This is a genomic window from Micromonospora sp. NPDC005707 (assembly GCF_040631005.1).
Classification (GTDB): domain Bacteria; phylum Actinomycetota; class Actinomycetes; order Mycobacteriales; family Micromonosporaceae; genus Micromonospora.
In genome coordinates this window covers 54947-166309 of sequence record NZ_JBEXYR010000007.1, presented here as the reverse complement: position 1 = coordinate 166309, position 111363 = coordinate 54947, and the positions used below count along the sequence as shown (strand labels likewise).

Here is a 111363-nt window from a genome sequence, read left to right as displayed (position 1 = left end):
CTGCTGCGACCAGGTGGCCAGGCCCGGGGCGGCGCGCAGGCCGGCGGCCTTGACGGTCTCCCGCAGCGCCGCCTCGTCCAGCTCGCTGAGCTGCTGGTAGGTGCGGATGCCGGCGGCCTGGAGAGCGGCGGCCAGCTTCGGCCCGATGCCCTGGATCCGCCGGAAGTCGTCGGCGGCGTCCACCTGGGCCGGAGCGGCGTCCTCGACCGCGGCGCGCGGCGCGGGCACCGCCACCGGCGCGGCCGGCTCGGTCCCGACGACCGGCTCGTCGGCCACCGGCTCGTAGGCCACCGGCTCGGCCGCCACGGCCACCGGCTCGGCGACGGCCACCGGCTCGGCGGGCACGGCCACCGGCTCGGCGGCGGGCGCCGGCTCGGTCGCGGCGGCCGGCTCCTCGGCCACGGCCACCGGCTCCGGCGCGGTGCGGGCCGGCTCCTCGTCGGACGCGACCGGCTCGGCGACGGTCACCGGCTCGGCGGACGGCAGGGGCGTGGCCTCGGCGGCCAGCGTGGCGGCGGCCGGGGCGGCGTCCTCCTCGGCCGGGGCCGACGCCTCGGTCACCGCGGCGGGCGCCGGCACCTCGTCGATCACGGCCTCCGGCCGCTCCTGGTCGACCGTGGCGGTCACCTCGGGCGCCGGGGCGGCACCCTCCACCATGGGCGTGCCGGTGCCGGCCGCGTTCCGGCGGCCGCTCACCACCCATCCGATGACCAGGCCCACCAGCAGGGCCAGGATCAGGACGAGCCACTGCCCGAAGCTCGACGGCATGCCAACCTCCTCCTATTTATGTGAACGACAATCGCGAGAAAACCCGGGGCAGCTTCGCACACGTACGCGCGGGGCGACAGGGAGGTCGGCGGCTGCCGTCGCTGGTGGGACGGGAAGTGCCGGCCGGTGGCCGCGGGATGACCGAGCGTGTGCCACGCGGGGCGCGCGGAAGGGGCGCCCCGGACCCTGGTGCCGTTCGAGGGTCCGGGACGCCCCGGTCTTCGTGCCGGACCGTCAACCGCCCTTGCGCGGCGCCGGAAGGTCCACCGCGTCCCAGCTGTAGAAGCAGCCGGCCACGGCGTCGCGGGGGGAGCGCCAGGTCGGCAGGTACGGCGAGGTGTGCGCCGACAGCCGCTCGTTGACCTGCTGGTAGAACGGGTTGTTGCGGACCTCGGTGGCCAGGTCCGGGTCGACGTCCACCGTCTCCATGAGGTGCACGCACAGGTCGTGCAGGTAGTACAGCGAGCGGTGCCGGATCCCGGTGAGGCGGGGCAGTTCGGTGGCGTCGGACTCGGCGAAGATCTGGGCCACCCGGCCCTGCGCCCCCGGCACGATCCGGCTGACGACCAACAGTCGACTCATCGGGACCCCTCTCGCCGCTGGTGGTGCGCCGACCCCGGCCCAGGGTGTCGGCCACCGTGGGGGCCACCCTGCCGGGTCCGCTGTCACCTGGCCGTCACGGCCCGGACGGTGACATTGATGGGGGTGGTGACGCCCGCGGCGGTCACCGGGGGTGCGGCGTGGTGGGCGCGGTCGAGCCGCGCGGCGCGGGACCGGTCGGGCGGCCGGGGGCGTTGGTCCGGTCGGCGCGCCGCGGGGGCGCCTCCCGCCGGCTGGCCCGCCGGATCGGGGCCAGCGTCTCGTCGAGCAGCGCGCACATCGCCGGGGACGGCTCCAGGCGCAGCTCGCGCAGCAGCAGGTCGCGGTAGACGTAGAAGGCGTGCACCGCTTCGAACGCGTTGCCCTCGGCGAGGTGGATGCGGACCACCAGGCGGTGCGGGGTCTCCCGCAGCGGCTCGGCGGCCATCGCCTCCAGGGCCGCCTCCAGGGCCTCGCCGTGCCGCCCGGCGGCGAGGTGGTTGCCGGCGAGCTCCTCCAGCATGTGCAGCCGGAGCTGCCGCAGCCGTTCCCGTTCCAGCAGCACCCAGTCGTCGTACCAGCCGGGCAGGAGATCGTGCCGGCCGTCGCCGGCGGCGCCGCGGGGGACCTCGCCGTCGCGTACGCGGTCGGCCGTCGTCACCAGCTCGTCGACGTCGAGGTGGACGGTGGGGTCGAGGCGGACGGTGTCGCCGTCGGTGCGCAGCGGGCAGCAGGGGTCCTGCCGGAGCCGCCACAGCGCGGTGCGCAGGGAGGAGAGCGCGCGGTCCTCGGAGGTCTCCGGCCAGAGCAGTCCGGCGAGGTGGCTGCGGGTCGCCGCCGGGCGGAGCCCGATGAGGGCGATGACCCGTTGCAGGCCGCGGGGCACCACCACCGGGACGTCGTCGTGGAGCAGCCGGAACCCGCCGAGCAGGTGCAGCGACACCCGTGGCGCGGGGTCTCCCGCCGTCGGCATTCTCGATCCACCGGACACGGGCGCACCCCCCAGCACCGGAACCCTCGTCCCGACCGTCCTCATTGCCCGGCTCGGCTGCTCGACGCCGGTGTCGGAACGGCTCCGCCGTGGCGGAGAAAGCCCGTTGTGGCCGGGCTGACCGGTACGCAGGATATCAACACTTGTTACTCTGAGTCAACGGCGCGTCGGTTTGCTGACCGTCCGTAATGGTCAGACGAACGGCCTGTGAACTGCGAAAAAGTGTCGCCATCTATCGGGGAACTTGATCTTCCCATAGCTACCGCACAGTTTGCGTCAACGCAGCGTCACCGATCTCGTGGGCCGATGGTGGCCGGTTGACGCCGCGTTGACGGTGCCGGCGGCACCGTGGCGCCAGTCGTGCGGCGAGTCCCGTCGCCACGCACCGCGACGCCCAGGGGAGGCTGCGCATGGACCGTTCGCTCATCGTCGCGAAGGTGGTGCCGACCGCCGAGGATCGGGTCGCCGAGATCTTCGCCGCGTCCGACGCGACCGAGCTGCCCGGCCTGGTCGGCGTCCGCCACCGCTCCCTCTACCGACTGCACGACCTGTACGTCCATCTCCTGGAGACGGACGCGCCGGCGCAGGGGGCCGTGGAGGAGGCGCGCGGCCATCCCGAGTTCGTCCGGGTCAGCGAGCGGCTGCGCCCGTACATCTCGCCGTACCTGCCGACCTGGCAGTCGCCGCGCGACGCCATGGCGCACTGCTTCTACCGCTACGACGCTCCCGGGCGGCGGCCGTGACCACCACCGCGCCCCGTGACGAACAGCTCTGGTCCCGCTGCGACGGCTGCGCCTCGCTGCTCTACCGCAAGCGGCTGCGGCGCAACCTCGACGTCTGCCCGGAGTGCGGCTCGCACGCCCGGCTCGACGCCCCGGACCGGGTGGCGCAGCTGGTCGACCCGGACTCGTTCACCCCGCTGCCGGACCGGGCGGTGCTGGTCGACCCGATCGGGTTCGTGGACGCGCTGCCCTACCCGCACCGGCTCGGCGCGGCCCGCGCCGGCTCCGGCCTGGACGAGGCCGTGCTCTGCGGGACCGCCCGGGTGGGCGGCCACCCGGTCGCGCTGGCGGTGATGGACTTCCGCTTCCTCGGCGGCAGCCTCGGCTGCGCGGTCGGCGAGCTGATCACCCGCACCGCAGAGCGGGCGCTGGCCGACGCCACGCCGCTGGTGCTGGTCACGGCCTCCGGCGGGGCGCGGATGCAGGAGGGCGCGCTGTCGCTCATGCAGATGGCCACGGTCAGCCAGGCCGTCGCCGGGCTGCGCGAGGCGGGGCTGCTCACCGTCAGCGTCGTCACCGACCCCACCTACGGCGGGGTGGCCGCCTCCTTCGCCACCAACACCGACGTGGTGCTCGCCGAGAGCGGCGCCCGGCTGGGCTTCGCCGGCCCCCGGGTGATCCGGCAGGTCACCGGGGCCACGCTGCCGGAGGGCTTCCAGACCGCCGAGTTCCTGCTCCGGCACGGCCAGGTCGACCTGGTGGTGCCCCGGCACGCGCTGCGCGGCCGGTTGACGGCGCTGCTGGCCGCCGCCGAGGCCGGCCGGCGGGTGCCCATACCCCGGCAGGAGCCGGCGCCGCGACCGGCCGCCACGGCCGGCGCGCCCGGGCCGGCCCGGGACGCCTGGGAGACGGTACGGACGGCCCGGCACCCCGGTCGGCCCACCACCCTGGACTACCTGGAGACCGCCTTCGACGGCTTCGTGGAGCTGCACGGCGACCGGCTCGGCGCGGACTGCCCGGCGATCGTCGGCGGGGTGGCCCGGCTGGACGGGCGGCCGGTGATGGTGATCGGCCACCAGAAGGGACACACCACCGCGGAGCTGGTGGCCCGCAACTTCGGCATGGCCAGCCCGGCCGGGCACCGCAAGGCGCTGCGGCTGATGCGCCTCGCGGCCCGGCTCCGCCTGCCGGTGGTGACCCTGGTGGACACCCCGGGCGCCGACCCGGGGGTGGACGCCGAGCAGCAGGGCCAGGCCGCCGCGATCGCGGAGAACATCCTCGCGCTGAGCGTCCTGCCCACCCCGGTCGTCGCGGTGGTCACCGGCGAGGGCGGCAGCGGCGGGGCGCTCGCCCTCGCGGTCGCCGACCGGGTGCTGATGCTGGAGCACGCCGTCTACTCGGTGATCAGCCCGGAGGGCTGCGCCGCGATCCTCTGGCCGGACAGCTCGGCCGCGCCGCAGGCCGCCCGGGCGCTCCGGCTCACCGCCACCGACCTGTGCCGGCTCGGGGTGGTCGACGAGGTGGTGCCCGAGCCGCGGCCCGCCGCCCACGGCGACCCGGCCGGCGCGGCCGAGCGGCTGGGCCGGGCCGTGGCGGCGAACCTCGCCCCGCTGCTCGCCGTGCCGCCGGCGACCCTTGTCCGCCGCCGCCGGCAGCGGTTCCGCCGCTTCGGCGCGGCCCGCTCGGCGGGCGTGAACCCGCCGGTCGAGGCCGCCGGGACCCGGATCCGAACGGAGGTGGCCCAATGAGTGGGGACGGCGGGGCAGAGGAGGTGCTGGACGGGCTGAGCCGGCACGCCCGCAAGCTGGTCGCCGAACTGGCCGGCCCGGTGCGCCGGGTACGGCTGCGCAGCGGCGAGACCGTGCTGGAGGTGGAGTGGCACCACCCGGTCCCGCCGGCGCCCGCGCCGCGTGCCGAGGCCGACCCGGTCACCGCGCCGCAGGTCGAGGCGGCGCCCGCGACGGACCGGCCGGCGGTGCGGGCGCCCGTGGTGGGCACCTTCTACCGGGCGCCCGAACCCGGCGCCGCCCCGTTCGTGGCGGTCGGCGACGTGGTCCGGCCCGGTCAGGTGGTCGGCATCGTCGAGGCCATGAAGCTCATGAACGAGGTGACCGCCGGCCAGGCCGGACGGGTGGTCGAGATGCTGGTCGAGGACGGCAAGCCCGTCGAGTACGACCAGCCGCTGATCGCCCTGGAACCGCTCACCGGACGGGACACGTGATGTTCGACAAGGTGCTGATCGCCAACCGGGGCGAGATCGCGCTGCGGGTGCTGCGGGCCTGCCGGGAACTGGGCGTCCGGACGGTCGTGGTGCACTCCAGCGCCGACGCGGACTCGCTGCCGGTGCGGCTGGCCGACGAGACCGTCCAGATCGGACCGGCGTCCAGCCGCCAGAGCTACCTGAACGCCGCCGCGATCGTCGAGGCGGCCCGGCAGACCGGCGCGCAGGCCGTGCACCCCGGCTACGGCTTCCTCTCCGAGGACGCCGACTTCGCCGAGATCTGCGCGGAGAACGGTCTCACCTTCGTGGGCCCGCCGCCGCAGGTGATGGCCGCCCTCGGGGACAAGTCCACGGCGCGGGCACTCATGAGCCGGGCCGGCCTGCCGTTGCCGCCGGGCAGCGTGCGGACCCTGCCGACCGCCGCCGACGCGCTCGACGTGGCCGCCGAGGTCGGCTACCCGGTGATCGTCAAGGCGGCCGCCGGCGGGGGCGGGCGCGGGATGACCGTGGTCCGCTCGGCCGCCGAGCTGCCCCGCGCGTACGCCCGCACCCGCGCGGCCGCCCAGGTCGCCTTCGGCGACGACCGGGTGTACGTCGAGCGGTACCTGGCCGACGCCCGGCACGTCGAGGTGCAGGTGCTCTGCGACAACCACGGCAACGGGATCCACCTGGGCACCCGGGACTGCTCGGTGCAGCGCCGGCACCAGAAGCTGATCGAGGAGGCGCCGGCCCCCGCGCTGCGCCCCGCCACCCTGGAGACCCTCGCGGAGACCGCGCTGCGCGGCGCCCTCTCGGTGGGGTTCACCGGCGCCGGCACGGTCGAGTTCCTGGTGGACGAGGCGGAGCGCTGCCACTTCCTGGAGATCAACTGCCGGATCCAGGTGGAGCATCCGGTGACCGAGCTGGTCACCGGCATCGACCTGGTCCACGAGCAGCTGCACGTGGCCGCCGGCACGCCGCTGCGCCTGCGGCAGGAGGACGTCCAGCTGCGCGGGGTGGCCGTCGAGTGCCGGGTCAACGTCGAGGACCCGGACCGGGACTTCGCCCCCGCGCCCGGCCGGCTGGACCGCTTCCGGCCTCCCGGCGGGCCGTTCACCCGGGTGGACACCCACGGCCACGTCGGCTACCTGGTCAGCCCGCACTACGACTCGCTGCTGGCCAAGGTGGCGGTCTGGGCGCCGGACCGGGACGGCGCGCTGGACCGGCTCGACCGGGCGCTCGGCGAGTTCGAGGTGGCCGGCCCCGGGGTGCGCACCACCATCCCGTTCGCCCGGCGGGTCCTGCGCGACGCCGCCTTCCGCGCCGGCCGGCACACCACCGCCCTGGTCGAGCGCCTGCTCCACCCGCCCGCCGCCGACGCCGTACCGGTCGCCGCCCCGCCGCCCAACGGCGCGGCCGCCGACCGGGCCGCGCCGGCCGTGCCCGACATCCGCGCCGACGCCGACCCGGCCGGCCGTACCCCCGTCACCGCCGTGCCCGCCGCCGGCCCCAACGCCTGGAGGAACCGATGACCGTCGCTCCCGACCGACCGCTCGCCAACGAGATCACCGACATCCTGGTGACCCACTGCGGCCTGGACGCCGACGCGGCCGCCCGCACCCCGGCCGCCAGCCTGGAGGAGCTGGGCATGGACTCGCTGGCGCTGCTCGAACTCTCCGCGGTCGTGGCCGACCGGTGGCGGGTGAAGATCCCGGAGCAGGCCGGGCAGCTCAGCATCTCCGGCGTCGCCGACCTGGTGGCCCGCAGGGCGGACCCCCCGGGGCACACCGAGAACGCCGTCGACATCGCCGCCCCGCTGCCGCTGGTCTGGGAGATCACCAACGACGTGGCCCGGTGGACCGAGCTGTTCACCGAGTACGCAGTGGCCGAGATCCTGCACTCCGACGGCGACACGGTCCGGTTCCGCCTCACCATGCACCCGGACGAGAACGGCACGTCGTGGAGCTGGGTCAGCGAACGCACCGCCGACCCGGCCACCCGCGAGGTGCGCGCTCGGCGGGTGGAGACCGGCCCGTTCGAGTACATGCACATCTACTGGCGCTACGACGAGATCGACGGCGGCACCCGGATGAGCTGGGTGCAGGACTTCGCCATGAAGCCCACCGCGCCGGTCGACAACGCCGGCATGACCGAGCGGATCAACACCAACAGCAAGGTCCAGCTCGCCGTCATCAAGGAGCGGATCGAGCGGGCACACGCGGGAGGCGCGCGATGACCGACACCACCACCGCCCGGGTCTCCGTCCACGACGTCACCGCCGACCGGCGGCGCGGCGGCGAGCTGCGGGTGCTGCTCGGCCCGAAGACCGTCGGCAGCACCTCCGGTTTCCTGGGGGTGGCGACCCTCGCACCTGGGGAGCGGATCGCCGAGCACTACCACCCCTACAGCGAGGAGTTCCTCTACGTGGCCCGCGGCGCCATCACCGTCGACCTGGACGACCGGCCGGTGCCCCTCGCGGCCGGCGAGGCGCTCTTCGTGGCCAGGGAGGTGCGGCACCGGCTGCGCAACACCGGCGACGAGCCGGCCGAGGTGGTGTTCCACCTCGGGCCGCTCGCCCCGCGCCCGGAGCTCGGCCACGTCGACACCGAGGGCGCACCACCACCCCGGGAACCGTCGTGACCGGCCGGCGCACCGTGGTGACCGGCGTCGGCGTCGTCGCCCCCGGTGGCGCCACCCGGGACCGGTTCTGGAAGACCATCACCGAGGGCCGGACCGCCACCCGGCGGATCAGCTTCTTCGACCCGTCGCCGTTCCGGTCGCAGATCGCCGCCGAGTGCGACTTCGACCCGGACGCCGCCGGCATCACCCTGGCCGAGCGGCAGCGCGCCGACCGGTACGTGCAGTTCGCCCTCGCCTGCTCCGCCGAGGCGCTCGCCGACAGCGGGCTGACGCTCTCCGACGCCGACCGGGAACGGGCCGGCGTGGTGCTGGGCACCGCGGTCGGCGGCACCATGGCGCTGGAGAAGGAGTACGTGCGGGTCAGCGACTCCGGCCGGCACTGGCTGGTCGACCACACCCTCGGCGGGCCGTACCTGTACCAGGCGCTGATCCCGAGCAGCCTGGCCGCCGACGTGGCGGTCCGGCACGGCCTGCACGGCCCGGCGCAGGTGGTGTCCACCGGCTGCACGTCCGGCATCGACGCCATCGGGTACGCCCACCAGCTCGTGGCCGACGGCGAGGCGGACATCGTGCTGGCCGGGGCCGCCGACTCGCCGATCTCCCCGGTCACCGTCGCCTCGTTCGACGCCATCGGCGCCACCAGCCCGGACAACGACGACCCGGAGCACGCCTCCCGGCCGTTCGACGCCGACCGGCACGGCTTCGTCCTGGCCGAGGGCGCGGCCGTGCTGGTGCTGGAGGAGGCCGAGCACGCCCGCCGCCGGGGCGCGCACGTCTACTGCGAGGTGGCCGGCTACGCCAGCCGCAGCAACGGGTTCCACATGACCGGGCTGCGCCCCGACGGGGCGGAGATGGCCGTGGCGATCACCGACGCGCTGCGCCAGGCGCGGCTCGCCCCGTCGGCCGTGTCGTACGTCAGCGCGCACGGCTCCGGCACCCGGCAGAACGACCGGCACGAGACCGCCGCGTTCAAGCGGGCGCTGGGCCCGACGGCGTACCGGGTGCCGATCAGCTCGATCAAGTCGATGGTCGGGCACTCGCTCGGCGCCATCGGCTCCATCGAGATGGCCGCGTGCGCGCTGGCCATCGAGTACGGCGTGGTCCCGCCGACCGCCAACTGGGCCACCCGGGACCCGGAGTGCGACCTGGACTACGTGCCCAACGAGGCCCGGGAGGTGCCGGTGGACGTGGCGCTGTCGGTGGGCAGCGGCTTCGGCGGTTTCCAGTCCGCGATGATCTTCCGCCGGATGGCGGTGCACCCATGACCGCCCGGGCCGTGGTGACCGGGATCGGGGTGGTCGCGCCGACCGGGGTGGGCGCCGACGCGCACTGGGCCACGGTGCTGGCCGGCACTCGGCGCACCGGGCCGATCACGCTGTTCGACCCGGCCGGCTATCCGACCCGGATCGCCGGGGAGGTGCCCGACTTCGACCCGGCCGGCTTCAGCGACACCCGGCAGCGGGTGCAGACCGACCGGTGGACGCACCTGGGCTTCGCCGCCACCCGGCTGGCGCTGGCCGACGCCGGCCTGCCCGAGGAGGCGCCCGACCCGTACCAGTGGGCGGTCACCCTGGCCAGTTCCTCGGGCGGCAACCTGTTCGGGCAGCGGGAGCTGCAACGGCTCTGGGGCGGGCCGAGCCGGACCGTCGGGGCGTACCAGTCGATCGCCTGGTTCTACGCGGCCAGCGTCGGGCAGCTCTCCATCCGGCACCAGCTCAAGGGGCCCTGCGGGGTGACCGTCTCCGAGTCGGCCGGCGGGCTGGACAGCCTCGCCCACGCGGTGCGGACCATCCGCCGCGGCACCCCGCTGGTGGTGGCCGGGGCGACCGAGTGCCCGCTCAGCCCGTACGCGCTGGCCTGCCAGCTCCGCTCCGGGCTGCTCAGCGACGTGGCCGACCCGGAGCGGGCGTACCGGCCGTTCGACGCGGGCGCCGCCGGCTACGTGCCCGCCGAGGGCGGCGCCGTCTTCGTCGTGGAGGAGCTGGGTCACGCCCTGGCGCGGGGCGCCCGGATCTACGGGGAGATCACCGGCTGGGCGGCCACCCACGACGCGGCACCGACCGACGCCGAGGCCGGCCCCGACCCGACCCACTACGCGCGGGCGCTGCGGCTGGCCCTGGACCGGGCGGCGGTGCGCCCGCACGACGTGGACGTCATCTGGCCGGACGCGCTGGGCGTGCCGGCGTACGACCGGGCCGAGGCGGAAGCCCTGCGCTCCGTCTTCGGCGCGACGACCCCGCCGGTGACCACCCAGAAGCCGCTGACCGGCCGGGCGCATCAGGGCGGTTCGGCGCTGGACGCGGCCACCGCGCTGCTCGCCTTCCACCACGGCCTGCTGCCCGCCTCGGCCGGGCCGGAGCAGCCGGCGCCGGGCTGCGAGCTGACCTTCCTGCGCCGGCCGCGCCCGCCGCGCAGCCGCATCGCCCTGGTCGGGGCGCGCGGCTTCGACGGCTTCAACAGCGCGGTGGTCCTCCGCGGCGCCGCGCCCCCGCCGGCGGGGGGCGAGAGGTGACGGGGGGCCGCGTCAGGACGGCCGGGCCAGGTACGCCGTCTTGACGTCGCCCGAGAACCCGCAGGCCTTGTAGAAGGCGTGGGTCGCGGGCCTGCGCGATCCCGTCATCAGCATCGCCTTGTAACAACCCGCGTCCCACGCGGCCTGAAGCGTGCCGGCCATGATCTGCCTACCCAGGCCGGTGCCGCGCCGCGACTCCTCGACGACGACGTTCTCGATGACGGCATAGGGCGATGCCGATCGGGAGATGTTGGGAATCACGTTGAGGTACGTGGTGGCGACGACGACCCCGTCCAGTTCGAGGACGAACAGGTGCAGCGCCGGATTGCTCAGGATCTGCGCGTAGGCCCGTTCGTCGGATCCGTCGGTCAAACGGGGATCGTCGGGCTGCAATTGCCGGTAGAGGCGGATGATCTGCGCGAAGTCGTCGTGCCGGGCCACACGGAACATGCCGCGAGCGTAGACACCCGCCGAACCACCTCGCGCGCCGCCGAGCACAGCGTCGAGCGGCCGGCGGGCTACCGAGCCGGCGTGGCACCGATCCTGCCTGTCCGATCGATCCTGAGCAATCCGCCCAGCCGCCCTTATTGATCTAGCCATTTGCATGTAGCAATGGATCCAACGGCTGTCGTACTGTTCCGTCAGCACCCCGGAGAACGCACCTGATGGGCGGATTTCGCCCACTTCGAGGCTGGGCGGTGGGCGGTCGTGACAGCACATCCTATGGCGGAAGATCCTGTGTCGACAGACGCGAGTTGGGTGGACGACATTCTGTTCACCGGGCGTCCCACCGACATTTGTCTGCGCCTGCCCGAGCCGGTCGACAAGGCCACCCTGCGCCGCCTCGTCGGCGCGGCGCAGACCCGGCTGGCCGAGGCCGGCCTGCGCCCCGGCGGCGCCGCCGCGCTGCGGCTGCCCCCGTCGCTGGCGTACGTCGTGAACCTGCTGGCCACCTGGCGCACCGGCGCCCAGGCGATCCTGCTCGACCACCGGCTCACCGACCACGAGGTCGACAAGGCCCTGCGCCGGCTCGGCCCGCAGGTGGTGGTCGCCCCCGTGCGGACCGGCGGCGGCGCCCTGCGGATCTTCGTGGACGTCACCGAGGGCGTCACCGCCTACTCGGACCGCCCCGCCGGCAGCCCGCACGTCGTGATCCAACTCAGCTCCGGCTCCACCGGGCCGTCCAAGGTGATCGGGCGCACCGCCGCGGACCTGGTCGGGGAGGTGCACCGCTACACCCGGATCGACGGGGTGGCGCTGCCCGGCGAGCGGATCGTCCTGCTGCCCTCCATGGTGCACGTGCTCGGCCTGGTCGGCGGCCTGCTCTACGGGCTGCACGCCGGCGTCGAGCTGTGCCCGCCGGAGCGGCTCAGCGGCGACGCGATCCTCGCCGCCGTCGCCGCCCAGGACAGCCCGGCCACCGTGCTCGGCGTGCCGTTCCACATCGGCCTGCTCGCCTCCACCGTGCCGTCCGGGCCGCTGCCGCAGCTCAAGCGGATGACCACCGGCGGGGAGCTGGTCCCGGCCGCCGTCGCCCGCGCCTTCACCGACCGCTACGGCGTCCCGCTGGGCAACATGTACGGGATGACCGAGGTCGGCGTCATCGGCACCGACCTGCACGGGGCGCACCGCCCCGCCATCGCCCCCGCCCCGGGCATCCGGGTCCGCGAGTCCGGCGGCGAGCTGTGGGTCAGCTGCCCGGCCAACCCGTACGTCGGGCTCGCCGACCCGACCCGCTGGGCCGACGGCTGGCTGCACACCCGCGACGCCGGCGCGGTCGACCCGGACACCGGGCTGGTCACCGTCAAGGGCCGGCTCGACTCGCAGGTGTCGGTGGGCGGCATGAAGGTCGACCTGACCGAGGTGGAGGCCACCGTCGCCGAGCTGCCCGGGGTGACCGCCGCCGTGGTGGTCTGGGACGACGGCATCACCGCGTACGTGCAGACCGACGGCTCGCTCTCCGAGGACACCCTGGACAAGCTGCTCGCCGAGCGCCTGGCCGGCTACAAGCGGCCCCGCACCCTGCACCTGCTGGATCAGCTGCCCCGCACCACCACCGGCAAGCTGGTCCGCTCCACTGCGGCGCTGCGGGACGCCGCGTCATGACCGGCCCGCTGTTCGAGGGCGACCTCGACCGGCCCGGCCGCCCCGGCGACCGCGACGGCGAGCACCAGGCCCGCCCCGCCGGCCGGGTGGCCGACCCGCACCCCGGGACAGCCGTGGACCGGGCGCAGCAGCTCGCCGGCGCCGGCCGGTACGGGCATCCGCCGGCGCAGCCCGCCGTCGCGCAGCCCCGTGCCCAGCGCCTTGCCGACCGCCTCCTTGGCCGTCCACAGGCGCAGGAAGTCCAGCTCCCGGCCGTCCTCGGCCCGGGCGGCCAGCCAGGCCGCCTCCTCCGGGTCGAACCAGCGCCGGGCCAGGGGCGTGGCGGGCAGCGGCCGGCGTCGCTCGACGTCCACCCCGACCGGTCCACCCGCCCGGGCGGCCACCACGACCACCCTGTCGACGTGGCTGACGCTGACCGGCAGCGTCCGCCCGTCGGCCGCGTACACCTCCGGGCACCCGCCGGGCGCCCGTCCCACCCCGATCTCCGCCTCGGGCCGGCCGAGCAACGCGCCACCCGCGCGCCTCAGCAGCCGCCGCGCCAGCTCCCGCTGGTCGCCGGCGGTCCGGTCGGTCCACACGTACACGGTGTCCCGACCGGGCACCGGTAGCTGGCTCACGGAAAGAGGTTAACGCCATGCGAGACGAGGTCCGCACCTTCGTCATCGAGCAGCTCGCCGACATGAACTACGACGTCGAGGACGTCGACGACGACACCACCCTCGGCCCCTCCGGCGTCGACCTCGAGTCGCTGGCCCTGGCCGACCTCGCGGTCCGGGTCGAGGACCGGTACGGCCTGAAGTTCGACGACGACGAGTCGGAGAAGCTGGCCCTCATGACGGTCGGCGAGTTCACCACGATGGTCGCCGACCGGGTGGCCGCGAACAGCGACAACTCCTGATGACCGGTCAGCCCGACCTGGGGCGAGCTGACCTGGTGAGCATGCTCGCCGAACTGACCGCGAAACCCGTCGACCAGGTGCCCGACCGGATCGGCTCGATGGAGCTGGCCTGGCTCGTGCACCTCGTCGAGCAACGCTACGACCGCCGGCTGGAGCTGACCGACGACCAGCTCGCCGGCATCCGCACAGTCGACGACGCCCTCGCGGTGTTCCAGACCTCGCTGACCGTTCCCGCAGATGGCTGAGCGGGAGCCTGTACGGATCACCGGCGTCCACGCGCTCAGCGCCCTCGGCAGGGGCGCCGACGCGCTGCTCGCCGGGGTGCTCGCCGGCACCCCGGCGTTCACACCGGTGCGCCGCTTCGACACCGGCGGCCGCCGGGTCACCGTGGCGGCCACCCTGCCGGAGGTCGGCACCCTCGCCGACGAGCTGGCCGACGCGATCGACCGCGCCTGCCGGGCGGCCGGTCTGGACCGCACGCACCGGGCCGGCGCCGCGCTGTTCCTCGCCGCGCACGGCGGCCCGCACTCGTTGCCGGCGCCGGACCGTCCGGGCGGCGGGGACGCCGGGCCGGAGGTGCCGGCGCTCGCCGGCCACCTGGCCCGCCGCTGCGGCCTCGGGGAACGCACCCGCGTCTACACCACGGCCTGCGTGTCCGCGAGCACCGCGGTCGCCGACGCCGCGACCCTGATCGGCCGGGGCGACCTGGACCGGGTCGTGGTCGCGGCCGGCTACCTGGTCGAGCCGGACCAGTACGCCCTCTTCGACGCCGGGCGGGCGCTCGCCGCCGACGGCGCGGTCCGCCCGTTCAGCGCCGGCCGCCAGGGCCTGCTGCTCGGCGACGGGGTGGTCGCGGTGGTGCTGGAGTCGGCCCGCGCGGCCGCCCGCCGGGGCGCCCCGACGCTGGCCACGGTGGCCGGGTGGGGACGGGCCGGAGACGCGTACCACCCGTGCCAGCCGCACCCGCGGGGGCACGGGCTGGCCCGGGCAGTGGAGGCGGCGCTGCGCCGGGCCGGGCTGCCGGGCACGGCGGTGGGCTACGTCAACGCCAACGCCACCGGCACCCCGTACAGCGACGCGTCCGAGGCGGCGGCGCTGGGCCGGGTGTTCGGCGCGGCGGCCGGACGGATCCCGGTCAGCTCCACGAAGGCGGTGCACGGGCACGCGCTGGAGGCGTCCGGCCTGCTCGAACTGGTGGTCACCGTGCTCGCGCTCGGGCACGGCAAGCTGCCGGTCAACGCCGGCTGGCTCGGCCCCGACGAGAACTGCCCGCTGGACGTCGTCACCGACGCGCCGCGCCCGGCCACCACGGCCCACGCGCTGACCCTCAACGCCGCGTTCGGCGGGGCGAACACCGCCCTGCTGGTCGGTGCGCCGTGACCGCCCCGGTGCTGGCCGAGGCCCGCTGGCCGGAGGCCGGGGACGGGCCGCCGCCGGCAGTGCCGGGCTTCGTGCACTCGGCGTTCGCGCCGCTGGTGGTGGCGGTGGCCGACCGCTGCCTGCGCGCCCGGTACGGGACGGGGCCGCTGCCCGCCGGCAACCGGACGGCGGTGGTGCTGGTCAGCGCGGGCGGCGACCGGGCCAGCGCCGCGCACGTCCGCGCCACGGTCGCGGCCGGCGGCCGGGTCGGTCCGCTGTTCTTCTTCCAGTCGGTGCCGAACAGCGTCGCCGGGCACGTCGCGGCGCGCTGGGGACTGGACGGGCCGGTGGTGTGCCTGAGCCCCACGGGGGACGCACGGGCGGAGGGCGCCGCCGAGGCGGACCTGCTGCTGTACGACGGCGACGCCGCGCAGGCGTTGCTGGTCCTGATCGAACAGGCACCGGACGGTACGCCGGGCGAGGCGACCGCGGAGCTGCTGGGGGAGGGAACACGTCAATGAGGACGAAGGGACTGCGCGGCGCCCTGGCGGCCGACACCGAGGTGGGCGCGGGCAACGTGCTCGCCCGGGTGCTGGCCCACGGCGCCGACCCGGACGGGCCGGGACTCACGTTCGACACCGCGGTCGACGGCCACCCGGCCGGGACACCGCTGACCCTGGGCCGGCTCGACCAGCTGGTCGCCGCCCGGGCCGCCTGGCTGCACGAGCGCGGGGTCCGGCCCCGCGACCCGGTCGCCGTCTGGGCCGGCGCCGCCGCCGACATGGTGCTGTCGTTCCTGGCGCTGGCCCGGCTCGGGGCGATCCCCGCGCTGATGAACGGCCGGCTGCGCCCGGAGATCGCCGCCGAGTACATCCGCCGGCTGCGCGCCGCCGGGGTGCTCGCCGACGCCGCGCACGCCGCGGCCCTTCAGGGGCACGACCTGGGGGCGCCCCTGCTCGGCGAGCCGGCCGAGGCGGGCGGCGGGGACCCGGCCGCGGCGCCGCCGCACTACCGGCACCACGACGACGACCCGGTCGTCATCACCCACACCTCCGGCACCACCGGGGTGCCGAAGGCGGTGCTGCACTCGCACGCCAGCCTCTTCGCCGCCACCCGGCACCTGCTCGCCATGCCGCAGGCGCAGGGCACCACCCGGATCCTCAACGCGCTGCCCGCCCCGCACACCGCGACGGTGCTCATGGTCAACCAGGCGCTGGGCAACCGGGCGGAGATGCTCCTCCTCTCCGAGCAGGGCGGCGAGCGGGTGCTCGACGCCATCCAGCGCTGGCGGCCGGACGGCGTGTTCGGGTTCTCCGTCACCTGGGCCGAGCTGGCCCGCTTCGACCTGTCGGCGTACGACCTGGACTCGGTGCGGCTGTGGTTCAACACCGGCGACTGCTCGCACGAACCGCACGTGCGCCGGCTGGTCAAGGTCGGCTCGCGGGACGTGATGACCCGCGACGGGGTGACCCGGGTGCCCGGCTCGGTCTTCATCGACGGGCTCGGCTCCAGCGAGATGGGCCACTCGATGTTCCACATCAGCCACACCGTCGACACCGACCGGTACGGCCGCTGCGTCGGCCGCCCGTACCGGTTCACGAAGGTGGCCGTGCTCGACGAGGCGGGCAACGAGCTGCCGCCCGGGCAGGTCGGCTGGCTGGGCATCGACTCGCCGTCGCTGTTCCGCGGCTACTGGAACGACTCGGTCACCACCTACCGCTCCCGGCTGCGGGGCTGGTACCTCACCGGCGACCTGGTCCACGCTGACGCCGACGGCCGCTACTACCACCTGGACCGGGCCGTGGACTCGGTCGAGACGGGCGACGGGAAGCGGTTCTTCACGGCGCTGTCCGAGGAGCGGATCCTCGCCGCCTGCGCCGACGTCACCGACTGCACCGTGGTGATCGTCAAGGAGGACGACGAAGTCGGACGACCACTCCGGCCCGGCATGTCCGACGCCACGCCACGACCCGGGGCAGTCGTCACGGACGTGCTGCTGGAGCTGGCGGCCGGGGCGGACCCGGCCGAGGACCGCACGGCGCGGATCCGGGCCGCCATCGGGCCGGACCTGGCCGCCACCCTGCGCCGGGTGGTGCCGGTGCGCGCCGAGGACATCCCGGTCACCGTGACCGGCAAGGTCCGCAAGGTGGCGCTGCGCGAGCGCTACCTCGCCGAGGCCCCGTCATGAGCGCCGTCGTCACCGGCATGGGGCTGTTCACCCCGGCCGGCCGGGGCGTCGAGGAGACGTTCACGGCGCTCACCACCGGCCGGTCCGGGTTGCGCCGGCCGCCCGAGGGGCACCCGGCGCGGGACAGCCTCGAGGTGGCCGGGATCCTGCCGGACATCGACCCGCGCAGCGTCGCCTCCGGCCCGGAGACGAAGGTGCTCGACCGGGTCGTGCTGCTCGCCCTGATCACCGCGGCCGAGGCGCTCGCCGACGCCGGCATCGAGGTGGGGCGCGACGTCGACCCGGACCGGATCGGGGTCATCGTCGGCGGAGTCGGCGGAATGTCCACGCTGGAGAGTCAGGTCCTGGCCCGCGCCGCACGGGGCCGGGCGGCGGTCAGCCCGTACCTGCTCACCGGGATCCTGCCGAACATGCCGTCGGCCCGCATCGCCATCGCCCACGGCATCCGGGGTTACAGCTCCGCGGTGGGCACGGCCTGCGCCTCCGGCGCCCAGGCGGTGGCCGACGGGGTACGCCTCATCCGGGCCGGCGAGGCCGACGTGGTGCTCTGCGGGGCGAGCGAGGCGCCGCTCTTCCCGACCTTCGCCGACACCTTCGGCAACGCCCGGGCCCTGGCCCGGGGCTGGGACGAGCCCACCGAGGCCAGCCGCCCGTTCGACAAGCGGCGCAACGGGTTCGTGCTCGCCGAGGGGGCGGCGCTGCTGGTGCTGGAACGCGCCGAGCACGCCGCTGCCCGGGGGGTGACCGGCTACGCCGAGGTCGCCGGCTACGGGGTGAACTCCGACGCCCACCACCCGACCGCGCCCCGGCCGGACGGCGCCGGGGCGGCCGCCTGCATGCGCCGGGCGCTGGCCGGCGGGGGAGTGACGCCGGCCGACGTCGGCTACGTCAACGCGCACGGCACCGGCACCAGGCTCGGCGACATCGCCGAGACCACCGCCCTCGCCGAGGTGTTCGGCGCCGGCGGGGTGCCGGTCAGCTCCACCAAGGCGCTCACCGGGCACCTGCTCGGCGCCTCCGGCGTGCTGGAGGCGGCGGCCACCGCCCTCGCCCTCGGCCGCGGGCTGCTCCCGCCCACCTACCACCTGGACGACCCGGACCCGGACTGCGAGGCGGACCACGTCCGCGCCGCGCCCCGGGCCACCCGGGCCGACCACGCGCTGACCAACTCGTTCGGGTTCGGCGGCCAGAACGTCAGCCTGCTGCTGCGCCGGAACTGATCGGACTTGACCCCGGGCGGACGCCCGGGTCGCAGTCACGGGGGGAACAGGGGGAAAGGCTACCTATGGACATCAATGGCATAGACCACATCGAGCTGTACGTGGGAGACGCCCGCCAGGCCGCCTTCTACTTCGACACCGCCGTCGGCTTCCGGCTGCGGGGCCAGGGCGGCCCGGAGACCGGGCTGGCCGGGCAGCGCTCGCTGCTGCTCGAACAGGCCGACATCCGGATGGTGCTCACCAGCGGGCTGACCGCCGACCACCCGGCGTCGACCTACGTGCACCGGCACGGCGACGGCATCGCCGTGGTGGCCCTGGAGGTCGACGACGCCGCCGGGGCGTACGCGGAGCTGGTGGCCCGGGGTGCGACCGGGGTGACCGGGCCGCGCACCTTCACGGGCGCGGACGCCGAGGTGGTGACCGCCGAGGTCGGCGGCTTCGGCGACGTGCTGCACCGCCTGGTCGAGCGGCGCGGCGACCGGACGCGGTTCCTGCCCGGTGCGATCGAGGAGGTGCCCGGCGGCGGCGACCGCCCGCTGCTCGCCGAGATCGACCACCTGGCGGTCTGCGTGCCGCCGGGCCAGCTCGACGAGACGATCGGGCACTACGAGAAGGTCTTCGGCTTCGCGCAGATCTTCGAGGAGCACATCGAGGTCGCCGGGCAGGCGATGAACTCGAAGGTGGTGCAGAGCCCGTCGGGGCGGGTGACCCTCGTGCTGCTGGAGCCGGACACCGGCCGGCGGCCGGGGCAGATCGAGGACTTCCTGCGCTGGCACGCCGGCGCCGGGGTGCAGCACCTCGGGCTGCGCACCGACGACATCGTCACGGCGGTCGGCGCCCTCGCCGGCCGGGGGGTGCGTTTCGCCGGCACGCCGGGCGCCTACTACGACGACCTGGAACGGCGGGTCGGCAAGGTGGACGCGCCGCTGGACCGGCTGCGCGACCTGAGCATCCTGGTCGACTCGGACCACGACGGCCAGCTGCTGCAGATCTTCACCGAGTCGATGCACGTGCGCCGCACCCTCTTCCTCGAAGTCATCGAGCGGCGCGGGGCGCGCACCTTCGGCAGCGGCAACATCAAGGCGCTCTACGAGGCCAAGGAACGCGAACTCGCCGCGGCGGGGGCGACCCCCGCCGCCGCGGCCGGGACGGCAGGAGGGGTTCGGGCATGACCACGACACATCCGGCACTGACCGCCGAGGAGCAGGCGCTGCTGCCGTCCGACGAGGACGTGCGGCACTACGCCGAACACGGCTGGTACCTGAGCAGGAAGCTGCTCACCGACGACGAGGTGGACACCCTCGCCGCCGCGACCGACCGCTACTACGCCGGGGAGCGGGACCGGCGGCTGCCCGTCCGCCCGCCGAAGCTGGCCTACTGGGAGCCCGCCAAGGGCGACGTGCAGCGGCACAACGACTACGTGCACCACGAGCACGACGCCATCGGCCGGATCCTGCGCAAGCCGCTGATCGGCGCGGTCGCCGCCCGGCTCGCGCGGGCCGACGAGATCCGGATCTTCCAGTCCACCCTCATCCACAAGCCGCCGATCTCCGGCGAGCCGTCCAACATCGTGCCCTGGCACTTCGACAAGCACTACTGGGCGTCCTCCTCCTCGGAGAACATGCTCACCGCGTTCATCCCGTTCCACGACTGCGGCGAGGAGATGGGCACCATCACCATCGTCGACGGCTCGCACCGCTGGCGGGAGGTCGGCGCGGACGACACCGTGGTGCGGCACTTCGCCGACCGGGACCGCGACCAGCTGGAGGAGATGCTCGCCGAGAACGCCGCCCACAACGGGGCGGAGATTCGCAAGGTGCCCATGGTGATCCCGAAGGGGCACATGAGCTTCCACCACTGCCGCGTCTACCACGGCAGCGGCGCCAACGTCAGCGGCCGCCCCCGCCAGGCCATCTCGCTGCACCTGCAGGACGGCGCCAACGCCTGGCGGGAGTATCCGCTCTCCGACGGCACCCTCGCCGCGTACAACCACGACGTGCTGGTCCGCCGCACCCCCGACGGCCGGCCGGACTACGCGGACCCCGAGTTCTGTCCCGTCATCTGGCGCGACCGCGCCCCGCAGGGAGGCTGACATGTCACGGTACGACTGGGGGAGGACGCACCCGGGCATCGAGCGGCTGGAGCGGGCGGTGACCGACCGCCGCGACGTGGTGGTCAAGCACCCGCTCTACGCCAACCTGGACACCCACGAGGCGCTGGTCACCTTCATGGAGCACCACGTCTTCGCGGTGTGGGACTTCATGTCGCTGCTGACGTCGTTGCAGCGCCAGCTCACCTGCGTGACCGTCCCGTGGATCCCCACCGGCCCGACCGGCAGCCGCCGCCTCATCAACGACATCGTCATGGTCGAGGAGAGCGACGAACTGGGCGACGGCTACATCAGCCACTTCGAGCTGTACGTGCGGGGCATGCGGGAGGCCGGCGCGGACACCGGTGCCGTGGACCGGCTGGTCGACCTGCTGCGCGCCGGCCGGCCGGTCACCGGGGCGCTGGCCGAGGCGGGCGTGCCCGCGCCCTCGGCCGCGTTCGCCGCCACCACCTGGCGGATCATCGAGAGCACCCCGGTGCACTGCCAGGCGGCGGCCTTCGCCTTCGGCCGGGAGGACCTCATCCCGGAGATGTTCACCCAGGTCGTCGCGGTCAACGAGCGCAGCAACCGGCTCCACACGTTCGTCGACTACCTGGAGCGGCACATCGAGGTCGACGGCGAGCAGCACACCCCGATGGCCATGCAGATGCTCGCCGACCTGTGCGGCGACGACGACGGCAAGTGGCAGGCGTGCGCCGACACGGTCAACGACGCGCTCGCCGCCCGGGCGCGGCTCTGGGACGGCATCCTGGCCACGATCAAGGAGGGCCGCCCGGCGTGACCGGTCCCGACCCGGCCGGCCTCTACCGGACGGTCCGGCTCATCCGCCGCTTCGAGGAGCGGGCGATCGAGCTGGTCGACGCCGGGGAGATCGTCGGTGGCATCCACCCGTACCTCGGCCAGGAGGGCGTCGCCGCCGGGGTCTGCGCGGCGCTGCGGGCCGCGGACCTGGTGACCGGCACCCACCGCGGGCACGGGCACGTGCTGGCCAAGGGCGCCGACCCGGCCCGGATGCTCGCCGAGCTGTGCGGCCGGGTCACCGGGCTCAACCGGGGCCGGGGCGGGTCGATGCACGCCGCCGACTTCGGCGCCGGGGTGCTCGGCGCCAACGCCATCGTCGGGGCCGCCGGCGCGATCCTCACCGGAGCGGTGTGGGCGCGCCGGCGGCGCGGCGACGACGTGGTCGGGGCGACCTTCTTCGGCGACGGCGCGGTCAACGAGGGGATGCTCCTCGAGGCGTTCAACCTGGCCGCGCTCTGGCGGGTGCCGGTGCTCTTCGTCTGCGAGAACAACGGCTACGCCACCACCATGCCCGTCGAGGGCGCGGTCGCCGGCACCATCGCGGGCCGCGCCGCCGCCTTCGGCATGCCGGCCACCGCCGTCGACGGCCAAGACCCCGAGAAGGTACGCGCGGTCACGGCCGCCGCCGTCGCGCGGATGCGCGCCGGCGGCGGCCCCGAGCTGGTCGAGGCCCGCACCTACCGGTTCGACGCCCACCACACCTTCGAACACCGGGTACGCCTCGACTACCGCCCGCCGGAGGAGGTGGCCGCCGCGCGCCTCCGGGACCCGGTGCTCATCCAGGGCGACCGGCTGCCCACCGCGGCCCGTGCGGCGGTCGACGCCGAGGTCGAGGCCACCCTCGCCGCGGCGGTGGACTTCGCGCTGGCCGGCCCGGCGCCCGATCCCGCCACCGCCCTCGACCACCTGTACGCCAGCGGGCTCACCGCCCGGACCGGAGGTGGCTGATGCCCCGGCTCTCCTACCGCAGGGCGCTCACCCGGGCGCTCGCCGACGAGATGACCCGCGACGAGTCGATCTTCCTGCTCGGCGAGGACATCCGGGTGGCCGCCGCCAACGTCACCACCGGCCTGTTGAAGAAGTTCGGCCCGGAGCGGGTCCTCGACACGCCCCTGTCGGAGCAGGCGTTCACCAGCTTCGCCACCGGCGCCGCGCTGGCCGGGGCACGACCGGTCATCGAGTTCCAGATCCCGTCGCTGCTCTTCCTGGTCTTCGAGCAGATCGTCAACCACGCGCACAAGTTCCCGCTGATGACCGGCGGCCAGTGCGCGGTGCCGGTCACCTACCTGGTGCCCGGCTCCGGCTCCCGCACCGGCTGGGCCGGGCAGCACTCCGACCACCCGTACAGCCTCTTCGCCCACGTCGGGGTCACCACCGTGGTGCCGGCCACCCCGGCCGACGCGTACGGGCTGCTGGTCTCGGCGATCCGCTGCGACGACCCGGTGGTCGTGTTCGCCCCCGCCGGGGCCCTCGACGTGCGGGCCGACGTCACCGACCTCGCCCCGGTGCCGCTGGGGCGGGGCGTGGTGCGCCGCCCGGGCACGGACGTCACGGTGGTCGCCGTCGGGCACCTGGTGCACGACGCACTGGCGGTCGCCGACGAACTGGCCGGCCAGGTCTCGGTGGAGGTCTTCGACCCGCGCACGCTGTATCCGTTCGACTGGGACGGGCTGCTCGACTCGGTGTCCCGCACCGGGCGCCTCGTGGTGGTGGACGACTCCAACCGGTCCTGCGGGATCGCCGGGGAGATCATCGCCACCGTCGTCGAGCGGGTCCCGCTCGCCGCACCGCCCCGCCGGGTCACCCGACCGGACGGCGCCGTGCTGCCCTTCGCGCCCGCCCTGGACCGGGCCGTGCAGCCCGGCCGCGACCAGCTCACCGCCGCCATCCAACTGACCTGTAAGGACGGATGAACGATGGACCCGAACTACCCGTGGCCGCCCGCCGGGCAGGCGTGGACCGACCTGCCCGAGCCGACCCGTGCGGCGATGGTGGCGGCCGGCGCCGGCGCCTGGGAGAAGATCTTCCACGGCCGGGCCACGTACAACAAGCAGTGGCGGTTGGCCCGGCCCCCGGTGCTCACGGCCGACGCGTTCCGCGAGCTGAACGAGGTCTGCGACCGGATCGCCCAGCTCATCCTGGAGGCGTGCCGGCGGCGCGCCCGCACCGCCGGGGACCTGCGCCGGCTGCTCGACGTGCCGGCCGGGGAGACCCGGCTGCTGGACGAGGACGAGCCGCTGCACGAGGGGCTGCTCGCCGCGTACCGGCCGGACGTGCTGTTCTCCGGCGGCGTGCCGTGCATCGTGGAGTACAACATCGACAGCAGCCTGGGCGGCGGCTTCGACGCCGACACGGTCATCTACCGGTACGCCGAGCTCTACCGCGAGCACGGCCTGCTCGACGGGCTGCCGGTCCGGCCCGCACCGTCCCTGCTCGACCAGCGGTTCGTCGCCATCCGCGACACTCTCGGCCTGCCCGCCGGCGCCCGGGTGGCGCTGCTCATGGACTTCGACGCCGAGTACCCGGGCCTGGACGACCCCGACACGTTCATCCGGATCCTGTCGCCGCTCGCCGACCAGGCCGCGCGCTTCGGCATCGACCTGGTCATCGCGCCGGTCCGCACCGCCGCCCTGGACGAGCACCGCCGGCTGGTGGTCGGCGGCGCCCCGGTCGACGCGCTGTTCCGGCTCTTCGTGCCCAACCGGGTCACCCCCAGCTCCGGCCTGGACGCGGTGGCCGGCGCCCTCGCGGCCGGCACGCTGCCGATGTTCGTCAGCAGCGCCGCCTGGCTGCTCAGCAACAAGCTCAACTACGCCTGGCTCTGGGCCGACCTGGACCTGCTGCCCGAGGCGGACCGGGCGCTGATCCGCCGGTACGTTCCGCACACCGTGGCGCTCACCGCCGACCAGGTCGACCGCGCCCTGGCCGAGCAGGCCGACCTGGTCGCCAAGCCGGCCGGCGGCTCGGCCGGGCACGGGGTGCTGATCGGCCGGGAGATGAGCCCGGTGGCCTGGGAGGACGGGGTCCGTGCCGCGATCGACGCGGGCGGCAACATCCTCCAGCGCTACCACGAGGCCGACCGGGTGGCCATGGACTTCGTGCAGATCGAGACCGGCGAGACGGTCACCGCCGAGGTCCCCTACAGCCTCGCCCCGTACCTGTTCGGCAGAACGGGCTCCGGCGCCCTGGCGCGCGTCGGCTACCCCGGCTGCGAGGAGGTCCTCAACCTGGCGAGAGGCGTCCTCATGACCGGCATCCTCCTGACCAACTGACCCGCCCCCCCTCCCTCTCCGCCCCCGCCGCCGCCGTGTTGATCAAGAAGTTTGGGTCTCGCCGCGCCGGGATTCCTGACGCGAACCTCTTGGTCAACGTTGGGTGGCGGGTGCGGTGGGGGTGGTGAAGAAGGCCGCGATGGGGTCGACGAGCTTCGGCGGGGCTACGGCGATGCCGTTGTGGGCGCTGCCCGGGATCCGCAGGGTCCGGGCCCGGGGGAGGGCGGCGGCCAGGAGATCGTTGATCTCGGTGAAGTAGGGGGCGGCCCTGGCGCCGCTGACCAGCAGCACCTCGGCGGCGATCCCCGCGTACTCCTCGGCCGGTCCCTCGTGCGCCTGCACCTGCCGCGACTCGGCCAGCGTCATCCCCACGAGGCTGCCCATCGTCCGCCCGACCTCGGTGCGCAGGAACGCCCGGCAGATCGCGGTACGCACGACGAGGGGCAGCCGCGACGCGGGTGAGTGCGGGTTGACGCCCGTCCCCACGATCGCCAGCGCCCGTGCCGGGTTCCCGGCCCGGATCGCCTCCTCGGCGGGGTCGAGGAACGCGGTCGGCAGGCCCTGGCCGGCCAGGCAGAGCGGCAGGTCGTAGAGCGCGATCCGGTCCAGCGGCAGCCGGAGCGCCGCCCGGAGGACGACGAACGCGCCGTAGCTGTGCCCGATGGCCCGGCGGGCGCCGGTGTGCGCGAGCACCGCGCCGAGGTCGTCGATCTCCTGCTCCACCGTGTACGGCTCGCGCCGGGGCGCGGCGTCCGCGCGGCCCCGCCGGTTGTACAGGTGGACGGTGAACCGGTCGGCGAGCCGCGCGGCGAGCCGACGGTATTCGTGGATGGTGACCCCGCCCCCGTGCACCAGCACGAGATCCGGGCCGGTGCCCCTCGAGTGCAGGACGATCCCCGCGCCGTCCGGTGCCGTGATCCGCTGCATGGCTGCTCCCTCCGACCCCGCGAAACCGCGAACGCTGTTTGCAGTTTACAGTGGTGTGGTGACCGGCGCACCGAGGGATCCGGCCGACGGCGACTCCGCCGGACGGTCGATCTGGACCCGGCCGCAGCGCGGCGCCCGCGGCCCCGCCCCGACGCACAGCCGCGACGAGATCGTCGCCGCCGCCGTCGCGCTGGCCGACGCCGACGGGCTGGGCGCCGTGTCGATGCGCGCGGTCGCCGGGGCGCTCGGGATGGCCGCCGGCTCGCTCTACCGGCACCTGTCGTCCCGGGACGACCTGCTCGACCTGATGGTCGACCGGTGTGTGGGGGAGCTGCGGCCGTACCCGGCGGACGGCGGAACCTGGCTGGACCAGTTCCTCCTGCTGGCCCGTCGCCAACTCGCGCTCTACCTGCGCCACCCGTGGCTGCCCGACGCCATCGCCCGGCCCACCGTCCCCGGGCCCAACACCCTCGCCCACTTCGACGCCTGCCTGCGCCTGCTGCAACCGGTCCGGGCCGGGGTCGCCGCGAAGTTCGAAGCGATCGCCATGGTCACCGGCGTGGTCTCGCTCTTCGCCCGCAGCGCGGCGGCCGCCGGCACGGTCACCTTCGACCACGTCGACCTGGCGGCGTACCCGCACCTGGCCGCCGCGTTCGCCGAACCCCCGTCCACCCCGCCCGACCGCGACCTCTTCGAACGCACCCTTCGCAGCCTCCTGACCGGCCTGCTCACCACCGACCCACCCTGACCCCCTCGCGGGCGGGGGCAGGTGTCGGGCGGGTCAGGTTGGGGTGGGGGCGGGCAGTTGGCGGGTGAGCGCCGCGCGCAGGGCCTTCGTCGAGGGGCGGAGCGCGCCGACGTGGACCCGGTATTCCGGCCGGCCGGCGCGTACGCGGGGCCGCAGAGTGGCGGCGGGCGGAACCGCCTCCGGGCGCAGCGTGACCCGGAGGGTGGCGAGCGGGCCGACGTGTCGGATCACCGCCGACTCGATCGCCTGCCACGGGAGGACGACCCCCCGCCCTTTGTCGGCCAGGCCCAGCCCCGCGTCGGTGACGTCGACCGCCGGCCAGTTGCGCCGGTGGAAGACGAACGACAGGGCGGTGAAGGCGACCACGAAGACCACACCCGAGCCGGCCGTGCCGGACAGGTCGGCCGGCGGCCGCCGGGCCACGAGGGCGAACACGGTCTGGGCGATCACCCAGGCCACGACGCCGAGCAGCAGCAGCAGTCCGGCCATCCGTGCCGGGGGCGTCCGGAAGGCCGTCGTCTCGTGCTCAACCATGCGGGTCCTCCGGTCGACAGGGTGCGGACGACTGTGGGGGATCTCCATCGACCCGTCGATCAGGCTTGTGCGCGCAGGTGGCTGCCGAGCACCCGGAGGGTCGCCGCGGTGGCGACCGCGTCGCTGCGGGCGCTGCCGTGCCGGCCGTCGCTGCTGTAGAGCGACGGATCCGCGACGAGCGGGTGGTCGGTCAGGTGCACGTGCAGCGTGCCGAGCCGTTCCGCCAGCCGCCCGGTGTGGAATGAAAGCTGACGCATCCGCTCACGGAGGCCAGCTCGCAGCGGCTCGGGCACGGCCGGGCTGTGCGACACGTCGAACATGCCGACCGTGATGACGTCCGCCCCGGCGCCCTTGAGCGCGGTGACCATCGCGGTCAGGTCGGCGTCCACCGCCGCCGGGTCGTACGCGGGCCGGAACGCGTCGTTGCCGCCGCACACCACCAGCGCCAGGTCCGGCGCGAACTCCAGCGCGGGCGCCAACTGGGTCGCCCGCACCTCGTGCGCCCGCAGCCCGCGCCGCCCGAGGTTCCGGTACGCCAGCTCGGGGCGTACCGCGCGCAGTTCGGCGCCGATCCGGTCGGCCCACTGGAGGTCCGGGTAGCCGTCGACCGGCTCGCACATGCCCTCGGCCACGCTGTCGCCCAGCACCACGAACCGCCGCCACGGGTGCCCCCGCAACAGCTCGCCGGCCTCACCCGGGCGCAGGCACCACGGATCCGTCGCTTCGGTCACCGTCGATCCCATGCCCGCACGCTAACCCAGCCGTACCGGATCCGTCGATCATGAGGCCGACGCCCGCGAACCGGGAACAATGGCGGGGTGCAGGTGGCGGTGTGCGGGCCGGCGGAGGCGACGCCGGAGGAACGGGCCCGGGCCCGGCGGGTGGGGGAGCTGCTCGCCGAGCGCGGGGTCACCGTGCTCTGCGGCGGGGGCGGTGGCGTGATGGCCGCGGTCGCCGCCGGCGTCCGCGACCGCGCCGGCCTGGTCATCGGGGTACGCCCCGACGACGGCACCGCCCCCGCCCCCGTCGAGCTGTCCGCCTCGCTGGTCACCAACATGGGCCAGGCCCGCAACGCCATCCTGGTGTGGAGCGCGGACGCGGTGATCGCCGTGGGCGGCTCCTGGGGGACGCTCAGCGAGGTCGCGCTGGCGATGCGGCGCGGCGGGATCCCGGTGGTGGTGCTCGGCGGCTGGCGGGTCCTCGACGCCCATGGCGATCCCGTCCCCGGGCCGGTCCACGCGGCCACCCCCGAGGACGCCGTGCGCCTGGCCCTCGACGGCGGGCCGGAACCGGCCCATCCCGATCCGGCCGCGCCCTGAGCGCCGCGGCCCGCTCGCGCGGGCATTCCGGGGCCGGTCGCGCGGCACCGGTCAGCCGAGCAGGGCCAGCAGGTCCCCGGGCCGGGCCGCGCTGAGGTCGGCCGCCTCCGTCGGGTCGTACTGGTGGCCCCAGGCCGCGGCCACCGCCACCGCGCCGCTGTCCCGGGCGGCCCGCAGGTCCAACGGCGAATCACCCACGTACGCGGCGCGGCCCGGTGCCACGCCCAGTCGCCGGCAGGCCAGTTCCACGCCGTCGGGCGCCGGCTTGGGGCGGGCCACCTGGTCGCCGCCGAGGACGACCCGGAAACGGCCGAGCAGGCCGACCCGGTCGAGCAGGATCTGCGCCGCCCGGTGGCTCGCGCCGGTGAACAGGCCCACCGGCACCCGGTCGGCGACCTCGGCGAGCAGCTCCGCCACCCCCGGGTAGACGGTGACCCGCTCGGCGAGCGCGGCCAGCTCGGCGTGGTAGGTGGCCAGGTCGGCGTCGGTGGCCGGCCGCCCCAGCAGGTGCGTCAGCAGGTCGGCCGGCGAGCCGAGCGAGTAGCCCGCGATGACCTCGGCGTCGGTGCGTTCCGGCCCGCCGCCGGCCAGCACGGCGGCGCGGTAGGCGGCGGGCACCACCTCGTGGGACTCGATGAGCGTGCCGTCCATGTCGAAGACGATGCCGGCCACCGGCCCGGTCATCCGGCCTCCGCCCGGTGGGCGGCGGCCAGCCGCTTCGGGGCGCGCGCGTGCCACGCCTCGGTGACCAGCTCGGTCAGCTCGTCGACGCCGATCCGGTCGAGCCGGACCAGCACCGCCGGGTAGCCCTCGAAGTGCGGCGTGGTGAAGTAGACCCCGGGATCGTCGGCGAGCAGCGCCTCCTTGGCGCCCAGGTCGGGCACCCGGGCGCCGAGGATCGGGCCGTCGGGCGCGGCGTCGCCCAGCGCGTCGAGGTCGGCGCGGCGCAGTGGCCGCTCCCAGACGAAGAGCTTGTCGCGCACCCGCCAGGCGGGCAGGTCGTCGTGCGAACCCCGCTCGGTGGTCTCCGGCAGGGCGAGCGCGATCCGCCGGACGTCGTCCCAGGTGGCCATGGGCCGACCCTACGCCGACCCACCGACACCGGCGCCCGTCCCGCCGGCCCCGCGGCATCCCGCCTCGCCGGGTCACCGTGCGCGGCCGGAGATCCTGGCAGACTGGCGGCACCGTCCGCCGACCCGATCGGAGTGGGATGCGCAGGATCACCGTGGCGTTGTCGATCTCCCTCGACGGCTACTTCGAGGGGCCGGGCGGCGACCTGAGCTGGCACCGGGTCGACGAGGAGCTGCACCAGCACTTCAACGACGACCTGCGCGGCATGTCCGCCTTCCTCGACGGCCGTCGCAACTACGAGCTGATGGCGTCGTACTGGCCCACCGCCGACCAGGATCCGGCCGCCACGCCGCCGGAGCGCGAGTTCGCCGGCATCTGGCGGGACATGCCGAAGTTCGTCTACTCGCGCACCCTGGCCCGCGCCGACTGGAACTCGACGGTGGTGCGCGAGGTCGTCCCCGAGGAGGTGCGGGCGCTGAAGGAGCAGCCGGGCGGCGACATGGCCCTCGGCGGCGCCGAGCTGGCCGCCGCCTTCGCCCGGCACGGCCTGGTCGACGAGTGGCGGCTCTACGTCATGCCGGTCGTGCTCGGCGCGGGTCGGCCGCTCTTCCCGGCCGGCGCCCGCCTCGACCTCGACCTGATCACCGAGCGGCGGTTCGGCAACGGCGTGGTGCAGCTCAGCTACCGCTGACCGGCCCGGCGCGGGCCCGCGCCGGGCCGGGCCACGCCGGGTGCAACGGGTCAGACCGGGGTGGAGGCCACCGGTTCCGCCGCCGGCCGGTCCGCGGGTTGGCGGGCCACCAGCAGCGGCGCCAGCGTGAGCACCAGGCAGGCCACCGCCATCACCAGCAGCGCGGGGGTCAGCCCGAGGACCGCCACCGACCAGCCGCCGAGCAGCGCCCCGACGGGCAGGCCGAGGAAGGCCACCGAGCCGGAGATGCCGAGCACCCGGGTCTGCAACGACTCCGGCACCCGCTCGTAGAGGGCCGCGCCGAGCAGCGGGTTCACCGCCGCGATGGCGATGCCGGACACGAAGGTCACGACGAGCACCACCACGAGGTCGTCGCTGAGCGCCAGGGCGAGCAGCCGGGGCGCGCCGCTGAGCGCCAGCCCCAGCGCGAACGTGGCCCGCCGGGGCAGCCGGGTGCCGGCCACGGTGAAGAGGAGGTTGCCCAGCAGCGCGCCGGCGGAGAACACCCCCAGCAGCAGGCCGAACCCGGCCGGGTCGCCGAGCACCCGGTCCACCCAGAGCGGGATCCACACGGCGACGCTGGCGTTGGCGAACATGTTGGACGCGGAGACGACGACCAGCATGGTCAGCAGGGTGCGGTCGGTGCGCAGGTAGGCGAAGCCGCCGCGCAGCGCCCGCAGGTAGCTCTCCCGGGGCGCCGGCTGGGCGGGCGCGGGCGGCCGGACCAGCAGCCCGATCACGAGCGCGCACGCCGCGAAGGTGGCCGCGTCGATCCAGATCGCCCGGGTCACTCCCACCCAGTCGATGAGCAGCCCGCCGAGCACCGCGCCGAAGAGCGTCATGCCCCGGGCCAGCCCGTCGTAGGCGGAGGTGAGCCGGATGAGCGGCACCCCGGCCCGCTCGGCGGCCGGCTTGAACAGCACGTGCTTGACCCGGTCGCCGATGCCGCGCAGCCCGCCGGCCACGGCGACCAGCACGAGCAGCGTGCCGAACCCGAGCCAGGGCGCCAGCGCGACGACCGCCATGGCGGCCGCGCTGGCCGCGTCCACGGCGACCGAGGTACGGCGTACCCCGAAGCGATCCGCCCACGGGGTGGCCAGGGCGCTGGAGAGCATGTACGGCAGGGTCTCCGCCGCCGCGACCAGACCCATCCGGGTCGGGCTGCCGGTGGTCTCCAGCACCAGCCAGGGGATCGCCACCACCGAGATCCGGGTGCCCAGGTTGGACAGCAGGTCGGCGCCGACCAGCGTGTAGAGCTCCCGGCGCGGGGTCACGCCGGGCTGCCGATGGCGATGCCCAGCGTCTCGGCGTCGGCCGGGTGGGCGGCGGCGTACCGGGCGCGCAGGGCGCGCTTGTCGACCTTTGCGGAGCGGTTGAGCGGCAGCGCGTCGAGGAACTCCACGGCACCGGGCGCCCAGGTGTCGCTCAGCTCCCGGGTGACCAGCGCGATCAGCTCGTCCCCGGTCACCGCGGCCCCCGGCGCGGGCACCACGTACGCGTGCGGCAGTTCCCCGGCGACCGGGTCGGGCACGCCGATCACCGCGGCGGCGCGAACCTCGGGGTGGGCGGCGAGCACGTCCTCGATCGGGCGGGAGTAGATCGGCCAGCTGCGCTGCCGGGTGAGGATCCGGTCCTGGAGCCGGTCGACCAGGTAGAGGTAGCCGTCGGCGTCGAGGTGGCCGATGTCGCGGGTGCGGACCCAGCCGTCGACCAGCGTCTCGGCGGTCAGCTCCGGCTGACCGTGGTAGCCGGCGAAGCTCAGATTGGTCCGCGCCCACACCTCGCCGTCCACACCGGCCGGCAGCACCCGGCCGTCGGCGTCACGGATCTCCACGGTCACGTCCCCGTACGGGCGGCCGCAGGAGCGCAGCCGCTCCGGGTGCTCCGGGTCCTCGTTGAGCCCGGGCAGGGCGCAGATGACCACGGCCTCGCTGAGCCCGTACACGATGCGCAGGCACGGGCCGAAGCGGGCGATCGCCTGGCGCAGCCGGGCGGGCGCGGCGGGCCCGGCGCCCACGTTGAACATGAACATGGCGGAGAAGTCGGCGCCGTCGAGGGCCGGGTGGTCGAGCACCTCGTAGAGCATCGGCGGGGTGACGAAGGTGGAGGTGAGCTTCTCGGCGTCCACGGTCCGGATGAACGCCGCCGGGTCCCACTGCTCGCGCAGGAACAGCACCCCGCCGGTGAACAGGTTGAACAGGGTGGTGATCTGGCCGCTGGCCAGCCACATCGGCGAGTGGGACAGGTGCCGCAGGAGCGGGAACCCGGCCGACCGGAAGTCGGCCGCCAGGGCGAGGATCTGCCGGTAGAAGCTCTCCCGGTGATGCACCAGCTTCGGCGTGCCGGTGGTGCCGCTGGTCTGCAGGAACGACTCCGGCGCGGGCGGCGCGGCGGGCAGGTCGGCCGGCTCGCCACCGGTGGCCGTGAGGTCCGGTCCGGCGCCGCCGGGCCCGAGGCAGAGCACCGGTACGCCGGCCAGCCCGCCCGCGATCCGCGCGCCGAGCGGGTCGCGCGGGTCGTGCACGAACGCGTCGGGGCGGGCCAGGGCGACGAACTCGTCGACCTCCCGCCGGGAGGTCACCGGGGCGACCCACATGCTCCGGCAGCCGAGCAGGTGCAGCGCGAGCTGGAGCAGCGGCCCGTCCACGGTGTTGCCGAGCATCACGAGCACCGCGTCCCCCGGGCGTACGCCGTGGCGCAGCAGCGCGCCGGCCAGGCCGCGCACCTCGGCGGCGACCTCGGGGTAGGTGAGCCGGCGGCCCCCGCCGACGAGCGCCTCCCGGTCGCCGAACCCGGCGAGCAGGTCCAGCGCCTCGTGCACGTAGTTCGGCCGGTCGGTCATCGGGCAGCCCCCATCGTGGTCCAGGGACGGTCGGCGGTGGCACCGGAGTGGGGTGCCGCGACGACCGCCGTGGCGGCGTCCGGGCAGGTCGGAGCCGGGACGCGACGGCAGGTGCCAGGGTCGGCGACCGCACCGCCGCCACTGCCGAGCCTAGGCATCCGGCGTCCCCAGAGGACAGCGCCCGAACGGCGTTCGGTGGCACCCCGAAGACATTTGATCATGTCGATCAGGTTGATTGACGCTCATCACCGTCGACGGTTAGTTTCCGGTCCATCGCCCGGCGGCGGCGCCGATCGCGCCGCGCCCCGGGGCTGCCAACGATGGAGGATCAATGCCGACCCCGAAGAGATGGCACGTCATAGCTTCCGCCGCAACGATGCTGATCGCCGGCACCCCCGCGGTCACCGCGAGCGCCGGCCCCGCCGACACCGACAGCGCCCGGCACGGGCGCGCGGAGTGGGCCGGGACCTGGGCCGCCGCGGTGACCCGCGGGAACACCGTCGGCCTGACCAACACCGGCCTGAACAACCAGAGCATCCGGATGCCGGTGCAGACCACCGTCGGCGGCGACCGCCTCCGGGTCCGGCTCACCAACCTCTACGGCGAGCAGGCCGTCAAGGTCGGCCACGCCACCGTCGCCCGGCCCAACACCGCCACCCCCGACGACCTGTCCGACATCGACCCGGCCAGCGTCCGCGAGCTGACCTTCCAGGGCGCCTCCTCGGCCACCATCAACAAGGGCGCCGAGCTGCTCAGCGACCCGCTGTCCTACCGGGTGGCCGAGCAGGAGGACCTGGTGGTCACCCTGTACTTCCCGGTGCTCACGGGGCCGGTCACCTTCCACGGGCAGTCCCGGGTCACCAACTTCATCGGCGCCACCGACCTCACCACCGCGGCCGGCGGCGCCGGCTTCACCATCCGGCCCAACTGCTGCTGGATGTTCCTGTCCGGCGTCGACGTGGAACGCCGGCTCAGCCCCGGCTCGGTGGTCGTTCTCGGCGACTCCATCGGCGACGGCAACGGCAGCACGGTCAACGCCGACCGGCGGTGGCCGGACCTGCTGGCCAAGCGGCTCATCGACGCCCGCCCCGAGGTGCGCACCCCGGGCGTGCTCAACCTGAGCCTCTCCGGCAACCGGCTCAACCACGAGGGCACCGAGCCCGGCGCGGGCGACTTCCCCGGCTACTACGAGCTGGGCCCGAACGCGCTGGCCCGGCTCAACGAGGACGTCTTCCCGCAGACCGGGGTGCGGACCGTCGTCACCCACCTGGGCATCAACGACATCTGGATGAACGGCGACAGCGCGGAGGCCATCATCGCCTCGCTGCGCCAGCTCAACCGGCAGGTCCAGGAGCGCGGGCTGACCAGCGTGGTCTCCACGATCACCCCGTACGAGGGCAACGGCGGCCCGGGGGTGTGGACCGCGGAGAAGGAGGCCACCCGGCAGGCGGTCAACACCTGGCTGCGCGGCGCCGGCCAGGCGGAGTTCGACGGGATGATCGACTTCGACGCCGTGCTGCGCGACCCGACGCACCCGAGCCGGCTGCTGCCGGCGTACGACTCCGGGGACCACATCCACCCGAACGACGCCGGCGCGCAGGCGATGGCCGACGCCGTGCCCTTGCGACTGCTCGGTCTGTGACACCGGTGGGGGCGGCATCACGCCGCCCCCGCCGTCTTTCCTGGGGAGGAAACTGTGGACGTCGACGAGATCCTGACCGGCCTGTACGGCGAGCAGGGCCGGCAGAACCCGTACCCGTGGTACGCGGCCCTGCACGAGCACGGGCCGGTCAGCGCGGTCCCGAAGCGGGCCGAGCACAGCACCATCACCGCCGTGGCCGGCGGCTACGACCTGGTCGACCGGGTGCTGCGCGACCCGGGCTGGTACAAGGGCGCCCCGCCCGGCTGGCAGGACCAGGAGATCCTGCGCACCTTCCTCACCTCGATGATGTTCGTCAACCCGCCGGACCACACCCGGATGCGGGCGGTCTTCGCCAAGACGTTCACCCCGCGCCGGCTGGGCGCGCTGGAACCGGTGATCGTCCGGATCGTCGAGGACCGGCTGGACCGGATGGCCGAGGCCGGCGCGGACGGCGCCGAGGTGGATTTCGTGGCCGACTTCGCGTACCCGGTCCCGGCGCTCGTGATGGCCGAGTTCATCGGCCTGCCCGAGGCGGACCTGGCCTGGTACCGGCAGCGGGTCGACTGGATCGACGAGTACATGGACGTGGCCGGCAAGACGCCGGAGCGGCTGGCCCGGGCCAACCAGGCCGCCGACGAGCTGCGTGGCTACTACCGGGAGCTGCTCGGCCACCGGCGGAAGCAGCCCGGTGAGGATCTGATCAGCGGGCTGGTCGAGGTGCTGGACGCGGGCGGCGTCGACCTCACCGAGGAGGAGCTGATCAGCAACCTCATCGTGCTGTTCAACGCCAGCTTCGTCACCACCGTCTACATGTTCAGCAACGGCCTGCCGCTGCTGCTGGCCCACCCGGACGTGGTCGCCGCGCTGCCCGGCGACGACACGCTGGCCCGGGGCTGTGTGGACGAGGTCCTGCGGATGGAGAGCCCGGTGCACTTCCTGGCCCGCGCCGCGCCGCACGACACCGAGGTGGGCGGCGTGCCGGTCGGGCGGGACGAGAACGTGCTGCTGCTGATCGCCGCCGCCAACCGCGACCCGGCCCGCTTCCCCGACCCGGACCGCTTCGACCCGCACCGCGCGGGCCCGCCGTCGCTCGCCTTCGGCGTCGGGCTGCACTTCTGCCTCGGCTCGGCGGTGTCCAGGCTGGAGGGCCGGCTCGCCCTGCCCCGGCTCTTCGCCCGCTTCCCCGACCTGGCGGTCACCCAGCCCTACTCCTACAGCGGCAGCCTCTTCCTGCGCGGCATCGACAAGCTCTTCGTCACCACGGGGGAGGCCCGATGACCCTCGACCCGCAGGTGGTCGCGTGGCGGGCCGCCCGCGCGGCCGCCGGCGCCGCGCCCCTCTACACCCAGACCCTGGCGGAGGCCCGCGCCGCCGACCTCGCCGCGATCCGCGCCGGCGCCGGCGCGGTCGAGCCGGTGCACGAGGTACGCGACACGCAGGTCCCCGGCCCGGACGGGCCGCTGCCGGTGCGCATCCACCGGCCGGCCGGGGACGGCCCGCTGCCCACCCTGGTGTGGTTCTTCGGCGGCGGCTGGACGCTCGGCCGCGTGGACACGGCCGACGGCATCTGCCGCCGGCTCGTCAACCTCGCCGGCTGCCAGACGGTGACCGTCGGCTACCGGCTGGCCCCCGAGCACCGCTTCCCGGCCGCCGTGGACGACTGCCACGCGGCCCTGCGCCGGCTGGCCGGGCACGCCGACGAGTTCCGCGTCGACCCGGACCGGCTGGCGGTGGGCGGGGACAGCGCCGGCGGCAACCTGGCCGCCGCGGTGACCCTGCTGGCCCGCGCCGACGGCGGTCCCCGGCTCGCCGCCCAGGTGCTGGTCTACCCGAACACCGACCAGCGGCCCCGCCGGGCGCCGGCCGGCGACGAGGACCCGCTGCTGTTCAACCGGCACTCGGTCGAGTGGTACCGCGGGCACTACCTGGCCGACCCGGGCGACGCGGCCCACCCGCTCGCCTCGCCGCTGCTCGCCGAGGACCTCGCCGGCCTGCCCCCGGCGCTGGTCGTCACGGCCGAGCACGACCCGCTGCGCGACGAGGGCGAGCGGTACGCCGAGCGGCTCGCCGAGGCCGGCGTGCCCACCGAGGCCACCCGGTACGACGGCATGGTCCACGGCTTCTTCGCCATGCCCGGCGTGTTCGACGCGGGCCGGCGCGCCCAAGAGCAGGTCGCCGCCTTCCTGCGGGCACGGTTCGGGCTCACCCCGGCCGCCGCGGCAGCCGGCCCGGCGACGGGCGGGCCGGACCATGGCTGACCCCGGGACGACGGCCGTGGGGCCGGCGAGCCTGGCCGACTTCGCCGACCTGGCGCGGGCCGTGCTCCCTGCCGAGGTGTGGGACTTCGTGGCCGGCGGCAGCGGCACCGAGACGACCCTCGCCGCGAACCGTGCCGCCCTGGACCGGGTGGCGGTGCTGCCCCGGATGCTGGCCGGGGTGGACACCCCGTCCACCGAGGCGGCCCTGCCCGGCGGCCGCTACGCCCTGCCGGTGGCGGTCGCGCCCATGGCGTACCAGAAACTGCTGCACCCCGACGGCGAGGTGGGCCTTGCGGCGGCGGCCCGCGCGGCCGGCGTGCCCTACGTGGCGAGCACCCTGGCCAGCACGCCGATCGAGGAGGTCGCCGCGGTCGGCGGCACCGTCTGGTTCCAGCTCTACTGGCTGCGCGACCGCGCCATGGTCGCCGACCTGCTGGACCGGGCGCTGACCGCCGGCTGTGCCGGGCTGATGGTCACCGTCGACGTGCCCGTGCTCGGCCGGCGGCTGCGCGACGTGCGCAACGGCTTCGCCCTGCCGCCCCACGTCACGGCGGCGAACCTGCCCGGCGGCCGGGACGACCTGGCCCACCAGGGCACCCCCGGGGTGTCCGCGGTGGCCGTGCACACCGGCACGGTCTTCGCCCCCGCGCTGAGCTGGGCCGACCTGGAGTGGCTGCGGGAGCGTACCCCCGTGCCGTTGCTCGTGAAGGGCATCCTGGACCCGCGCGACGCGGCCCGCGCCGCGGAGGTCGGTGTCGACGCCGTGGTGGTCTCCAACCACGGTGGCCGGCAGCTCGACGGCGCACCGGGCAGCGCGGCCGTGCTGCCGGAGGTGGTCGCCGCCGTGGGGGAGCGCTGCGCCGTGCTGCTCGACAGCGGCGTACGCGGCGGCACGGACGTGCTGCGCGCCCTCGCCCTCGGCGCGGCCGGCGTGCTGGTCGGCCGGCCGATGCTCTGGGCCCTCGCGGCGGGCGGGCGGGCCGGCGCCGAGGCGGCGCTGGCGCTGCTCGCCGCCGAGCTGCGCGACGCGTTGATCCTCAGCGGCTGCGCCGACCCGGCCGCCGCCCGCCAGCTGCGTACCCTGATCGGAGGTTGACGTGGAGCCGGTGGACCTGGCCGTCTCGGCCCTGCACCCGAGCGTGGACGACCCCGCGTTGAACTCGATGAACTTCCTCAACGAGGTGGCGCAGCACTACCCGGACGCGGTGTCGCTCGCCGCCGGCCGGCCGTACGAGGAGTACTTCGACTCGGCGGTGCTGCACGAGCACCTGGATGCCTTCCGCCGGCACCTCGCCGACGACCTGGGCCTGAGCCGCGCGCAGGTCGATCGGACGCTGCTCCAGTACGGCCGGACCAAGGGCGTCGTGCACCACCTCATCGCCCGCAACCTGGCCGTCGACGAGCAGCTCACCGTCGACCCGGAGGCGATCGTGGTGACCGTCGGCTGCCAGGAGGCCATGTTCCTGGTGCTGCGCGCGCTGCGGGCCGGTTCGCGGGACGTGCTCCTCGCGGTCGCCCCCACGTACGTCGGGCTGACCGGCGCGGCCCGCCTGGTCGACCTGCCGGTGCGCCCGGTCACCGGCGGCCCGGACGGCATCGACCTGGCGGACCTGCGCGCCCAGGTGCACCGCGCCCGGGCCGAGGGGTTGCGCCCGCGCGCCTGCTACGTGATGCCCGACTTCGCCAACCCGTCCGGCGTCAGCATGGACCTGGCGCAGCGGCGGCGGCTGCTCGACCTGGCCGCCGAGGAGGAACTGCTGCTGATCGAGGACAACCCGTACGGCCTGTTCCCGGCCGCCGGCGCCGAACGGCTGCCCACCCTCAAGGCGCTGGACACCCGCCGCCGGGTGGTCTACCTCGGCTCGTTCGCCAAGACCGTGCTGCCCGGCGCCCGGGTCGGCTACGTCGTCGCCGACCAGCGGGTGGCCGGCTCCGACGGCACGGTCGGCCCGCTCGCCGACCAGCTCGCCAAGATCAAGAGCATGGTCACCGTGAACACCTCGCCGGTCAGCCAGGCGGTGATCGGCGGCGCGCTGCTGGCCCACGACTGCTCGCTCGTGGCCGCCACCGCCCGGGAGCGGGCCGCGTACGCCCGCAACCTGCGGCACCTGGCCGACGGGCTGGCCCGGCGCTTCCCGGCCGGCGGGCCGGTGCGCTGGAACGTCCCGGCCGGCGGCTTCTTCGTGGTGGTCACCGTGCCGTTCGGCGTGGACGACGCGCTGCTGCACCGCTCGGCCCGCGAGTACGGCGTCCTCTGGACCCCCATGGCGCACTTCTACGACGCCGGCGTCCCGGTCAACGCGCTGCGGCTGTCGGTCAGCGCGGTCACCCCCGAACAGATCGACCTGGGCCTGGACCGGCTGACCGCCCTGATCACCGACGAGCTGGCCGCGGTGGGCGCCCCGGCCTGACGCCGCACTGTCGTCGTTCCGCCACCACCCGTGTTCCCGGGCGGAGCGGCCACCGTTGATAATGGACGGATGGTTGCCTGGGAGTACGCGTTGCTGGTCCGCCGCTATCAGGGGCAGGGCCGCAATTTCCACGTCACATTCGTCTGGTACGGCCCGGACGGCTCGCGCAACGACGTGACCCCCTACGGCGACACCGCGATCGCGCACCTCAACCGGGTCGGCCGGGAGGGCTGGGAGCTGGTCTCGGCCGCCGAGGACGTCAACAACGTGCAGGGCAGCACGGAGGTGCACCGCTACCACCTCAAGCGCCCGCTTCGCTGACCGGCTAGCGTGATCCTCCCAGTTCAGGGGAGGAGCAGCGGGTGGGCCGGTACGTCGTCGGGGTGGACCTCGGCACGCTCTCCGGGCGCGCCGTGGTGGTCGACGTGGCCGACGGCGCCGAGCGGGGCAGCGCCGTGCACGCGTACCGGCACGGGGTGATCACCGAGCGGCTGCCCGGCGGGCCGGCGCTGCCGCCCGGCTGGGCGCTCCAGGACCCCGCCGATCACGTCGAGGTGCTGCGCACCGCCGTGCCCGCGGCCGTCCGCGCGGCCGGGATCGACCCGGCCGAAGTGGTCGGCATCGGCCTCGACGCCACCTCCTGCACGGTGCTGCCCACCCGCGCCGACGGCACCCCGCTCGCCGAGCTGCCCGAGCTCCGGGACCGGCCGCACGCCTGGCCGAAGCTGTGGAAGCACCACTCGGCGCAGCGGCAGGCCGAGCGGATCAACGCCCTGGCCGCCGCCCGCCGCGAACCCTGGCTGGCCCGCTACGGCGGGCGGGTCTCCGCCGAATGGCAGCTCGCCAAGGCCCTGGAGGTGCTGGAGGAGGACCCGGAGGTCTTCCGCCGCGCCGAGCGCTGGGTCGAGACCGCCGACTGGCTGGTCCGGCGGCTCTGCGGGCGGGAGACGCGCAACGCCTCGGCCGCCGGCTTCAAAGGGCTGCGCCAGGACGGGAGTCCGCCGGCGCCCGACTTCCTCGCCGCGCTGCACCCCGAGCTGCCCGACCTGCTGCCCAAGGTGGACGGCCCGCTGCTGCCCCCGGCCGCCCGCGCCGGCGCGCTGACCGCCGAGGCGGCCGGCTGGACAGGCCTGCCCGCCGGGATCGCGGTGGCCGCCGGAGCGATCGACGCGCACGTCACCGCGGCGGCGGCCCGCGCGGTCGCGCCCGGGCGGATGCTCGCCGTCCTCGGCACCTCCACCTGCCTGATCATGAACGCGGACACCTGCCACGAGGTGCCCGGCGTCTGCGGCGTCGTCGAGGGCGGTGTCACCGCCGGCCGGTGGGGCTACGAGGCCGGCCAGAGCGGGGTCGGCGACATCTTCGCCTGGTACGTGGCACGCGCCCTGCCCGCGCCGTACGCCGAGGAGGCCGCCCGGCGCGGGGTGTCCGTGCACGAGCTGCTGGACTCGCTCGCCGCCGACCAGCCGGTGGGCGGGCACGGGCTGCTCGCGCTCGACTGGCACAGCGGCAACCGGTCGGTGCTCATGGACCACGAGCTCAGCGGGGTGCTCGTCGGGCTCACCCTGGCCACCCGGCCCGAGGACATCTGGCGGGCCCTGCTGGAGGCGACCGCCTTCGGCGCCCGCACCGTGGTCGAGGCGTTCGAGGCCGCCGGCGTACCCGTCGACGAGCTCACCGCCGCCGGCGGGCTCACCGCCAACCGGCTGCTCCTGCGCATCTACGCCGACGTGCTGCGCCGCCCGCTGCACGTGGTGGACGCGGCGCACCCGGCGGCGCTGGGCGCGGCCATCCACGCGGCGGTTGCCGCCGGGGCGTACCCGGACGTGGACAGCGCGTCGGCGGCCATGGGCGCAGCGCGTCGCGAGACCTGGCACCCCGACCCGGCCCGCGCCGACGCCTACGACGAGCTGTACGCCGAATACCGCGCCCTGCACGACCACTTCGGCCGCGGCGGCACCGACATCCTCCACCGCCTCCACCGCCTCCGCCACCGCGCCCACCCACCGCGTCGATCATGAAGTTATTGCCGGCGGTAAGCGCGTTCCAGGGCAATAACTTCATGATCAACGAGCTGGGGCGGGGCGGGGCGGACCAGGGCCGGGCGAGGCGGGGTTGGGGAAGGCCGACGCCCCGCTCGGCCGGGGGCCGGGCGGGGCGTCGGGGGAGTGGGCGGGCCGTCAGCCGAGGTCGACGGCGGGGTAGAGGGGGAATCCACTCAGCAGGTCGCTGGCCTGCTTGCTGACCGTCTCGGCCAGGGCCGGGTCCAGGACGTACTTCGCCTTGGACGGGGTGCCGTCGGCGTTCGCGCCCGGCTTGGTCTGGCTGAGCACGGTGTGGATCAGCTCGGCGGTGGTGTCCATCTCGGTGCCGCCCAAGCCGCGGGTGGTGAGCGCCGGGGTGCCGATTCGGATGCCGGAGGTGTACCAGGCGCCGTTCGGGTCCTGCGGGACGGCGTTGCGGTTCGTCACGATGCCGGAGTCGAGCAGCGCCTGCTCGGCCTGCCGGCCGGTGAGGCCATAGCCGGAGACGTCGATGAGCACCAGGTGGTTGTCGGTGCCGCCGGTGACCAGCTTCGCGCCGCGGCGCAGCAGCCCCTCGGCGAGCGCCTGGGCGTTGTCGACGATCCGCTGGGCGTAGTCGGCGAAGTCGGGGCGGCGGGCCTCGGCCAGGGCGACGGCCTTGGCGGCCATCACGTGCGGCAGCGGGCCGCCGAGCACCATGGGGCAGCCCCGGTCGACCTGGTCGGCCAGCTCCGGGCCGCAGAGCACCATGCCGCCGCGCGGGCCGCGCAGCGACTTGTGGGTGGTCGTGGTGACGATGTGCGCGTGCGGCACCGGGTCGAAGTCGCCGGTGAAGACCTTGCCGGCGACCAGACCCGCGAAGTGCGCCATGTCGACCATGAAGGTCGCGCCGACCGAATCGGCGATCTCCCGCATGATCCGGAAGTTGACCTTCCGGGGGTACGCCGAGTAGCCGGCCACCAGGATCAGCGGCTTGAACTCGCGGGCCGCCTCGGCCACCTTGTCGTAGTCGATCAGGCCGGTGACCGGGTCGGTGCCGTAGCTGCGCTGGTCGAACATCTTGCCGGAGATGTTCGGCCGGAAGCCGTGGGTGAGGTGCCCGCCGGCGTCCAGCGACATGCCGAGCATCCGCTGGTTGCCCAGCTCGCGGCGCAGCGCGAACCAGTCCGCCTCGGTGAGGTCGTTGACCTGGCGTACCTGGGCCTTCTTGAGTGCCGGGGACTCGACCCGGTCGGCCAGGATCGCCCAGAAGGCGACCAGGTTGGCGTCGATGCCGGAGTGCGGCTGCACGTACGCGTGGGCCGCCCCGAACAGCTCCTTGGCGTGCTCGGCGGCGAGCGCCTCGACGGTGTCGACGTTCTGGCAGCCGGCGTAGAAGCGGCGGCCGATGGTGCCCTCCGCGTACTTGTCGCTGAACCAGTTGCCCATGGCCAGCAGGGTGGCCGGGGAGGCGTAGTTCTCGCTGGCGATGAGCTTGAGGGACTCGCGCTGGTCGGCGAGTTCGGCCCCGATGGCGTCCGCCACCCGCGGCTCGACGGCGCGGATCACCTCCAGCGCGCTGCGGAAGGCGGTGGATTCGGCGTTCAGCGACATGCGACCTCCAGGTGACGTGCGGAAGGCCCAGGCGCTCGGCGTGCGTCCTCATGACGGGACCGCTTCCCGATGGTTCTCCATCCCCACGCGCCAGTCACGGCCCGCGCCGATCCTACCGGGTGGGCCGGGGCCGGGCGGGCGCACCTCCGGCGCGTGCCGGCGCGGTTGGGCGACCCGGGGCTGGGCAAACCCCTGGGGGAGGGGCCGGGCCAGGCGGTCCGCGTCCGGGGAAGGAGACACGAGGATGAGCACATCGACCACCGACCGTCCGCTCGCCGTGGTGACCGGCGCGTCCAGCGGCATCGGGTACGAGTTGGCGGCCCAGTTCACCGAGCACGGGTACGACGTGGTGGTGGCCGCCGAGGACCCGGGCATCGCGACGGCGGCGCGGAACCTGCACCGCGACGGCGGGCCGGAGGCGTACCCCGTGCGGGTGGACCTGGCCACGCCCGACGGGGTGGAGCAGCTGGCGCGGGCCGTGACGGAGCTGGGCCGCCCGGTGGACGCCCTGGCGCTGAACGCCGGCCGGGGCGCCGGCGGGGACTTCGTGGGCGGGACCGACCTGGACGACGAGCTGAAGGACAGCGGCGTCACCGTGACGTCCCTGATGCCCGGCCCGACCGACACCGAGTTCTTCGACCGGGCCGAGATGGAGGACACCCGGGTCGGCCAGGGGAAGAAGGACGACCCGCGCGCGGTGGCCGAGGACGCCTTCGAGGCCCTCATGAAGGGGGAGCACAAGGTGGCGGCCGGCTCGTTCATGAACAAGGTGCAGACCGCCGCCGGCAAGATCGTCCCGGATCGGCTGAAGGCCGAGCAGCACCGGAAGATGGCCGAGCCCGGCTCCGGCAGCTGACCTGCACAAACGAACGGCGGGACCCGGCGAGGCCGGGTCCCGCTTCCACGTCCTGCCGGGTCAGGCGACGACGGCGTCCAGCGACTTCTTCAGCGCCTTCGGGGCGGTCGGCGTCTTCGGCGCCTTCGGGCGCAGGTCGATCATGCGCTGGCCGATCTCCTGGAGCTGGTTACGGCCGAGGGCCTCGCGGACCTTGGGGAACCACTCCTGCTCCTCCTCCTCGACGTGGTGCAGCACGTTCTCGATCAGCACCGTCGTCTTGGCGTTGTAGCGCTCGTCGTCGGCGTCCATGGTGAACAGCTCGAAGCAGAGCACGTCGGCGACGTGGTGCTCCTCGTACGACTCCAGGATGTCGTCCTCGACGTCCGGCACGAGCTTGCGGACCTCGGGGTACATCACCTCGTTCTCGAGGTAGGTGTGCACCGTCAGCGCTTCGAGGATCTGCTTCACGAGCTTCTGCCGCTCGCTCGCCGGGCCCTCCTCGGCGTCCTGGAAGGCCTTGAACAGGCGGCGCATCTCCTTGTGGTCCTCCTTGAGCAGGACGATCGCGTCGGTGGACACCGGGTACCTCCTAGAGTCGGCTGGTGCCGGACCCCCTACCCGCCTCCCGACCAGCACAAACAAGTGGGGCCCGGCGACACGTCGCCGGGCCCCACCGTGTTGGTGCCGTGGTTACTTCACCACGTTGTACGCGTCGACCATGCCGGCGCCGTAGAACCCGTTGCGGGCCCCGCCGGAGCAGGTGGCGTCGTACGCGTCACCCAGCAGCGGCACCGGGTTGTAGACACCGCTCGGGCAGGACTGCGCCACCGACGTGCGCTCCAGGAACGACGACAGCTGGCCCGGGGTCATCCCCGGGTGCGCCGACAACGCCAGCGCCGCGACACCGGTGGCGTGCGGGCCGGACATCGACGTGCCCTGCTTGTACCCCCACCCGTTGGTGCGGGTGGCGGTGTTGAAGGTGGTCGACAGGATGGCGTCGGTGGAGGTCGAGCGCGCACCCTGGGTCCGGTACCGGGTGTCGCCACCCGGCGCCGTCACGTCGATGACACCCTGGCCGTACGAGGAGTAGTAGCTCTTCTCCCCGGTCGGGCCCACCGCACCGACGGTCACCACGCCCGGCGCCTCGGCCGGCAGGTCGAGGCAGGCGTTGGTGAGGTTCTCACGGTTCTCCGGCGTCCCGTTGTTCGGGCTGCCGGTGTCGGTGATCTTGTGGGCCAGGTCGTAGTTGGAGTTGCCCGCGGACGCCACGTTGAGCACGCCCTTGGACTGCGAGTAGCGGATCGCCCGCTGCACGGCCTGCCACACCGGACGCTGGCGCGGGTCGTTCTTGCAGTTCAGCTCCCACGGGTCGATGTAGTAGCTGTTGTTGGTCAGCTGCATCCCGTGGTCGGCGGCCCACATGAACCCGCAGACCGCGGCCTCCGGGAAGATGTAGCCGTCGTCGTTGACCACCTTGACGGCGGCGACCTTGACGCCCGGCGCGATGCCGGTCACGCCGACGCCGTTGACGGCGGCGGCGATGGTGCCGGCCACGTGGGTGCCGTGGTCGCTGGTGGTCGGGTTCCACGCCGCCTCGGTGGTGTTGGTGACACCGCCGATGCAGGACGTGCTCTTGTCCTTGGCGATCTGGGTCGCCAGGTCCGGGTGGCTGCTGGAGATGCCGCTGTCCAGCACGCCGACGACGACGTTCGCGCTGCCGCTGTTCACCGCGTGGGCCTGCGGCACGTGGATCATGTTCATGTCCCACTGCTGGCCGTAGAGCGGTTCCTTGGTCGGGTCGCCGGTGGCGGCGGCGACGTCGGCCGCGGAGATCTCCACGGTCTCGCCCTCGTCGAGGGCGGTGCCCAGGCCGGCGGTGGTCGCGACCGAGTCGACGCCCGCCCCCGCCACCTGCGTGGCGAAGTCCGGGTTGGTCGAGCGGACGACGAGCACGCCGATCTGGTCGTAGGAGGCCACGACGGTGCCCTTGGCGGCCGCCACGCGGGCGGCGGCCTTGCTGGTGTTGGCGCCCTGCGGGGCGAGGACCAGGTACGAGGTGTCCGGTCCGGCGGCGGCCGCCGATGCCAGCCCGCCGGTGAGGGCGAGGCCGACGCCGAGCGTCGCGGCGGACGCGGCGGCCAGTGTCTTGCGACGGAGGTTCTTCACACAGACTCCCAGGGGGCCGATCTGATCGGACCCGCTCCCTGGCGGGAAGCGGGCCGGCGGAAAACGAGCAGGCTGCTCGCCTTCGAGGGATCAGCGCCGCCGGCCGGTGTGGTGTTACACACACCTGAACGGTCGAACAACACCCGTCAGACGGTGGCCACCGTGTAGGGGATCTCGTCGAGCAGCTCGCGGGCCAGGAAGCCGATGCGGCCGTACCGGGGGACCAGGCGTTGCCCGCTCACCGCGTGGGCGAACGCGGCCCAGCAGGCGGCCTGCGCCGGCTCGGCGCCCCGGGAGAGCAGCCCGGCGAGCAGCCCGGCCCGGACGTCCCCGCTGCCCGAGGTGCCCAGGCCCGCGTCGCCGCTCTCCTCCCGCCAGGCCCGCCCGCCGGGCGTGGCGATGTGGCCGTAGAGGGAGACCACGGCGTCGTACCGCCGGGCCAGCTCGACCGCCTCGGCGTCGAGGTCGTCGCCGGGCTCCCGGTCGAGCAGGTGCCGCGCCTCCGTGAGGTTGGGCGTGAGCACCACCTTGCGGCCCGACCCGACCAGCAGGTCCGGTTCGTGGCTGAGCGCGCCGAGGGCGTACGCGTCGAGCACCAGCGACGTCTCCGGGCCGGCCGCGTCGAGCACCGCGTGCAGCAGCGCCCGGGTGCTGTCGATGTCCTTGAGGCCGGGGCCGACCGCCACCACGCCCGCCTCGGCGACGAGGCCGCCGAGCAGGTCGCCCGGGTCGCCCCGGACCGCGCCGTCGGCGGTCTCCGGCAGGCCGACCACCAGCGCCTCGGGCACCTGGATGCTGAGCGCGGCGGCGGTGGACTCGGCGGCGGCCAGTTGCAGCACCCCGGCGCCGGCGCGCAGCGCGGCCACCCCGGCGAGCAGCACCGCGCCGGGGGTGAACCGGGACCCGCCGACCACCAGCACCGTGCCCCGGGCCTCCTTGCCGCCGGTCGGCACCGGCAGCGCCCAGTCCCGCAGCAGCGCGGGGGTGATCACCTCAGACCGGCTCGGCATGTACCTCGTCCTCCCTGGTCGGTCGCGCCCCCTGCCGGTGCAGGTGGGTGACGTCGTTGAACACGTCCGGGGTCAGCCGGCCGCCGGCGTCGGCCGACCAGCCGGTGACCGCGCAGTTGGCGATGACGTGCTCCCGGGTCAGCGCCATGAGCTCCGCCTCGGTGAGCCCCTCGACGAGGTACCGCAGCAGGAACACCAGCGCGTCGTGGCCGAACAGCAGCACCCGGCCGCCGGTGTGGTCCCGGCGCAGGTCGCCGAGGAGGGTGCGCAGCCGCAGCGCCACGTCAATCCAGGACTCCCCGCCGGGCGGGCGGTAGTAGAACTTGCCGAGCCGGTCGCGGCGCGCCGCCTCGTCCGGGTACCGCCGCCGGACGCCGTGGCCGGTCAACCCGTCGAGGATGCCCAGCTCGCGGTCGCGCAGCCGCTCGTCCCGGCTCGCCGGCACGCCGGTGCCGGCGAGGGCCAGCTCGGCGGTCTGGATCGCCCGCAGGTACGGCGACACCACCGCCACGTCCGGCCGCCGCGCCTCGGGCAGCCCGGCCAGCCACCGCCCGGTCGCCCGGGCCTGCTCCGCGCCGGTGGGCGACAGCGGCACGTCCGCGTCCCGGTGGGTCAGCTCGATCAGGTCGGCGCCCGACGCCTCGGCCGCCGTGGCCGCGACGTTCGCCGTGCTCTCGCCGTGCCGGACGATCCAGAGCGCTGCCAGTTCCGCCATGCGGCCTCCGGTACCCGGGCGGTCCGGTGGGTAACCGTGTCGGCCGGCGCGGCCGGTGGGGCGTGAACGACGGCCGGGCGGGTAAGCGCGGTCAGCCAGCGCAGGGCGACGAAGCCGACCCAGGGGAGGTGTGCCGTGGCGACGATGGTCAAGGAGCCGATGAGCCCGGTCAAGGACAAGAACTACGACCTGATCCACGCGGTGCAGATGTCACTTCAGCACATCTGGCAGATGGAGACGTACATCGCCGACGCGGAGGACCGGGGCGACACCGAGCTCGCCACCTGGTTCCGCAAGATCCAGGAGAACAACCGCAAGGCCGGCGACCAGGGCAAGAAGATGCTCGCCGAACGGCTCCAGAAGGAGAACGGCTGACCGTACGCGCCGGTGGCCGGGTGGGTGCGCCTGCCCGGCCGCCGGCGTGTCCCGGGACCTCCGCGCCGCGCGGGCGGCGCCGGGTGGCATCGACCGGGCAGAATGTTGACCGGCGCACCGGGGTGGGCCCGGTGGCCGGGGAGGCGGCACGTGGCGACGGTCATCAGGGGTCTGCGGGAGGCGCTGGTTCTCTTCCTGATCGCGGTGGTGACGATCGGGATCGCGGTGGGCATCTGGGTGGGGGTCGGCGGCGGCGACTTCGTCCACCGGCTGGGCGTGGCGTTCATGCTGGTCGGCGCGGTGATCGGGATGACCGGTGACCTGACGCTGAGCCGGATCGGCATGCTGCCGGCCCGGTCCACCTTCGGCCTGGCTCCGGAGCGGGAGGACGGCGGCGGGGGCCGGGTGCTCACCGGCGTCGGCATCTTCCTGTTCGTCTCGGTGCCGCTGATCTTCGTCGGGGTCCTGCTGATCACGTGATGAGATCCCCGCGCCGGGACCGTCCGCGTCGTACGGTGTGAGGCGTGGCGACCACGGCGGCCGAGGAGATCCGGGTGGGTGAGCGGCTGGTCCGTGTCTCCAGCCCGGACAAGCCCTACTTCCCGGAACGCGGCCTGACCAAGCTGGACGTGGTCCGCTACTTCCTCGCCGTCGGTGACGGCATCCTGCGCGCGCTGCGCGACCGTCCGACCATGCTGGAGCGCTGGCCGCGCGGCGTGTTCGAGGGCGCGACGATCGCCACCCGGCAGACCAACAAGGGCGACGCGTTCTACCAGAAGCGGCTGCCGGCGGGCGCGCCCGAGTGGGTGCGCACCGCGCACATCACCTTCCCCAGCGGCCGGACCGCCGACGAGGTGGCGCCGAGCGAGCTGGCCGTGGTGATCTGGGCGGCCAACCTGGGCACCCTGCGGTTCCACCCGTGGCCGGTCTCGGCGGGTGACGTGGAGCGCCCCGACCAGCTCCGCATCGACCTGGACCCGATGCCCGGGGTGGATTTCGCCCAGGTGGTCCCGGTCGCCCACGAGGTGCGCGCGTTCCTCGACGAGCTGGGCCTGGTCGGCTACCCGAAGACCACCGGCGGCCGGGGCATCCACGTCTACCTGTCGATCGAGCCGCGGTGGAGCTTCGGCGACTGCCGCCGCGCGGTGCTGGCGCTGGGCCGGGAGATGCAGCGCCGGCTGCCCGACCTGGTCACCACCACCTGGTGGCGGGAGCAGCGGGACCGGCCGGTCTTCGTCGACTACAACCAGATGGCCCGCGACCACACGGTGACCTCGGCGTACTCGATCCGGCCCACCCCGCGGGCGCTGGTGTCGGCGCCGCTTTCCTGGGCGGAGCTGGACGACGCCCGGCCGGAGGACTTCGACGTGGTGAGCATGCCGGCCCGGTTCGCCGAGCGGGGTGACCCGCACGCCGGCCTGGACGAGCGCCGGTTCTCCCTGGAGCCGCTGCTGGAGCTGGCCGACCGGGAGGGCCTGGAGGCCCCGCCCGAGCGTTAGGCGGTCACTCCCAGGGGCTCAGGGTCCCGTCGAACTCCTCGAAGACCAGCCAGGTGCGGGTCGACAGCACCCCGGCGATGCTCTGCACCCGGTCCAGCACCACGTCCCGCAGGGTGGCGTTGTCCGGCGCCCGGACCAGGGCCAGCACGTCGTGCTCGCCGCTGAGCAGCGCCGCGTGCTCGATGTAGCGCACCCGGGCCAGCTCGGCGGACACCTCGCGCCAGGTGTTCTGCTCGATGGTGAGCGCGATGTAGGCCGAGGTGCCCAGCCCGGCGGGCTCGGGCGCCACCTGGGCCCGGAACCCGGTGATCACCCCGTCGCGGAGCAGCCGCTCCACCCGGGCGTACGCGTTGGTGCGCGAGACGTGCACCCGTTCGGCCAGCGTGCGGATGGACAGCCGGGCGTCCTCGGTCAGTTCGCGCAGGATCCGCCGGTCGACCTCGTCGAGCGGCCCGGCCGAACGTCCCGTTCCGCCCGTCGTGCCCGGTGCGGTTCCGGTCTCCTGGCTCATGAGGCCCGCCTTCCCGTGCCATTCGTCCCGCGTTCACGCCGGATGTTGAGTCAATCATCCGACAGCGGAAGCATAGGGCCACCACACGTCCAGGAGGTCCCCGCCGTGACGACCACACCCGAGGCGGTCCGCAGGGCATCCCCGCGCACCCGCCGGCCGGCCACCCCGGCCGCCGCAGACCCGTCGGCCGGCCTGCTGCCGCGCACCGAGCCGGTCCGACTGCTGAACCCCGACGGCACCCCGCTGCCCGCCCGGGACGACTACCCGGAGCCGCCCGTCGAGGCGCTGCGCGAGATGTACCGCCGGATGGTCGTCGGCCGTCGCTTCGACGTCCAGGCCACCGCGCTGACCAAGCAGGGCCGGCTGGCCGTCTACCCGTCCTCGCGCGGCCAGGAGGCCTGCCAGGTCGGCGGGGTGCTGGCGCTGCGCGACACCGACTGGGTCTTCCCGACCTACCGCGAGTCGATGGCGCTGACCGCGCGCGGCATCGACCCCGTCGAGGTGCTCACCCTGCTCCGCGGCGACTGGCACTGCGGGTACGACCCGACGGCCGTGCACACCGCGCCGCAGTGCACCCCGCTCGCCACCCAGTGCGTGCACGCCGCCGGGCTGGCCTACGGCGAGTCCTACCAGGGGCGCGACACCGTGGCGCTGGCCTTCATCGGCGACGGCGCCACCAGCGAGGGCGACTTCCACGAGGGCGTCAACTTCGCCGCCGTGTTCAAGGCCCCGGTCGTCTACTTCGTGCAGAACAACAAGTACGCGATCAGCGTGCCGCTGTCCCGGCAGACCGCCGCGCCGAGCCTGGCCTACAAGGGCGTCGGCTACGGCGTGCCCAGCGAGCAGGTCGACGGCAACGACCCGGTGGCCGTGCTCGCCGTGCTCAACCGGGCCGTCGCCCACGCCCGCGCCGGCAAGGGGCCGTACCTCGTCGAGGCGCACACCTACCGGATGGAGCCGCACACCAACGCCGACGACCAGACCCGCTACCGCGACGCCGAGGAGGTCGAGGCGTGGCGCGACCGCGACCCGATCGCCCGGCTGGAGGCGTACCTGCGGAACCGGGGCGCGCTGGACGACGCCGCGGTCGCCGCGATCGCCGAGGAGGCCGAGGCGTACGCCGCCGCGCTGCGCGACCGGATGAACGCCCAGCCCGAGGTGGACCCGCTCAGCCTCTTCGACCACGTCTACGCGGAGCCGACCCCGCAACTGGTCGAGCAGCGCGAGCAGGTCCGGGCCGAGCTGGCCGCCGCCCGCGCCGAGGAAGGGGACGCCTGATGGCCACCATGACAATGGCGAAGGCGCTCAACGCCGCGCTGGCCGACGCGATGCTGGACGACGAGCGGGTGGTCGTCTTCGGCGAGGACGTCGGGCAGCTCGGCGGCGTCTTCCGGATCACCGACGGGCTCCAGGCCCGGTTCGGCGACAAGCGCTGCTTCGACACCCCCCTGGCGGAGGCCGGCATCGTCGGGTTCGCCGTCGGCCTGGCCATGTCCGGGCTGCGCCCGGTGGTCGAGATGCAGTTCGACGCGTTCGCGTACCCGGCGTTCGAGCAGATCGCCTCGCACGTGGCGAAGCTGCGCAACCGGACCCGGGGCTCGCTCAGCGTGCCGATCGTCATCCGGGTCCCGTACGCCGGCGGCATCGGCGGCGTGGAGCACCACTGCGACTCGTCCGAGGCGTACTACGCGCACACCCCGGGCCTGAAGGTGGTCACGCCGGCGACCGTCGAGGACGCGTACTCGCTGCTGCGCGAGGCGATCGACGACCCGGACCCGGTCGTGTTCATGGAGCCGAAGAAGCTCTACTTCTCCAGCGCCGAGGCGGAGCTGCCGGCCCGGAAGGAGCCGTTCGGCCGGGCCGTCGTACGCCGCGCCGGCACCGACGCCACGCTGATCGCGTACGGGCCGGCGGTGCCGGTCGCGCTGGAGGCCGCCGAGGCCGCCCGCGAGGAGGGCTGGGACCTGGAGGTGGTCGACGTGCGCACCATCGTGCCGTTCGACGACGCCACGGTCACCGCCTCGGTGCGGAAGACCGGCCGCTGCGTGGTGATCCAGGAGGCGCAGGGCTTCGCCGGCGTCGGCGCGGAGATCGCCGCCCGGGTGCAGGAGCGCTGCTTCCACGCCCTGCACGCCCCGGTGCTGCGGGTCTCCGGTCTCGACATCCCCTATCCGGCGCCGATGCTGGAGCACACCCACCTGCCCTCGGTCGACCGGGTGCTGGACACCGTGGCCCGGCTCCAGTGGGACGACCAGCCGGACGAGCGGTGGGTGGCGGCATGAGCGAACGCACCGAGCGAAGCGAGGGCCGTGCGGGCATGCCCGGCCGGCACGGCATGACCACCACCACCGGAACCCGCGACTTCCTCCTGCCCGACCTGGGCGAGGGGCTGAGCGAGGCGGAGATCGTCGAGTGGCGGGTCGCCGTCGGCGACGTGGTCACCGTGGACCAGACCGTGGTGGAGGTGGAGACCGCCAAGGCCGTGGTCGACGTCCCCTGCCCGTACGCCGGCCGGGTCGTGGCCCTGCACGGCGCGGCGGGTGAGGTCCGTCCCGTGGGCCAGCCGCTCATCACGATCGCCCCGCTCGACGGCGACGGCGGCGACGACCCGCACGCCACCTACCGCGAGGAGGAGCGGGCCGGCTCCGGCAACGTCCTGATCGGGTACGGCACCGGCCACGGCGGCTCGGGCCGGCGGCGCCGCCGGCCCCGGCTGGCCCTCGCCCCGGAGCCCGAGGCCGGTAGCGGGGCCGCGACGGCGGACCCGGCCCCGGCCGCCGGTGGGGCGGCCGCCGCGCCGACGCCGGCCACCGGAGCGGACGGCGGGTCGCGGACGGGTCCGCTGGTCATCTCGCCGATCGTCCGGCGGCTGGCCCGGGAACGCGGCCTCGACCTGGCGGCCCTGCACGGCACCGGACCCGGCGGGGTGATCCGCCGCGCCGACGTGGAGGCGGCGTCCACCGCCCCGGCCGCGCAGCTCGCCGCCGTGCCGGCCGCCCCGGCCGCGCACGTCGGGCTGGCCCCGGCGGGCGACGGCGACGTGGTCATCCCGCTCACCGGCATCCGCAAGGTCATCGCCGACAAGCTCTCCCGCAGCCGGCGGGAGATCCCCGAGGTGACCATCTGGGTGGACGTGGACGCCACCGGGCTGCTGGCGACCCGGGCCGCGATCAACGCCGCCACCCCGGAGGCGCCGGTCAGCATCCTGGCCCTGCTGGCCCGGATCTGCCTGAGCGGCCTGCGGAAGTACCCGCAGCTCAACGCCCACGTCGACACCGAGGGGCAGCGGATCGTCCAGTCGGCCGGGGTGCAACTGGGCATTGCCGCGCAGACCGACCGGGGCCTGGTCGTCCCGGTGCTGCGCGACGCCCAGCGGCTGACCACCCGGGAGCTGGCCGCCGCCCTCGCCGAGACCACGGCGGCCGCCCGGGCCGGCACCCTGCCCCCGGCGCGGCTCACCGGCGGCACCTTCACCCTGAACAACTACGGGGTGTTCGGGGTGGACGGGTCCACGCCGATCATCAACCACCCGGAGGCGGCGCTGCTCGGCGTCGGCCGGATCGTGGACAAGCCCTGGGTGGTCGACGGGCAGCTCGCCGTGCGCAAGGTGACGCAGCTCAGCCTCACCTTCGACCACCGGGTCTGCGACGGTGGCGTGGCCGGCGGCTTCCTGCGGCACGTGGCGGACTGCGTCGAGCAGCCCGCCCTCCTGGTGGCGAACGTCTGAGCCGCGGCCCCGGCCACCGACGTGGCCGGGGCCGCGGTTTCTCCGCCGTCGGACCGGGAAGACGAGCCCGGTCGCCGACGGGGAGGGACGGATGACGGATCCGCACATGCCCTCGGCCGGTGGGGTGCGTCCGCATCCGGTCGCCGGCGCGCCGCTGATGAGCGACGCGCGGGAGCACGGGTTGACCGGGGACGGGACGACCAACGACCAGCCGGCCCTCGCCGCCCTGGTGGACCTGCTGGGCGACGCGTACGCCGCCGACGGGCGGGCCCGGGTGATCTACTGCCCGCCCGGGGTCTACTCGATCCGGGACGCCGGCACCGTCTGGCGGACCGGCGTCTCGCTGGTCGGCGCGGGTCCGGGCGCCACCCGGTTCGTGCTCGGCAACCCGGGCAACCGGGCCGATCCGACCCCGCTGGCGTTCCACACCGCCGAGCTGCACGGCGCGAGCCGCGAGCGGCACCTGGCGTACTGCACCTTCGCCGACTTCGAGATCGACGGGTCCGGGGTGGCGATGGCCGAGTACAACCCGCTCGCCAAGGGGCTGGGCCTCCAGTACGTGGTCCGGGGCGTGTTCCGCAACCTCTACATCCACCACACCGCGGCGACCGGCCTGGGCTGCGACTTCCTCCAGGACTGCATGATCGACGGGGTGCTGGTGGCCGGGTGCGGTCGGATGGACAACGGCACCGAGATGGGCGGCGCGGGGATCGGCATCGGGATCGGCGGCTGGGGCAGCGTCGAGCGGGTCAACGTGGTGAACTGCTCGGCCGTCGGCAACGCCACCAGCGGGATCTTCTTCGAGCTGCAGTTCGAGGGCGGGCTGCGCCCGCGCGGCATCCGGGTGATCGGCTGCCACGCCGAGGGCAACCGCTTCGGCATCGCCGACTGGGGCGCCAACGGCCTCGTCGTGTCGGCGTGCACGCTGGTCGGCAACCTCGACGCGGGCTTCCAGGTGTCGGCCAAGGGCACCACCGGCACGGCGGGTCGCGGCGGCCTGCTCACCGACTGCGTGGTCGACGCGAACCTGCGCGACGGCATCAGCATCGGCAACACCCCGGGGCCGTACACCGTCCGGGGCAACCGGATCAGCGGCAACGGCCGGTACGGCTACCACCAGCGCAGCCTGGGCGACACGGGGCAGGAGTGCGCCCGCGAGATAGTCATCGAGAGCAACGAGTTCTACGGCAACAGCCTGGACGCCGTCCGCTTCGACCGGCCCGTCCGGGACGCGTTCGTCGTCGGCAACCGGATCCGGGCGAACGGCCGCCAGTGCGGGCCCGGCGACCGGAACGGCGGCGACACGGTCCGGTACAGCGAGAGGTCGGTGATCGACCGCCGGGCGACCTGGCGGGGCGACGCGCACCGGGGCAAGACCATCCGGGTGGGCGAGCGGGTCGCGGTGGTGGCCGCGAACGACGAGAACGAACTGCACCTGGCCCCGGTCCGGCCGGGCGCCTTCACGGGCTGGAGCGGGGACACCCCGAACCCCGGCAGCCCCTACGAGCTACCCGGGCCGCCGGCGACCCGGGCGGGCATCACCGTCAACGCGGCGATGGACTCGGCCACCATCCGGGGCAACCGGGTCTGGGACAGCCACGATCCGACCACCCAGACGCACGGGCTGTGGGTCACCGCGGAGGGCAACTGCGTCGGCTGCCGGGTCGAGGACAACGACCTGGCGGGGAACGCGGAGGCGTCCATCCGATTGGACACCCCGCCCGTGGGCGGCCGTTGGGAACGCAACCACGGGGACGACGACCGGAGGTGAACCGGTCGTCCCGGCCCGCCGGGCGCAATCCGTCGCGGCCGTGACACCCCGCCCGTCGGCGTCGCCAATTCCCATTTCTGCACGCCCGACCCGAAATCGAAGTTCGGCCGGTCAAAGCAATTCCGCCGAATATGCCACGGCGTCCCGAGGGCCGTACAGAATGTGAGCCATGGGGGGAGTGGAAATGGGGTGCGGAATATGGACGTGAGGCGGCGAATGACGCTGCTGGCGGTGACCATCGCAGCCACACCGTTGGTGGTCGGCGGGTGCACCGCCGGCCAGCGGGAGGCCGTGAAGCCTGGCCACGGCAAGGCGGCCGCGGCGCCGTCGGTGAACCTGACCCCGGCGGACCGGACGAAGAACGTGCCGGTCAGCGCCGAGGTGGGGACCACGGTCAGCGGCGGCAAGGTCACCGCGGTGAAGCTCACCGACGACAAGGGGCGACCGGTCCCGGCGCAGCCGCGCGAGGACGGGTCGGGCTGGGTGCCGGACCGGCCGCTGGACAACTCGCGGACGTACACCGCGGAGGTGACCGCGACCGGCGATTCCGGGCGGACGACCACGCAGAAGACGACATTCACCACGATGGCGAAATCCACCAAACCGACCGTCACCAGCGAGCTCTATTTCACCAGTAATCAGACGTACGGGACGGCCGTGCCGGTGGTTGTCGCATTCGATCCGCCAATTCCCAAAGAGGCCAGAGCGGACGTGCAGCGCCGGTTGTTCGTGAAGACCGACCCGCCGCAACCGGGCGCCTGGTCGTGGGAGTCGGACGGCAAGCAGGTCGAATACCGGGCGCCCGACCACTGGAAGTCCGGCACGAAGATCAGCGTACGGAGCGCGCTGGAAGGGCTGCCGATCGGCAAGGACGCCATCGGCGACGCTGACCACAGCGCGACCTCCAAGATCGGCCGGCAGGTCTCGATCGACATCGACAACGCCACCAAGCAGATGTCCGTCTACCAGGAGGGCAAGCTGCTCCGCAAGGTCCCGGTGAGCATGGGCAAGTCGAGCACGCCGACCTCCAGCGGCAAGATGGTGATCATGGAGAAGTTCGACCGGACCACCTTCGACACCCGGGGCTCGGCCGATCCCTACGTGGTCGACGTGGACGACGCCCAGCGGCTCACCTGGGGTGGCGAGTTCATCCACTCCGCGCCGTGGTCGGAGGGGGAGCAGGGCTTCAACAACACCTCACACGGCTGCACCAACGTCTCCGCGGCGGCCGCGGACTGGCTGATGGGCGTCACCCACGTCGGTGACCTGGTGACCATCAAGGGCACCGAGGTGAAGCTGGATCAGGGCAACGGCTTCACGGCCTGGAACGTCGGCTGGGACGAGTTCATCAAGGGCAGCGCGCTGCCCGTACCGGCCGGGCTGAAGCCCACGCACAGCGCAACGCCGCACCCGGGCGCGGTGGCCGGCGGGTCGTCGCCCGCCCCCGCCCCGTCCAAGAGCAACAGCGGCGGCTGACCACCGGGGAGGAACGGCCGGGCCGGCCCGCACACACGCGGGCCGGCCTCGCGCCGTTCCCTCCGGACCAAGCGGACACCGCGCGGGCCGGCCCCGCGCCTTCCCTCCGAACCGAGCGGACACCCGGGCCGGCCCCGCGCCGTTGCGCGTTCAGTCCAGGTCGACCCGGGCCACGCCCGTCGCGGTCAGGCTGCCGAGCCAGAGGCGCCGCCCGTGCTGCCGCACGCCGGTGATCATCGGATACGTCCCGCTCGGGCCGTGCAGCGTGCGCAGCACCCGCCCGGTGCCGTCCACCAGCGCGACCAGCCCGTAGCGGCGGGGCTGCGGCTGCACCGCCCCCGGCAGCAGGGCGACGAGCTGGCGCACCCGGGGATGCGGCAGCAGCTTCTCCATGATCGGCAGCCGGGGGCTGGGCAGCGCGATCCAGTAGGTCCCGTCGCCCACGGCCGAGACGTTGTCCGGGTAGGCCGGCAGGTCGGCCAGCACGGTGGCCCGGCCGTCGGGCAGGTCCACCCGGAGCAGCCGGTGGGTGGCCGTCTCGACAAGCATGAGCGCCGACTCGTCCGGCGTGAGCGCCACCCCGTTGGGGAAGTAGAGCCCGCCCGCCACGACCTCGGTGCGCCCGGTCCGCCGGTCGTAGGCCAGCACCCGGCCGTTGGGCCGGTGCTCCAGCAGGTCCCGCTTCCAGTGCGCGAGCGGGAACCGGTCCGACGAGTCGGTGAAGTAGACCGTGCCGTCCCGGGCCACGGCGGCGTTGTCGGCCAGGTGCACCGATGCGGCCGTGCCGGTCAGCTCGTGCACCGCGCCGTCGGGGGTGACCCGCAGCAGCCCCCGGTAGGCGTCGCAGACCACCAGCCCGCCGTCGACCGGGTCCAGCTCGATGCCGAGCGGCCGGCCGCCGGTCTCGGCGAGCAGCGTGGGGCGGGTGCCGGCCGGGGCGTCCGCCGGCCACCACCAGAGACGGCCGTCCTCGTCGCCGCTGACCACCCGGCCCTCCGGGTCGATGAGCACGTCCTCCGGGCCGTGCCCACCCTCGGGCAGCGGCAGCAGGTCGGCCCGGTCCAGCCGCACGTCGGTGGGGGTCCACGGCCCGTCCAGCGGCGGTGGCACGGTGGCCGGCTCACGGACCGGCCGGATCAGCAGGGGCGCGCGCGGGCGGGGGACGGCCATCCGGCCATTCTTCCCCGCCGATGCCCCTGGCGGGAGCCCCCGGCGGCGTGTCTCCGCGGCGGTTGCGGCCCCCGGCCCTGCGGGATGACCCGGAGACCGCTCAGGGTCCCACCCGGGACCTACCCGGAACCCCGGCCGCGGGCGGCCGGAACTGTCGGTGGTGGGGGATAGGTTCGGGGCATGCGAGAGGGCGGCGACCGGTTCCACGTGGCGACGAGCGTCAGCGACCACGTGGTGGACCTGCGGGCGGTCGGTGAGATCGACATCGCCACCGTGGGGGCGTTCCGGGCCGCCCTGTGGGCCGCGCCGGCACGGCCGGTGCTGCGGCTGGACCTGTCCGGCGTGCGGCTGCTCTCCGCCGCCGGGGTGCGTGCGCTGGTCGCCGCCCACCTGCGGGTCCGGGCCCGCGGCGGCGAGCTGGTGCTGGTCGACCCCGACCCGGTGGTCGCCCGGGTGCTGCGGGCCACCGGCCTGCACCGGGTGCTGCCGATCCGGGAGTCGGCCCGGGAGCTGGTCGCCTGCGCGGCGGCCTGACCGGCCGGACGCCGCAGGGCCGCCGGCGTGCCGCCGACGGCCCTGCCGACGTTCCGTGGGTCAGCGCACGCCGACCAGGTCCACCACGAAGACCAGCGTCTCGTTCGGCTTGATCACGCCTCCGGCGCCCCGGGCGCCGTAGCCCAGGTGCGGCGGGATGGTGAGCCGGCGCCGGCCGCCGACCTTCATGCCGACCACGCCCTGGTCCCAGCCGGCGATGACCTGGCCGCCGCCGAGCGGGAACTCGAAGGTGTCGCCGCGGTTCCACGACGAGTCGAACTCGCGGCCGGTCGAATGGGACACGCCGACGTAGTGCACGTCGGCCAGCTGGCCGGGGCGGGCCTCCGGGCCGTCGCCGACCGTGATGTCCTCGATGACGAGATCGGCGGGCGGTGCGCCCTCGATCGGGCCAACCTCGGGCTTCTCCATGAGCGGGTCTCCTCGGTGCTGACAGGTGCGGTCCCCGTCGATCCTGCCGGATCGCGGCCGGCCGATACGCGTCGGTCCCCGCCGCGGCGTGGCGGCGGGGACCGGTGGGTGGCACGGGAGTGGCGGGCGCCGCCTCTCGGTGACGCCCGCCCGGTGGGTACTGCCCGCGGTGACCTCACTTCAGCCAGCGCAGCCGCGCGACGACGGGGAGCTTCGCCCACGCCCGGCCGAGGCCGAGGGTGTCACCGGCGTTGACCAGGGCCAGGCCGGCCAGCAGACCCGCGTAGATGAGGTGGTCGTCCATGAACGGGTTGTTCTCGGGGGGCAGCACGGCCGTCCACATCATGACCAGCAGGAGCCCGCCGGCGACCGCGGCGACCCGGGTGCCGATGCCGAGCAGCAGGGCCACGCCGATGCCGAGCAGGCCGAGCATGAACAGCCAGTCCGCCCACGCCGCGCCGCCGATCTCCTGGTAGAACCCCTTGAACGGGCCGGCCGCGCCGAAGGTCAGGAACCCCTTGGTCGGGCTGCCGCCGTTGATCCAGGCGGCCTTCGCCGCGGTCTCGTGGCCGAGGCCGAACATCTTGTCGAGGAAGGCCCAGAGGAACGTCCAGCCCAGGGCGATCCTGAGTCCGGCGAAGACGTACCGGGTGGCCTTCTGGCGGGTGGTCTCGGCGTCCCGGGTGGTCTCGGCCGCCGGAGCGGTGGTGTTGGCGGTGATCCGCTCGATCGTCGCGGTCATGGTCTCCACGTCCCTTCTGTGCCTCGCACCGCGCTTTCCGGTGGCACCTTCATTCCACCGCTCCGGCCGGCCGGCGAGCAGGGCCGACCGGTGCCCTCCGGACCGGGACCTTGGTCCCCTCTCGACGCGGTCCGGTCGGCCCGCCGTGGCCTGCCGGGCGCCTCTGACCTGGGCGGCCCGCGCCGGCCTACCGTCGCCACAGGAGGGCCGAGCAGAGGAGGCCGTGATGCGTACCTGGCAGGTGGGCGACGTGATGACCAGGGACGTCGCGACGGTGGGAGAGGAGACCCCGTACCGCCGGCTCGTCGACGTGCTCATCCGGCGCGGTGTCAGCGGGGTGCCGGTGGTGGACTCGTTCCACCGGGTGCTCGGGGTGGTCTCCGAGGCGGACCTGCTGCACAAGGTGGAGTGGGCCGGGCGCCCCGACGAGCGGCGGATGTTCGAGGGCCGGCGCCGGCGTACCGCCCGGGAGAAGTCAACCGCGCTGGTGGCCCGGGACCTGATGACCGCCCCGGCGGTCACCACCCACGCGGGGGCCACGCTGCCCGCCGCGGCCCGGCTCATGGACCGCGAGGCGGTCAACCGGCTTCCGGTCCTGGACGACCTGGGCCGGCTGGCCGGCATCGTGACCCGCGGCGACCTGCTCCGGGTGCACCTGCGCGCCGACGCGGAGATCCGCGAGGAGGTGGTGCGGGAGGTGCTGCGCCGGGTGCTCACCGTCCGGGACGGCCTGGTCACCGTCCAGGTCCGCGCCGGTGAGGTCACGCTGGACGGACGGCTCGACCGGCGCAGCGCCGTCGAGCTGGCGGGCCGGCTCGCCGGGCAGGTCGGCGGCGTGGTCGCGGTGCACAACGCCATCGGGTACGACGTGGACGACACCACGCTCATGGAGTTGGACCCGGTGCACGCCACCCCGGTCGCCTGACCGGCGGCGGCCTCAGGCGGCCGCGGCGAGCTGGGCGGCGAGCAGCGCGGGAGCCTCGGCGAGCGAGGGCCCGTACCAGGTGAGGTGCCGGCCGGAGACCAGCGCGGCCGGCACGCCGGGGAACGCCTCCGGCCCGTCGTCGGCGGTGAACCGGTACGGCTCGTCCGGCAGCACGACCAGCTCCGGCGCCCGGGCGCGCAGCTCGGCCAGGCCGGGCCGGGGATAGCGCTCCGGGTGGTCGGCGTACCGGTTGGTGACGCCGAGCCGGCGCAGCAGGTCACCGGCGAAGGTGTCCCGACCCAGCACCACCCAGGGGCGCCGCCACACCGGCACCACGGCCGCGCGCGGTGTGGCCGGCGCGGGCGGCGCGGCCCAGGCCCGGCGCGCGGCCCGCAGCCAGTCCGGCTCGCCGGGGACGCCGAGCGCGGCGACCAGCTCGCCGAGCTGGGTCAGCGCCTCCGGCACGGTACGGGGAAAGGTGACCCGGACGGGCACGCCGGCCGCCTTCAGCGCGTCCGCGTCGGCGAGGCGGTTCTCCTCCTCGTTGAGCAGCACCAGGTCGGGCCGCAGCGCGCGTACCCGGTCCAGGTCCGGATACTTGCTCCCGCCCACCCGGGCGACGTCCAGCCCGGCCGGGTGGGTGCACCAGTCGGTGGCGCCCACCAGCACCTCGGGACGGGTCAGCGCCACCGCCTCGGTCAACGACGGCACCAGCGACACCACCCGCACGACGGCTCCCTCTCTCGCCCCGGCCCATCGTCGCCTATCGACGGTCTCCGGTGCGTCGGGCCCGACCGGTGGAGCGGACGATCAGCCGGCCACCTCGTCCACCAGCGCCGTCACGTCCAGGTGGGCGGGCCGGCAGCCGATCGTGGCGGCGAACCGGCGTACCGCCGCGTCCACGTGGGCCCGGGCGGCGCCGACCCCGGCGGACGGGGCCAGGCGCACCTCGACCCAGACGTCCGGGCCGGTGACCGGGCCGGTGAGCACCACCCGGGCCCGGCGGACCCCGGGCGCCCGCAGCAGGTCCCGTTCCAGCGCGTCGGTCAGCACCCCGGTCGCCACCCGGGTCCGGCCGGCGCCGTCGCCGGGGTGCGACAGCGTGCCGCCGAGCCGGTCCGGCACCCGCAGCCCGGCGCCGAGCAGCCGCTGCCCGAGCAGGGCGAGCAGCAGTCCGCCCACGGCGACCGCGAGGGCGCTCCACGGCGCGCCGGCCCGCCACCAGGTCACCGGCCCGGCCCCGACCAGCGGCACGTCGCCGCCGGGCAGCCGGCCCGCCCCGACCGCCGAGGCCGTGCCGCCCGCCGCCACGAGCAGCAGGGCGAGGACCGTCCACAGCAGCCGGTGGGCGGCGTTGCTCACGGCGCCCGCCGGGCGGGGACGAGCCGGACCTCGATCGGGTCGCGGCGGGGCGCGGTCAGCCGGTCCAGCTCCCGGCGCAGCGCGAACTCGACATCGGCCCGGGCGGCCGGGTCGCCGGTGGCGGTCACCCGCGGTCGCCAGGCGTCCCCGCGCCGGCGGACGCGGACCCGGGCGCGGCGGACGCTCGGCACCGACCGGACCGCGCGGGCCAGCCGCCGCTCCACCGAGCGGCGGTGCAGGTGCCAGCCGTCGTCGTCGGCGAGCCGCAGCCGGTTCGGCCACCACCGGCGCAGCTCGGCGCCGAGCACCACCAGGCCGAGGAGGGTGACGGCGGCGGCGACGGCGCGTACCGGGGCGTCCTGCCAGCGGACCGTGGTCAGCGTGGCCGACCACCCGGACGGCAGGGGACCGGGGCGGCCCAGCGCGGCGAGCAGCCCCGCGACGGCCACCAGCAGCCCGCCGGCCAGCAGGGCCACGGCGAGCAGCAGGGTGGCGAGCCGGTTCACCGTGCGCACGGCCGGCTCCGCTCGCCGGCGGGGGCGCTCACGTCGCCTCCCGCGCGTCCGCGGCGTGCCGCCGGTGCCCGTCCCGCCCGGTCGCCGGGCGGTCGCCGCCGGGTGGGCCGCTCGGCTCGCCGGGCAGGCGCAGGTCCACCACGGTGACGGTGACCGCCTCGACGGTCAGCCCGCTGTGCGCCTCGATCCGGGCGGCGACCCGACGGCGGACCGCCTCGGCCACCCCGGTCAGCGGCGCGCCGTGCGCGACCACCAGGTCCAGGTCGACCCGGACGGCGGCGCCGTCGACGCGCACCGTGGCCGTCGCGTCGACGACGGCCGGGGCACGCCGTGCCGCCTCCTCGGCGAGCCCGCCGGTCCGCTCCTCCGGCCAGGCGGCCGGCGCGGGCGGGGCGGTGGCGCGCCGGGGCAGGGTGCCGGTCATCGCGGGCCCGCCTCAGCGACGCCGGCCGGCGGTCGCCCGGTCGGCGAGCCCCGGCAGGCCGACGTCCCCGTCGCGCACCCGGACCAGCAGCCAGCCGACCAGGCCGGCCACGGTGGCGGCGGCCGCCGCCCCGGCGCCGCCCAGCGCCCAGACCGCGACCACCAGGAAACCGGCCAGGAAGCCGAACTGCCCGCGCGTCATGCCCCACCTCCGCTCCACGGCGACGACCGGACCGGCGGGGCGTACCCGTTTCCGGGCGGGGCACGCCTCCGGCCGCCGCGGTCAGCCCGCCGAGGCGGGGGCGGGCACGCGCTCCGAGGGCAGGGAGGCCACGGGTACGCCCTCGCGCACCGCCCACTCCACCGCGTGCCGCACGTCGGCGACCGGCAGGGGCCGCCGGGCGGTCACGGTGACCGCGGCGTGCACCGCGTACGCGACGAACGGGTACGAGTGGGCCAGCCCGCCCACCGCCTCGTGCAGCCGGCCCACCACGGCGAGCGCCGCCGCCTCGTCCCGCCCCGGCAGGATGAGCTGGAACTCGTTGTCGGCGACGCGGACGGCCCGGTCGACCGGGCTCAGCACGCTGGTGACCGCCGCGAGCACGGCCTGGCCCTCCCGGGCCGCGCCACGGCGGCCGAAGCGTTCCGGTGTGCCGGCCGGCTCGTCCACCCGGAGGCCGACCAGCGCCACCGGCAGCGTGCCCGAGGCGGTCACGCCGTCCACGCCGGTCCACCGGCGCAGCCCCGGCTCGTCGAGCACGCCGTCGGCCGGCTCGACCGGGTGCGCCCGCTCGCCCCGCCGGGCCAGCAGCCGCAGCGCCGCCTCGGCGCGGGCCTCGCCCGGCGCGGCGGGGATGTCCCGGACCCGCGCCACCGCCTCCTCCAGCCCGGCCCGCGCCGGCCCGGGCAGCCGCTCGGCGAGCTGCCCCCACAGCCGGAGCACGTCGTGCAGCGCCTCGTCCCGGCGAAAGCCCCAGCGCCCGTCGAAGAGGCGGCCGGCCTCAAGGGTCTCCGCCGGCGCCACCTCGGCCCGGTCGTACGCCACCAGGCTCGCCCCGAAGCGCGGCGTCAGCGCCACCACGCTCCACTCCCGGGCCAGATCCTCGGTCTCCTCCAGCGCCACCGGGTACGCCCCGGCGGGCAGGTCCGGTGGGGGGCCGCCGACCATGCCGACCACGGTGACCGCGGCCCGCGCGGCGATCCGCCGGTAGACGGCGTGCTCCCGGGCGAAGTACGGCAGCCGCTGGAAGAGGGCGAACACGACCAGCGGCCCGTCCTCGGCCTCGGCCAGCGCGGCCCGTTCGATGGCGTGGGAGACGGCGACGAGGCCGCGTTTGGTCAGCCGCTCCGGGGTCCGTCCGCTGTGCACCGGCCGAGCCTAGGGCCCCGCAACCCGCCGCGCACCGGACGACGGGTCGGGATCGGTGGCCGACCCGGCGGACCGGTGCGGACCGCCATGGTGGCCGCCACACGCGCTCCACCCGGAGCGCCGTGCGGCGCCGTTCCGCGCTCAGGAGGACCGCCGCACGGGCGGTTCCACCGGTCCCGGCCGGTCCGGGCATCCGGATTCCCCCGCACCGCCGAGGCGGCCGCCATGATCGACGCCCTAGACTCGGGCGTCGACCGAGCGACGGATGGATCTGGCGAGATGACGAGCACCGGCAGCGTGGCCACCTCCTGGCTGCGTCCGATCCCACCCGGGGTCGCGCCGCAGCTCTCCCGTGCCGGCCACCTGGCGTATCCGGGCCGGCGGCTCGGTGAGCTGGTGCAGGGCCGGCCGCCGGGCGTCACCGGGCACCAGTGGAGCACCGCCGGGCGTGAGGGCCTCGACCAGGTGGTCTGCGCCGGCGACACCGGCCTGCCGCTGTTCGCCGTGCAGTTCGCCCCGCCCGCACCCGCCGGGTCGCCGGCCCGCCGGGCCGAACGGATGACCGCCGCGGTCTGCGCCGCGGTCGGGCTGCCGCTGCTGCGGGTCGAGTCGCCGACGTTGCGCGCCGCCGAGCACGCCCGCCGCCTCGTCGAGTACGTCATCGACGCACGCGGCTACGCCGCCGGCACCGACCCGGACACCGGCGACGCCGTCGGGTTCCGGGACATCGTCAGCCGGCTGCCGGACGGCCGGCGCGGGCCGGTCAACGACCTCGGGGCGCTGACCCGGGCCGCCGCCGTCGAGGCGTACGTGGAGCGCCGGCTCGCCGACCCGATCGTCCGCGGGCTGCACGTGCGGTGGACGGACGGCCCGGCCGAGGGCTGGAGCTGGGTCGAGGTGCGGCCCGGCCGGTGCCTGGTCGAGCGGGTGCACCTGGTCGCCCAGCGCTTCTCCTGCGGCGTGGATCCGGGCCGGCTCGCCGAGGACCTGGCCGCCGTGGCGGTCGGTGAGCGGCTGCGCGACCTGGCCGCCGCCGAACCGTCCCTGGTGGACCGGGACGAGGTGCGTGGGCAGATCCGGCGGCTGGCCGCCCGGCGCGACGAGTTCGAGGGCGGCTTCGCCTTCGACCACCTCTGCGCCGACTGACCCGGCGTCGCGGGGCCGCGTCCGGCCGCCCCGGAAATCTCCGCGAATTCTCCCGATCCCCGGTTGAACCTTCGCCGTCCTCGCTCCGTACCTAAGCGGGAATGGACGCAGATCTTCCCCGCCGCGCCGGACGGCGCGGGGACGGTGCGGAAAGGGCATCGTCGGTCATCGACGTGCGACCGGAACGTCGCAGTGATCCTCACCCCGAAATCCATCGGTCCGCCGGGGTCACCAGTCAACTACCGGATCGAGAAGGAGAGCAATTCGATGCGCAGGTCCACACGGGCGCGCCGGTCATCCGGTAACGCGCGGAGCAAGCGTCTGCTGGCCGTGGTCGGCACGCTCGCGGTCTTCGGCGGAATCGTCGCCGTCACCCAGATCTCGTCCGCCCAGGACCGGCGGACCACCGTCCGCACCGCCTCGGCGTCCTGCGTGGCTCCGAGCCCGGGGGCCACCGCGCCGGACGGCCGCGGCAGCACCACCCGGACCTGGCAGAACGGCCGCTGGGTGCGCAACCACTGGGGTGACGGGCAGATGTCGGCCGCCGAGTGCCAGCAGACCACGGGAGGTGGCGCGGGCGCCGCGACCCCCACCGTCGCCTGCCCTGACGTGCGGAGCAAGCTGCCGGAGGTGCCCCAGCAGGCGCGCGCCGAGGTGGACCGCAACCTCGCCCTGCTGGACAGCCAGATCGCCGAGGCCAACCGGCGGCTGGCGGCCGACGGCGCCCGCAACGGTGGCGCCTTCATCAACAACGCCATCCTGCGGCCGCTCGCCGAGAAGCGGACCGCCACGTTGAACCGGATCGCGACGGCCATCGGCCGGGTCGCCCAGCGCCCGCAGGGCCTGGACCAGTTGGCCCAGTGCGTCATCGCCGACAACGCCCAGAACGGCGGCCAGAACGGCGGCCAGAACGGTGGCCAGAACGGCGGCGGCAACAACGGCGGGCAGACCGGCGGGCCGACCGCCGCGCCGACCGGTAGCAGCAACGGTGGGCAGAACGGCGGTAACAACGGCGGTAACAATGGCGGCAACAACGGTGGCCAGAACGGCGGCAACAACGGCCTGAACGTGCTCGCCAAGGACTGCACCAACAGCCAGCTGCAGGCGCACGACGGTTTCCAGAACGGCAACCGGTGCGTGAGCACCTCGTTCGGTGAGGTCGGTTCCGCCGCCAACAACCCCTCGCTGCTCATCACGCAGTTCCCGAACCGGGTGCAGCGCAACCAGCCGTTCACCCTCCGGGTCAGCACCCGGAACCTGGTGCGCGACCGGTTCCTCGCCGCCGGCCAGGGTGGCTACTACGTGGAGAGCTCGCTGCTCAACGACCAGGGCCTGGTCCGCGGCCACTTCCACACCGCCTGCCGGATGCTGCAGACCACCCAGGCGGCGCCGTCGAACCCGCAGGACGTTCCGGCGTTCTTCGTGGCGACCGAGGACGGCGGCGGCAGCAACCAGGCCGACCAGGTGACCATCCAGATCCCCGGCCTGCCCCAGTCGGGCCTCGCGCAGTGCGCAGTCTGGGCCGGTGACGGCTCGCACCGCATCCCCATGATGGAGCGGGCCAACCAGACCCCCGCCATCGACGTGGTGCGGATCCGGGTCAACTGAGCACCGACGGCCGGAGCCGTCCGGGGGGCACGCCCCGGACGGCTCCGGCCGTTCCGTGCGCGCCCTCCCGTGGCGGCGTCAGCCGTCCCCGGCCGGCCCCGACGCGTCGCCGACCTCGAAGCGGGCCAGGTCGGTGCAGTGCACGACCGTGGCGTCGTCCGGCGCGGCGAGGCCGGCCGGGCTGTCGGCTTCGGCCCGTCGTACGCGACCGACGATCTCGGCCGGCCCGCCGGCGGCGAGCAGGCCAAGCACACCGGCCCAGTCGGTCAGGGCGTACGGGCTCACGACGCGGCTGGCGCCGTTGCTGAGCAGCGCGACGCCGGCCAGGTCGCGCAGGGGGTGGCTGCCGGTCACCGCCTCCTCCGCGGCGTGCGGGTCGTCCTTGGCGATCCAGTAGCCGCCCGGCTGGTTCCGGCGGGCGCGCAGCGCCTCGACGCAGGAGGCGTGGACGCGGTCGTACTCCGGCGTCCCGCCGGGAACGCCCTCCAGCGGTGCCGAGCAGACCCGTCTCGCCGTGACCTCACGCTCGTCGGTGAGGACCCGCGGACCGCCGCCGACCTGGTCGAGGACGAGGAAGGAGTCGGCGAGCAGGAGGTGGTCGAGGCGGCCCCGGTGGGCGCGGAAGATCGCCACGGTCGCCTGTGGGCTGGCGGGGTTCGTGATGTCGCAGGTGTTCCGGTGCTGCGCGGCGATCTCGTCGATCGCGGCGGCGAGGATCGTCGCGAGGTCCCGCCCGTCGCCGCGCGACAGCCAGCCGAGCAGCGCGCCGCCGAGCCGGTGCGTGTACCAGGCGACGCCGTGGTGGCAGATCGATTCCGTCCCCGGGATGCCGGCGCCGTCGAGCAGCACCGCGGCGCCGGGGACGGCGCCGGCGAAGTCCTCGTTCGGCCGGCCGGCCGTGCCGGCGCTGGTCGCCATGCTGACGTGCACCGATGGGCTCCCGGGTGGGGGGCGCGGACCTGCGGGAGGGCCGACGCGGGATGAAGTTCGCTGCCGGGGCACCCCGCCCGGCTGAAAATTGTTAACGCCGGGAAAAGCCGACCGGGGTCGCGCCGATTTCTCAGCGTGACCCCGGGGTGCCCGACGGTGAACCGGGAGGGTTCAGCGGTTCTTGTAGGCCTCCACCACCGAGACGGGGATGCGGCCCCGCTCGGAAATCTCGTAGCCGTTCTTGACGGCCCATTCCCGGATGGCGCGGTTCTGCTCGCGGTCCATTCCCGAGGTGCTCGGGCGGGCGCCCCCACGGGTGGCGCGACCGGCCTCCACCGGGCCGCGACCGATCCGCCGGCCAGCGCTGATGTACGGGTCCAGTGCCTTGCGCAGGACGCCGGCGTTCTCGTCGGAGACGTCGATCGTGTACGCCACGCCGTCCAGGCTGAACTCGACGGTCCGATCGGCCTTTCCGCCGTCGAGGTCGTCGGTCAGAACGGTGATTACTTTCCTTGCCATCGCCATTACTCCCTGTGTCGGGCGGGGTGTGGCTATGAGTTTGACGTATCTCGCGGCAATTTCGCAACAATACCCGTCCTTCGCCATTCGGCGGGTCGGGTTATCCGCGTGCCGTCAAATGCGTCTTCGTGCACGCGGCGGGTTCGCCGGGGCGGTGGAAGTGGCATGGGTCACAAGCCGGAACAAGGGAGACGGTTTGTTACTTGAGCCTGTCACGCTCAACTCAACCCGATAGCAGGTGTTCGATGGCAACTCTTCCGGTACTGCCCCTGACCGACGCCGTCCTGCTGCCCGGCATGGTCATCCCGGTGACCCTCGACCCGACCACCCAGGCCGCGGTCGACGCGGCCCGCGCCAGCGGCGACAAGGAGCTGCTGGCCGTGCCCCGCCTCGACGGCGAGTACGGCTCGGTCGGCGTGATCGCCACCATCGAGAAGGTGGGTCGGCTGCCCAGCGGCGAGCCGGCCGCCGTGGTCCGCGGCCTCGCCCGGGCCCGGATCGGCTCCGGCGTGCCCGGACCGGGCGCCGCCCTCTGGGTCGAGGCGACCACCCTCGACGAACCCGCCCCGGCCGGCCGGGCCCGGGAACTCGCCCGCGAGTACCGCGCGCTGATGACCTCGGTGCTCCAGGAACGCGGCGCCTGGCAGGTCATCGACGCCATGGAGCGGATGACCGACCTCTCCGAGCTGGCCGACGCGGCCGGCTACGCGCCCTGGCTGACGCTGGCGCAGAAGACCGAGCTGCTCGCGGCCCCGGACGTGACCGCCCGGCTGGAGCTGCTGGTCGGCTGGGTGAAGGACCACCTGGCCGAGCAGGAGGTCACCGAGCGGATCAACAGTGACGTCCGGGAGGGGCTGGAGAAGTCGCAGCGCGAGTTCCTGCTCCGCCAGCAGCTCGCCGCGATCCGCAAGGAACTCGGCGAGGACGAGCCGGACGGCTCCGCCGACTACCGCTCCCGGGTGGAGTCGGCCGACCTGCCCGAGAAGGTCCGCGAGGCGGCCCTGCGCGAGGTCGGCAAGCTGGAGCGGGCCAGTGACGCCTCTCCGGAGGCGGGCTGGATCCGGACCTGGCTGGACACCGTCCTCGAGATGCCGTGGAACACGCGTACCGAGGACAACACCGACCTGGCCGCGGCGCGTGCGGTGCTCGACGCCGACCACGCCGGCCTGACCGACGTGAAGGACCGCATCCTGGAGTACCTCGCGGTGCGCAACCGCCGGGCCGAGCGCAACCTCGGCGTAGTCGGCGGACGCGGCTCCGGCGCGGTGCTCGCCCTGGCCGGCCCGCCCGGCGTCGGCAAGACCAGCCTCGGCGAGTCCGTCGCGCGGGCACTCGGCCGCACCTTCGTCCGGGTCTCCCTCGGCGGCGTCCGCGACGAGGCCGAGATCCGCGGCCACCGGCGCACCTACGTGGGCGCGCTGCCCGGCCGGATCGTCCGCGCGCTGCGCGAGGCCGGCTCGATGAACCCGGTCGTGCTCCTCGACGAGGTCGACAAGCTGGCCGCCGGCTACTCCGGCGACCCGGCCGCGGCCCTGCTGGAGGTGCTCGACCCGGCGCAGAACCACACCTTCCGGGACCACTACCTGGAGGTCGACCTCGACCTGTCCGACGTGCTCTTCCTGGCCACCGCCAACGTGGTGGACAGCATCCCCGGCCCGCTGCTGGACCGGATGGAGCTGGTCACCCTGGACGGCTACACCGAGGACGAGAAGGTGGCCATCGCCCGGGACCACCTGCTGCCGCGGCAGCGGGAGCGGGCCGGGCTGACCGCCGAGGAGGTCACCGTCGCCGACGACGCGCTGGCGCTGATCGCGGGTGAATACACCCGGGAGGCCGGCGTCCGGCAGCTCGAACGTGCCCTGGCGAAGATCCTGCGCAAGGTCACCGTGGCGCTGGCGTCCGACCCGGCGCCGGTCCGCGTCGACACCGGCAACCTCGCCCGCTACCTGGGCCGGCCGAAGTTCACCCCGGAGTCGGCCGAGCGGACGGCGGTGCCCGGCGTGGCCACCGGCCTGGCGGTCACCGGCGCCGGCGGGGACGTGCTCTTCATCGAGGCCACCAGCATGGAGGGCGAGCCGGGGCTGACCCTCACCGGTCAGCTGGGCGACGTCATGAAGGAGTCGGCGCACATCGCGCTGTCGTACCTGCGCTCCAACGGGCGACGCCTCGGCATCGACCCGAACGCCCTCGCCGGGCGGCGGATCCACGTGCACTTCCCGGCGGGTGCGGTGCCCAAGGACGGGCCCAGCGCCGGCATCACCATGGTCACCGCCCTGGCGTCCCTGGTGACCGGCCGGCCGGTCCGGCCCGAGTTCGGGATGACCGGCGAGGTGACCCTCTCCGGCCGGGTGCTGCCCATCGGCGGCGTGAAGCAGAAGCTGCTCGCCGCCCACCGGGCCGGCCTGACCGAGGTGATCATCCCGAAGCGCAACGAGCCGGACCTGGACGACCTGCCCGCTGAGGTCCGCGAGGCGCTGACCGTCCACACCCTCGCCGACGTGGCCGACGTGCTCGCCCTGGCGCTGCGCCCGGCCGAGGTCGACGCGGAGACCCTGGGCGGCCAGCCGCTCGCCGCGGCCTGACCTCCCGACACGCCGAGGCCCCCGGTCCACCCGGACCGGGGGCCTCGGCCGTGCTCACCAGCGGTCCCGGCGCTCCCGCCGCTCGCCACCGTCGCCGTCCCGGCCGCGCCGCTCCCGGCGGTCACCGTCGAAGCGGCGCTCGCCGCCGCCGCCGTCGCCGTCCCGGTCGCGGCGGACGGTGGCCTTGCGGCCCTTGATGGTGCTGCCGCGCAGGCCCTGGATCACCTCGTCGGCGACCCCGTACGGGACCTCGACCAGGGAGAACCGGTCGGCGATCTCGATCGAGCCGATGTCCCGGCCGTTGACCCCGGTCTCCCCGGTGATCGCACCGACCAGGTCCTGCGGGCGCACCCCGGCGCGCCGGCCCAGACCGATGAAGACCTGCGTGGTGCCGCCGGTGCGGGGACGCGCGCCGCCGCGCCGCTCCCGGGCGTCGTACCCGGGTCGGGGTTCGCGGGTCGGGCGGACCGCGACCTGCGGGATCTCCTCCTCCTCGTCGGCCGTGCCGGGCAGGGTCGCCTCGTGGGCCAGCCGCACCGCGGCCAGCGCGACCTCCATGAGGTCGAACTCGTCGGTCAGCGACTCGACGATCGCCCGGAACGGCTCCAGGTCGTCCTCCAGCAGCGACTCCCGCAGTGCCGCCTGGGTCAGCTCCAGCCGCCGGGTCCGCAGGTCGGCCACCGTGGGGATCTTGTCGACCGCGATGCGCTGGCCGGTGACCCGCTCGATGGTCTTGAGCATCCGGTGCTCGCGCGGCTCGGCCAGGGTGATCGCCACACCCTCGCGGCCGGCCCGGCCCACCCGGCCGATCCGGTGCACGTACGACTCGGGCGCCGACGGGACGTCGTAGTTGACCACGTGGGTGAGCTGCTCCACGTCCAGACCGCGGGCCGCCACGTCGGTGGCGACCAGCAGGTCGGCCGTGCCCGAGCGCAGCCGGCCCATCACCCGGTCCCGCTGCTCCTGGCTCATCCCGCCGTGCAGCGCCTCGGCCCGGTAGCCCCGGCCGTTCATCGTCTCGGTGAGCCGGTCCACCTCCTCCCGGCTGCGGCAGAAGACGATCGCCGCGGTGGGCGACTCCACGTCCAGCACCCGGCCCAGGGCCGCCGGCTTGTGCGCCCGCGCCACGATGTACGCGCTCTGCCGCACCCGGGGCGCCTCGCCCGCGACCGGCCGCTCGCGCTCGATCTGGATGCGCACCGGGTCGGTCAGGTGCTTGCGGGCCAGCCCGTCGATCCGGGCCGGCATGGTGGCCGAGAAGAGCACGGTCTGCCGCCCGGCCGGGGCGTGCTCCAGGATCGCCTCGATGTCCTCGGCGAAGCCCATGTCGAGCATCTCGTCCGCCTCGTCCAGCACCACCGTGGCCAGCGCGCCCAGCCGCAGGGTGCCCCGGGCGATGTGGTCCAGCGCCCGGCCCGGCGTCGCCACCACCACGTCCACGCCGGCGTCGAGGGCGCGCAGCTGCCGGCCGATCGGCTGGCCGCCGTAGATCGGCAGCACCCGGGCGCCCAGGTCCTTGCCGTAGCGGTGGAACGCCTCGGAGACCTGCACGGCCAGCTCCCGGGTCGGCACCAGCACGAGCGACACCGGCTCCCCGCCGGGCCGGTCGTCGGGCATCCGCTGCAGCAGCGGCAGGGCGAACGCGGCGGTCTTGCCGGTGCCGGTGGCGGCCTGCCCGAGCAGGTCCTGGCCGGCGAGCAGCGGCGGGATCGCCTCCCGCTGGATCGGGGTCGGCTCCTCGTAGCCGAGGACGGCGAGCGCGTTCAGCAGCTCGGTGCGCAGCCCGAGGTCCGCGAAGGCGGCGGCCTCATCCTCGGCGGGTTGGGCGGGATCGGTCGGGGTTGGTGCGGAACTCATGGGGCAAGCCTTTCATCACCCCCGCCCGGCCGTCGCGGCGACCGCCGCAAACCGTCGCCCCCGCCACGTCGCGGGCGATCCGGCCGGGCCCCGTGCCCCGGCCGGATCACCCGGACAGGACCGCCAGCAGGACGGTCGTCCCGACGACGACGTCCAGCACCCCGCACCACTCCGTGTACCCCCGGGGCACCACCCGGCCGCTGCGGTGGTGCGCCAGGTCCCAGGCGGCGTGCCCGAGCCAGCCGAGGCCGACCAGCACGCCGGCGAGGCCGTCCGGCCCGAGCAGGGCGACCGCGGCCAGGCCGCCCCAGCCGGCCAGCCCGGCGAGCTGCCACGCCACGTTCCGGCGGTCGCCCCACTGCCGCCGCCAGGTGCCGATGAGCAGGTAGCCGCCCGGGAGGACCAGCAGCGTCCACGGGGAGAACACGGTCGGCGCGACCCAGAGGTCCACCGTCATGAGCAGGGCCAACCCGGTCGGCCACCGGCGCGCCACCGCCGCGGCCACCGGATGGCGGTGGGCCGGCGCCGGATGCGCGTGCCGGTGCCGCAGCGCCACCAGCGCCATGGCCGGCAGCATCAGCAGGTGGCCGCCGAGCATCAGCACGTCGTCCCCGACCAGCCCGGCCCACCAGGGCGGGAGCAGCAGCAGGAACGGGACGTACATGACGGCCACCATCTCTGCCGTGGCGGCCCGTCCGTGGCCGCGGTGCCACATCCAGGCGGCCATGCCCAGCCCCATGTTCGTCGCCATCACCAGCGCGCCGACATCCGTCCGGGCCAGCGCGTCCGCGCCGCCCAGCCGCTCGGCGCCGACCCGCCACAGCGGGTCGAGCAGCAGCATGCCGACCACCATCGCCACGACCATCCCGGCCAGGTGGCCGGCCAGCCGTCGGGCGTCCGCCCGCAGGGGTACCCGTACCGTCGTCTCCGTCATGCCCCGAGCCTGCCGGCGCCCCGCGCGCGGAACCATCCGCGTCCGTCACCGGAAAGCCGTGCGTCGCGCACGGGTTCGGCGTGACATTCCGCAGGGGTGAACCGGGCGGCCGGCGGCCCTAGGATCGGCGGACATGACGGTCGACGCGGCGGATCGCCGGCTGCGGCGGGCCCGGCAGCTCACCCTGGTGTCGCTGGCGACGAACGTCGGGACCACCCTCCTGCTGCCGGGCGTCGGCCTGGCCCGCGAGCCGGACCCGCTGCGGCTGGCGCTCGGCATGGTCGGGCTCGCCGCCGTCACCGCCGCCCAGGCGGCGGTGCTGCACGCGGCGGTCACCCCCTGGCTCGCCGGGCGGGCCCGGCGCCGCCGGCACGCCGCGCTGGCGGTGGCCGCCCTGCTCAGCCTGCCGCTGGTCGGCCCGGTCGCCGCCGGCGCCTGGCCCACCTGGGCGTGGCTGGGCGCGTCCCTGGTCGGCATGTCCCCGCTGCTGTTCCGGCCGCTGCCCGCGCTGCTCGCGGCGGCCGGGGTGCTCGGCGCCTCGGCCGCCGTGACACTGGCGACCGGCGGGCCGCTGCCCACCGCCCTCCTCGTGACCGGCGGCGTCGGCGGCGGGATCGCCGCGGTCACCTGGCTCCAGGCCTGGTTCTGGGGCCTTGTCGTCGAGGCCCGGCAGGGACAGGCCGCCCGGGCCCGCCTCGCCGCCGCCGAGGAGCGGCTGCGCTTCGCCCGGGACGTGCACGACCTGCTGGGCCACGACCTCACCGTGATCGCGCTCAAGGCCGAGCTGGCCGAGCGGCTCGCGCCCGTCGACGCGGCCCGGGCCGGCCGGGAGGCCGCCGAGGTGCGCCGGCTCGCCGGGTCTGCCCTGACCCGGGTACGCGAGGCCGTGCACGGCTACCGCGCCGTGGACCTGGGTGAGCAGCTGGCCGCGGTGGGGGAGGTGCTGCGTTCCAGCGGGGTGCGCTGCACGGTGGTGCCGCCGGCCGGCGAGCTGCCGCCGCCGGTCGCCGCCGACCTGGCCGCCGTGCTGCGCGAGGCCGGGACGAACGTGCTGCGGCACAGCCGGGCCGACTGGTGCCGGATCGAACTCACCCGGGAGGACGGCCTCGTGACGATGACCGTACGCAACGACGGCGCCGGTGGCGCCGGCCCGGACGCGCTCAGCGGCGGGCTGCGGGGGCTGGCCGACCGGCTCGCCCCTTCCGGCGGCAGCGTCCGGGCGTACGCCGAGGACGGGGTGTTCCACCTCGTGGCGACCGTGCCGGTGGCGCCGTGATCCGGGTGCTGCTGGCCGACGACGAGGAGCTGATCCGCCTCGCCCTCGCGGCGCTGCTCGACCTGGAGCCCGACCTGGAGGTGGTGGCGCACGCCGCCGACGGCCGCGCCGCGCTGGCCGCCGCGCTGGCCCACCGGCCCGACGTCGCCGTGCTGGACCTGGAGATGCCGCCGCCCGGCGGGGTCCAGGTCGCCGCCGAGCTGGCCCGCGTGCTGCCCGGCTGCGCCACGGTGATCCTCACCGGGCACGGCCGGCCCGCGCACCTCCGGCCGGCGCTGAGCGCGGGCGCGCGCGGGTTCCTCGCCAAGGGCGCACCGGGCGGCGCGCTGGCCGACGTGATCCGCCGGGTGCACGCCGGCGCCCGGTACGTCGACCCGGCCCTCGCCGCCGACGCGTTGACCCTGCCCGAGTGCCCGCTCACCCCGCGGGAGCTGGAGACGCTGCGCCTGGCCGAGCTGGGCACCCCGGTCGCGGTGATCGCCCGGCGGACCCACCTGGCGGCCGGCACGGTCCGCAACCACCTGGCCGCGTGCGTGCAGAAGCTCGGCGCCGCCGACCGGGCCGGGGCGGTCCGGCGGGCCCGCGAGGCCGGCTGGCTCTGACCCGAGCGGGTCGCCACCCGCGCGGGGTGGCGGCATCGCACCGGCCGTGTGCCGGCTCGCCGGGCAGGGGTCAGGCGCGGGCCGGGCAGGGGTCAGGCGCGGGCGGGGCAGGGGTCAGGCGCGGGCGGGGCCGGTGTCGCGCGTGGGCGGGGCGAGGGCGGCCGGGTCGAGCGCCAGGGCGGCGGCCAGGGCGGGGCGGCCGGCCGGGGTGAGCCGGACCGCCCGGCCGGCGCCCCGGGCGGTCCAGCCGACGTCGAGGAAGCGCCGGCACAGCGCGGCGCCGAGCGCGCCGGCCAGGTGGGGGCGGCGCTCGGTCCAGTCCAGGCAGTCCCGGACCAGTGGCCGCCGGCCGGCGCGCAGCGGCTCGACGGGCACGCCCAGGTCGGCCAGCCAGGTGATCCCGGCCGGGGTGAGCGCCAGGCCGCCGGCCCGGTCGAGCACGCCCCGGGCCAGCAGGGCGTCGTGCACCAGCACGCCGAGGCGGCCGGCCAGGTGGTCGTAGCAGGTCCGGGCGTACGCGAGGGACGCCTGGGCCGACGCGGCGCGCAACGTGCGGGGCGGGGTCGCCGGTGCGGGCGCCCGTCCGGCCAGGTCCTCGATGAGCTGGGCCACCGACGGGTCGGCGAGGCGGACGTACCGGTGCCGGCCCTGCCGCTCCTCGGCCAGCAGCCCGCCCCGGACCAGCCGGGTGAGGTGGTCGCTCGCGGTGGACGGGGCCACCCCGGCGGACCGGGCCAGTTCGCCGGCCGTCCAGGCCCGGCCGTCGAGCAGGGCGAGGCAGAAACCGGCCCGGGTCGGGTCGGCGAGCAGCGCGGCGAGCCCGGCCAGCGTGCGGCCGTCGGTGCGGGTGGTCATGCGGGCAATGCTGGCACGGGAATTGTTCGGTACCCACCGACCCGTGCGCGTCGTGCTTTACATCGTTGTCTCCAACGTTGTAGAAACGGGGGCACCGCAGTGACCTCCGTCTACCTCCAAGGCAGGCCTGATGGGACACCTCCACCGCGGTGGCGTGCTCGCCGCCGCACTCGCTCTGCTGCTGACCTCGTCCACGGCCGCGGCGGGCGCACCCGCCGCCGGGGCCGACCGCTACCGGAACCCGGTCTCGGCCGGCTTCTCCGACACCTTCGCCGACCCCGCCGTCGTCCGCGGCGACGACGGCCTCTGGTACGCCTTCGGCACCTCCGACCCGCTGCGCGAGGGCGAACGCCAGGCGCACCGCGTGCCGATCGCCCGCTCGGCCGACCTGGTCGACTGGACCTACGTGGGCGACGCCTTCGCGCCCGACCAGCGGCCGTCCTTCGCCGCACCCGGGGCCGCGTTCTGGGCGCCCGACGTGCGCCGGGTCGGCGACCGCTGGGTCATGTACGTGACCGTCACCGACACCACCGTCTCCGGCGACACCTTCGACACCGCGATCGGGGCGGCCACCGCGCCCACCCCGGCCGGACCGTGGACGTTCGCCGACGCGCCCGTGGTCGCACCCCGGCCGGGCGGGGGCGGCGGCTACCTGTGGACGATCGACCCCAGCCAGTTCACCGACACCGACGGCCGGTCGTACCTCTACTTCGGCAGCTACTACGGCGGGATCTCGGTCACCGAGCTCTCCGCCGACGGGCTGCGCGCGGTCGGGACGCCGAGCCTGGTCGCCGTCGACAACAAGTTCGAGGGCGGCTACGTGCTGCGCCACGACGGCTGGTACTGGCTGTTCGCCTCCACGGCGAACTGCTGCGCCGGCCCGGCCACCGGCTACTCCGTGCAGGTCGGCCGGGCGCGCGACCCGCGCGGGCCGTTCGTGGACCGGGACGGCCAGCGGCTGGACGTCTCCCGGGCCGGTGGCACGCCGGTGCTCACCCAGAACGGCAACCGGTGGATCGGCGCCGGGCACAACGCCGTGCTCACCGACCTGTCCGGGCAGGGCTGGATCGCCTACCACGCCATCGACCGGGCCGACCCGTACCTGGACGAGCCGTTCGGGATCAACGAGCGGCCGATGCTGCTGGACCGCCTCGACTGGGTGGACGGCTGGCCGACCGTCAACGCCGGCGCCGGCCCCTCCGAGGGGCCCCGGCCCGCGCCGGTCACCACCGGCCGGATCGACGCCCGCTTCGACACCGCCGACCTGGGCGGCTGGCGGGGCGGCGCGGGAAGCTGGCGGGTGACCGGCGGCGTGCTGTCCGGCACCGGCACGCTGACCGCCCGGGCCGGCCTCGGTGGCGACGTACGTGCCGAGACCGACCTGCGGCTCACCGGCGCGGACGCGGCCGGGCTGCGGCTCGGCCGGGTGGACGTCACGGTCGGCGGCGGCCGGCTGACCGCCGCCGAGAGCGGCGGCGCGACGGCGAGCGTGCCGCTGCCCGCCGGGCTCGACCTCACCGGCCGGCACAACCTGGCCGTCGAGGTACGCGGCCGCCAGCTCGTCGCCGAGCTGAGCCCGGCCCGCCTCGGCGACCAGCTCGCCGTGGTGGCGCTGACGCTCACCAGGCCGGCAGCCGGCCCGCTCGCGCTGCGCGCCGACGGCGGCACGGCCGAGTTCGACAACGTCAGCGCGGCCGCGCTGTACCGCCCGGTCCGGCACCCGGTCGCCCCGCCGCGCGTCGGTCCGGTGCTCTCCCGGTTCTCCGACGAGTTCTCCGACGGGCTCGACCCGGCCTGGCAGTGGATCCGGCCCAACCCGGCCGCGACGGTGAGCGGCGGCGCGCTGCGCTGGCCGGTCGAGTCGACCGACCTGGTGGGCACCGGCAACACGGCCGGCGTGCTGCTGCGCGACGCGCCCGCCGGCGACTACGTGGCGGAGACGAAGGTGACCCTCGACCTGGGCGAGGACGTCGTCCGCAACTACCAGCAGGCCGGTCTGGTGGCGTACGTGGACGACGACCGGTTCGCCCGGCTCGCCCAGGTGGCCATCTGGAACACCCGCCAGGTCGAGTACGGCTACGAGCTGCCCTTCGCCGGCCAGCCGGTGTACGGGGGCAGCATCGTCGGCACCCCGGCCACCACGACGTGGCTGCGGCTGGCCCACCACGTCGACCGGGTCACCGGCGAGCACGAGTTCCGGGCCGGGTCCAGCCGGGACGGCACGCACTGGACCTGGGGCGCGGTCTGGACCTTCCCGGCCGGCACCACGCCCCGGATCGGTCTGGTCGCGCACGGCGGCGCCACCCCGGCGGTGACCGCGGAGTTCGACTACCTGCGGTTCTACCGCTGATCGGTGCGACCGGGGCCGCCCGGCTGCGGGCGGCCCCGGTCGCGCGGGGTCGCCCGGCGGCGGGCGGCTCCGGTCACGCGCCGGGGCGCGGGCAGGCCGGGGTCAGCTCGCACACCGTCCGGGTGTCGCTGTCGTAGCTGCGCGCGGCCACGAACTCCCCGCCCGGCCGGTCCGGCCCGGCGACCGCCCGGGCGCGGCGGCGGTCGGCGTCGCGGAACCGCAGCGCCAGGCTGAGGTGCGGCACCCAGCGCCCGGGCAGGTGCCAGGGGTGCGGCCCGGGCGCCCCGGCGAGCACGTCCCAGACCGCGCCGTGCAGGGCGGCCAGCTGCGGCGTGGGACGGACCAGCCAGACCAGCGGGGCGCTGCCGTCGAGGACCGCCACCCGGTCCAGCCGGGCCGGCAGCGGCAGCGCCGCGTCGCAGAGGTCGGCGAGGCGCTGCTCGGCGCCGGGCGGGAACCCGTCGACCGAGGCGAGCGTCAGGTGCGGCCGGTTGGTCGGGTGCGGGTGCCGGGCCAGGCTGGGCAGGCCGGCGGCGGCGAGCCGGTCCCAGGCCGCCCGTACCGCCTCCTCCAGCTCCGGCGAGCAGAGCAGTTCGACCGTACGCACGCCGTCAGGCTAGCCGCCGGCGGTGCACGGCGGCGTCCCGTGGGCGATGCCGCCGTGGCGAGCCGGCGACGGCGCGATCGTTCGGTCGGGGCCGAAGGATGCCGGCCCTACGGTCGGGCGATGAGTTGGCCGATGATCCCGCCCGCCCCCGACACGCCGGCCTGCGGGCCGCCCCTGCCCGTCGACGACGGCTGGGTGGTCACCCGGCACGCCGACGTGCTCGCCGTGCTGACCGACCCCCGGTGCGTGGTGCCCGCCGCGCCCGGCGGGCCCTACGGCAGCCTGGCCTGGCTGCGCGGCACCGTGAGCCGGTTCAGCCCGCCGGACCGGCATCCCGCCCGCCGCGCGATCGGGGTCGCCGCGCTCGCCGACCTCGGCCCGGACGAGCTGCGCGCGGCGGCCGCCCGGTCCGCCGCCGCGCTGCTCGACACGGCGACCGGTGCCGGCCGCGCCCGGCGGGTCGACGTGATGGCACTGCTCGCGCGGCGCGTAACCCTGGAGGCGCTGGCGGCGCGGCTCGGCCTGGCCGATCCGGCGACGGCCGTGGCGGCGGTGACCGCGGTGGCCGCCGCCTACCACCCGGGCGCCGAGCCGGCCGTGGTGTCCCGCGCCGACCGGGCGGTGGCCGCGTTGCTGGCCATGTCGCCGCCGGCCCCGCCCGAGGTGGCCGCGAACCGGATCGGGCTGCTGGTGCAGGCGGCCGACGCCACCGCCGGGCTGATCGGCGCCGCCGTCCGGCACGGGCTCGCCGCGCCGGCCGCGCTCGGCACCGCCGACCTGCTGGCCGAGGTGCTGCGCCTGGACCCGCCGGTGCGCGCCACCCGCCGCGTCGCGACCGTCGCGCGGTCACTGGGCGGGCGGGAGATCGGCCCTGACGCCGTGCTGCTGCTCCGCTTCGACGCGGCCAACCGGGACCCGGCCGTCCACCCGGGCCCGGACGTGTTCCGCCCCGGCCGGCCCGGCGCGGTGCTGACGTTCGGCGCCGGGCCGCGGGGCTGCCCGGGCGAACGGCACGCCCTCGCCCTCGCCGCCGGCGTCGTCGAGGTGCTGCGCGACCGGTGCCACCCCGCCACCCCGGCCGCGCCGACCGGACCGGCCGCCCCCGCCGGGCCGGCTGCGTCGACCGGACCAGAGACGCCGGGCGCCGAACCGGTGAGCTACGACCCACACCCCACCCTGCGTGTCCCGACCAGCCTCGAGGTGATGTTCCGATGACCGACCGCGCCGCCGCCTTCCGCGCCCTGCACCGGCCGGGCCGGCCCCTGCTGCTGCCCAACGCCTGGGACCACGCCTCCGCCGCGGCGCTCGCCGCGCGGGGCCACCCGGCCGTGGGCACCACCAGCCTCGGGGTGGCCGCGGCCGCCGGCCGGTCGGACGGTACGGGGGCGACCCGCGACGAGACCCTCGACCTGGCCCGCCGCCTGCGGGACCTGCCGGTGCTGCTCACGGTGGACATCGAGGACGGTTTCAGCGCCGACCCGGCGGCCGTGGCCGGGTACGTCGGCGAGCTGGCCGCGCTCGGCGTGGTGGGCGTGAACCTGGAGGACGGCCGGCCGGACGGCAGCCTCGCGCCGGTGGACCTCGCCGCCGCCCGGATCGCCGCGGTGAAGGCGGCCGTGCCGGGGATGTTCGTCAACGCCCGCACCGACGCCTGGTGGCTGGGCGTGCCCGACGCGCTGCCGGTGGCGCTGGACCGGGCGGCGGCGTACCGGGCGGCGGGCGCGGACGGGCTGTTCGCCCCGGGCGCGCCGGACGGCACCGTCGGGTCGCTGGTGGCCGAGGTGGGGCTGCCGCTCAACGTGCTGCACCGGCCGGGCGGCCCGGACCTGGCCGCGCTGGGCCGGCTCGGGGTGGCCCGGGTGAGCACCGGGTCGCTGCTGTTCCGCGCCGCCCTCGGCGCGGCGCTGCACCTGGCCGACGCCGTCCGCGCCGGCCGGGACGCCGGCCTGCCGGCCGCACCGGATTACGCCTGGGTGCAGGGCCTCTCGGCGGGATGAGCACCATAGGGGGGAGATAGGAGGATTGTTCGGGGAGCTGCCGATCCTGGTGATTACGGTGTGTTCAGGTTCGACTACGCCGTGTCCTGCCCGGAGAGGGGCCGACCATGCGAGTGCCCAGCCGAAGCCCCGGCCACCAGCCCGGGCCCGCCGTCGCTTCCGCCGCCCCCGCCCGCCGGCTGCCCCCGGCCGACCGCCCCCGCACCGGGCCCGGGCAGCAGCCGGACCTGGCCGCGTACCGGGCCGCGGTGGCGGAGCTGCTCGTCGAGGTGGGCGCCCTGGCGGACGCGCCGTCCACCACCGCCCGCCAGGTGCTGCTCGACCAGCGGCTGCGGGAGCCGGCCATCGCCACCGTCCTCGACGCCACCCCGCAGGGGTTCGTCGGCGCCCGGGAGACCCTCCTGCTGGAGATGGCCCGCTACCAGCCGAACGCCCGCAGCTCGGCGCACGACCTCACCGCGCTGGTCCGGATCTTCCTGCTCTCCCGGATCGACGTGATGTGGTGGCGGGACACCGGGACGTTCCTCACCGACGGCCAGGTCGACACCAGCACCGACCTGGTCGACCTGGAGTGGCTGCGCCGGCGCGGGCTGCTCGCCTTCCGCTACCAGGAGCAGCCCGCCTCGGTCCTCGGTCGGGGGCTGCGGGCGGTCCAGCGGCGGCTGCGCCCGGACGCCACCCCGCGTACCGCCGGGTTGCGGTTCCGCCGGGCGCGGCGCGAGATGATCGCGCTGCTCAACGACGTGGGCCGGGAGTTCGCCGGTGCGGCCCGGCCCGGCACCCCGGCGCTCTGGGTGACCAGCCTCGCGCGCAGCGCCGAGCACCAGTACCGGCTGCGCCGGCTCGGCTACGCCGCCATGGTGCCCAGCGGGCACTGCCTCGGCTGGGCGGCCGACGTGGAGCTGGAGTGGTACGAGCGGTTCGGCGCCCGCGACCTCCTCGCCGAGCTGCTGCTGGCCCGGCAGGAGGCCGGCGAGATCAACGTGGTCGACGAGGGCCAGGCCTGGCACCTGTGCCTCGCGCCCGCCGCCCGCCGCCGGTTCCGGCGCGCCTACGAGGCCGAGATGGGGATCTGAGCGGATGTGCGGGATCGCGCTGAGCATTGGCCCCGAGGCCGACCCGGCCCTCTTCCGGCGGATGCTGGCCGTCCTCGCCCCGCGCGGCGAGGTGACCGAGACCCGGCAGGAGAACGGCCTGCTCGCCGGCGTACGCCGGCTGCGGGTGGTGGACCGGGAGCGGTCCGTGCAGCCCTGGGTCTCGCCCGACGGGCGGCACGTCCTCTGCTACAACGGCGAGGTCTTCAACCACCACGAGCTGCGGGCGGAGCTGACCCGGCTCGGGCACGAGTTCCGCACCACCGGCGACACCGAGGTGGTGCTCGTCGCCTTCCGGCAGTGGGGCGAGGAGGCGGTGCGCCGGCTGCGCGGGGAGTACGCCTTCGCGGTGGTGGAGCGGGCCACGGGCCGGGCCTACCTGGCCCGGGACCCGCTCGGGGTGAAGCCGCTCTACTGGTCGCGCGGCCCCGGCTGCCTGCACGTCGCCTCCGAGGTGAAGGCGCTGGTCGGGCACGGCGCGCCGATCAGCGAGGTGCCGCCGGGGCACCACGGCTGGGCCGAGCCCGACGGGCCGGTCCGGCTGAGCCCGTACGTCGACCTGCTCACCCTCGGCGCCGGGCTGCCGGTGATCGACGACCCGGACGAGGCCGCCCTGCTCGTCCGGGTCGCGCTGACCGACAGCATGCGGGTACGGCTGGACACCGACCTCACCGTCGGGGTGGTGCTCTCCGGCGGCCTGGACAGCTCGCTGGCCCTGCTGCACGCCGCGCAGCTGCACCCGGACTGCGTGGCGGTCACGGTCGGCGTCCCGGACAGCCCCGACGTGGCGTACGCCCGGCGGCTCGCCGCCGACCTGGGGGTGCCGCACGAGGTGGTCGAGCTGCGCCCGCGCGACATCCGGCTCGCCGACGTGCGCGAGGCGATCCGGATCTCCGAGCTGACCGAGTACGGCGACATCATCAACGCCGTGGTCTCGGTGCCGATCTTCCGCCGGCTGCGGGAGCTGGGCGTCAAGGTGGTGCTCACCGGCGACGGCTCGGACGAGCTGTTCGGCGGCTACCCGATGTACCACCAGGTCGGCCCGGAGCGGTCCCGCCGGCTCTTCCTCCACAAGATCCGCAACCTGTGCCGCACCGAGCTGCAGCGGGTGGACCGGGCCAGCATGGGCCACGGCGTGGAGGCCCGGGTGCCCTTCCTCGACCTCAGCGTGGTGGAGCTGGCCATGCGGCTGCCGCTCGATCTCAAGCTGCGCGACGGGCAGGAGAAGTGGATCGTCCGGCGGGCCTTCGCCGACGTGCTGCCGGACTACATCCGGCGGCGGCCCAAGAACCCCATGTCGTACTCCTCGGGGCTGCACGAGCGGGCCCGGCTCTACAAGCCGCTCTTCGCCCGGCTGCACCGCTCCTTCGGCTATCCGCTGCTCGAACCCGTCCGGCGGGACTTCGACAGCGTGCTCACCCGGTGCGGCAACGACCTGGACCGGGCCATCGCCGACGGGCAGGCCCGTCCCGACTACACGGTACTGGAGCACGCGCGGGACCTGGTCGGCGCGGCGAAGTGGAACGCCGTGCCGGTGGTCCGGCGCCTCGTCGGCCCGCGCGTCGTGCGGCGCGTCGCGTCCCGTCCGTGACCCCGCCGCTCGCCGCGAGGTCCGATGGCCGCCAGCCACCGGCCGCGGCGCGGGCCAGGCTGGACGGCATGACGACGACGCGCACCAGGTACGTGATCCAGCCCGTGTCCGCCGAGGTGCTGGCCGACGTGCGCCGGACCGGCCGCGACGCCTCCGGCCAGCCGCCCGAGCGGTGCTGCGCCGAGGGCGGCGAGCCGCTGCGCTGCTGCCTGCGCGACGCCACCGCGGGCGAGGCGCTGCTGCTCTTCGGGTACGCCCCGCCGTTGCCGGCCGGCCCGTACCGGGAGGTGGGGCCGATCTTCGCGCACGCGGCCGACTGCCCCGGCCCGGCGGACGTGACGGCGTACCCGGCCGACTGGCGGGGCCGGCCCCAGGTGCTGCGGGCGTACGACCGGCGGGGGCGGATCGTCGGCGGCCGGCGGCACGACGGCGACGACCCGGAGGCGGTCGTCGCCGAGCTGCTGACCGACCCCACGGTGGACCGCCTGCACAGCCGCAACGTGGTGTACGGCTGCTGGATGTTCGCGGTGGTCCGCGGGTGAGCCGGGCGTGACCGGCGGCGGCCGGGGTATCAGCCCGGCATGACCGGACTGGACGCGATCGTGGTGGGGCAGGTGGCCCGGGACCTCGTGCTGCGGGTGGACGAGGTGCCCGGCCCGTCCGGGACGGTCCCGGTGCGCTGCCGGCGGGAACTGCTCGGCGGCAAGGGGGCCAACCAGGCCGTCGGGCTGGCCCAGCTCGGCGTCCGGGTCGGGCTGCTGGGCGTGGTCGGTGAGGACGAGGTCGGCGACCGGCTGCTGGGGCAGGCCCGCAGCGACGGCATCGACGTGGCCCCGGTGCTGCGCCGGCCGGACACGCCGAGCGCGCTCATCGTGGACGTGGTCGACGACCGGGCGCGCTGGCGGTACCTGGAGGACATCCCCGAGGCGACCCTGCTCACCGTGGCGGACGTGACCGGCGCGGCCGGGGTGCTCCGCGCCGCCCGCGCGGTGGTGGTCCAGCTCCAGCAGCCGCTGCCGGCGGCGCTCGCGGCGGTCCGGCACGCCCGCGACGCCGGCCGGCTCGTGGTGCTCGACGGCGCGCCGGATGACCCGGACGGCGCGGCGGAGCTGCTGTCCCGGGCCGACGTGCTGCGGGCCGACGCGCGGGAGGCCGGCCTGCTGCTGGGCGGCGACCCGCCGAAGGACGCCGAGGCGGGGCTGGGCGCCGGCCGGGAGCTGGCCGCCCGCGGTCCGGCGCTGGTCGCGGTCGAGGTGGCGGGGGAGGGCAACGCGTTCGTCTGGCCGGGCGGGGAGCTGTTCGTGCCGCTGAGCGAGACGCCCACGGTGGACAGCACCGGGGCCGGGGACGCTTTCGTGGCCGCCGTCACGGCCGGCCTGCTCCGCGACGACCCGTATCCCCGGATCGCCCGGTACGCGGTCGCGGCGGCCGGCGCGACCGTGGGCCACGCCGGGGGCCGGCCCGCCCTCAGCGGGGACGCGATCGAGGCGCAGCTGGCCCGGATACCCGATCGTTGACGTCCCCGATGGACATCCGCCCCCGCCTCTTCTAGCGTCGCGGGCATGCGGAGGACCCTGCTCGCCACCGGGCTCGCCCTGCTCCTCGTGACCACCGGCTGCGCCGAGAGCCGCCGGCCCGCCGCCCCGGCCGGCGCCGGCACGCCGAGCGCCTCCCGGCAGGACGCCGGTCAGGTGGAGCGGACCCTGGCCAGCCTGCGCCGGGTCGACGACCTGCCGCTGTACGAGATGACCTACGTCGGTGACTACGACCCCACCGTCGGGGTGGCGGGCACCCCGCAGGCGACCCCGTTCGGCTGCTCCCTCTTCGCCGCCGGGGGCGACCGGAGCCGGCCGCTGTTCGCCCGCAACTTCGACTGGGACGCGAACCCGGCGCTGGTGCTGCGCACCGACCCGCCGGACGGCTACGCCTCGATCTCCCTGGTGGACATCTCCTACCTGGGGGTCACGGCCGACCCGGCGGGCGACCGCCGGCTGCTGAACGCGCCGCTGCTGCCCTTCGACGGGATGAACGAGCGCGGCCTGGCCGTGGGGCTGGCCGCCGACGACGGCGCGACCGCCGAGCCGGTGCCCGGCCGGCCCACCGTCGGCTCGGTGCGCGTCCTGCGCCTGGTGCTGGACTCCGCCGCCACCGTGGACGAGGCGATCGCCGTGTTCGGGCGCTACAACCTGGACTTCGACGGCGGCCCGCCGCTGCACTACCTGATCGCCGACGCCACCGGGGCGTCCGCCGTGATCGAGTTCGTGGACGGCGGGATGCGGGCCGAGAAGGGCCGGGGCGCCTGGCAGGCGCTGACCAACGTGCCGGCTGTCGGGGTGGCCGACCGGGACCTGCGCGACGACCACCGCTACGGGGTGCTGGCCGAGGCGCTGGACCGGGCCGGCGGCACGGTGGACGCCCCGGCCGCGCTACGTCTGCTCGACGCCGTGCGGCAGCCACACACCCGCTGGTCGGTGACGTACGGGCTGCGCACCGGCGAGGTGCGGCTGGTCACCGCGGGGGGCGGCCAGCGCGGCTACCGGCTGCCGATGAGCTGAGCCGGGCCCGACCCCCCGGAGGGGGCCGGACCCGGCCGGCTGGTCACCAGCTCAGGTAACCCGTCTGGGTCTGCACGTTCAGCTCGGGCACCCGGATCAGCTGCGCCAGCCAGGTACGCGGGTCGCGCAGCTCCAGCACGTCCAGGCCCTTCTGGATGTCGCTGGAGTAGATGTGGCCGTTGTACCAGTAGGCCGACCAGGAGCCGCCGGTGCGGAGCTGACCGGCGTCCAGCGGACCCCGCTCCCAGTAGGCGATCTCCTTGGGCTGGCGGGAGTTGGTGAAGTCCCAGACCGAGATGCCGCCCTGGTACCAGGCCTGGACCATGATGTCGCGGCCGGGCACCGGCACCAGCGAGCCGTTGTGCGCCACGCAGTTCTCGGTGTCGGCGTTGGCCCGAGGGATCTTGTAGTAGCTGCGGAACGCGAGCCGCCGGTTGTCGCCGCGACCGGTGATGTCGTAGATGGCGTCCGCGCCGCGGTTCGGCCCGGTGGCCTCGTTGCAGGTCGCGGCGCCGCCGCCGCCCAGCTCGTCGGTGAAGACGACCTTGGTGCCGGAGTTGTTGAAGGTCGCCGAGTGCCAGAAGGCGAAGTTCTCGGTGTCGCGCACCCGCTCGATCACCCTCGGCGCCTCGCGGTTGGCGATGTCGAGCAGGATGCCGTCGCCCATGCACGCGCCCGCCGCGATGTCCTTCGCCGGGTACGCGGTGATGTCGTGGCAGCCGGTGGTGGCCGACTTCTCACCGGGGATTCCCGGGTAGCCGCCGTCCGGGAACAGGTTCGGGGTGGCCACCACGGCCGCGTCGGTCGGTGACCGCAGCGGCACCTTCACGATGGAGATCGAGTCGTGCGGCGGCTGGCAGTCCGGGAACTCGGCCCGCGGGCTGTACGACGACACGTACAGGTAGACGGTCCGGCGGTCCTTGCCCGGCACCAGGGTGTGGGTGTGCGAGCCGCAGGCGGTCTCCACCGACTTGATGTAGCGCGGGTTGCGCTTGTCGCCGATGTCGAAGACCTTGATGCCCTCCCAGGACCCGGCCTCGGAGGCGGGCTGGGCGACGCTGTTGCAGGAGTCGTCGCTGCGGGACGAGTCGGTGGACAGGAACAGCAGGTCACCGTGGACGGAGATGTCGTTCTGGGAGCCGGGGCAGAGCACCTGGGACACGACGGTCGGCGCGCTCGGCCGGGAGACGTCGTAGATGACGAAGCCGTCGTAGTTGCCGACGAAGGCGTACCGGCCCTGGAAGGCGATGTCGGTGCCGAACGCCGCGGAGGTGTCGAACGGCGCCTGCTTCGGCAGGTTGGCGACCTGACGCAGGTTGGGGCTGCTGGAGATCTCGTCGACACCGGGGACGGCGCTGTCCACGGTGGTCGGTGCGGCCTGCGCCCGGGGAAGCTCCTGGGCGCTGCTGGGTGGGGCGGCGACGACGCCGGCGACGAGCAGGCCGGCGGCGGCGAGGCTGACGATCCGGGTTCGGGACGTGCGGAGACTGATCATCGGCGGCACCCTCCGAAAGGGGATGATGATTTGCCACACCTTACCGGCCGGTGACATTCATCAATGTGACGCCGGTCACATTCAGGCAGGATTGTCTATGGATAGGATCGCTCTCACCTCGACCGGAGGGAGTGTCGTATGACCGGCCGGCAGGGACGTGTCTGGCTCGCCGTCACAGCGCTGGTGGTGCTCCTGGTGGTGGCCGGCGTGGCGCTGGCCGCTCGGGGCGACAGCCGCCCGACGGCCGCTCCGGCCGGCCCGTCCGCCACCGCCGCGTCACCGGCCGGCGCCTCACCGGCCGGTGCGTCCCCGGTCGACGCGTCGCCCTCCGCCGTGCCACCCGTCGTCGTGCCACCCGTCGTGGTGCCCGGCCGGCCGGGGGAGCCGGCGGCCACCCGCGCCGCCCAGGAGGTCCGGGACGCCGCCCCGCCGCGCTACAACGGCCTCGACGTCTGGTACGTCCGGATGATGATCCCGCACCACCAGCAGGCCGTGGAGATGGCGACCCTCGCCCCCGACCGGGCCGCCGACCCCCGGGTACGCGCCGTCGCCGACCGCATCCGGGCCGCCCAGGGGCCCGAGATCGGGGTGCTCCGCGGCTGGCTGGGCGCGCGGGGGCTGCCCGCCGAGGTCCCCGGGCACGACCACGGCACGATGCGCGGGATGCAGTCCCCCGAGGCGGTGCGGCAGCTCGCCGCCGCCCACGGCGCGGACTTCGACCGGCTCTTCGTGCGGATGATGACCGCCCACCACGAGGGCGCGGTCGTCATGTCCACCGACCTGCTCAAGGTGGGCGTGGACCAGACCCTCCAGGAGTTCGCCAACGCCGTCGCCGTCGAGCAGTCCGCCGAGATCACCCGCCTCCGCGAGCTGATCACGCCCTGAGCCCTGGTCGTCGTGCGTCGTCGCGGAATCTTGGACACTTACCGTTCGCTGTGAACGGTAAGTGTCCAAGATCGCGCCGCTGTCCGTGATCACGGGTGCGGGCGCGGTAGGACCAGGCGGCGAGGAACAGGCCGATGCTCCAGACCAGGAACTGCGGGATCCCGTAGACGACGATCCACGGGCTGAAGATGCCGTCGTCGGTGAAGTTGCCGGCCACCAACGGGGGGACAGGCGCTTCGGTTCGCTCATTCACCATGCCGCCAGCCTGTCCGCCACGCCGGCCGGTGGGTGATCACCCGCGCTGGTGAACGCCCTCCCTCTCCCCGGTGATGGGGACCTCGCCGCCGCAGGCGCCGTCGTGGTCGGCCGGGCGGGCGCAGCGGGCCTCGCCGGGCACCTGGGCGTCACACCAGATCCGGGTACGCACGAACTGCCGGTCCTCCTCGCTGAGCGTGGTCTCGCCGAAGTCGATGGCGGTGACGTGGCCGAGCGAGTCGCGCAGCGCGACGGTCAGCGCGGTGGCCTCGACGAGCCGGGTCAGCGTGGTGGGCAGGTGGATGATCCAGCGCGGCTCGGAAGCCGCGTCGGTGGCGTCCATGGCTCTCCCTGGGAGCGATCGAGGGTGGCGCCGAGGCGGGCGGGGGCGGCCGGCGCGACCGCGCGCCCGAGCCGGTCGGAGCCCGGCACCCGCCCCGGGCCTGTCGGTGGCAACTGCTGCCGGGGCTGTGGTCGGAGCAGCGGGACGGCCGGGCCGCCGGACGCCGCTCCGAGAGGTGACGCCGCAGTGCCTAGCTGGGAGCCGCCTCGCTCACGAACCATACCGACAATACTGGTAAAGTCAACGATGCTCTTGAAGTCCTCCCGCACGGCGTGATCAGATGGGCGTGCCTAGCTGGGAGTACTTCGCATGCCCGCACCACGGAAGTTCGAGCCGCATTACCGGCGGATCATCGCCGACATCAGGGGTCGCATCGCCTCGGGCGAGTGGCCGCCGGGCCACAAGCTGCCGTCGACCAAGGCGCTGGCCGACCTCTACGAGGTCGGCAGCCAGTCCACGGTCCGGCAGGCGATCACGATCCTGATCGAGACCGGGGAACTGTACGGGCACCAGGGGCTGGGCGTCTTCGTGGCAGACCCGTCCTCGTAACGGGGTGGGCATCGACGTGCGGGGCGCCCCGTACCCTGGCTGACCGTGGACCGCATCGTCTTCGGCCGCCCGCTGCGCAGCGTCGCGTTCGACACCGCCGTCTCCGGGCTGGTGGCTCTCGTCGCCCTCCTGGGGATCGTCGCCCAGCCCGGCGGCGTGGCGGGCGCGGCCGTCGGGATCGCGATGGCGCTGGTCCTGCTGTTCCGGCGGACGCACCCGTCGGCGGTGGCGGCCGGGGTGGCCGTGCTCGCGCTGCTCCAGGTGGTCGTCGGCTGGGGTCCGCTGGCGTACGACATCGGCGTGCTCATCGCCCTCTACAGCGTGGTCAAGTACGCCGACCGGCTGCGCGACGGGGTCCTGGCCGGGATCGTCGCCGCGATCGGCGTGGTGCTCGCCGCCGCCCAGATGCCCGCGCAGGCGCCCTGGTGGGCCGGCGCGCTCTACTACGGCCTGGTCACCGGGGCGGTGTGGTTGGTCGGGCTGAACGTGCGGACCCGCCGGCTCTACGTGGTGAGCCTGGAGGAGCGGGCCACCACCCTGGAACGGGAGCGGGAGGCCGAGGCCCGGGCGGCGGTCGCCGAGGAACGCACCCGGATCGCCCGTGAGCTGCACGATGTCGTCGCGCACAGCATGGCCGTCATGATCGTGCAGGCCGACGGGGTGCGGTTCACCATCGACCGCGACCCGGACACCGCGCGGGAGGCGGCCAAGGTGGTGGCGGACACCGGCCGGCAGGCGCTGGAGGAGATGCGGCGCCTCGTCGGCGTACTCCGGGAACCGAGCCGGCCGGAGCCGGCGGCCGCGCCGGCCGTGGCGGCCGAGCCCGACGGTGGCGTGTCCGCCGAGCCGGCGCACCGGCGGCCGGCCGTGGTCGAGCTGCCCGACCTGCTGGACCGCTTCCGCGCCGCCGGCCTGCGGATCACCGACACCGCCACCGGCACGCCGGTCGCCCTGCCGCCCGGCCTGGAGCTGACCGTCTACCGGGTGGTGCAGGAGAGCCTCACCAACGCGCTCAAGCACGCCGGCGTGGGCGCGGCCGTCGAGCTGCGCCTCGACTGGTCCGCGGACGCCGTCGTGGTCCGGGCGGTCGACGACGGGCGCGGCCGTCCGGTGGTCCGGCCGGCGCCGTCCGGCGGGCACGGCCTGGTCGGCATGCGTGAGCGGGTCGGGGTGTACGACGGCAGCCTCGCCGCCGGCCCCACCCTGGGCGGGGGCTGGCGGGTCGAGGCGCGGCTGCCGCTACCGTCGGCGTCGGGCACCGAGGAAGGGAAGGCGGCGGCATGACCGTCCGGGTGGTGATCGTTGACGACCAGGCGCTGGTGCGCGCCGGGTTCCGGATGGTGCTCGACTCCCAGCCCGACCTCGCGGTGGTCGGCGAGGCGATCGACGGCGCGGACGCGCTGCGGGTGCTGGACCGGGTCGAGGCCGACGTGGTGGTGATGGACCTGCGGATGCCGACCATGGACGGGGTGGAGGCGACGAAGCGGATCTGCGCCCGGCCGGCCGGACGCCGCCCCCGGGTGCTGGTGCTCACCACCTTCGACACCGAGGCCGACGCGTTCGCCGCGCTGCGCGCCGGAGCCAGCGGCTTCCTGCTCAAGAACGTCCCGCCGGAGGATCTGCTCGCCGCCATCCGGGTGGTCGCCGAGGGCGACTCGGTGGTGGCCCCGCCGATCACCCGGCGCCTGCTCGACCGGTTCGCCGGGCAGCTCGGGCCGGCGCCCACCGAGGACCCGCGGCTGGCCCAGCTCACCGAGCGGGAGCGGGAGGTGCTGCTGCTCGTCGCGCAGGGGCTCTCCAACGCCGAGATCGCCGCCCGGGTGCACGTCGCCGAGGCGACGGTGAAGACCCACGTCGGCCGGATCCTGGCCAAGCTCCAGCTCCGCGACCGGGTGCAGGCCGTCGTGCTGGCGTACGAGAGCGGCCTGGTCACCCCGGGCGGCTGACCCGGCGTACGACCTGGGTCGTACGGGTCCACCCGGTCGGGGGCGACCACCGGCGTACCGAGGTCGAGCGCGCAGGTGGAGATCACCGGCGGGGTGCCGCGCCTAGCGTCGGAAGGGTCTTCAGGACCCGGTCCGACAGGAGCACCACGTTGTCACCAACCACCACCACCGGCGTCGCCGTCACCGCCCGTGAGCTGCGCAAGGAGTACGGCGGCGGGCTGTCCCGCGTCGTGGCCCTCGACGGCGTCGACCTCGACCTGGCCGCCGCCCGGTTCACCGCCGTGATGGGCCCGTCCGGCTCCGGCAAGTCCACCCTGCTGCACTGCCTCGCCGGCCTGGACCGGCCGTCCGCCGGCAGTGTGCGCATCGGCGAGGCCGACCTGGCCCGCCTGGACGACCGCCGGCTGACCCGGCTGCGCCGCGACCGGATCGGCTTCGTCTTCCAGAAGTTCAACCTGCTGCCCACCCTCACGGCCGAGGAGAACATCGTGCTGCCGCTGGCCATCGCCGGCCGGCGGCCCGACCCGGAGTGGCTGCGCCAGGTGGTGACCGCGGTGGGTCTCGCCGACCGCCTCCGGCACCGGCCCGCCGAGCTGTCCGGCGGCCAGCAGCAGCGGGTCGCCGTCGCCCGGGCCCTGGTCACCCGGCCCTGGGTGATCTTCGCCGACGAGCCCACCGGCAACCTGGACTCGCGCTCCGGCGCGGAGGTGCTGCGGCTGCTCCGCGAGGCGGTGGACACGCTCGGCCAGACCGTGGTCATGGTGACCCACGACCCGAAGGCCGCCGCCCATGCCGACCGGGTGGTCTTCCTCGCCGACGGGCGGCTGGTCGACGAGCTGCACGCCCCGACCGCAGGCCAGGTCCTCGACGCGCTCACCCGGCTCGAGGCCGGCGCGTCGCTGGCGGGGCGGTGACCTGAGATGTTGCGCCTGACCCTGCGCCAGATCCGCGCCGACGGGCTGCGCCTGCTGCTCTCCTCGCTGGCGATCGTCCTCGGTGTCGCCTTCGTGGCCGGCACCCTGATGCTCACCGACGGCATGCGCGCCGGGGCGTACGACCGGGCCGGCGCCTTCGACCGGCACACCGACCTGGCCGCGTACGCCGATGACACGCCGCTGGCACCCGCCCTGGTCGACCGGGTGCGCGCGGTCGACGGGGTGGCCGCCGCCGAGGGGGAGCTGACCGGCACCGCCGGTGTGGTGGGCGCCGACGGGCGGCCGGTGCTCGGCTACGCCGTGCTCGCCGCGATCCCGACCGACCCGGCCCTCCAGTCGTACGACGTCGTCGCCGGGCGGCTGCCGCAGCGGGCCGGCGAACTGGTGCTCGACGAGGAGACCGTCGCCGACCAGCACTTCGCCCTCGGCAGCCCGGTACGGGTCGGCGGCAACGGCGGGCCGGCCCGGCCGTACACCCTGGTCGGCACGGTCGACGTGGCCGGCAGCTCCCGCGACGTCGGCGGCCCGTTCATCGGCCTGGCCGGCCCGGACGCGCTCGCTGTGAGCGGGGAGCGCGGCTACGGCCGGATCATGGTGGCCGCGCGGCCCGGCGTGGACCGGGCGGCGCTCGCCGACCGGGTCCGCGCCGCGGTCGGGCCGCAGGTCGCGGTCCGCGACCGTGCCGCGATCCTCGACGAGGCGGTCGCGGACGCGGTCCGCGACCGGCGGCAGTTCGAGCTGTTCCTGGGCACCTTCGCCGCGGTGGCGGTGCTGGTCGCCGGCTTCGTGATCGCCAACACCTTCGCCATCGTGCTGGCCCAGCGGTCCCGGCGGACCGCGCTGCTGCGGCTGGTCGGCGCGACCCGTGGGCAGGTCTACCGGGCCGCCCTCGGCGAGGCGGCGCTGACCGGGCTGGTCGCCTCGGCGGCCGGGGTGCTCGCCGGGGTGGGCCTGTCCGCCGGTCTCGGCGCGCTGCTGGCCACGATCGACGCACCGGTCACCGGCACGCTCACCGTCACCGCCCGGACGGTGCTGCTCTCCCTCGGGCTCGGGACGCTGCTGACCGTGGTGGCCGCCGCCGTGCCGGCCTGGCAGGGCACCCGGGTCGCGCCGGTGGCGGCGCTGACCGACGCGGCCGTGCAGCCCGCGGGGCGGGCCGGCCGGGTGCGGCTCGCGGCCGGGGCGCTGGTCCTCGCCGCCGGGGTGGCCGCCCTGGCCGGCGCCGGGGCCCTCGGCCAGGTGCCACTGGTCGCCGCCGGTGGGGTGCTGGCCTTCCTCGGCATCGTGCTGTTCGGCCCGGTGCTGGTGCCGGCGCTGGTCCGGATGCTCGGCCTGCCGGCCCGCCGGCTGCTCGGCGTACCGGCCGCGCTGGCCGTGGCGAACGCCGTACGCAACCCGCGTCGGGTGGCGGCCACCGCCACCGCCATGGTCATCGGCATCGGCCTGGTCTCCGCGTTCGTGGTCGGCGCGGGCAGCGCGAAGGCCGGCATCGAGCGCGCCGTGGACGCGCAGATCGGGGTCGACTTCGTGGTCACCGGGATCGGCGGGGACCTGCCGGCGCCGCTGGCCGGGGAGCTGGCCGCCCGGCCGGAGCTGGGTGTGGTGCACGAGCAGCGCAGCCGTGTGGTGGACGGGATCGAGGTGCGTGCCGCCCACCCGGCGCTGGTCCGCCGGACGCTGTCCGCCGTGGACGCCGGGGACCCGGCCGCCCTCGGTCCGGGCACGGTGCTCGTGCACCGCGAGCTGGCCGCGGCCCGCGGCTGGTCGGTCGGCAGCAGCGTCCCGCTCGCCGGCCGGACGTTCCGGGTGGCCGCCGTGGTGGCCGACGACAACCCGGCCCGGGCCGGCAGTCCGGTGCCCGCCGGGCACGTGGTGGACGTCGCCGACGCCGACTTCGCCCGCCTCTTCCCGGCCGAGCGCGGTTACCTGGCCGAGGTCGACCCGGCCGACGGGGTCTCCACCGACGCCGCCCGGGTTGCCGTCGAGTCGGTGCTCACCCGGTATCCGACGGTCAACCTGCTGGACCAGGCGGCCTACAAGAAGATGCTCACGGGCACGGTGGACCTGGTGCTCGGCTTCGTCACCGCGCTGCTCGGCCTGGCCGTCGTGATCGCGCTGGTCGGCGTGGCGAACACGCTCACCCTCTCGGTGGTGGAGCGGACCCGGGAGAACGCCGTGCTGCGCGCCGTCGGCCTGACCCGCGGCGGGATGCGGGCGGTGCTCGCCGTCGAGGCGGTGCTCACCGCGCTGGTCGGCACGCTGCTCGGCGTCGCCCTGGGCACCGGGGTGGCCGCCGGCGGGATGGCCGTGCTGGCCCGGATCGGCGGGGACTTCACCCTGGTGCTGCCCTGGGGGCGGCTCGGCCTGATCGTCGCGGTGGCGGTGGTCGCCGCGCTGGCCGCCTCGATCTTGCCGGCCCGGCGGGCACTGTCCCGGCCGGTGGTGGCGGCCCTCGGCGCGGAGTGAGCGCCGGGCGCGCGAGACGCGTCGAGCCGGTCCCGCGACAGCCGCGGGGCCGGCTCGACCCGCTCCGGCGCCTCCGGGTCCCGGTACTGCCCGGTCCGGGTGTCGCCGGTCCGGGTGCTGCGGGGTCGGGGTGTCGCCGGGTCAGCGCTCGGACACCGGCTGGGCTCCGCCGCCGTCGCCCCCGCCGTCGCCGCCGTCCGCGGGAGCGGTCGTGGTCGTGGTCGTCTCGGTCGGCGCGGTGGTCTCCACCGGCGGCGTGGTGGTCGGTGCCGTGGTCGGCGCGGTCGGCATTGTCGACGGGACGTCGGACGGGCTCGGCTGGGCCGATCCGCTCGCGGACGGGCTCGGCGTCGCCGAGGCCGAGCTCGACGGCCGGCCGGTGGGGTGCACGGGGCGGTAGTCGTCGTCGCCCCCGCCCGTCGGCGGCCCCTCGGTGACCGCGGCGTCCGCGACCGAGTTGCTCGGGGCAACAGCCGGCGCCGTCGTGTCGAGCCGGGTGGCCGGAGCGTCGGCGTTCTTGGCCGCGCCCAGGGCGGCGCCCAGCGCGGTCAGCGCCACCAGCACCGCCGCCCCCGCGCCGACCAGCGTGCCCCGCCGGCGCGGCCGGCGGGCCGGCGCCACCAGGGCCCCCGGCGTGGCGGCGGTGAGGTCGTCACGGGTGCGGCTCGATCCGGTCGCGCCGCGCAGCGTCATCGGCACCACGGCGGTGGGCGACTCGGAGCCGGCCGCCCGGGCCGCCTCGGCCATTGCGGCGGCGGTGGGGAAGCGATCCGCCGGGTCCTTGGCCAGGGCCCGGGCCACCAGGTCGCGGACCGGCTGCGGGATCTCCACCGGCAGCTCCGGCGGCTCGTCGTCGAGGTGCCGGACCGCCACCTGCAGGGGGTTGTCGCCGGTGAACGGCGGGCTGCCGGTGAGGCAGCAGTAGGCCACCGCGCCCAGCGCGTAGACGTCGGTGGCGCCGGAGACCGGCCGCCCGGCGGCCTGCTCGGGAGCCATGTAGAGGGCCGTGCCGGGCACCGCGTTGGTGCTGGTGATGCTGGTCACATTGGTGGACCGGGCCACCCCGAAGTCGACCAGCACCACGGTGCCGTCGTCCTGCACGAGCAGGTTGCTCGGCTTCACGTCCCGGTGGACGATGCCCCGGGCGTGCGCCCCGTGCAGGGCCTGGGCCACCTGCGCGACGATCGACATGGTCTCGCCGACACCGAGCTGCCCGGCCGCCTCGATCCGCCGGGAGAGCGGCTCGCCCGCGACGAACTCCATGACCAGGTAGTCGGCCCGGCTGCCGTCGGGCAGCTCGTCCTCGCCGCAGTCGAAGACCTGGACCACGCCGGGATGGCGCAGCGACGCCATGATCCGCGCCTCGGAGCGGAACCGGGCGATGAAGTCGGGGTCGGAGACCAGCGCGGGCAGCAGGACCTTCACCGCGACCGGACGGCCGAGCACCAGGTCCGTGGCACGCCAGACGTCGCCCATGCCGCCGGTGGCGACACGGTCATCAAGGCGGTACCGACCGCTGAGTACGACGTCGGAAGTCAACACGTCAATACCGTACCCAGAGCGGCCCCGGAGTATTTCCCGCGATCTCTCCCGTCACGACCGGCGGGCGGCCTGAGGCGCCTGGTCCGAACGGTCAGCCGCCCCCGGACCGATCGGCTGACCGTGACGAATCGCGTACGATCGGGCAGGAAAATGTGCCCGGAGGTTCGTGTGTCCGCCTCCGGCCTGGTGTTTCGTCCCGGTTTCCGGGCGCGGGAGCGCCGTGCGGGTCGTATTCGTTACGCCGACGCGCCGCGCCGGACCGTAGACAATTTTCACTCTTTCTCCGGCGGGCGACACCTTGTCGAACCCACCGACCGCTCCTAGCGTTGGCCCGACTCCCGGCCGCCCCACGACGCCGGTACGGTATGTCCGCCGACGGCCGTCCTTACACACGGCGGTGTCCAAACGCGCGCCCGCACTCCGCTGCTGGCGCCGATCAGGTCAGCGGGGGACTGATGGTGCGGGTGGAGGTCCGGTCGTCCGACCGGGCGGACGTCGGGCACGCCGGCACCGGTGGGCGCCGGTGCCGGGAGTCGGCACGGCGGGAACGGCGGATCCATGACCGGTGAGCTGAGCGAGGCGGTCAGCGCCGCGCAGGCGGGCGACGAGGAGGCCTTCCGCTTCCTCTACCGCAGCCTCCAGCCCGGCCTGCTGCGCTACCTCACCGCCCTGGTCGGCGCCGACGCCGAGGACGTGGCCTCGGAGACCTGGCTGCAGATTTCCCGCGACCTGCCCGGCTTCACCGGCGGCGAGTTCCGCGCCTGGACGGTCACCATCGCCCGCAACCGGGCCATGGACCACCTGCGCCGGCAGCGCCGGCGGCCCGCCCTGCCGGTGCCCGTCCAGGCGCTCAGCGAGCTGGCTGGGGACGCGGACACGGCCGAGCGGGCCGGCGAGACCATCGGCACCGAGAGCGCCCTGGCGCTGATCGCCAGCCTGCCGCCCCGCGAGGCGGAGGCGGTGCTGCTGCGTGCCGTGATCGGGCTCGACGCGGAGACCGCCGGGCGGGTGCTCGGCCGGCGGGCCGGCGCGGTGCGCACCGCCGCCCACCGGGGGCTGCGGCGCCTGGCCGGGCTGCTGGAGCGGGCCGAGGAGGATCAGCCGGTGGACCGGACCGGGGGAGCGGCGGCGCCCCGCGCCCGTACGGGCCGGGGACGGCAGGCGCCGCAGGCGCCCAAGGCCGAGCCGGCGGACGGCTGACGTGGAGGGAAACGGGATGAGTTCTGGCCGGTCCGACTGGCCCGCCGATCGGGCGGAGTCGGAGCGCCTCCTCGACGCGGCCCGCGCCGGGACACCGCCGGAGGCTCCGGCCGACCCGCTGGCGCACCTGCTCGCCGCGGCGGCCGCCCCGGGCACCGCGGCGGAACTGAGCGGCGAGGAGCGGGCGCTCGCCGCGTTCCGGGCCGCCCGGGCCAACCCTGCCCCGGCCGCGGCGCCCCGGCCGCGCCGCCGCTTCCGGGTCGGTGCGGTCCTGGCCGGGCTCGCCGCCACCGCCACCGCCGGGGTCGCGGTCGCCGCGGTGAACCTCGACCTGAGCCCGGAACCGGCGCCGCCGCCGGCCCCGACCACGCCGGGCGGCAGCACCGGCGGCGCGAACGACCCGGGCTCCCCGACGCCCTCCGGGGGCGCAAGCCCGACCGGCGGCCCCTCCGGCGGTGTTCCGTCCACCGCACCGACACCCGGCGGCTCCGGTGGGCCCGGCAAGCCGGCGAGCGCCGGGAATCTCGCCGGGCACTGCCGGGCCTACCTGGCCAAGTCCGAGCAGCAGCGGGCCAAGGCGCTGGAGAGCCCCGGGTTCGCCGACCTGGTGACCGCCGCCGGCGGCGCCGACCGGGTGGAGAGCTACTGCCTGGCGCTCGTGCCGGAGAAGTCCCCGGAGCCGAAGTCGGAGCCGAAGCCGAAGCCGGAGCCGAAGGTGAAGTCGACGCCGAAGTCGAAGTCGACCTCGAAGTCGGAGCCGGCATCGGCGTCGAAATCGACGTCCAGGGCGGCGTCGAAGTCGGAGTCGAAGTCCGAGCCGAAGTCGAAGCCGACGCCGTAGTCGTGAAGCGGGTGCGACGCGGCGGGCCGCCGTACCCGCGGCGGCGCACCCGCCCTCCGGAAGGCGGCGCGCCGCCCTCCGGCCGCTCAGCCGGCGCCGCAACCGGATTCCGGACAAAAATTCATCTCCTCGGGCGCGCGGATTCCGTCTGCTAGACAGAAGATGGTGGGACCCGCCGACGCCCGGCCGCCACGGCACGGGCGCCGGCCGACAGCGTGGTCGCCCGCCCCGGGGAGAGGAGCCGTCTCTTGGTGATGTCGCCGGAGTTGGACCGGACCACCGTGCTGGGCGATGAGGCGGCGGCCCGCGGGCACCTCGCCAGGATCTGCTTCAAGACCGGGCCACCCACCCTGACCGGCATCGAGCTGGAATGGACGGTGCACGACGCCGCGGACCCGACCCGCCCGGTCGACCGCGAGCGACTGCGCCGGGCGTTGGGACGGCACAGCCCCGTCACCCTCGACCCCACCAGCCCGGCCGCCGGGCTCCGGCGCGGTGGCACCGTGACCGTGGAGCCGGGCGGGCAGGTGGAGATCTCGTCCACGCCGCGACCGTCGGTCGCCGCGCTCATCCTGGCCACCGAGGCCGACCTCGCCGAGCTACGGGCCCTCCTGGACGCCGCCGGCCTCGTCCTGGGCCGCACCGGCATGGACCCCTGGCGCCCCCCGCGCCCCGTCGTGGAGACCCCGCGCTACCGGGCCATGCGCTCCGTCCTCGACCGGCACGGGCCGGCCGGCCGGGCCATGATGTACAGCACCGCCGGGCTCCAGATCTGCCTGGACGCGGGCGAGCCGGACGGGCTGGCCGAGCGGTGGGCCGCCGCGCACGCCGTCGGGCCGCCGCTGCTGGCCGCCTTCGCGACCGCCGACCGGCACGCCGGGCGGACCACCGGCTGGGCCTCCACCCGGATGGCCGCCTGGCTGGCCATCGACCCGGCGCGCACCCGGCCGGTCTGGTCCCCGGCGCGGGCCGACCAGGATCCGGTCGCCGCCTGGATCGGGTACGCCCTGGCCGCGCCGCTGCTCTGCGTCCGCGGCGAGGGTCCGGACTGGACGCCGCCGGTGGGCGTCACCTTCGCCGACTGGCTGGCCGGGGCGCTGCCGCACCCGCCGACCACGGACGACCTGGAGTACCACCTCAGCACGCTCTTCCCGCCGGTGCGCCCGCGTGGCTACCTGGAGGTCCGCTACCTGGACGCCCAGCCGGGTCGGGAGTGGACCGTGCCCCTGGCGGTGCTGGCGGCGCTCTTCGCCGACCCGGCCACCACCCGGGACGCCCTCGCCGTCGCCACCCCGGTCGCCGACCGGTGGTCCACGGCGGCCCGGCGCGGGCTGGCCGAGCGGCCCCTGGCCACCGCCGCGGCGGCCCTGTTCGACCTGGCTCTGGCGGCCCTGCCCCGGCTGGAGCTGCCGGCCGGGATCCACGACGAGACGAGCCGAGCGATCCGGCGGCGCCGTGCCGCCGCGGAGAGGGGACAGCGGTGACCACGACCGACCGGCCGGCGGCCGAGGGCGAGCAGTTGCGCAGCCGGATCGCGGCCGAGCTGGAGCGCACCCGCGCCCGCACCGCCCTGCTCACCGACGCGGTGGACGACGACGACCTCGTCCGGCAGCACTCCACGCTGATGTCCCCGCTGGTCTGGGACCTGGCACACGTCGGCAACCAGGAGGAGCTGTGGCTGGTCCGCGACGTGGGCGGGCGCGAGCCGGTGCGCCACGACATCGACGACCTGTACGACGCGTTCAAGCAGCCCCGCAAGGACCGCCCGGCCCTGCCGCTGCTGCCGCCCGCCGAGGCTAGGGCGTACGTGCGCACCGTCCGGGACAAGGTGTACGACCTGCTGGACGGGATCCGGTTCACCGAACGGAAGCTGATCGAGGACGGCTTCGCGTTCGGCATGATCGTCCAGCACGAGCAGCAGCACGACGAGACGATGCTCGCCACCCACCAGTTGCGCGCCGGCGGCCCGGTGCTGGACGCCCCGCCGCCGCCGGAGCCGCGCGTCCACGTGGGCGGCGAGGTGCTGGTGCCCGCCGGGCCGTTCACCATGGGCACCTCCACCGACCCGTGGGCGCTGGACAACGAGCGACCCGCGCACACAGTGGACCTGCCGGCGTACGCCATCGACGCGGCACCGGTCACCAACGGGCAGTACCGCGCCTTCCTCGCCGACGGCGGCTACGACGAGCCGCGCTGGTGGAGCGCGGCCGGCTGGCGGCACCGGGTCGAGGCCGGGCTGAGCGCACCGATGCACTGGCGGCGCGACGGGGACGGCTGGGCGTACCGCCGGTTCGGGCGCTTGTCGCCGGTGCGCGACGACGAGCCGGTCGTGCACGTCTGCTTCCACGAGGCGGAGGCGTACGCGGCCTGGGCCGGCAAGCGGCTGCCCACCGAGGCGGAGTGGGAGAAGGCGGCTCGCTGGGATCCGGCGACCGGCCGGTCCCGCCGCTACCCGTGGGGCGACGCGGACCCGACGGGCGCGCACGCCAACCTGGGGCAGCGGCACCTGTGGCCGGCGCCGGTGGGCGCGTATCCGGAGGGGGCCTCGCCGCTCGGCGTGCACCAGCTCGTCGGCGACGTCTGGGAGTGGACCTCGTCCACGTTCCGGGGCCACCCGGGCTTCGTGGCGTTCCCCTACCGCGAATACTCGGAGGTCTTCTTCGGCGACGACCACCGGGTGCTGCGCGGCGGCTCGTTCGGCACCGACCGGTCGGCCTGCCGGGGCACCTTCCGCAACTGGGACTACCCGATCCGGCGGCAGATCTTCAGCGGTTTCCGCTGCGCCCGCGACGCCCGCCCCGAGGAGGCGGCGTGACGGGAGGCGCCGCCTGATGTGCCGCCATCTGGCGTACCTCGGTCCGCCGGTCAGCCTGCGGAGCCTGCTCTTCGATCCGCCGTACGGGCTGCTGCGGCAGTCCTGGGCGCCCCGCGACATGCGCGGCGGCGGCACGATCAACGCCGACGGCTTCGGGGTCGGCTGGTACCCGGGCGGCGGCGACCCGGTCCGCTACCGGCGGGCGCAGCCGATGTGGAGCGACACCACCCTGCCGGAACTGGCCGCCGCGACGGTCGCGGGCGCGGTGCTGGCCGCCGTCCGCTCCGCCACGGTCGGCATGCCGCTGCACGAGACGGCGGCCGCGCCGTTCGCCGAGGGGCGCTGGCTGTTCAGCCACAACGGGGTGGTCCGTGGCTGGCCGGACAGCCTGGTCCCGCTGGCCGGCGGGTTGCCCGTCCGCGACCTGCTGACCCTGGAGGTGCCGAGCGACTCGGCGCTGCTCTGGGCGCTGGTCCGGCACCGGCTGCGCGCCGGCGCCACGCCCGCGGAGGCGGTGGCCGACACCGTCGCGGCGGTCTCCGCGGCCGCCCCCGGATCGCGGCTGAACCTGCTGCTCACCGACGGCGCCACGGTGGCGGCCAGCGTGGCCGGGCACGCGCTGTCGATACGCCGTACCCCGGATTCGGTGCTGCTCGCCTCCGAGCCCTCCGACGACGACCCCGGCTGGCGGCCCGTGCCGGACGGCCGGCTCGTGGTGGCCACGGCCACCGGGCTGGACGTCCGGGAGCTGACGGTCGCCTGACATCCCGTTTCCCACACCGGTAGGAACAGGAAGGACTGCTGATGAGCGCGGAGCCACTGGAGATCCACCTGGAGGAGCAGGACCTCGACCGCGGCCTGCGGGAGGACGTCCGGGCCGGCCTGACCGCGACGCCGAAGTGGCTGCCACCGAAGTGGTTCTACGACGCCCGGGGCAGCGAGCTGTTCGAGGAGATCACCCGGCTGCCGGAGTACTACCCGACCCGGGCCGAGCGGGCGGTGCTGGCCGCGCACGCCGACGACATCGCCGCGCTGACCGGCGCGAAGACCCTCATCGAGCTGGGCTCCGGCTCGTCGGAGAAGACCCGGCTGCTGCTGGACGCCTTCACCCGCCACGGCGACCTGGGCAGTTTCGTGCCGCTGGACGTCTCGGTCAGCGCGCTGCGCGGGTCCACCGAGCAGATCGCCGCCGCGTACCCCGGGCTGCGGGTGCGCGGCATCGTCGGCGACTTCACCCGGCACCTGGACCGGCTGCCCACCGGTGGCCGGCGGCTGGTCCTGTTCCTCGGCGGGACCATCGGCAACCTGCTGCCGGCGGAACGGGCGGAGTTCCTCACCGCGATGCGCGCGGCGCTGGAGTGCGGCGACTGGCTGCTGATCGGCACCGACCTGGTGAAGGACCCGGCGGTGATCGTCCCCGCCTACGACGACGCGGCCGGGGTGACCGCCGAGTTCAACCGCAACGTGCTCCGGGTGATCAACCGGGAGCTGGGGGCGGACTTCGACCCGGCGGCGTTCCGGCACGTGGCGGTCTGGGATCCGGAGCACGAGTGGGTCGAGATGCGGCTGCGGGCCGAGCGCGCAGTCCGGGTGCGCGTGCTCGACCTGGACGTCGGGTTCGCCGCCGGCGAGGAGCTGCGGACCGAGGTCTCGGCCAAGTTCCGGCCGGAGGGGATCGCCCGGGAACTGGCCGCGGCCGGATTCGTCCGGCAGGCGTTCTGGACCGACCCGGAGGGGCTGTTCGGCGTCAGCCTGGCCCGGGCCGACTGAGGCCTCGGTGAGCCTGTTCACCCGGCGCGGCCCGCCCGCCGATGATCGGCTAGGCTGGGCGGCGCGAAGGGGAGTAGCCCCCAATGTCGTGGTCGACATACTGATGCGTTCCGCATCCGGCCACGCGGCCCCGGTCCGCCGGGGCGGGCGAGACCTTCGACTCAGGCTGTCGCAGCCGGGTCGAGGGCGCCCCTGTACCTCCTCCCGGCTTGATCGGGAAGGTTCACATGGACGGTTTCCTCGTCGCGCTGGTGGTCAGCTTCGGCGTCATCTTCGTCGCCGAGCTGGGCGACAAGTCCCAGCTCATGGCCCTGACGTTCGCCACCCGCTTCCGGCCGCTGCCGGTGCTCATCGGCATCACCGTCGCCACCGCGATCGTGCACCTGGCCTCGGTCGCCATCGGGTACGGCCTCCACGCGGCCCTGCCCACCGAGTGGATCTCGCTCGTCGCCGGCCTGGCGTTCCTCGGCTTCGGCGCCTGGACGCTGCGCGGCGACAAGCTGACCGAGGAGGAGAAGCGCAAGGCGGAGAAGAGCAGCCGCAACGCGATCGTCGCCGTCGGTGTGGCGTTCTTCCTGGCCGAGCTGGGCGACAAGACCATGCTCGCCACCATCACCCTGGCCACCAAGTACGGCTGGTTCGGCACCTGGCTCGGTTCGACCCTCGGCATGGTCGCCGCCGACGCCCTGGCGATCCTGGTGGGCCGCCTGCTCGGCCGGCACCTGCCGGAGAAGGCCATCCGGTACGGCGCCGCCGTCCTCTTCGCGATCTCCGGCCTCTGGCTGGTCCTGGAGGCGGTCGCCGAGCTGACCTGAGCCCACCGCCCGGTTCCGCCGCACCCGGTGGTGGCGGAACCGGCCGCGGATGATCGAGGACCGCGTCCGCGGGGTATGCACATTCCGGCGACGCCGCGGCGGGTGATGACCACCGCCTGGCGTGCGCCACGAGAGGAAACCGGACGACCGGGAGGTCCCGCGCATGAGCAGGCACGACGAGCCCAACGAGTACGGCTTCGCCGGGGGCGCCACGGCTCCCGAGCCGCCGGCGGGCGGGCGCCCCGACGAGCAGGACCGGGTCGAGGAGATCGCGGTTCCGGGCGACGACCTCACCGAGCCGGTGGCGGACGCGCTGGAGGAGGAGACCGACGGGCGCGTCGAGGAGCGCCCGGCCGACCGCCGCCGCTGAACCGGCACGCGCCGGCCGCCCCTCCGAGCCACCCCGTGCGGGTTGTGGCGCGGGGAGCGGCCGGCGCGTGGGTCAGGCCGGCCGCTCCTGGTAGACGTCCGGGACGCCGTCGCCGTCGGAGTCGCGGCTCTCCCGCTCGCTGATCCGCCGGTAGACCCGGTTGCGCCGGATCAGCACCGTCGAGGCCAGCCCGGCGGAGACCAGCGAGCCGAGCAGTACGGCCGCCTTCACCCGCTCGTCCTCGGGGCTGCCGGGCCCGAACGCCAGCTCGCCGATGAGCAGCGACACGGTGAAGCCGATGCCGGCCAGCAGGGCCAGCCCGGCCAGGTCCGCCCAGGTGATCTCCTCGTCGAGTTCGGCCCGGGTGAACCGGGCCAGCAGGAACGTCGAGCCGAACACCCCGACCGCCTTGCCGAGCACGAGCCCGGCGGCCACGCCGAGGACCACCGGGTCGGCGAGGACCGCTCCCAGGTCGACGTCGACCAGGGACACCCCGGCGGCGAAGAACGCGAAGACCGGCACCGCGAGGCCCGCGGAGACCGGCCGCCAGCGGTGCTCCAGACGCTCGGCCAGCCCCGGCCCGCCGCCCCCGGTCGGCCGTACGGGCACGGTGAAGCCGAGCAGCACCCCGGCCACCGTGGCGTGCACGCCGGAGGAGTGCACCAGCGCCCAGGCGGCCACCGCGAGCGGGATCAGCGCCCACCACCAGGTGTGCCCGCGCCGCACCAGCAGGGCGAAGACGGCGATCGGCAGCACCGCGGCGAGCAGGGGCAGCGGGTGGAAGTCGGCGGTGTAGAAGACCGCGATGATGACGATCGCGAAGAGGTCGTCGACCACCGCGAGGGTGAGCAGGAAGGCCCGCAGTCCCTGCGGCAGGTGTGAGCTGATCACCGCGAGCACGGCGAGCGCGAAGGCGATGTCGGTGGCCGTGGGGATGGCCCAGCCGCGCAGGCCCGTCCCGCCGGCGCTGAGCGTGACCGCGAGGTAGACCAGCGCCGGCACGACCATGCCGCCGAGCGCGGCCACCACGGGCAGCGCCGCGCGGCGCGGGTCCCGCAGGTCGCCGGCCACGAACTCCCGCTTGAGTTCCAGGCCGGCCACGAAGAAGAAGATCGCCAGCAGGCCGTCGGCGGCCCAGGCGGCGAGGCTGAGGTCCAGGTGCAGCCCGGCGCCGCCCGGCCACGGCACCCAGTCGCCGAGCCCGGCGTACGCGGCCCGCCAGGGGGAGTTGGCCCAGAGCAGGGCGATCAGCGCACCGAGCAGGAGCAGTCCGCCGCCGACGGTCTCCGCGCGCAGCACGTCGGCCAGGAAGCGGGCCTCCGGCCAGGACCGGCGGGACAGCAGGCGGGGGGACGGCGAGGGGCGCTGGGTCATGCGTGTCCGTTCCGGAAGAAGGGTCGGCGGAGTCGTCGCCGACCAGACTTCCCGGCACACCAGCTCCGACCCTATCCGGCCGGCCGCCCGGCCGCACCACGCGGCCGAGTCCGGCGTTAACAGGAGGAGGACCGCCGCTCCGGCGGCCTGACGATCCATGGGCTGCCTGGATATGTGCTCCGGAATGGAGGGATTTAGACCGTCCGTGCGGTTCTGATCGTTTACATTCGTCAAGTCGCTTACCGTCATGTATAGGCGTTTTTGATCCTGGCACGTGTACTGGGGTTTCTAGGGGGGCTTTCGTGCAGTTTCATCGGCAGACCGGCGTGTCGCGAGGGGGAGCGTGATGGACGTTCTCGGTTATCTGCGCCTGGTCCGACGCCACTGGTGGATCGTGCTGGTCACGGTGATGGTCGCCCTGGGCGCCGCCGCCCTCGTGACGGTCCGGACGGCGCCCCGCTACGAGGCCTCGGTGACGTTCTTCGTCACCACGCCGAGCCAGGGCGTCACCGACGCCTACCAGGGCAGCCTCTTCCTCCAGCAGCGGGTGAAGTCCTACGGTGACCTGCTCACCAGCGACCGGCTGGCACAGAGCGTCGTCGCCGAGGCGCCGCTCGGGCTCACGGCCGACCAGGTGCAGCGCCGGATCACCACCTCCACGGAGGCCGGCACCGTGCTGCTGAAGGCCACCGTCACCGACACCGACCAGACCCGGGCGTTGAAGACCACCGAGGCGCTCTCGGCCAAGTTCATCGAGCTGGTGCAGAAGGTGGAGACCCCGCCGGACGGCAAGGCGCCGCCGATCAAGCTGGAGGTCGTCAGCGGCCCCCGGGTGACCTCCAACCCGGTCTCGCCGCAGCCGGTGCGGAACCTCGTCATCGGCGGCCTGCTGGGGCTGCTGCTCGGGGCGGGGCTGGCCGTGCTGCGCGGGCTGGCCGACGTCCGGATGCGGGACGCCGCCGCGCTCCAGCGGGTCACCGGCAGCCCGCTGCTGGGCGAGATCCCGTTCGAGTCCGGGGCCAAGGCGGCCCCGCTGATCGTCGGCGAGGCGGCCAACTCGCCGCGCGCCGAGGCGGTCCGCAAGCTGCGGACCAACCTGCGCTTCGTCGACGTGCACGAGCCCGCCCGGGTCATCGCGGTCACCAGCGCGCTGCAGGGCGAGGGAAAGACCACGATGGCCTGCAACACCTCCATCGCCCTGGCCGAGGCCGGCTGGCGGGTGCTGCTCATCGACGCCGACCTGCGGCGTCCCAAGGTCGCCGACTACCTCGGCCTGGACGGCGGGGTGGGGCTCACCGACGTGCTGGTCGGCGACGTCCAGGTCGGTGACGTGGTGCAGCGGTGGGGCGACAAGTCCCTGCTGGTGCTGCCCAGCGGCGCCACCCCGCCCAACCCCAGCGAACTGCTCGGCTCCAAGGCGATGGCGGACCTGCTGGTGGCACTGCGCGAGTCGGCGGACATCGTGGTCATCGACACCGCACCGCTGCTCGCGGTCACCGACGGCGTGGTGGTGGCCGTGCAGGCCGACGGCGCGCTGCTGGTCACCCAGCAGGGGCGCACCTCGCGCAGCCAGGTGGCCGCCGCGGCCCACGCGCTGCACTCGGTCTCGGTGCGCCTGCTCGGCTGCGTGCTGAACATGGCCAAGGTCGCGAAGGCGGACGCCTACCAGTACGAGGCGTACAAGGTGGTCGTGCCGCCGGCCGGGCCGTCCGTGCCCACCGACCGGGCCGGGGTGGCCCGGCGCGGGGAGCAGGCCCCGGTGGGCGACCACACCCAGGAACTCACCCGGCTGTCCCGATGAGCGCGAGCACCGGTCGGATCGAACGCTCGATCTCCTCGGCGCAGCGCCGGAAGTCGGCGGGCGAGCCGCCGATCGGGTCGCGCAGGTCGTCCGCGTCGGGGGTGGCGGGTTGCAGCCGCCCCCGGGCGCGGGCGGCCGCCACGACGGCGGCCAGCAGCGGGGACTCCGCGACCGGGCCGGCCGGCTCGGCCGGCTCGGTCGCCTCCGCCGCCTCCGCCGTGGCGGCGGCGGCCAGCCGGGCGAACTGGCGGAGCGTGAAGGTCCGGCTCAGCGCGGCCGGGGCCAGCGCGGTGCAGACCGAGCGCTGCCGCCGGGTCGCGGTCAGCACCAGGGCGGCCCGGGTCAGGTGCTCCGGGCGGAGCCGGCGGGTGCGGAACGCCGCCGGGTCCGCGCCGGTCCCGGCGGCGACCTCGACCGCGTACGGGTGCATGGCCGCCCCGTCGAGAGCGTCGGTGCCCGCGCTGGTCACCGCGACCGGCAGGTCGCGCAGCAGCCGGCGGGCGATGAACTCCGCCATCGGGGACCGGCACATGTTGGCGTGGCAGACGAAGAGCACCCCGTCGACCATCTGCACCCCTCTCGTCGGCACGGTCGCGGGACACGGCGCCGCGACGGCGGTGTTCCGGCGGTCGCGGCCGGACGCAGAGGGGATGCGGGCATCCTACGGGGTGCCGGGCCCCGCGCGCCGGGAAGCCCCGCCGGGAGGGCGGCCATGAAGATCGGCATCCTGTCGTACCACTTCCCGCCCGAGCCCGCGTTCATCCCGGGCAGCCTGGCCGAGGAGTTGGCCGCCCGCGGCCACGAGGTACGCGTCCTCACCGGCTTCCCGGACTATCCCGGCGGGCACGTCTATCCGGGTTGGCGGCAGCGCTGGCGGCACCAGACGCACAGCGAACGGCTGACCGTCCGGCGGGTGCCCCGGTACGCGGCCGGCGACGGCTCGGCGCGGATGGCGAGCTGGCTCTCCTTCGCCGGCAGCGTGGCGCTGACCGGCCGGCGCTACCTCGGCGACGTCGACGCCCTGTACGTCTTCCAGCTCCCGGCGGTCACCTTCGCCGCGGCCGGCCTGCTGCGGTTGCTCGGCCGGGCGCCGACCGTGCTGCACGTGCAGGACGTCTGGCCGGAGGAGGAGCCCTCCCGGGCGGGGGAGACCCGCCGGTGGTCGGGGCGGCTGGACGCCACCCTGCGCCGGATCTACCAGGAGGCGGGCGCCGTCGCGGTCACCGCACCCTCCATGCGGGACCTGGTGGTCGCCGGGGGCGCCGACCCGGACCGGGTCCGGGTGGTGCTGAACTGGACCGACGAGCGGATCTTCCGCCCGACCGAGCCCAGCCGGGCGGCCCGGAACCTGATCCGCCGGGACGGCCGGTGCGTGGTGATGCACGCCGGCACGATCGGCGTACGGCAGGGGCTGGAGACCGCGGTGCGCGCGGTGGCCGCGCTGGACGACCGGATGGACCTGGTCCTGGTCGGCTCGGGGGCCGAGGAGCGGCGGGTGCGGGGGCTCGCCGCCGAGCTTCGGGCCGACAACGTGCGGTTCGTCGACCGGCGGTCCCCACTGGACATGCCGGAGCTGTACGCGGCGGCCGACTACCAGCTCGTCATGCTGCGTGACCTGCCCGAGCTGCGGGGCATGGTGCCCGGCAAGCTCCAGGCCGCGCTGTCCTGCGCCGCGCCGGTGGTCGCGTCGGCGAGCGGCGACACGGTGGCGCTCGTGGAACGGGCGCGGGCCGGGCTGTCCTGCCCACCGGAGGACTGGGCGGCGCTGGCCGACCGGTTCTGGCTCGCCTCGGCCATCCCGCCGGCGGCCCGGTCGGACATGGGCCGCCGGGGCCGGGACGCGTACCTGCGCGAGATGTCGCTGCGGGCCGGCGTCGACCGGATCGAGGGCCTGCTGCGCGAGGTCTCCGCGCGCGCCCAGGGTGCCCGCCGCTGACCGGAGCGGATCTCACGAAACCGCCACACCGGGGTTAAGTGCGTGATAACGCCACGAAGCGGTGGAAATTCGTGCTAGAAAGCGATCAATCGTCAATGGTGTCCGATTTCGAGCCACGGGAGAGTGGTGTGACGGAAAGCGGTGGGCTGCCCCGCCGGCGGCGGCGCTCCCGGCGCCGCAGCCGGGCCCGCGTACGCCGGATCCTGCTCGTCGGGCTGGTCGTCGTCTCGGTCCTGCTGGCCGCCGGCGGCTGGGTCGGGTTCCGCGGCTGGCAGGCCCGGGCGCACCTGCTCAACGCCGCCGGGCTGGCCCAGGAGCTGAGCACCCAGGTGGTCGGCGGCGACGTGGCCCGGGCCCAGCGGACCCTCGCCGCGCTCCAGGAGCAGGCCGCCTCGGCCCGGGCCGCCACGGGCGACCCGGGCTGGTGGCTCGGCCAGCAGGCCCCGTACGCGGGCGACGACCTGGCCGCGGTCCGCCAGATCGCGGTGGCCGTGGACGACCTGGCCCGGCTCGCCTTCCCCACCCTGCTCCGGGTCGACCTCGCCTCGCTCGTGCCGAAGGAGGGGAAGCTCGACCTGGGCCGGCTGCGTTCCGTCTCGGCCGAGGTCTCCGCCGCCGACCGGGCGGTGCGGCAGACCGGCGAGCGGTTGCGCGCGGTGTCCACCGACGACCTCGTCGGGCAGGTGCGGGACGCGGTCTCCGGGCTGCGGACCGAGTTGGACCGGCTGGGCGAGCTCACCTCCGCCGCGGACCAGGGCGCCCGGCTGCTGCCGTCGCTGCTCGGCGCCGACGGCCCCCGCAGCTATCTGCTCGTCTCGCAGAACCCGGCGGAGTTGCGTGCCACCGGTGGCATGTTCGGCGCGTACGCCGTGCTGCGGGCCGAGGGTGGCCGGATCCGGCTGTCCGGCCAGAAGAGCGCGAGCAGCCTCGGATCCTTCACACCGCCGCTGCCGGTGAGCCAGGAGCTGCGGACCCTCTGGAAGGACCTGCCGGGGATGTTCCCGGCGGACGTCAACCTCAGCCCGGACTTCCCGACGGCGGCGGCGCTCTACCGGGAGATGGTCCGCCGGCGCACGGGCACCGAGGTGGACGGCGTGCTCGCGGTGGACCCGCTGGTGCTGTCGTACCTGCTCGGCGTGATCGGGCCGGTCACCGTGCCGGGCCAGCCGAGCCTGGCCGGCAGCACGGTGGTCCGGACCCTGCTCAGCGACACCTACCGGACGCTCGACACCAAGGCGCAGGACGCCTTCTTCGCGCAGGCGGCGTCCGCGGTGTTCGACACCCTCTTCACCAAGGCGGTAAATCCCCGTGCCCTTTTGACCGTTTTCAACCGTTCTATTGCTGAACGCCGGATATTGTTCTGGAGTGTCCATCCCGCGGAGCAGCGGGTCCTCGGCGACAGCCGGTTGGCCGGGAAGCTCCGCGAGAAGGACATCGTGCCGACCGTCGGCGTGTTCCTCAACGACGGCAGCGGCGCGAAGCTCGGCTACTACCTGAGGTTCTCGGCAACCGTGACGGTCGGCGACTGCCAGCCGGACG

Annotated in this window: 111 protein-coding genes and 1 riboswitch (2 of these 112 only partly in view); of the genes, 72 read left to right on the top strand and 39 right to left on the bottom strand. The window is 75.2% G+C overall.

The genetic code is table 11. The annotated features are described in order from the left end of the window. The 3 genes from ABZ452_RS15960 to ABZ452_RS15950 all read right to left on the bottom strand — a co-directional run. Positions 1-768, bottom strand: partial view of a hypothetical protein gene (locus tag ABZ452_RS15960; protein ID WP_357943163.1) — the 5' portion only. 72 nt of this gene lie to the left of the window's left edge; the window shows 768 of its 840 coding nt (coding positions 1-768); its start codon is at positions 766-768; its stop codon lies off the left edge, out of view. Between the two features lie 234 nt (positions 769-1002). Then, entirely contained in the window at positions 1003-1350 is a 348-nt protein-coding gene (locus tag ABZ452_RS15955; protein WP_357943161.1) for a TcmI family type II polyketide cyclase, read from the bottom strand. Positions 1351-1492: 142 nt separating this feature from the next. Then, positions 1493-2338 carry a BTAD domain-containing putative transcriptional regulator gene (locus ABZ452_RS15950; RefSeq protein ID WP_357943159.1) on the bottom strand — a complete coding sequence of 282 codons (846 nt, stop codon included), beginning with the start codon at positions 2336-2338 and terminating at the stop codon, positions 1493-1495. A 410-nt stretch (positions 2339-2748) separates the two neighbouring features. Here ABZ452_RS15950 and ABZ452_RS15945 point away from each other — a divergent pair, with 410 nt between their 5' ends. From ABZ452_RS15945 to ABZ452_RS15910, 8 genes are read left to right on the top strand one after another with little or no spacing between them, the layout of a single operon-like run. Continuing rightward, positions 2749-3081, top strand: a complete 333-nt coding sequence (locus ABZ452_RS15945) for a TcmI family type II polyketide cyclase (protein WP_357943157.1) — start codon at positions 2749-2751, stop codon at positions 3079-3081. Continuing rightward, positions 3078-4808 (top strand): acetyl-CoA carboxylase carboxyltransferase subunit alpha, encoded by a 1731-nt coding sequence (locus ABZ452_RS15940; RefSeq protein WP_357943155.1) that lies wholly within the window; start codon positions 3078-3080, stop codon positions 4806-4808. Before ABZ452_RS15945 ends, ABZ452_RS15940 begins: the two co-directional genes overlap by 4 nt. Beyond that, entirely contained in the window at positions 4805-5281 is a 477-nt protein-coding gene (gene accB, locus ABZ452_RS15935; protein ID WP_357943153.1) for an acetyl-CoA carboxylase biotin carboxyl carrier protein, read from the top strand. Before ABZ452_RS15940 ends, accB begins: the two co-directional genes overlap by 4 nt. Continuing rightward, positions 5281-6792 (top strand): acetyl-CoA carboxylase biotin carboxylase subunit, encoded by a 1512-nt coding sequence (locus tag ABZ452_RS15930; RefSeq protein ID WP_357943151.1) that lies wholly within the window; start codon positions 5281-5283, stop codon positions 6790-6792. Before accB ends, ABZ452_RS15930 begins: the two co-directional genes overlap by 1 nt. Then, entirely contained in the window at positions 6789-7496 is a 708-nt protein-coding gene (locus ABZ452_RS15925; protein WP_357943149.1) for an SRPBCC family protein, read from the top strand. Before ABZ452_RS15930 ends, ABZ452_RS15925 begins: the two co-directional genes overlap by 4 nt. After that, the gene (locus ABZ452_RS15920) at positions 7493-7900 is read left to right on the top strand and encodes a cupin domain-containing protein (RefSeq protein ID WP_357943147.1); all 408 of its coding nucleotides are present in this window, start codon (positions 7493-7495) and stop codon (positions 7898-7900) included. The genes ABZ452_RS15925 and ABZ452_RS15920 overlap by 4 nt, the downstream gene beginning before the upstream one ends. After that, on the top strand, positions 7897-9165 hold the full coding sequence (locus ABZ452_RS15915) for a beta-ketoacyl-[acyl-carrier-protein] synthase family protein (protein ID WP_357943145.1): 1269 nt from the start codon (positions 7897-7899) through the stop codon (positions 9163-9165). Before ABZ452_RS15920 ends, ABZ452_RS15915 begins: the two co-directional genes overlap by 4 nt. Continuing rightward, a complete protein-coding gene (locus ABZ452_RS15910; RefSeq protein WP_357943143.1) occupies positions 9162-10412 on the top strand; it encodes a beta-ketoacyl synthase N-terminal-like domain-containing protein in 1251 nt (416 codons plus the stop codon). Before ABZ452_RS15915 ends, ABZ452_RS15910 begins: the two co-directional genes overlap by 4 nt. Positions 10413-10424: 12 nt before the next feature. On the opposite strand, the gene ABZ452_RS15905 is transcribed toward ABZ452_RS15910, so the two are convergent. Then, positions 10425-10862, bottom strand: a complete 438-nt coding sequence (locus tag ABZ452_RS15905; RefSeq protein WP_357943141.1) for a GNAT family N-acetyltransferase — start codon at positions 10860-10862, stop codon at positions 10425-10427. Positions 10863-11135: 273 nt separating this feature from the next. Between ABZ452_RS15905 and ABZ452_RS15900 the strand changes: the two genes are divergently transcribed. Continuing rightward, positions 11136-12518: a class I adenylate-forming enzyme family protein gene (locus tag ABZ452_RS15900; protein WP_357943139.1), complete on the top strand. Its 1383-nt coding sequence runs from the start codon at positions 11136-11138 to the stop codon at positions 12516-12518. Here ABZ452_RS15900 and ABZ452_RS15895 read toward each other — a convergent pair. Then, positions 12449-13135, bottom strand: a complete 687-nt coding sequence (locus tag ABZ452_RS15895; RefSeq protein WP_357943137.1) for a 4'-phosphopantetheinyl transferase superfamily protein — start codon at positions 13133-13135, stop codon at positions 12449-12451. The two genes, ABZ452_RS15900 and ABZ452_RS15895, sit on opposite strands and share 70 nt — an antisense overlap. Positions 13136-13152: 17 nt before the next feature. On the opposite strand from ABZ452_RS15895, the gene ABZ452_RS15890 reads away from it, so the two are divergent. The 12 genes from ABZ452_RS15890 (at position 13153) to ABZ452_RS15835 (ending at position 24366) form a co-directional block, all read left to right on the top strand. Then, positions 13153-13416 carry a phosphopantetheine-binding protein gene (locus ABZ452_RS15890; RefSeq protein WP_357943135.1) on the top strand — a complete coding sequence of 88 codons (264 nt, stop codon included), beginning with the start codon at positions 13153-13155 and terminating at the stop codon, positions 13414-13416. Continuing rightward, complete coding sequence (locus ABZ452_RS15885; protein WP_262285701.1) at positions 13416-13661, top strand: acyl carrier protein; 246 nt, start codon at positions 13416-13418, stop codon at positions 13659-13661. The genes ABZ452_RS15890 and ABZ452_RS15885 overlap by 1 nt, the downstream gene beginning before the upstream one ends. Continuing rightward, positions 13654-14796: a beta-ketoacyl synthase N-terminal-like domain-containing protein gene (locus ABZ452_RS15880; protein WP_357943133.1), complete on the top strand. Its 1143-nt coding sequence runs from the start codon at positions 13654-13656 to the stop codon at positions 14794-14796. The genes ABZ452_RS15885 and ABZ452_RS15880 overlap by 8 nt, the downstream gene beginning before the upstream one ends. Then, on the top strand, positions 14793-15296 hold the full coding sequence (locus ABZ452_RS15875) for a beta-ketoacyl synthase chain length factor (RefSeq protein ID WP_357943131.1): 504 nt from the start codon (positions 14793-14795) through the stop codon (positions 15294-15296). Before ABZ452_RS15880 ends, ABZ452_RS15875 begins: the two co-directional genes overlap by 4 nt. After that, positions 15293-16963 carry a class I adenylate-forming enzyme family protein gene (locus ABZ452_RS15870; protein ID WP_357943130.1) on the top strand — a complete coding sequence of 557 codons (1671 nt, stop codon included), beginning with the start codon at positions 15293-15295 and terminating at the stop codon, positions 16961-16963. Before ABZ452_RS15875 ends, ABZ452_RS15870 begins: the two co-directional genes overlap by 4 nt. Next, positions 16960-18183: a beta-ketoacyl-[acyl-carrier-protein] synthase family protein gene (locus ABZ452_RS15865; protein WP_357943129.1), complete on the top strand. Its 1224-nt coding sequence runs from the start codon at positions 16960-16962 to the stop codon at positions 18181-18183. The genes ABZ452_RS15870 and ABZ452_RS15865 overlap by 4 nt, the downstream gene beginning before the upstream one ends. A gap of 65 nt (positions 18184-18248) precedes the next feature. Then, on the top strand, positions 18249-19355 hold the full coding sequence (gene hppD, locus ABZ452_RS15860; RefSeq protein ID WP_357943128.1) for a 4-hydroxyphenylpyruvate dioxygenase: 1107 nt from the start codon (positions 18249-18251) through the stop codon (positions 19353-19355). After that, entirely contained in the window at positions 19352-20275 is a 924-nt protein-coding gene (locus ABZ452_RS15855; protein WP_357943127.1) for a phytanoyl-CoA dioxygenase family protein, read from the top strand. Before hppD ends, ABZ452_RS15855 begins: the two co-directional genes overlap by 4 nt. A 1-nt stretch (position 20276) precedes the next feature. After that, on the top strand, positions 20277-21074 hold the full coding sequence (locus ABZ452_RS15850) for a DUF3050 domain-containing protein (RefSeq protein ID WP_357943125.1): 798 nt from the start codon (positions 20277-20279) through the stop codon (positions 21072-21074). Beyond that, positions 21071-22042: a thiamine pyrophosphate-dependent dehydrogenase E1 component subunit alpha gene (locus tag ABZ452_RS15845; protein WP_357943123.1), complete on the top strand. Its 972-nt coding sequence runs from the start codon at positions 21071-21073 to the stop codon at positions 22040-22042. The genes ABZ452_RS15850 and ABZ452_RS15845 overlap by 4 nt, the downstream gene beginning before the upstream one ends. Next, positions 22042-23007, top strand: coding sequence for a transketolase C-terminal domain-containing protein (locus ABZ452_RS15840; protein WP_357943121.1), 966 nt, complete (start codon positions 22042-22044; stop codon positions 23005-23007). The genes ABZ452_RS15845 and ABZ452_RS15840 overlap by 1 nt, the downstream gene beginning before the upstream one ends. Positions 23008-23010: 3 nt before the next feature. After that, the gene (locus tag ABZ452_RS15835; RefSeq protein ID WP_357943119.1) at positions 23011-24366 is read left to right on the top strand and encodes a hypothetical protein; all 1356 of its coding nucleotides are present in this window, start codon (positions 23011-23013) and stop codon (positions 24364-24366) included. A gap of 93 nt (positions 24367-24459) precedes the next feature. On the opposite strand, the gene ABZ452_RS15830 is transcribed toward ABZ452_RS15835, so the two are convergent. Further along, complete coding sequence (locus ABZ452_RS15830) at positions 24460-25293, bottom strand: alpha/beta fold hydrolase (RefSeq protein WP_357943117.1); 834 nt, start codon at positions 25291-25293, stop codon at positions 24460-24462. 58 nt (positions 25294-25351) lie between these two features. On the opposite strand from ABZ452_RS15830, the gene ABZ452_RS15825 reads away from it, so the two are divergent. Then, a complete protein-coding gene (locus ABZ452_RS15825) occupies positions 25352-26041 on the top strand; it encodes a TetR/AcrR family transcriptional regulator (RefSeq protein WP_357943115.1) in 690 nt (229 codons plus the stop codon). Between the two features lie 33 nt (positions 26042-26074). On the opposite strand, the gene ABZ452_RS15820 is transcribed toward ABZ452_RS15825, so the two are convergent. Continuing rightward, positions 26075-26575 (bottom strand): hypothetical protein, encoded by a 501-nt coding sequence (locus tag ABZ452_RS15820; RefSeq protein ID WP_357943113.1) that lies wholly within the window; start codon positions 26573-26575, stop codon positions 26075-26077. 59 nt (positions 26576-26634) lie between these two features. After that, the gene (locus ABZ452_RS15815; protein ID WP_357943111.1) at positions 26635-27318 is read right to left on the bottom strand and encodes an SGNH/GDSL hydrolase family protein; all 684 of its coding nucleotides are present in this window, start codon (positions 27316-27318) and stop codon (positions 26635-26637) included. A 75-nt stretch (positions 27319-27393) separates the two neighbouring features. On the opposite strand from ABZ452_RS15815, the gene ABZ452_RS15810 reads away from it, so the two are divergent. Beyond that, entirely contained in the window at positions 27394-27894 is a 501-nt protein-coding gene (locus tag ABZ452_RS15810; RefSeq protein WP_357943109.1) for a dethiobiotin synthetase, read from the top strand. Positions 27895-27945: 51 nt separating this feature from the next. On the opposite strand, the gene ABZ452_RS15805 is transcribed toward ABZ452_RS15810, so the two are convergent. Both ABZ452_RS15805 and ABZ452_RS15800 read right to left on the bottom strand, forming a co-directional pair. Next, entirely contained in the window at positions 27946-28578 is a 633-nt protein-coding gene (locus ABZ452_RS15805; protein ID WP_357943107.1) for an HAD-IA family hydrolase, read from the bottom strand. After that, entirely contained in the window at positions 28575-28967 is a 393-nt protein-coding gene (locus tag ABZ452_RS15800; protein WP_357943105.1) for an MmcQ/YjbR family DNA-binding protein, read from the bottom strand. Before ABZ452_RS15800 ends, ABZ452_RS15805 begins: the two co-directional genes overlap by 4 nt. Before the next feature lie 137 nt (positions 28968-29104). On the opposite strand from ABZ452_RS15800, the gene ABZ452_RS15795 reads away from it, so the two are divergent. Beyond that, entirely contained in the window at positions 29105-29656 is a 552-nt protein-coding gene (locus ABZ452_RS15795) for a dihydrofolate reductase family protein (RefSeq protein ID WP_357943103.1), read from the top strand. A gap of 50 nt (positions 29657-29706) precedes the next feature. Here the strand turns inward: ABZ452_RS15795 and ABZ452_RS15790 are convergent, their stop codons facing one another. Beyond that, positions 29707-30930 (bottom strand): MFS transporter, encoded by a 1224-nt coding sequence (locus ABZ452_RS15790; RefSeq protein ID WP_357943101.1) that lies wholly within the window; start codon positions 30928-30930, stop codon positions 29707-29709. Next, positions 30927-32498, bottom strand: coding sequence for an AMP-binding protein (locus tag ABZ452_RS15785; protein ID WP_357943099.1), 1572 nt, complete (start codon positions 32496-32498; stop codon positions 30927-30929). The genes ABZ452_RS15790 and ABZ452_RS15785 overlap by 4 nt, the downstream gene beginning before the upstream one ends. 358 nt (positions 32499-32856) lie before the next feature. Here ABZ452_RS15785 and ABZ452_RS15780 point away from each other — a divergent pair, with 358 nt between their 5' ends. The 7 genes from ABZ452_RS15780 to ABZ452_RS15750 all read left to right on the top strand — a co-directional run bounded on the left by ABZ452_RS15780 (position 32857) and on the right by ABZ452_RS15750 (position 40830). Next, complete coding sequence (locus ABZ452_RS15780; protein WP_357943696.1) at positions 32857-34140, top strand: SGNH/GDSL hydrolase family protein; 1284 nt, start codon at positions 32857-32859, stop codon at positions 34138-34140. Between the two features lie 54 nt (positions 34141-34194). Further along, positions 34195-35418, top strand: coding sequence for a cytochrome P450 (locus tag ABZ452_RS15775; RefSeq protein WP_357943097.1), 1224 nt, complete (start codon positions 34195-34197; stop codon positions 35416-35418). After that, positions 35415-36398 (top strand): alpha/beta hydrolase, encoded by a 984-nt coding sequence (locus ABZ452_RS15770; protein ID WP_357943095.1) that lies wholly within the window; start codon positions 35415-35417, stop codon positions 36396-36398. Before ABZ452_RS15775 ends, ABZ452_RS15770 begins: the two co-directional genes overlap by 4 nt. Continuing rightward, positions 36391-37494, top strand: a complete 1104-nt coding sequence (locus tag ABZ452_RS15765) for an alpha-hydroxy acid oxidase (protein ID WP_357943093.1) — start codon at positions 36391-36393, stop codon at positions 37492-37494. Before ABZ452_RS15770 ends, ABZ452_RS15765 begins: the two co-directional genes overlap by 8 nt. Position 37495: 1 nt before the next feature. Further along, on the top strand, positions 37496-38809 hold the full coding sequence (locus ABZ452_RS15760; RefSeq protein ID WP_357943091.1) for a PLP-dependent aminotransferase family protein: 1314 nt from the start codon (positions 37496-37498) through the stop codon (positions 38807-38809). A gap of 69 nt (positions 38810-38878) precedes the next feature. Further along, positions 38879-39130: a hypothetical protein gene (locus ABZ452_RS15755; RefSeq protein WP_355342847.1), complete on the top strand. Its 252-nt coding sequence runs from the start codon at positions 38879-38881 to the stop codon at positions 39128-39130. Between the two features lie 41 nt (positions 39131-39171). Continuing rightward, positions 39172-40830 carry a ribulokinase gene (locus ABZ452_RS15750; protein WP_357943088.1) on the top strand — a complete coding sequence of 553 codons (1659 nt, stop codon included), beginning with the start codon at positions 39172-39174 and terminating at the stop codon, positions 40828-40830. Positions 40831-40989: 159 nt separating this feature from the next. On the opposite strand, the gene ABZ452_RS15745 is transcribed toward ABZ452_RS15750, so the two are convergent. Further along, positions 40990-42426: a glycine hydroxymethyltransferase gene (locus tag ABZ452_RS15745; protein WP_357943086.1), complete on the bottom strand. Its 1437-nt coding sequence runs from the start codon at positions 42424-42426 to the stop codon at positions 40990-40992. A gap of 18 nt (positions 42427-42444) precedes the next feature. Continuing rightward, positions 42445-42534: riboswitch (ZMP/ZTP riboswitch) on the bottom strand. Between the two features lie 136 nt (positions 42535-42670). Here ABZ452_RS15745 and ABZ452_RS15740 point away from each other — a divergent pair. After that, positions 42671-43282: an SDR family NAD(P)-dependent oxidoreductase gene (locus ABZ452_RS15740; protein WP_357943084.1), complete on the top strand. Its 612-nt coding sequence runs from the start codon at positions 42671-42673 to the stop codon at positions 43280-43282. Between the two features lie 60 nt (positions 43283-43342). On the opposite strand, the gene ABZ452_RS15735 is transcribed toward ABZ452_RS15740, so the two are convergent. The 4 genes from ABZ452_RS15735 to ABZ452_RS15720 form a co-directional block, all read right to left on the bottom strand. Continuing rightward, on the bottom strand, positions 43343-43843 hold the full coding sequence (locus ABZ452_RS15735) for a hemerythrin domain-containing protein (RefSeq protein ID WP_357943082.1): 501 nt from the start codon (positions 43841-43843) through the stop codon (positions 43343-43345). Between the two features lie 111 nt (positions 43844-43954). Next, entirely contained in the window at positions 43955-45430 is a 1476-nt protein-coding gene (locus ABZ452_RS15730; protein WP_357943080.1) for a S8 family serine peptidase, read from the bottom strand. Positions 45431-45576: 146 nt separating this feature from the next. Next, a complete protein-coding gene (locus ABZ452_RS15725) occupies positions 45577-46440 on the bottom strand; it encodes an NAD(P)H-hydrate dehydratase (RefSeq protein ID WP_357943078.1) in 864 nt (287 codons plus the stop codon). Continuing rightward, on the bottom strand, positions 46424-47155 hold the full coding sequence (locus ABZ452_RS15720; protein ID WP_357943076.1) for a histidine phosphatase family protein: 732 nt from the start codon (positions 47153-47155) through the stop codon (positions 46424-46426). The genes ABZ452_RS15725 and ABZ452_RS15720 overlap by 17 nt, the downstream gene beginning before the upstream one ends. A gap of 144 nt (positions 47156-47299) precedes the next feature. Between ABZ452_RS15720 and ABZ452_RS15715 the strand changes: the two genes are divergently transcribed. The 3 genes from ABZ452_RS15715 (at position 47300) to ABZ452_RS15705 (ending at position 49029) form a co-directional block, all read left to right on the top strand. Continuing rightward, positions 47300-47530 carry a hypothetical protein gene (locus ABZ452_RS15715; protein ID WP_357943694.1) on the top strand — a complete coding sequence of 77 codons (231 nt, stop codon included), beginning with the start codon at positions 47300-47302 and terminating at the stop codon, positions 47528-47530. Between the two features lie 150 nt (positions 47531-47680). Then, positions 47681-48010: a hypothetical protein gene (locus ABZ452_RS15710; RefSeq protein ID WP_357943074.1), complete on the top strand. Its 330-nt coding sequence runs from the start codon at positions 47681-47683 to the stop codon at positions 48008-48010. A 44-nt stretch (positions 48011-48054) separates the two neighbouring features. After that, the gene (locus ABZ452_RS15705; protein ID WP_357943072.1) at positions 48055-49029 is read left to right on the top strand and encodes a DNA primase small subunit domain-containing protein; all 975 of its coding nucleotides are present in this window, start codon (positions 48055-48057) and stop codon (positions 49027-49029) included. A gap of 4 nt (positions 49030-49033) precedes the next feature. Here the strand turns inward: ABZ452_RS15705 and ABZ452_RS15700 are convergent, their stop codons facing one another. Then, positions 49034-49540 (bottom strand): Lrp/AsnC family transcriptional regulator, encoded by a 507-nt coding sequence (locus ABZ452_RS15700; RefSeq protein WP_357943070.1) that lies wholly within the window; start codon positions 49538-49540, stop codon positions 49034-49036. Positions 49541-49612: 72 nt separating this feature from the next. Here ABZ452_RS15700 and pdhA point away from each other — a divergent pair, with 72 nt between their 5' ends. From pdhA to ABZ452_RS15675, 5 genes are all read left to right on the top strand, one after another. Beyond that, the gene (gene pdhA / locus ABZ452_RS15695; protein WP_357943692.1) at positions 49613-50818 is read left to right on the top strand and encodes a pyruvate dehydrogenase (acetyl-transferring) E1 component subunit alpha; all 1206 of its coding nucleotides are present in this window, start codon (positions 49613-49615) and stop codon (positions 50816-50818) included. Continuing rightward, entirely contained in the window at positions 50818-51822 is a 1005-nt protein-coding gene (locus ABZ452_RS15690) for an alpha-ketoacid dehydrogenase subunit beta (protein WP_357943068.1), read from the top strand. The genes pdhA and ABZ452_RS15690 overlap by 1 nt, the downstream gene beginning before the upstream one ends. 53 nt (positions 51823-51875) lie before the next feature. Then, the gene (locus tag ABZ452_RS15685; protein ID WP_357943690.1) at positions 51876-53267 is read left to right on the top strand and encodes a dihydrolipoamide acetyltransferase family protein; all 1392 of its coding nucleotides are present in this window, start codon (positions 51876-51878) and stop codon (positions 53265-53267) included. 91 nt (positions 53268-53358) lie between these two features. Further along, complete coding sequence (locus tag ABZ452_RS15680) at positions 53359-55038, top strand: right-handed parallel beta-helix repeat-containing protein (protein ID WP_357943066.1); 1680 nt, start codon at positions 53359-53361, stop codon at positions 55036-55038. Between the two features lie 198 nt (positions 55039-55236). Beyond that, positions 55237-56514: an Ig-like domain-containing protein gene (locus ABZ452_RS15675; protein WP_357943064.1), complete on the top strand. Its 1278-nt coding sequence runs from the start codon at positions 55237-55239 to the stop codon at positions 56512-56514. 150 nt (positions 56515-56664) lie between these two features. Here the strand turns inward: ABZ452_RS15675 and ABZ452_RS15670 are convergent, their stop codons facing one another. After that, positions 56665-57684: an SMP-30/gluconolactonase/LRE family protein gene (locus ABZ452_RS15670; protein ID WP_357943062.1), complete on the bottom strand. Its 1020-nt coding sequence runs from the start codon at positions 57682-57684 to the stop codon at positions 56665-56667. Between the two features lie 180 nt (positions 57685-57864). Here ABZ452_RS15670 and ABZ452_RS15665 point away from each other — a divergent pair, with 180 nt between their 5' ends. Further along, positions 57865-58218: an STAS domain-containing protein gene (locus ABZ452_RS15665; protein WP_357943060.1), complete on the top strand. Its 354-nt coding sequence runs from the start codon at positions 57865-57867 to the stop codon at positions 58216-58218. Positions 58219-58278: 60 nt separating this feature from the next. On the opposite strand, the gene ABZ452_RS15660 is transcribed toward ABZ452_RS15665, so the two are convergent. Both ABZ452_RS15660 and ABZ452_RS15655 read right to left on the bottom strand, forming a co-directional pair. Beyond that, positions 58279-58647: an FKBP-type peptidyl-prolyl cis-trans isomerase gene (locus ABZ452_RS15660; RefSeq protein ID WP_357943057.1), complete on the bottom strand. Its 369-nt coding sequence runs from the start codon at positions 58645-58647 to the stop codon at positions 58279-58281. A gap of 175 nt (positions 58648-58822) precedes the next feature. Beyond that, entirely contained in the window at positions 58823-59398 is a 576-nt protein-coding gene (locus ABZ452_RS15655; protein WP_357943055.1) for a DoxX family membrane protein, read from the bottom strand. A 217-nt stretch (positions 59399-59615) separates the two neighbouring features. Here ABZ452_RS15655 and ABZ452_RS15650 point away from each other — a divergent pair, with 217 nt between their 5' ends. Then, positions 59616-60314 carry a CBS domain-containing protein gene (locus ABZ452_RS15650; protein ID WP_357943053.1) on the top strand — a complete coding sequence of 233 codons (699 nt, stop codon included), beginning with the start codon at positions 59616-59618 and terminating at the stop codon, positions 60312-60314. A gap of 12 nt (positions 60315-60326) precedes the next feature. Here the strand turns inward: ABZ452_RS15650 and ABZ452_RS15645 are convergent, their stop codons facing one another. From ABZ452_RS15645 to ABZ452_RS15620, 6 genes are all read right to left on the bottom strand, one after another. Then, positions 60327-61043, bottom strand: coding sequence for a helical backbone metal receptor (locus tag ABZ452_RS15645; protein ID WP_357943051.1), 717 nt, complete (start codon positions 61041-61043; stop codon positions 60327-60329). Positions 61044-61124: 81 nt separating this feature from the next. Then, positions 61125-61676, bottom strand: a complete 552-nt coding sequence (locus tag ABZ452_RS15640) for a hypothetical protein (protein ID WP_357943049.1) — start codon at positions 61674-61676, stop codon at positions 61125-61127. Next, positions 61673-62191 carry a hypothetical protein gene (locus ABZ452_RS15635; protein WP_357943047.1) on the bottom strand — a complete coding sequence of 173 codons (519 nt, stop codon included), beginning with the start codon at positions 62189-62191 and terminating at the stop codon, positions 61673-61675. Before ABZ452_RS15635 ends, ABZ452_RS15640 begins: the two co-directional genes overlap by 4 nt. Positions 62192-62219: 28 nt before the next feature. Continuing rightward, a complete protein-coding gene (locus ABZ452_RS15630; protein WP_357943045.1) occupies positions 62220-62615 on the bottom strand; it encodes an Asp23/Gls24 family envelope stress response protein in 396 nt (131 codons plus the stop codon). A gap of 12 nt (positions 62616-62627) precedes the next feature. Then, positions 62628-62816, bottom strand: coding sequence for a hypothetical protein (locus tag ABZ452_RS15625; RefSeq protein ID WP_357943042.1), 189 nt, complete (start codon positions 62814-62816; stop codon positions 62628-62630). A gap of 81 nt (positions 62817-62897) precedes the next feature. Then, complete coding sequence (locus ABZ452_RS15620) at positions 62898-63983, bottom strand: DICT sensory domain-containing protein (RefSeq protein ID WP_357943039.1); 1086 nt, start codon at positions 63981-63983, stop codon at positions 62898-62900. A gap of 279 nt (positions 63984-64262) precedes the next feature. Here ABZ452_RS15620 and ABZ452_RS15615 point away from each other — a divergent pair, with 279 nt between their 5' ends. Together ABZ452_RS15615 and ABZ452_RS15610 are read left to right on the top strand one after the other, a co-directional pair. After that, on the top strand, positions 64263-65129 hold the full coding sequence (locus ABZ452_RS15615) for a hypothetical protein (protein ID WP_357943037.1): 867 nt from the start codon (positions 64263-64265) through the stop codon (positions 65127-65129). 267 nt (positions 65130-65396) lie between these two features. After that, positions 65397-66737, top strand: coding sequence for a hypothetical protein (locus ABZ452_RS15610; RefSeq protein ID WP_357943035.1), 1341 nt, complete (start codon positions 65397-65399; stop codon positions 66735-66737). A 78-nt stretch (positions 66738-66815) separates the two neighbouring features. Here ABZ452_RS15610 and ABZ452_RS15605 read toward each other — a convergent pair whose 3' ends face one another. Together ABZ452_RS15605 and ABZ452_RS15600 are read right to left on the bottom strand one after the other, a co-directional pair. Then, positions 66816-67667 carry a hypothetical protein gene (locus tag ABZ452_RS15605; protein WP_357943033.1) on the bottom strand — a complete coding sequence of 284 codons (852 nt, stop codon included), beginning with the start codon at positions 67665-67667 and terminating at the stop codon, positions 66816-66818. 171 nt (positions 67668-67838) lie between these two features. Then, positions 67839-68186: an Lsr2 family protein gene (locus ABZ452_RS15600; RefSeq protein ID WP_357943031.1), complete on the bottom strand. Its 348-nt coding sequence runs from the start codon at positions 68184-68186 to the stop codon at positions 67839-67841. A 245-nt stretch (positions 68187-68431) separates the two neighbouring features. Here ABZ452_RS15600 and lon point away from each other — a divergent pair, with 245 nt between their 5' ends. Continuing rightward, positions 68432-70768: an endopeptidase La gene (gene lon, locus ABZ452_RS15595; protein WP_357943029.1), complete on the top strand. Its 2337-nt coding sequence runs from the start codon at positions 68432-68434 to the stop codon at positions 70766-70768. Positions 70769-70822: 54 nt separating this feature from the next. On the opposite strand, the gene ABZ452_RS15590 is transcribed toward lon, so the two are convergent. Further along, positions 70823-72625: a DEAD/DEAH box helicase gene (locus tag ABZ452_RS15590; protein ID WP_357943027.1), complete on the bottom strand. Its 1803-nt coding sequence runs from the start codon at positions 72623-72625 to the stop codon at positions 70823-70825. Positions 72626-72731: 106 nt separating this feature from the next. Then, the gene (locus ABZ452_RS15585) at positions 72732-73559 is read right to left on the bottom strand and encodes a hypothetical protein (RefSeq protein ID WP_357943025.1); all 828 of its coding nucleotides are present in this window, start codon (positions 73557-73559) and stop codon (positions 72732-72734) included. Positions 73560-73692: 133 nt separating this feature from the next. Here ABZ452_RS15585 and ABZ452_RS15580 point away from each other — a divergent pair, with 133 nt between their 5' ends. Continuing rightward, the gene (locus tag ABZ452_RS15580; protein ID WP_357943022.1) at positions 73693-74835 is read left to right on the top strand and encodes a histidine kinase; all 1143 of its coding nucleotides are present in this window, start codon (positions 73693-73695) and stop codon (positions 74833-74835) included. Further along, positions 74832-75437 carry a response regulator transcription factor gene (locus ABZ452_RS15575; RefSeq protein WP_357943020.1) on the top strand — a complete coding sequence of 202 codons (606 nt, stop codon included), beginning with the start codon at positions 74832-74834 and terminating at the stop codon, positions 75435-75437. The genes ABZ452_RS15580 and ABZ452_RS15575 overlap by 4 nt, the downstream gene beginning before the upstream one ends. Before the next feature lie 114 nt (positions 75438-75551). Here ABZ452_RS15575 and ABZ452_RS15570 read toward each other — a convergent pair whose 3' ends face one another. After that, entirely contained in the window at positions 75552-76292 is a 741-nt protein-coding gene (locus ABZ452_RS15570) for a helix-turn-helix domain-containing protein (RefSeq protein WP_357943018.1), read from the bottom strand. Positions 76293-76422: 130 nt separating this feature from the next. Between ABZ452_RS15570 and ABZ452_RS15565 the strand changes: the two genes are divergently transcribed. Further along, on the top strand, positions 76423-78642 hold the full coding sequence (locus ABZ452_RS15565) for a family 43 glycosylhydrolase (RefSeq protein ID WP_357943016.1): 2220 nt from the start codon (positions 76423-76425) through the stop codon (positions 78640-78642). 73 nt (positions 78643-78715) lie between these two features. On the opposite strand, the gene ABZ452_RS15560 is transcribed toward ABZ452_RS15565, so the two are convergent. Then, complete coding sequence (locus tag ABZ452_RS15560) at positions 78716-79249, bottom strand: 2'-5' RNA ligase family protein (RefSeq protein ID WP_357943014.1); 534 nt, start codon at positions 79247-79249, stop codon at positions 78716-78718. Between the two features lie 120 nt (positions 79250-79369). Here ABZ452_RS15560 and ABZ452_RS15555 point away from each other — a divergent pair, with 120 nt between their 5' ends. The 7 genes from ABZ452_RS15555 (at position 79370) to ABZ452_RS15525 (ending at position 86486) form a co-directional block, all read left to right on the top strand. Then, entirely contained in the window at positions 79370-80464 is a 1095-nt protein-coding gene (locus ABZ452_RS15555) for a cytochrome P450 (protein ID WP_357943012.1), read from the top strand. Next, entirely contained in the window at positions 80461-81246 is a 786-nt protein-coding gene (locus ABZ452_RS15550) for an isocitrate lyase/phosphoenolpyruvate mutase family protein (protein ID WP_357943010.1), read from the top strand. The genes ABZ452_RS15555 and ABZ452_RS15550 overlap by 4 nt, the downstream gene beginning before the upstream one ends. A 107-nt stretch (positions 81247-81353) precedes the next feature. Next, entirely contained in the window at positions 81354-82322 is a 969-nt protein-coding gene (locus tag ABZ452_RS15545; RefSeq protein ID WP_357943008.1) for a hypothetical protein, read from the top strand. Between the two features lie 4 nt (positions 82323-82326). After that, positions 82327-83931, top strand: coding sequence for an asparagine synthase-related protein (locus ABZ452_RS15540; protein WP_357943006.1), 1605 nt, complete (start codon positions 82327-82329; stop codon positions 83929-83931). 68 nt (positions 83932-83999) lie between these two features. Next, on the top strand, positions 84000-84473 hold the full coding sequence (locus tag ABZ452_RS15535; protein ID WP_357943004.1) for a DUF1203 domain-containing protein: 474 nt from the start codon (positions 84000-84002) through the stop codon (positions 84471-84473). A 39-nt stretch (positions 84474-84512) separates the two neighbouring features. Further along, positions 84513-85448: a PfkB family carbohydrate kinase gene (locus ABZ452_RS15530; RefSeq protein ID WP_357943002.1), complete on the top strand. Its 936-nt coding sequence runs from the start codon at positions 84513-84515 to the stop codon at positions 85446-85448. A gap of 45 nt (positions 85449-85493) precedes the next feature. Further along, positions 85494-86486 (top strand): linear amide C-N hydrolase, encoded by a 993-nt coding sequence (locus tag ABZ452_RS15525; RefSeq protein WP_357943000.1) that lies wholly within the window; start codon positions 85494-85496, stop codon positions 86484-86486. A gap of 43 nt (positions 86487-86529) precedes the next feature. Here ABZ452_RS15525 and ABZ452_RS15520 read toward each other — a convergent pair whose 3' ends face one another. After that, positions 86530-87981, bottom strand: coding sequence for a hypothetical protein (locus ABZ452_RS15520; RefSeq protein WP_357942998.1), 1452 nt, complete (start codon positions 87979-87981; stop codon positions 86530-86532). Positions 87982-88119: 138 nt separating this feature from the next. Between ABZ452_RS15520 and ABZ452_RS15515 the strand changes: the two genes are divergently transcribed. Next, positions 88120-88866, top strand: coding sequence for a DUF305 domain-containing protein (locus ABZ452_RS15515; protein WP_357942996.1), 747 nt, complete (start codon positions 88120-88122; stop codon positions 88864-88866). Here the strand turns inward: ABZ452_RS15515 and ABZ452_RS15510 are convergent. Next, positions 88856-89122, bottom strand: a complete 267-nt coding sequence (locus ABZ452_RS15510; protein WP_357942994.1) for a hypothetical protein — start codon at positions 89120-89122, stop codon at positions 88856-88858. The two genes, ABZ452_RS15515 and ABZ452_RS15510, sit on opposite strands and share 11 nt — an antisense overlap. Before the next feature lie 36 nt (positions 89123-89158). Beyond that, positions 89159-89464, bottom strand: a complete 306-nt coding sequence (locus ABZ452_RS15505; protein WP_357942992.1) for a hypothetical protein — start codon at positions 89462-89464, stop codon at positions 89159-89161. Positions 89465-89773: 309 nt separating this feature from the next. On the opposite strand from ABZ452_RS15505, the gene ABZ452_RS15500 reads away from it, so the two are divergent. The 5 genes from ABZ452_RS15500 to ABZ452_RS15480 all read left to right on the top strand — a co-directional run bounded on the left by ABZ452_RS15500 (position 89774) and on the right by ABZ452_RS15480 (position 95360). Beyond that, complete coding sequence (locus ABZ452_RS15500; protein WP_107078181.1) at positions 89774-90013, top strand: GntR family transcriptional regulator; 240 nt, start codon at positions 89774-89776, stop codon at positions 90011-90013. 39 nt (positions 90014-90052) lie between these two features. Continuing rightward, positions 90053-91297 carry a histidine kinase gene (locus ABZ452_RS15495; RefSeq protein ID WP_357943688.1) on the top strand — a complete coding sequence of 415 codons (1245 nt, stop codon included), beginning with the start codon at positions 90053-90055 and terminating at the stop codon, positions 91295-91297. Further along, positions 91294-91959 carry a response regulator transcription factor gene (locus tag ABZ452_RS15490; RefSeq protein WP_357942990.1) on the top strand — a complete coding sequence of 222 codons (666 nt, stop codon included), beginning with the start codon at positions 91294-91296 and terminating at the stop codon, positions 91957-91959. The genes ABZ452_RS15495 and ABZ452_RS15490 overlap by 4 nt, the downstream gene beginning before the upstream one ends. A gap of 149 nt (positions 91960-92108) precedes the next feature. Next, positions 92109-92873, top strand: coding sequence for an ABC transporter ATP-binding protein (locus ABZ452_RS15485; protein WP_357942988.1), 765 nt, complete (start codon positions 92109-92111; stop codon positions 92871-92873). Positions 92874-92879: 6 nt separating this feature from the next. After that, positions 92880-95360 carry an FtsX-like permease family protein gene (locus ABZ452_RS15480; protein WP_357942986.1) on the top strand — a complete coding sequence of 827 codons (2481 nt, stop codon included), beginning with the start codon at positions 92880-92882 and terminating at the stop codon, positions 95358-95360. Between the two features lie 141 nt (positions 95361-95501). Here the strand turns inward: ABZ452_RS15480 and ABZ452_RS15475 are convergent, their stop codons facing one another. Then, positions 95502-96902, bottom strand: coding sequence for a serine/threonine-protein kinase (locus ABZ452_RS15475; RefSeq protein WP_357942984.1), 1401 nt, complete (start codon positions 96900-96902; stop codon positions 95502-95504). A 558-nt stretch (positions 96903-97460) separates the two neighbouring features. Here ABZ452_RS15475 and ABZ452_RS15470 point away from each other — a divergent pair. From ABZ452_RS15470 to ABZ452_RS15435, 8 genes are all read left to right on the top strand, one after another. Next, the gene (locus ABZ452_RS15470) at positions 97461-98102 is read left to right on the top strand and encodes an RNA polymerase sigma factor (protein WP_357942982.1); all 642 of its coding nucleotides are present in this window, start codon (positions 97461-97463) and stop codon (positions 98100-98102) included. 16 nt (positions 98103-98118) lie between these two features. Further along, on the top strand, positions 98119-98943 hold the full coding sequence (locus ABZ452_RS15465) for a hypothetical protein (protein ID WP_357942980.1): 825 nt from the start codon (positions 98119-98121) through the stop codon (positions 98941-98943). A gap of 248 nt (positions 98944-99191) precedes the next feature. After that, entirely contained in the window at positions 99192-100427 is a 1236-nt protein-coding gene (gene egtA / locus ABZ452_RS15460) for an ergothioneine biosynthesis glutamate--cysteine ligase EgtA (RefSeq protein WP_357942978.1), read from the top strand. Further along, positions 100424-101758 (top strand): ergothioneine biosynthesis protein EgtB, encoded by a 1335-nt coding sequence (egtB, locus tag ABZ452_RS15455; RefSeq protein WP_357942976.1) that lies wholly within the window; start codon positions 100424-100426, stop codon positions 101756-101758. The genes egtA and egtB overlap by 4 nt, the downstream gene beginning before the upstream one ends. A 16-nt stretch (positions 101759-101774) precedes the next feature. Beyond that, a complete protein-coding gene (gene egtC / locus ABZ452_RS15450; protein ID WP_357942974.1) occupies positions 101775-102521 on the top strand; it encodes an ergothioneine biosynthesis protein EgtC in 747 nt (248 codons plus the stop codon). Between the two features lie 41 nt (positions 102522-102562). Next, positions 102563-103528, top strand: a complete 966-nt coding sequence (gene egtD, locus ABZ452_RS15445) for an L-histidine N(alpha)-methyltransferase (RefSeq protein WP_357942972.1) — start codon at positions 102563-102565, stop codon at positions 103526-103528. Positions 103529-103755: 227 nt separating this feature from the next. Further along, positions 103756-104343, top strand: coding sequence for a TMEM165/GDT1 family protein (locus ABZ452_RS15440; protein WP_357942970.1), 588 nt, complete (start codon positions 103756-103758; stop codon positions 104341-104343). Between the two features lie 163 nt (positions 104344-104506). After that, a complete protein-coding gene (locus ABZ452_RS15435) occupies positions 104507-104713 on the top strand; it encodes a hypothetical protein (RefSeq protein ID WP_357942968.1) in 207 nt (68 codons plus the stop codon). Positions 104714-104785: 72 nt separating this feature from the next. On the opposite strand, the gene nhaA is transcribed toward ABZ452_RS15435, so the two are convergent. Next, complete coding sequence (gene nhaA / locus ABZ452_RS15430; RefSeq protein ID WP_357942966.1) at positions 104786-106087, bottom strand: Na+/H+ antiporter NhaA; 1302 nt, start codon at positions 106085-106087, stop codon at positions 104786-104788. A 346-nt stretch (positions 106088-106433) separates the two neighbouring features. Here nhaA and ABZ452_RS15425 point away from each other — a divergent pair, with 346 nt between their 5' ends. Continuing rightward, positions 106434-107888: a polysaccharide biosynthesis tyrosine autokinase gene (locus ABZ452_RS15425; RefSeq protein ID WP_357942964.1), complete on the top strand. Its 1455-nt coding sequence runs from the start codon at positions 106434-106436 to the stop codon at positions 107886-107888. Here the strand turns inward: ABZ452_RS15425 and ABZ452_RS15420 are convergent. Beyond that, positions 107869-108456: a low molecular weight phosphatase family protein gene (locus ABZ452_RS15420; RefSeq protein WP_357943686.1), complete on the bottom strand. Its 588-nt coding sequence runs from the start codon at positions 108454-108456 to the stop codon at positions 107869-107871. The genes ABZ452_RS15425 and ABZ452_RS15420 overlap by 20 nt on opposite strands. 144 nt (positions 108457-108600) lie before the next feature. On the opposite strand from ABZ452_RS15420, the gene ABZ452_RS15415 reads away from it, so the two are divergent. After that, positions 108601-109824, top strand: coding sequence for a glycosyltransferase family 4 protein (locus ABZ452_RS15415; RefSeq protein WP_357942962.1), 1224 nt, complete (start codon positions 108601-108603; stop codon positions 109822-109824). 128 nt (positions 109825-109952) lie between these two features. Then, positions 109953-111363 carry the 5' portion of a DUF4012 domain-containing protein gene (locus ABZ452_RS15410; protein WP_357942960.1) on the top strand. Its footprint extends 374 nt past the window's final position, so only the first 1411 of its 1785 coding nucleotides appear in the window; it begins with the start codon at positions 109953-109955; the stop codon falls past the right edge of the window.

Coding starts and splice junctions, on each gene's coding strand:
- ABZ452_RS15885 (WP_262285701.1), top strand. CDS start 13,416: ATGACCGGTCAGCCCGACCTGGGGCGAGCTGACCTGGTGAGCATGCTC.
- ABZ452_RS15660 (WP_357943057.1), bottom strand. CDS start 58,647: ATGGAGAAGCCCGAGGTTGGCCCGATCGAGGGCGCACCGCCCGCCGAT.
- ABZ452_RS15505 (WP_357942992.1), bottom strand. CDS start 89,464: ATGGACGCCACCGACGCGGCTTCCGAGCCGCGCTGGATCATCCACCTG.
- ABZ452_RS15720 (WP_357943076.1), bottom strand. CDS start 47,155: ATGGCGGAACTGGCAGCGCTCTGGATCGTCCGGCACGGCGAGAGCACG.
- ABZ452_RS15745 (WP_357943086.1), bottom strand. CDS start 42,426: ATGTCGCTGAACGCCGAATCCACCGCCTTCCGCAGCGCGCTGGAGGTG.
- ABZ452_RS15470 (WP_357942982.1), top strand. CDS start 97,461: ATGACCGGTGAGCTGAGCGAGGCGGTCAGCGCCGCGCAGGCGGGCGAC.
- ABZ452_RS15520 (WP_357942998.1), bottom strand. CDS start 87,981: ATGATCAGTCTCCGCACGTCCCGAACCCGGATCGTCAGCCTCGCCGCC.
- ABZ452_RS15835 (WP_357943119.1), top strand. CDS start 23,011: ATGGACCCGAACTACCCGTGGCCGCCCGCCGGGCAGGCGTGGACCGAC.
- ABZ452_RS15600 (WP_357943031.1), bottom strand. CDS start 68,186: ATGGCAAGGAAAGTAATCACCGTTCTGACCGACGACCTCGACGGCGGA.
- ABZ452_RS15670 (WP_357943062.1), bottom strand. CDS start 57,684: ATGGCCGTCCCCCGCCCGCGCGCGCCCCTGCTGATCCGGCCGGTCCGT.
- ABZ452_RS15440 (WP_357942970.1), top strand. CDS start 103,756: ATGGACGGTTTCCTCGTCGCGCTGGTGGTCAGCTTCGGCGTCATCTTC.
- ABZ452_RS15585 (WP_357943025.1), bottom strand. CDS start 73,559: ATGACGGAGACGACGGTACGGGTACCCCTGCGGGCGGACGCCCGACGG.
- ABZ452_RS15425 (WP_357942964.1), top strand. CDS start 106,434: ATGGACGTTCTCGGTTATCTGCGCCTGGTCCGACGCCACTGGTGGATC.
- ABZ452_RS15715 (WP_357943694.1), top strand. CDS start 47,300: ATGGTCAAGGAGCCGATGAGCCCGGTCAAGGACAAGAACTACGACCTG.
- ABZ452_RS15590 (WP_357943027.1), bottom strand. CDS start 72,625: ATGAGTTCCGCACCAACCCCGACCGATCCCGCCCAACCCGCCGAGGAT.
- ABZ452_RS15700 (WP_357943070.1), bottom strand. CDS start 49,540: ATGAGCCAGGAGACCGGAACCGCACCGGGCACGACGGGCGGAACGGGA.
- ABZ452_RS15920 (WP_357943147.1), top strand. CDS start 7,493: ATGACCGACACCACCACCGCCCGGGTCTCCGTCCACGACGTCACCGCC.
- egtC (WP_357942974.1), top strand. CDS start 101,775: ATGTGCCGCCATCTGGCGTACCTCGGTCCGCCGGTCAGCCTGCGGAGC.
- ABZ452_RS15690 (WP_357943068.1), top strand. CDS start 50,818: ATGGCCACCATGACAATGGCGAAGGCGCTCAACGCCGCGCTGGCCGAC.
- ABZ452_RS15680 (WP_357943066.1), top strand. CDS start 53,359: ATGACGGATCCGCACATGCCCTCGGCCGGTGGGGTGCGTCCGCATCCG.
- ABZ452_RS15870 (WP_357943130.1), top strand. CDS start 15,293: ATGAGGACGAAGGGACTGCGCGGCGCCCTGGCGGCCGACACCGAGGTG.
- ABZ452_RS15795 (WP_357943103.1), top strand. CDS start 29,105: ATGCGCAGGATCACCGTGGCGTTGTCGATCTCCCTCGACGGCTACTTC.
- ABZ452_RS15855 (WP_357943127.1), top strand. CDS start 19,352: ATGACCACGACACATCCGGCACTGACCGCCGAGGAGCAGGCGCTGCTG.
- ABZ452_RS15570 (WP_357943018.1), bottom strand. CDS start 76,292: ATGACCACCCGCACCGACGGCCGCACGCTGGCCGGGCTCGCCGCGCTG.
- ABZ452_RS15770 (WP_357943095.1), top strand. CDS start 35,415: ATGACCCTCGACCCGCAGGTGGTCGCGTGGCGGGCCGCCCGCGCGGCC.
- egtD (WP_357942972.1), top strand. CDS start 102,563: ATGAGCGCGGAGCCACTGGAGATCCACCTGGAGGAGCAGGACCTCGAC.
- ABZ452_RS15515 (WP_357942996.1), top strand. CDS start 88,120: ATGACCGGCCGGCAGGGACGTGTCTGGCTCGCCGTCACAGCGCTGGTG.
- ABZ452_RS15480 (WP_357942986.1), top strand. CDS start 92,880: ATGTTGCGCCTGACCCTGCGCCAGATCCGCGCCGACGGGCTGCGCCTG.
- ABZ452_RS15910 (WP_357943143.1), top strand. CDS start 9,162: ATGACCGCCCGGGCCGTGGTGACCGGGATCGGGGTGGTCGCGCCGACC.
- ABZ452_RS15545 (WP_357943008.1), top strand. CDS start 81,354: ATGCGAGTGCCCAGCCGAAGCCCCGGCCACCAGCCCGGGCCCGCCGTC.
- ABZ452_RS15525 (WP_357943000.1), top strand. CDS start 85,494: ATGCGGAGGACCCTGCTCGCCACCGGGCTCGCCCTGCTCCTCGTGACC.
- ABZ452_RS15850 (WP_357943125.1), top strand. CDS start 20,277: ATGTCACGGTACGACTGGGGGAGGACGCACCCGGGCATCGAGCGGCTG.
- ABZ452_RS15945 (WP_357943157.1), top strand. CDS start 2,749: ATGGACCGTTCGCTCATCGTCGCGAAGGTGGTGCCGACCGCCGAGGAT.
- ABZ452_RS15785 (WP_357943099.1), bottom strand. CDS start 32,498: ATGACCGACCGGCCGAACTACGTGCACGAGGCGCTGGACCTGCTCGCC.
- accB (WP_357943153.1), top strand. CDS start 4,805: ATGAGTGGGGACGGCGGGGCAGAGGAGGTGCTGGACGGGCTGAGCCGG.
- ABZ452_RS15890 (WP_357943135.1), top strand. CDS start 13,153: ATGCGAGACGAGGTCCGCACCTTCGTCATCGAGCAGCTCGCCGACATG.
- ABZ452_RS15625 (WP_357943042.1), bottom strand. CDS start 62,816: ATGACGCGCGGGCAGTTCGGCTTCCTGGCCGGTTTCCTGGTGGTCGCG.
- ABZ452_RS15815 (WP_357943111.1), bottom strand. CDS start 27,318: ATGGGATCGACGGTGACCGAAGCGACGGATCCGTGGTGCCTGCGCCCG.
- lon (WP_357943029.1), top strand. CDS start 68,432: ATGGCAACTCTTCCGGTACTGCCCCTGACCGACGCCGTCCTGCTGCCC.
- ABZ452_RS15490 (WP_357942990.1), top strand. CDS start 91,294: ATGACCGTCCGGGTGGTGATCGTTGACGACCAGGCGCTGGTGCGCGCC.
- ABZ452_RS15905 (WP_357943141.1), bottom strand. CDS start 10,862: ATGTTCCGTGTGGCCCGGCACGACGACTTCGCGCAGATCATCCGCCTC.
- ABZ452_RS15510 (WP_357942994.1), bottom strand. CDS start 89,122: ATGGTGAATGAGCGAACCGAAGCGCCTGTCCCCCCGTTGGTGGCCGGC.
- ABZ452_RS15740 (WP_357943084.1), top strand. CDS start 42,671: ATGAGCACATCGACCACCGACCGTCCGCTCGCCGTGGTGACCGGCGCG.
- ABZ452_RS15685 (WP_357943690.1), top strand. CDS start 51,876: ATGACCACCACCACCGGAACCCGCGACTTCCTCCTGCCCGACCTGGGC.
- ABZ452_RS15820 (WP_357943113.1), bottom strand. CDS start 26,575: ATGGTTGAGCACGAGACGACGGCCTTCCGGACGCCCCCGGCACGGATG.
- ABZ452_RS15900 (WP_357943139.1), top strand. CDS start 11,136: ATGGCGGAAGATCCTGTGTCGACAGACGCGAGTTGGGTGGACGACATT.
- ABZ452_RS15580 (WP_357943022.1), top strand. CDS start 73,693: ATGACGGTCGACGCGGCGGATCGCCGGCTGCGGCGGGCCCGGCAGCTC.
- ABZ452_RS15800 (WP_357943105.1), bottom strand. CDS start 28,967: ATGGCCACCTGGGACGACGTCCGGCGGATCGCGCTCGCCCTGCCGGAG.
- ABZ452_RS15540 (WP_357943006.1), top strand. CDS start 82,327: ATGTGCGGGATCGCGCTGAGCATTGGCCCCGAGGCCGACCCGGCCCTC.
- ABZ452_RS15530 (WP_357943002.1), top strand. CDS start 84,513: ATGACCGGACTGGACGCGATCGTGGTGGGGCAGGTGGCCCGGGACCTC.
- ABZ452_RS15555 (WP_357943012.1), top strand. CDS start 79,370: ATGAGTTGGCCGATGATCCCGCCCGCCCCCGACACGCCGGCCTGCGGG.
- ABZ452_RS15830 (WP_357943117.1), bottom strand. CDS start 25,293: ATGCAGCGGATCACGGCACCGGACGGCGCGGGGATCGTCCTGCACTCG.
- ABZ452_RS15805 (WP_357943107.1), bottom strand. CDS start 28,578: ATGACCGGGCCGGTGGCCGGCATCGTCTTCGACATGGACGGCACGCTC.
- ABZ452_RS15840 (WP_357943121.1), top strand. CDS start 22,042: ATGCCCCGGCTCTCCTACCGCAGGGCGCTCACCCGGGCGCTCGCCGAC.
- hppD (WP_357943128.1), top strand. CDS start 18,249: ATGGACATCAATGGCATAGACCACATCGAGCTGTACGTGGGAGACGCC.
- ABZ452_RS15535 (WP_357943004.1), top strand. CDS start 84,000: ATGACGACGACGCGCACCAGGTACGTGATCCAGCCCGTGTCCGCCGAG.
- ABZ452_RS15465 (WP_357942980.1), top strand. CDS start 98,119: ATGAGTTCTGGCCGGTCCGACTGGCCCGCCGATCGGGCGGAGTCGGAG.
- ABZ452_RS15610 (WP_357943035.1), top strand. CDS start 65,397: ATGCGCAGGTCCACACGGGCGCGCCGGTCATCCGGTAACGCGCGGAGC.
- ABZ452_RS15865 (WP_357943129.1), top strand. CDS start 16,960: ATGAGCGCCGTCGTCACCGGCATGGGGCTGTTCACCCCGGCCGGCCGG.
- ABZ452_RS15415 (WP_357942962.1), top strand. CDS start 108,601: ATGAAGATCGGCATCCTGTCGTACCACTTCCCGCCCGAGCCCGCGTTC.
- ABZ452_RS15550 (WP_357943010.1), top strand. CDS start 80,461: ATGACCGACCGCGCCGCCGCCTTCCGCGCCCTGCACCGGCCGGGCCGG.
- ABZ452_RS15500 (WP_107078181.1), top strand. CDS start 89,774: ATGCCCGCACCACGGAAGTTCGAGCCGCATTACCGGCGGATCATCGCC.
- ABZ452_RS15755 (WP_355342847.1), top strand. CDS start 38,879: ATGGTTGCCTGGGAGTACGCGTTGCTGGTCCGCCGCTATCAGGGGCAG.
- ABZ452_RS15650 (WP_357943053.1), top strand. CDS start 59,616: ATGCGTACCTGGCAGGTGGGCGACGTGATGACCAGGGACGTCGCGACG.
- ABZ452_RS15565 (WP_357943016.1), top strand. CDS start 76,423: ATGGGACACCTCCACCGCGGTGGCGTGCTCGCCGCCGCACTCGCTCTG.
- ABZ452_RS15880 (WP_357943133.1), top strand. CDS start 13,654: ATGGCTGAGCGGGAGCCTGTACGGATCACCGGCGTCCACGCGCTCAGC.
- ABZ452_RS15955 (WP_357943161.1), bottom strand. CDS start 1,350: ATGAGTCGACTGTTGGTCGTCAGCCGGATCGTGCCGGGGGCGCAGGGC.
- ABZ452_RS15615 (WP_357943037.1), top strand. CDS start 64,263: ATGACGAGCACCGGCAGCGTGGCCACCTCCTGGCTGCGTCCGATCCCA.
- ABZ452_RS15925 (WP_357943149.1), top strand. CDS start 6,789: ATGACCGTCGCTCCCGACCGACCGCTCGCCAACGAGATCACCGACATC.
- ABZ452_RS15765 (WP_357943093.1), top strand. CDS start 36,391: ATGGCTGACCCCGGGACGACGGCCGTGGGGCCGGCGAGCCTGGCCGAC.
- ABZ452_RS15420 (WP_357943686.1), bottom strand. CDS start 108,456: ATGGTCGACGGGGTGCTCTTCGTCTGCCACGCCAACATGTGCCGGTCC.
- ABZ452_RS15435 (WP_357942968.1), top strand. CDS start 104,507: ATGAGCAGGCACGACGAGCCCAACGAGTACGGCTTCGCCGGGGGCGCC.
- ABZ452_RS15665 (WP_357943060.1), top strand. CDS start 57,865: ATGCGAGAGGGCGGCGACCGGTTCCACGTGGCGACGAGCGTCAGCGAC.
- ABZ452_RS15725 (WP_357943078.1), bottom strand. CDS start 46,440: ATGCCGAGCCGGTCTGAGGTGATCACCCCCGCGCTGCTGCGGGACTGG.
- ABZ452_RS15675 (WP_357943064.1), top strand. CDS start 55,237: ATGGACGTGAGGCGGCGAATGACGCTGCTGGCGGTGACCATCGCAGCC.
- ABZ452_RS15630 (WP_357943045.1), bottom strand. CDS start 62,615: ATGACCGGCACCCTGCCCCGGCGCGCCACCGCCCCGCCCGCGCCGGCC.
- nhaA (WP_357942966.1), bottom strand. CDS start 106,087: ATGACCCAGCGCCCCTCGCCGTCCCCCCGCCTGCTGTCCCGCCGGTCC.
- ABZ452_RS15930 (WP_357943151.1), top strand. CDS start 5,281: ATGTTCGACAAGGTGCTGATCGCCAACCGGGGCGAGATCGCGCTGCGG.